This is a genomic window from Pseudomonas sp. FW305-3-2-15-E-TSA4, from assembly GCF_058787295.1.
In genome coordinates, this window is the sequence record NZ_JBYSZP010000014.1 from 1 (window position 1) to 111,740 (window position 111,740).

Here is a 111,740-nt window from a genome sequence, read left to right on the forward strand (position 1 = left end):
GAAATACAAAACGCCCGATGCGGTGCATCGGGCGTTTTGAGACTGAAACAGGTGTAAACCTATTTCAGGACTAGACACTGGAGTTTTGTGCTGACTGTTGCGACGCTTTCGCGAGCAGGCTCGCTCCCACAATGGAATGCGGTCGAATGTGGGAGCGAGCCTGCTCGCGAAGGGGCCGGTAATATCAGCGAAAGACTCAGGCCTTCTGTTCAAAGATCACATAGATCTTGCGGCAAGCCTCCAGCACTTCCCAGGTACCACGGAAGCCGGCCGGAATCACAAAGCGGTCGCCAACACGCAAGGTCTTGGCATTGCCATCGCTGTCACGCAATACGGAGACCCCCTGCAGGATTTCGCAGTATTCATGCTCGGTGTAGTTCACCGTCCACTGCCCGACCGCACCTTCCCACACGCCAACACCCATTTGCCCACAAGGGCTGTCGTACTGGTTGAACACCGCTTGCTCGGGATCGCCCTTGAGCACTTTGGCCGGATCCGGGCGATAGCGTTCGGCTTCGCTGCTGGTCAGGCTGATATCGACGACGTTCTGGATGTTCATTGTTGTTTTCTCCCGTGATGACGGCGCGGTGGCTTGAATGGGCCAAAGTCTATGTTTATTAAAATGAACACCGCAAGGGCGTATGGCGCGCTTATGTCAAATATATTGAAACAACCCCGGCCGCTGGTTTAGGGTGGCGGGTGCCTTGGGCCGAAAAGCAGGCTGGCCGGGCAGCATTCCTGAAGACGTCCGCGAAGAACGCGGCGCTCTATTCAACAAGAGGAGGACACTCGAATGACCACCCTGACTCGTGCCGATTGGGAACAACGTGCTCGCGACCTGAAGATCGAATGCCGCGCCTACCTCAACGGTGAATACACCGACGCCGTCTCCGGCGAGACTTTCGAGTGCATCAGCCCGGTCGATGGCCGTCTGCTAGGCAAGATCGCCAGCTGTGACGCCGCCGACGCCCAGCGCGCCGTGGAAAACGCCCGCGCCACCTTCAATTCCGGCGTCTGGTCGCGCCTGGCGCCGACCAAGCGCAAAGCCACCATGATTCGTTTCGCCAGCCTGCTCAAGCAGCACGCTGAAGAACTGGCGCTGCTCGAAACCCTCGACATGGGTAAGCCGATCAGCGATTCGCTGTACATCGACGTGCCGGGCGCGGCGCAAGCGCTGAGCTGGAGCGGTGAGGCGATCGACAAGATCTACGACGAAGTCGCCGCCACGCCGCACGATCAACTGGGTCTGGTGACCCGCGAGCCGGTGGGCGTTGTCGGCGCCATCGTGCCGTGGAACTTCCCGCTGATGATGGCTTGCTGGAAACTCGGCCCGGCGCTGTCGACCGGTAACTCGGTGATCCTCAAACCGTCGGAAAAATCCCCGCTGACCGCCATCCGCATCGCTGCGCTGGCGGTTGAGGCCGGTATCCCGAAAGGCGTGCTCAACGTGCTGCCGGGCTATGGTCACACCGTCGGCAAGGCGCTGGCGCTGCACAATGACGTCGACACGCTGGTGTTCACCGGTTCGACCAAGATCGCCAAGCAACTGATGATCTACTCCGGCGAATCGAACATGAAGCGCGTGTGGCTGGAAGCCGGCGGCAAGAGCCCGAATATCGTCTTCGCCGATGCGCCGGACCTGCAAGCCGCTGCCGAATCCGCCGCCAGCGCCATCGCCTTCAACCAGGGCGAAGTCTGCACCGCCGGTTCGCGTCTGCTGGTCGAGCGTTCGATCAAGGACAAATTCCTGCCAATGGTGATCGAGGCGCTGAAAGCCTGGAAGCCGGGCAATCCGCTGGATCCGGCAACCAATGTCGGTGCGCTGGTCGATACCCAGCAGATGAACACCGTGCTGTCGTACATCGAATCCGGTCACACCGACGGCGCCAAACTGGTGGCGGGCGGCAAGCGCATCCTCCAGGAAACCGGTGGCACTTACGTCGAGCCGACGATTTTCGACGGCGTGAGCAACGCGATGAAGATCGCTCAGGAAGAGATTTTCGGCCCGGTGCTGTCGGTCATCGCCTTCGATACCGCCGAAGAAGCGATTCAGATCGCCAACGACACGCCGTACGGCCTGGCCGCTGCGGTATGGACTCAGGACATCTCCAAGGCGCACCTGACTGCCAAAGCACTGCGCGCCGGCAGCGTGTGGGTCAACCAGTACGACGGCGGCGACATGACCGCACCGTTCGGTGGCTTCAAGCAGTCGGGCAACGGTCGCGACAAGTCGCTGCACGCGTTCGACAAGTACACCGAGCTGAAAGCGACGTGGATCAAGCTGTAAGCCATTGAAAGGAGCCTGGCTCGGCCGGGCTCCCGAACATACAGAGATCCCCTGTGGGAGCGGGCTTGCTCGCGAAAGCGGTGTATCAGTCAGCACATCTGCTGAATGTGAAATCGTTTTCGCGAGCAAGCCCGCTCCCACAGTGATTTTGTGGCGCACATAAGAATATCCACAGGAGCGTGGACCATGCGTTGGGCGACATATTTCGCCGTGTTGGCGTCTGTCTTGAGTGTCGGTCTGGCCCTGGGGGTCAGCATGCCGCTGGTGTCGTTGCGTCTGGAGAGCTGGGGTTACGGCTCTTTCGCCATCGGCGTGATGGCGGCGATGCCGGCGATTGGCGTATTGCTGGGCGCGAAGATTTCCAGTCATCTGGCGGCACGTTTCGGCACCGCGAACCTGATGCGTCTTTGCCTGTGGGCCGGGGCGTTGTCGATCGGCTTGCTCGCGCTGTTGCCGAGTTATCCGGTCTGGCTGGTGCTGCGCCTGATGATCGGGGTGATCCTGACCATCGTATTCATCCTCGGCGAGAGCTGGATCAATCAACTGGTCGTCGAACACTGGCGCGGTCGTCTGGTCGCTCTGTATGGCAGCAGCTACGCGCTGAGCCAACTGTCTGGTCCGCTGCTGCTGGGTGCGCTAGGTACTGAGCACGATTATGGTTTCTGGGTCGGTGTCGGGCTGCTGACAGTCTCGCCATTGCTGTTGATGGGCCGCAGCGGTGCGCCGAGCAGTGAAGCCAGCAGCGTTACGTTCAGCGATCTGTGGGGTTTTGCCCGGGAGCTGCCGGCGATTGCCTGGGCGGTGTCACTGTTCGCCGCGTTCGAAGCGATGATCCTCACGCTGTTGCCGGTGTATTGCCTGCAACAGGGCTTCACCGCCGAGATTGCGTTGGCGATGGTCAGCACGGTGGTGGTCGGCGATGCGCTGTTGCAACTGCCGATCGGCGCGCTGGCGGATTACCTGTCGCGGCGCACGTTGTTCACGGGCTGCGCAGTGATCCTGATGCTGTCGAGCCTGGCGATTCCGCTGTTGATCGACACGCTGCTGATCTGGCCGTTGTGGGTGTTGTTCGGCGCCAGTGCCGGTGGCCTGTTCACCTTGTCACTGATTCTGATCGGCGAGCGTTATCGCGACGATGCGCTGGTGCGGGCCAATGCGCACATTGCGCAGCTGTGGGGTGTCGGCTGTCTGATCGGGCCGTTGCTGGCGGGTGCGGGCAGTCAGTGGATCAGCGGGCATGCGTTGCCGTTGTTGATGGCGGCGGGGGCGTTTGGATTGGTGATTCTGCTGATGCGTCAGGGGGCGTTCGGCACCGAACCACAGACTGCTTGAATACTTCCCTGTGGGAGCGCATACAAATGCGATTACAGCATCCGCTCAAGACCGACAGTGGTGCTGAACCACGCGTTGAAGCGCCGCCACCAACTCCCCGGTTCCTTGCTCAGCGTGTGCATTTGGCCGTTGTCCTCGGTCACCCAGACGATCTCGCCATCCTGCAGTTTCGCCTGATAACTCAGGGCCGGCGCCATGCCTTGCAGGGCCAGTTCGCGTACATGCTCGGCCAGTTCCGGGCTGTCCACCAGCACCCCGACTTCGGTGTTCCACAGCACTGAGCGCGGATCGAAGTTGAACGAGCCGATAAATGCTTTCTGCCGATCGAAAATCATCGCCTTGCTGTGCAGGCTGGAATCCGAACCACGGAAAGACTTGCTGTAGAACAGATGTGGGCCGCTGCCATAGTTATCCCCAGGCTGACGGCGCAGCTCATACAGTTTCACCCCGTGTTCCAGCAACGCCTTGCGATACGGCGCATAACCTCCGTGCACCGCCGGCACATCGGTGGCTTCCAGCGAGTTGGTCAGCAGGCTCACCGAGACCCCGGCGTCGGCGCGCCCGGTCAGGTACACCAGCCCCGGCTGACCGGGCACGAAGTACGCCGAGATCATGATCAGCTCTTTGCTGACGCCGCGCAGTTCCGGCGCCAGTTGCGTGGTCAGCAGCAGTTGCGGGTCCGGCTCGTCCTTGGCCAGCACCTTGCTCGGCGCGTCCCACAGTGCCTGATTCCAGGCCCAGATCAGTTCCTTGCGCCAGATATCCATACGCGGCGCGGTCTTGAACGTCATCAACTGTTGATACAGCGCGTGATTCTGCTTGCGGGTTTCATCCAGCGATTCTTCCAGGCGCGTGCGGGTGTTTTGCAGGTCTTTGATGCTTGGTTTGCTGGAGAGGAATTCGTCGATCGGCTTGCTCAGCGCGCTATTCCAGTACTGGTCGAAACTGTGCCCGAGCTGCTCTGCCACCGGGCCGACACTGAGCATGTCGATGTCGGTGAAATTCAGATTCGGCTCGGCATCGAAATACTCGTCGCCCAGATTGCGCCCGCCAACGATGGCCACGCTGTTGTCCGCCAGGAACAGTTTGTTGTGCATGCGCCGGTGTTGCAGCGACAGGTTGAACAGGCGTCCGGCGGCGCGGGTCACGCCGGTGCTGCGACCCAGGTGCAGCGGATTGAACAGGCGGATCTGGATCTGTGGATGCGCCGCCAGCGTGGCGATGATCGTGTCGAGGCCGTCGCTGGTGGTGTCGTCGAGCAGGATGCGCACGCGCACGCCGCGGTCGGCGGCCTTGAGCAGTTCCTCCACCAGCATCCGCGTGCTGACGCCGTCGTGGACGATGTAGTACTGCAAGTCGAGGCTGGTTTGCGCATTGCGAATCAGCTCGGCGCGAGCGGTGAAGGCTTCTGTGCTGTTGGACAGCAAGCGGAAGCCGGAACGGCCCTGCCAGGGCGCTGCCTGGGTCTGAATCGAGCGACCGAATGCGGAGCCCGCGGCCGGCAACGCCTGGCTGGGTTCGCGCGGCGCATCGAGGGTGGCGCAACCACTGGCCAACGAACACAACACACAGACAGCGAGCAATTTTTTTCCGGGTTGCACGTTGGTTTCTCGGCTGGAGGCAGGGGGTGACGGAGTATGGCACGCAGAGGATTTCCAAGACCGTTTCCGGCGGATCCTCGCCACACTGTGTAAACAATTAGTCGTTCAAAAGTAGGAATGAGTTCGCCTGTGGTTTTGGACTATTTGTTTTGTTGTTTTTTCAGCTCTTGGTCGGTGCCTATTCCTACATACGATTCCTGCAAAAAACGAAATCATCGCCCCGGTGTTCAGCGTCTTGTGAAGGCAATGCGCTCAACAACTGCCATTGATCAATAACCGATGAAGTAGGGACTGATGAAAAAAACAACATGGATGGTAGCCGTCGCGGCTGCAGTATTACCCACCCTGGTGGTCGCCGAGAGCGTAGACCTGAGTGTGGTCGGAACCATTATTCCGACGTCGTGCATCCCCGCATTTGCCGGTGGCGGCACGGTAGATTTGCGCAAGATATCCGCAGCTACCCTGAACAAGACCACGCAGACGCTGCTGCCGACCCACGACATTTCGCTGCACATCAACTGTGATGCAGAGGCATCGGTCGAGGTGTCGGTCAGAGACAATCGTACAGCCACCAAATTGCCGGGCATCAACGATGGTGCCGGTAATAACGATCCGGCTTTGTTCTACGGCCTGGGTGAAATCAACGGCATCCGTATCGGCGGATTTGCGCTGCGTCACGGTCGTCCGGAAGCCGACGGTGCCCCGCAGACTCTGATGACACGCACTCTGGCAGCACCGGCGTGGCAACTGCCTGCTTCGCCGCTGGTGGGCAATGCCCCGGCGCTCTACTCATGGGGTCCCGGCGTGGCAGCTGGCCCGGTCGCGGCCCGTCACCACGGGTTTCCGATGAGCCTGTTGCCGATCATCGGCCCGAGCAACGCGCTGCCGATCACCAGCGAGATCCCGCTCGATGGCTCGGTGACCTTCGAGATGTTCTACCTCTGATCGTCAGAACCCGGCCATTACCGGGTTCTTTCAGGTTCATTCAGCGCGCCCTTTGCCGGGTGCGCTGCCCCCTGCGGAGCAATACCGATGCCGATTTCAATGTGCCGCCCAGGCTTGCGGGCGTTGCCACTGTGCCTGCTCGTCTTGATTTTGATGCCCGGGGTTCACGCTGCCGGAATGGTGCCGCAAACCCCTGTGCTGGTGGTGGATGAGGGTGTCGGTGAAGCGACGATGAATGTGCGAAACACCGAAACGCGTCCGGCCCTGCTGCACACCACGGTCGAAAATATCGAGCCGCACGATCAACAGCTGTTGCTGTTCAGTCCGCCGATTGCCCGTGTCGAGCCTGGTGCGGTGCAGCAGGTACGGTTCATGTTGCAGAGCGCCGAACCATTGCAGACCGAGCGTCTGAAACGGGTGATTTTTGAGGGGATCAATCCTGTGGCAGGTGTCGACGGTGCCCGGGTCAATCTGGGTGTTCGGCAAAACCTGCCGGTGATCCTGCGCCCCGCCGGTCTGCCAGTGGAGCGCGAGCCATGGAAACGCCTGAGCTGGTCAGCCACGGCTGAAGGTTTGCTGGTCAGTAATCCCAGTCCTTACGTGGTGCGCCTGGCCAAAGCGATTGTTCCGCTGCCGGGCACGCAGGCGGTGGATCTGCCGCGTACCTGGATCCTGCCAGGGGAGCGCCTGTCTGTCGGGTTGCCGTTGAACGTGACAGTGCGAACCATGGCAGTGCGGATCTTTCCGGCGACCACATATGGCTTTGCGGTCGATCACTTTGATGCCCCGGTTACGCACTGATGCGCACGTGTGCCCGTCAGGGACTGACACTGCTGATGGCGAATGCGATTGGCATGACGATGGCCAGTGAAGGGGTGGAATTCGATGCGCAGGTGCTTCGCGAGCGCGGGCTCGACCCCGCCCTGGCTGCGTATTTTCGCCAAGCGCCGCGTTTCTCCCAAGGCACGTGGCTGGTCGCGCTTGAGGTCAATGGACAGCCACGGGGGCGGGTGTTCGTGACATTCAATGAACAGGGCGAGCCGTGCCTGCAACCGGCCTTGCTCAAGGCTGCTGGCGTGCGCGCGCAAGCGGCTTTGACCCGCGCGCAACCGCAGCAGTGCCTGACGCTGGGTGAAGGTCTGCCAGCGGCAACCGTTGCATTGCATCCCGGCAAGGAACAGATCGACCTGCTGCTGCCGACGGATCTGTTGGCGTTGCCGCAATTCCAGCCACGCAGCTTCGCCAATGGCGGAGTGGGGGGCGTGTTCAATTACGACGTATTGGTCATGGGCAGCCAGCACGAGGGGCAACGTAGTGACTTTCGCAGACTGGGTTCGGAGTTCGGCCTGAATGCCGGCAACTGGGTCTTGCGCAGTCGCCAGTCCTATACGCAGTTGCCCGATAGCACTCGCTTCGAGCATCTGTATGCCTACGGCACGCGCACCCTGGAAGACTACGAAGCCAACGTGCAGATCGGCCAGTTGAACTTGCAGTCGCCATTGTTCGCCGGCGAATCGTTCAACGGTGTGCAGATTCTGCCGGAAGGTGCGTTCGCGCAATTGCGCGCAGCACAGGAGGGCGCACGTGGCGAGGTCGAGGGCATTGCCTGGTCGCCATCGCGAATCGAAGTCCGGCAGAACGGCGTGCTGATCTACACCACGCTGGTTCCCGGCGGCCCCTTCACCTTGCGCGCGCTGCCGTTGTTGAGCAACCAGCTCGACCTCGAAGTCAGCGTGCACGAGCAGGAAGGGCAAGTGCGGCGTTTTCGCGTCCCGGCAGCCAGCCTGCAGGATCCACAATCCGATCGCGCCGACGGCTTCAATCTGGCGCTTGGCACGGTGCGACGCCAGGGTTCGGATGGTCGTGAGGAGCCGTCGTTTGCCACCCTTGGCCGGGAGTGGAGTCTGTCGCGAGCGTTGCGCGTGAGCGGCGGGTTCCTCGGTGGGGCGGATTATCTGTCGGCAGGCTGGGGGCTGCAGCGTCAATGGCCGGGCAATCTGAGCACCGGTGTGCGCCAGGTGTTGTCCAGCGATCGAGACACAGGCATTGCAGGTCATGAGGTACAAATGACCGTCAGTGCCGTGTTGTCGCCGAATCTGTCCACCAGTGTGGTTGCGGTGCACCGTGGCCAGGGCTTTCGCAGCCTGTCGGACACCGGCTGGAGCCAGCAGCAGGGACGGGCCGACGCCTCCGGGCGAGATCATTGGACATTTTCGCTCAACGGTACTGTCGAGCGCTGGGGGGCATTCGGCATGACCTGGTCGCGCTACACCAGCGAGGACGAGCCACCCAACATGCGCCTGGGATTGTCCTGGTCGCAGACACTGCCCGCGCGCATCAGCCTGTCGTTGAGTCTGGAGCGGGGGATCGGCGATGCCGACGCGAGGCACCGGGGCACCTCGGTCTATCTGACGGCGGCGATGCCATTGGGCGATCAGCGCAGGGCTCGCAGTTACCTGCGCAGCGATCCACGATCCGGGATGCGCAGTGGCGTGTCGATGAGTGAAGTGCTCAGTGAAACCCTGGCCTATAGCGCCAGTGCCGAACAGCGTGAAGCTGCGGCGCCATCGCTGGGTTTGCGGGTCAACGCACTGGCGCATTACACCAGTCTGGATCTGGGCCTGAACCAGCGAGCCGGGGCAAGCGAATTCGACCTGGGGCTGCGCGGCGGCATGGCGTTGCATCGCGACGGTGTGACGCTGTCGCCGTATCCACTGCGCGAGACCTTTGCCGTGCTCAAGGCTGGCGACCGTGCGGGTCTGAAGCTGTACACGCCGCAAGGCCCGGTGTGGACGGATGGATTGGGCCGGGCGGTGGTGGCGAGTTTGCCGGCCTATTCCACAGCCCGGCTGGAAGTCGATCCGTTGAGTTTGCCGCGCAACGTCGAGGTGCTCGACGGTTATCAGGAGGTCGAGGCCGGGCGTGGCTCGGTTCAGCATATGGATTTTTCCATCACCCGCGTGCGGCGTGTGCTGTTGAAGGCCAGGACGCTTGACCGGCAATGGCTGCCCAGTGGCCTCGCCGTACACAACGGACAAGGCGAATACGTGACCACGGTGCTTGAGGCCGGGGCGATCTTTCTACCGGACATCAAACCCGGTCAGTCGCTGCGGGTGCAACTGTCGGATAGCGCGCACTGCGACCTGCAATTCAATCTGGCTGAAGCGCCGGACGAGCAAGCATTGATCGAGCCCGTCGACGCGCTCTGTCAGCCTTTGAACCTTACATGACCGAGTTATTGCGCATGCATCGATGGATTGTCCTGATCACGCTGGCATCGTTGGCATCGACCTCGGTCATGGCCAGCGAGGCCTGTCAGATGACACTCTCACCGAGCGCTGTGGACTATGGCGTTTCGACGAGGGCGGAGCTGCTCGCCCGGCCATCGGGCAATGACGGCAGTTTTGGTGTGCGCACGGTTCATCTACGGATTCAATGTCCGGCTGCGCGCGCGATCAGGTGGTACTTTGCTGCCCCGAGCAGCGATGCGCTGCATTACCGCTGGGCACCGGGACGGTTGCAGATACGCATTGTGGCGGCGCGTCTGGATGGCGCGCCGGTGCAATGGCAGCGCGATGATGGCGAGGCGGGCCTGTTGCAGCCTGGCGATCGCATTACCGCCTGGCGCTCTGGCAGCCTCGCCGCCGGGCGCCATCTGGAGGTGGAGCTGGAAATCGAAGCGCGCGTCAGTGATGCCTCAAGTCGTGTCGCCGACCTTCAGCGATTTGAGGGATTCGGTACGTTTCAGCTGGAATGATCAGGCTTCGGCCAGCAGTTTGATCGCCGCCGCGCCAACCTTGCGAACCGCCTCTTCGATCTGTGGTGTCGGTTTCGCCGCGTAGTTCATCCGCAGACAATTGCGGTACTTGCCCGAGGCGGAAAAGATGCTGCCGACGGCAATCTGCACGCCTTGGTCATGCAGCGCGCGATTGAGTTTCAGCGTATCGAAACCCTCCGGCAATTCGACCCACAACATGAAGCTGCCCTGTGGACGACTGGCGCGGGTCCCGACCGGGAAGTAGCGGGTAACCCAGTCGATCATCGCGTCACGATTGCGTTGGTATTGGCTGCGCATCCGCCGCAAGTGCGGTTCGAAATGGCCGCCCTTGAGAAATTCGGCGATGGCGATCTGCGGCTGCGGTGCGGTGGAACCGGTGCTGATGTATTTCATGTGCAGCACCCGTTCCAGATAACGGCCCGGCGCGACCCAACCGATGCGCAGGCCCGGGGCCAGGGTCTTGGAAAACGAACTGCACAGCAATACGCGGCCATCTTCGTCGAAGGACTTGATCGTGCGTGGACGCGGGTAGGTGTAGGCCAGTTCGCCATACACGTCGTCCTCGATGATCGCCACGTCGAAACGCTGCGCCAGCGTCAGCAACGCGCGTTTGCGCGACTCCGGCATGATGTAGCCGAGCGGGTTGTTGCAGTTGGGGGTGATCTGGATGACCTTGATCGGCCACTGCTCCAGCGCCAGTTCCAGCGCTTCGAGGCTGATGCCGGTCAGCGGATCGGTGGGGATTTCCAGGGCTTTCATGCCCAGCCCTTTGAGCGTTTGCATGGCGCCGTGAAAGCTTGGCGAATCCACCGCGACGATGTCTCCCGGCTCGCAGATCGCGTGGATGCTGGTGGACAGCGCTTCGTGGCAACCGGTGGTGATCACCAGGTCGCTGGCGCTCAACTGGCAGCCGGAATCGAGCATCAGTCGGGCGATCTGCTCGCGCAGTTCGAGGGTGCCGTGGATGTTGTCGTAATACAGACCGGGCATGTCCTGGCGGCGGCTGATCCGCGCCAGTCCGCGCAACAGCGGTTTCATCGTTGGCGTGGTCACGTCGGGCATGCCGCGACCCAGCTGCACCACGTCCTTGCGCGGCACCGCGCGAATCAGCTCCAGCACCTGATCCCACTGCGAAATCTCCACCGGCCGCTGCGCCGGGCGCCCGACTGCGGGCAGTTCCGGCAGCTCGCGACCCACCGGCACGAAGTAGCCGGACTTGGGTTTCGGCGTTGCCAGACCGCTGTCCTCAAGCATGCGATAGGCCTGCTGCACCGTGCTGAGGCTGACCCCGTGTTCTACGCTCAAGGCGCGCACCGAAGGCAGGCGATCGCCAGGACGGTAGAAGCCTTGTTCGATGCGGGTGCCGAGCAGTTCGGCGAGGTTCACATACAGGGTCATGGCACTGCCTCGATGCAGGTGATTCGTTAAACCAGTACAGATGCAGCAAAAATCGGTAATTCAGTCTCAGGAATGGCAAATCTGTATGGAATTAATACAGGTGTGTTGAATCTGTAATGCTTTTGCCGACCCGCGCATCATGGAATCTCTGGCTACCCAAGTAAACAGGAGCGGCAAAAATGAACGGCTTGAGCGATGTGCGGCTGACGTTACACAGTCAGGAACTGGCGGCAGGGCAGGAGGACAGTGCATGGAATTGCGCCATGCGCAACGCGCCGTCCGGCCTGAGTCGCTGGGGCCTGTTCTGGCATCGTCTGCACACGCGCAAGGCGCTGTTGAATCTGACGCCGGAGCAGCTCAAGGACGTCGGGTTGACCCGGGAGCAGGCAAATGAAGAGGGGTTGAAGCCGTTCTGGCGGATCTGAGATCTGAATTGTTCTTGCGGGCCTCATCGCTGGCAAGCCAGCTCCCACAGTATTTTGGTGTTCACAAATATTTGTATTCGCCGCAAAAACCTGTGGGAGCTGGCTTGCCAGCGATGGCGGCTTCAAGGACGCAGCAAAAACATCAGACCAACTCTTTAATCCGATGCCACAACATCCCCAACGCCAGCAACGGCGAGCGCAAATGCTTGCCGCCGGGGAAGGTGATGTGCGGCACCTTGGCAAACAGATCAAAGCCACCGCTGTGCTGCCCGCTGATCGCCTCGGCGAGCAGCTTGCCCGCCAGGTGCGTGGCATTCACTCCGTGCCCGGAATAGGCCTGGGCGTAATACACGTTCGGTTGATCATTGAGCCTGCCGATCTGTGGCAGACGGTTGGCGCCGATGCCGATCATGCCGCCCCATTGATAGTCGATCTTCACGCCCGCCAGTTGCGGAAACACTTCGAGCATCTTCGGCTGCATGTAGGCGCCGATGTCCTTCGGGTCGCGCCCGGAATAGTGGCAGGCACCGCCGAACAGCAGACGCCGATCCGCCGAGAGCCGGTAGTAATCCAGCGCCACCCGCTGGTCACAGACCGCCATGTTTTGCGGCAGCAGGCTGTGCGACAGTTCTTCGGACAGCGGTTCGGTCGCAATGATGTAACTGCCGGCGGGCAGTACTTTGCCGCTGAGTTGCGGATTGAGGTCGTTGAGGTAAGCGTTGCAGCCCAGCACCAGCGTTTTCGCCCGCACTGAACCTTGAGCGGTGTGGACGCGAACCTCGGAGCCGTAATCGATACGCGTCACCGCCGATTGCTCGAACAGTTGCACGCCCAATTGCTGTGCGGCAGCGGCTTCGCCAAGCGCCAGGTTCAGTGGGTGCAAATGCCCGGAACCCATGTCGATCAAGCCGCCGACGTAACGTTTGGAGCCGACCACGGTGTGCATTTCATCCGCTTGCAGCAGGCGGGTTTCGTAGCGATAGCCGAGGCTGCGCAGCTCTTCGGCATCTTCGGCAAAGCCTTCGAGATCGGCCGGTTTGTTGGCGAGGTCGCAGTAGCCCCAGGTCAGGTCGCACCGGATCTGAAAGCGCTCGACGCGTTGGCGTACGATTTCCACCGCTTCCAGGCCCATCAGTTTCATCTGCCTCACGCCATCAGCGCCGATGACGTTGCTGAACTGGTCGAGGCCGTGGCCGACCCCGCGAATCAACTGCCCGCCGTTGCGGCCGCTGGCGCCCCAGCCGATCCGGTGCGCTTCCAGCAACACCACACTGAGGCCGCGTTCGGCCAGTTCCAGCGCGGTGTTCAACCCGGAAAAGCCGCCGCCGACCACGCACACGTCTGCGCTCAGCTCGCCTTGCAGCACCGGATACTCGGGCTGCGGCAGACTGCTGGCGGCGTAATAAGAGGCAACGTGGGGTTGGCTCGCGAAGGTTCGGGCGCGGGCATTCATGGGCATCATCCAACGGCTGGGTGTCGAGAAAATTTGACGGAGCATAAGCCGCACGGCCGAAGACGGGCAACACTGGTCGGCCGTTGCTGTGTGGATCTCGGCTTTTGCGGCACAATTGCCGCCTATTTCATGTGGATTACCGTTTCGATGAGTTGCAACCGCCAGACCATTCGCGACCTGCGTCAGCAGATCCCCACGTTCGAGTGCGTGCCAGGCTGCCATGACTGCTGCGGGCCGGTGACCACCTCGCCGGAAGAAATGTCACGCCTGCCGCGCAAGACCCGCGCCGAGCAGGATGCGGCGATGGAAGAACTGAACTGTGTACACCTGGGGCCGAATGGTTGCACGGTGTATGGCGAGCGGCCGCTGATTTGCCGCTTGTTCGGTACCACCAAAACCCTGCCATGCCCGAACGGGCGGGGGCCGGTGGAGTTGATTCATCCACGGGTTGAAAAGCAGATCTTCGAATACATGGCGGCAAATCGGCAGGTGCTGGTTTAGCGCAATTGCTGGAACTGAGTCGACCCAATCGCTGGCAAGCCAGCTCCCACAGTGATCGTTGTCGTTCGCAGAATATGTGTCAATCACTGAACCTGTGGGAGCTGGCTTGCCAGCGATTGGGCCGGATCAGGCAGCACAAATCTCAGTCTGGAATGGGAAGGCTCAGGCTCTCTTTCACCTCTTCCATCACGATATAGCTTTTGGACTCACGCACATGAGGAAGCTTCAACAGAATGTCGCCGAGCAGCTTGCGGTACGAGGCCATCTCGGAAATCCGCGCCTTCACCAGATAGTCGAAATCCCCTGACACCAAATGGCATTCCAGCACGTGCGGCAGTTTCAGCACCGCGCGGCGGAACTCTTCGAAGGTGTCGCCGGATTTGTAGTCGAGGCTGATCTCCACGAACACCAGCAGGCTACCCTTCAAGTGCTGCGGATTCAGGCGGGCGTTGTAGCCCATGATGATCCCTTCGCGCTCCAGTCGCCGCACCCGCTCGGTACACGGCGTGGTGGACAGACCAACCTTCTCCCCGAGTTCGGTAAACGATATGCGCCCGTCCGCCTGCAGGATCCGCAAAATGTTGCGGTCGATCTTGTCCAGCTCACGTTTGGTCTGAGTGTTGGTACGCATAGGGGATGCGCCTCCGTGAAAAGGGTTTTTGCCGAGAATTGTCGCCAAATATAGGCGCTTATATAGTGAAATGCACTGGCCATTCTTTTTTACACTGCGCGCATCATTGCTCTAACAACAGACGTACGCGGCCCCGCCGCGATGAGGGATACAAAAATGCGCGTAATGGTCTTGGGTAGCGGCGTCATCGGTACCGCCAGTGCTTACTATCTGGCCCGTGCCGGGTTTGAAGTGGTGGTGGTCGACCGGCAGCCAGCCGTGGCCATGGAGACCAGTTTCGCCAACGCCGGCCAAGTGTCGCCGGGTTATGCCTCGCCATGGGCCGCGCCGGGTGTACCACTCAAGGCCATCAAGTGGTTGCTGCAGCGCCACGCGCCTTTGGCGATCAAAGCCACTGCCGACATCGACCAGTACCTGTGGATGGCGCAGATGCTGCGCAACTGCACCGCCAGCCGTTACGCGGTGAACAAGGAGCGCATGGTGCGTCTGTCCGAGTACAGTCGCGACTGCCTCGATGAACTGCGCGCCGAAACCGGCATCGCCTACGAAGGCCGCAGCCTCGGTACCACCCAACTGTTCCGCACTCAGGCGCAGCTCGATGGCGCCGCCAAAGACATCGCCGTGCTGAAAGAATCCGGCGTACCGTTTGAAGTCCTCGACCGCGCCGGCATTGCCCGTGTCGAGCCGGCACTGGCCAATGTCACCGACATCCTCGCCGGTGCTCTGCGTCTGCCGAACGACCAGACCGGCGACTGCCAGATGTTCACCACGCGTCTGGCGGAAATGGCCGTGAAACTCGGTGTGGAGTTCCGCTTCGGCCAGGACATCCAGCGCCTCGACTACGCCGGTGACCGCATCAACGGTGTATGGATCGACGGCAAGCTGGAAACCGCCGACCGCTACGTGCTGGCCCTCGGCAGCTACTCGCCGCAATTGCTCAAGCCGCTGGGCATCAAGGCGCCGGTGTATCCGCTCAAGGGTTACTCGCTGACCGTGCCGATCACCAACCCGGCCATGGCCCCGACCTCGACCATTCTCGACGAGACCTACAAGGTCGCGATCACCCGTTTCGATAACCGCATCCGCGTCGGCGGCATGGCGGAAATCGCCGGTTTTGACCTGTCGCTGAACCCGCGTCGGCGCGAAACTCTGGAGATGATCGTCAACGACCTTTATCCTCAGGGCGGCAATCTGGCCGAGGCGAGCTTCTGGACCGGTCTGCGTCCGACCACCCCGGACGGCACGCCGATCGTGGGCGCCACGCCGTTCAAGAACCTGTTCCTCAACACCGGTCACGGCACCCTGGGTTGGACCATGGCGTGCGGTTCCGGTCGTTTGCTGGCCGATCTGATGGCGAAGAAAAAGCCGCAGATCAGCGCCGAAGGCCTCGATATTTCCCGTTACGGCAACAAGCCTCAGGAGTCCGCAAAACATGGCAATCCAGCGCCAGCTCACCAATGAGCGCATGAGTCAGATCGTCACCCACAACGGCACCGTGTATCTGGCCGGGCAGGTCGGCGACAACTTCAACGCCGGGGTTGAGCAGCAGACTCGTGAGGTGCTCGCCAATATCGAGCGCCTGCTCGATCTGGCCGGGACTGACAAGCAGCATCTGCTGTCGGCGACGATCTACCTGAATGACATCGAGGCGCACTTTGCCGGAATGAACTCGGTGTGGGATCAGTGGCTGCCCAAGGGCGCCGCGCCGGCCCGGGCCACCGTCGAAGCGAAGATGGCCAAGCCGAGCATCCTGGTCGAGATCTCCATCGTCGCCGCGTTGCCGTAACCGATTCAAAGATCCCTCTCCCGGTGCTGTTGGCGGTTCACGTCGTCAGTCGGCGCCGGTTTTTATTTCCATGACCGCCTAGAAGTCTGCCGCCATGCGTCCTGCCCGTGCCCTGATTGACCTAGAAGCCCTGCGCCACAACTACCGAATTGCCCGCGAAGTCACCGGCGCCAAGGCGCTGGCTGTGATCAAGGCTGATGCCTACGGTCACGGTGCGGTGCGTTGCGCCCAGGCGCTGGAAGCCGAGGCCGACGGGTTTGCCGTTGCCTGCATCGAAGAAGCGCTGGAGCTGCGCGCGGCCGGCATCAAGGCCCCGGTGTTGTTGCTCGAAGGCATCTTCGAAGCCGATGAGCTGGCGCTGATCGTCGAGCATGATTTCTGGACCGTGGTGCACTCGCTGTGGCAGCTCGAAGCGATCGAGCAGGCGGCACTGAGCAAACCGATCACCGTGTGGCTCAAGCTCGATTCCGGCATGCACCGCGTCGGCCTGCATCCGAAGGATTACGCGGCGGCCTATCAGCGTCTGCTGGCCAGCGGCAAAGTGGCGAAGATCGTGCTGATGAGCCACTTCGCTCGTGCGGATGAACTGCATGAGCAGAGCAGTGCTGATCAGGTCGCGGTGTTCGAAGCGGCGCGTCAGGGCCTCGCCGCCGAAATCAGCCTGCGCAACTCGCCGGCTGTACTTGGTTGGCCGCAGATTCACAGCGACTGGGTACGCCCGGGCATCATGCTCTACGGCGCCACGCCGTTCGAAGAAGCCAACGCCGTGGCCGAGCGTCTGCAGCCAGTGATGACCCTCGAATCGAAAGTCATCTGCGTGCGTGAACTGCCCGCCGGCGAGCCGATCGGCTACGGCGCCAAATTCATCACCGACAAGCCGATGCGCATCGGCGTGGTTGCCATGGGCTATGCCGATGGCTACCCGCGTCATGCCCCGACCGGCACGCCGGTGCTGGTGGCCGGCAAACGCAGCCGCCTGCTTGGCCGCGTATCGATGGACATGCTCTGCATCGACCTCACTGATGTGCCGGAAGCCGACCTCGGTTCGACCGTCGAGCTGTGGGGCAAGAACATCCTCGCCAGCGAAGTGGCGCAGTGGGCGGACACCATTCCGTATCAGATCTTCTGCAACCTGCGTCGCGTGCCAAGGCTCTATTCCGAGGGTTGACGCCGCTGCGGGGGCCAAGTGTTGTAAATACTGAACGCTGTCGCCATGATAACGCTCAATATTCTTACAACATCAGGAGGCTCACGCCTTGGACGTCGGTGAACGACTGCAATCGATCCGCAAGCTCAAAGGGCTTTCCCAGCGTGAACTCGCCAAACGCGCGGGCGTCACCAACAGCACCATTTCGATGATCGAAAAGAACAGCGTCAGCCCTTCGATCAGTTCGCTGAGGAAGGTACTGGGCGGGATTCCCATGTCCATGGTCGAGTTCTTTTCCGAAGAAATCCTGCAGGAAGTCCCGACCCAGATCGTCTACAAGGCCAACGAGCTGATCGACATCTCCGACGGCGCGGTGACCATGAAACTGGTCGGCCGCGCGCACCCGAGCCGGGCCATCGCATTCCTCAACGAAATCTACCCACCCGGCGCCGATACCGGCGAAGAAATGCTCACCCATGAAGGCGAAGAAACCGGGATTCTGGTGGAAGGGCGTCTGGAACTGGTGGTGGGTCTGGAAACTTTTATTCTCGAAGCCGGCGACAGCTACTATTTTGAAAGTACCAAGCCGCACCGTTTCCGTAATCCGTTCGACGCGCCCGCGCGACTAATCAGCGCAGCCACGCCGGCGAATTTTTAAAGACAGAGGTGCCAGGCCATGACGGTGAAGGCATCCGATGAGTTTTTCCACAGCGCGGTATAACCCCTTCGACTATGGGGTTGTTTCAGTGTGGCGGGCTACCCGCTATACTTGCGCCCGCCTGCGAACCGTGGCCGCAGGCGTGAATAGCCACCATTGAGGGTGAACGCGTGAACCTAATTATGAAAATGCTGGCCGCACCAGCAACCGTACTGGCCCTCTGGGCTGTCAGCGCTCAAGCTGCGACGAATGACGACATTGCCAAGCGCCTCGAGCCGGTCGGCCAGGTGTGCGTTCAGGGGCAGGAATGCAAAGGGATGGAAGTCGCTGCCTCCGCTGGCGGCGGTGGTGGGGCGAAGACGCCGGATGAAGTGATTGCAAAACATTGCAACGCTTGTCACGGTACGGGTCTGCTGGGCGCACCGAAAATCGGTGACACCGCCGCCTGGAAAGACCGCGCCGATCACCAGGGCGGCCTCGACGGCATCCTCGCCAAAGCCATCACCGGCATCAATTCCATGCCGCCAAAAGGCACCTGCGCCGATTGCTCGGACGACGAGTTGAAAGGCGCGATCCAGAAGATGTCCGGCCTGAAATAAGCCGCGCTTCTGACGAAAAAAACCGTCTTCGGACGGTTTTTTTGTGCCTGCGATTCACGGCTTTCGCTGTCCTTTGCAGCAAAGTCGAGGCAAGCTCGGTCTACCCCTATTCACGGAACGGGCAGGAGGCTTCAGATGGTGCAGTTGTGTTCGATCGAACAGGCAGTGGACGATGTGCTTGCACGTCTGCCGGCACATATCCATATGGGCATGCCGCTGGGGCTGGGCAAGCCCAATCACTTCGTCAACGCGCTGTACCGGCGGATCAAGGACTTGCCCGAGCGGCAACTGACGATCTATACCGCGCTGTGCCTGGGGCGACCGACGCTGGGCGACGGTCTGCAGAAGCGCTTCATTGAACCCTTCGTCGAGCGCGTCTTCGGTGATTACCCCGAATTCGATTTCCTCGCCGATCTGCAGCGTGACAGCCTGCCCGCCAATATCCGTATCGAACAGTTCTTCATGCAGCCCGGCAGCCTGCTCAACAGCGCGCCGGCCCAGCAGGATTACGTCAGCAGCAACTACAGCCACGCCGCCCGCGATATCAATGCCGCCGGCCTCAATCTGGTGGCGCAATTGCTCGCCAGCAGCAGCGAGCATCCCGATCGCCTGAGCCTGAGCTGCAACCCGGACATCACCCTCGACCTGTTGCCGATGATCACCAAGCGCCGCGACGCCGGGGAGACCATTCTGCTGGTCGGTCAGGTGCACACCGATCTGCCGTACATGCCCGGCGATGCTGAAGTCGATATCGACACCTTCGACCTGCTGATTGACGCCAAGGACGGCAGCACGCTGTTTTCCACGCCGAACATGCCGGTGGGTTTTCAGGATCATTTCATCGGCTTGCACGCCAGCACCCTGGTGCGCGACGGCGGCACCTTGCAGATCGGCATCGGTTCGATGGGCGACGCGCTCACGGCCGCATTGCTCGCGCGGCAGGCGGACAACGCTGGTTACCAAACCTTGCTCAACGACATCAATCTCAGTCAGTGGGCACAGTTGATCGAGCGCGAGGGCGGTACCGCGCCATTCGCCAAAGGCCTGTATGGCTGCAGCGAAATGTTCGTCAACGGCCTGCTGGTGCTGGCCGATGCCGGGATCATCCGGCGCAAGGTCTACCCCGACGTGCACACTCAGGAGCAGGCCAACGCCGGCACCCTTGATGAGTCGGCGCAGACCGACGGCATCTCGGTGCACGGCGGCTTCTTCCTCGGCCCGCGCAGTTTCTACGAGCGCCTGCGCGAGCTGCCGCTGAGCAAACGCCTCGAATTCAACATGACCCGCATCAGCTACATCAACGAGCTGTACGGGCAGGAAGAGCTCAAGCGCTTGCAGCGTCTCGATGCGCGATTCATCAACACCGTGTTCACCATGACGCTGATGGGCGCGGGTGTGGCCGATCAATTGGAAGACGGGCGGGTGCTCAGCGGTGTCGGCGGGCAATACAATTTTGTCGCCCAGGGTCACGCGCTGCACGATGCGCGCTCGATTCTGATCCTGCGCAGCTGGCGCGAGTCCGGCGGCGAGGTCAGCTCGAACATCGTCTGGGAGTACGGCCATTGCACGATTCCACGGCACCTGCGCGACATCGTGGTCACCGAGTACGGCATCGCCGATCTGCGCGGCAAGACCGATGCGGTGGTGATCGAGTCGTTGCTGAACATCAGCGATTCACGCTTTCAACCGGGGCTGATCGAACAGGCGCAGAAGGTCGGCAAACTGCCGAAGGATTTCCGCCTCGATCCGCGATTCGCCGACAACACCCCGCAACGCTTGCAGGCGATTGCCGCGAAGCATCCGAACCTGTTTCCGGAATATCCGCTGGGCTGTGATTTCACCGCGATCGAGCGGGATCTGCTGCGGGCGCTGAACTGGCTGAAGAGCAAGTTCAAGCTGAGCGAGATCTTGGAGCTGGGCAAGGCTGCGCTGGATGCGCCGGAGGCTTCGACGTTCCCCGAACACCTTGAACGTATGCAACTGACCAACCCGGAAGGCCTGAAAGAAGACCTGTTCCAACGTCTGCTGCTCACCGGCCTGAAGGCTACCGCGCAGTGACGGCTCACCCCAAAAATCACTGTGGGAGCGGGCTTGCTCGCGAAGGCGGTGTATCAGTCGAAGAATATGTCGACTGACACGACGCCTTCGCGAGCAAGCCCGCTCCCACAGGGGGTAATGCGGTGTGGCTTATTCGATGAAGGTAACGACGCCATCCTTCAGCGATTTCACGCGGGCCAGCGATTCAACGCGGTAGCCCTGCGAATCCAGCTCGGCACGGCCGCCCTGGAACGACTTCTCGATCACGATGCCCAGACCGGCGACGGTGGCGCCAGCCTGTTTGATGATCGAGATCAGCGCCTGCGAAGCCTTACCGTTGGCCAGGAAGTCGTCGATGATCAGCACGCGGTCGCTGCTGGTCAGGTGACGCGGCGAGATGGCCACGGTGCTTTCGGTCTTCTTGGTGAACGAGTAAACGGTCGCCGACAGCAGGTTTTCGGTCAGGGTCAGGGACTGTTGCTTGCGGGCGAAGATCACCGGCACGCCGAGGTTCAGACCGGTCATGATCGCCGGAGCGATGCCCGAGGCTTCGATGGTGACGATCTTGGTGATGCCCGAATCCTTGAACAGCGTGGCGAATTCGTCGCCGATCAGCTTCATCAGGGCCGGGTCGATCTGGTGGTTCAGGAAGGCGTCGACTTTCAGGACCTGGTCGGAAAGCACGATGCCTTGTTCGCGGATTTTCTGCTGCAATGCTTCCATGAAGCTGTCCTCGTTCAGCGCTTGTGCGCCCTAAGCTTTAAAAAAGTGGTCAATTCTAGCGCTTTAACATCGCGCGTATATCAGCCAATGCGCTATTGCCCCGCACGGCTTTGACTTCGGTCGGTGTGTCGTCGTTGCCTTCCCACGCCAGGTCGTCCGGCGGCAGCTCATCGAGGAAGCGGCTTGGCGCGCAGTCGATGATCTCGCCGTACTGTTTGCGCTTGGCGGCGAAGGTGAACGCCAGGGTCTGGCGCGCGCGGGTGATGCCCACGTAGGCCAGGCGGCGTTCCTCTTCGATGGTGTCGGCTTCGATGCTGGAGCGGTGCGGGAGGATTTCCTCTTCCATGCCCATGATGAACACGTAAGGGAATTCCAGGCCCTTGGACGCATGCAGGGTCATCATCTGCACGCCTTCGGCGCCGTCCTCTTCTTCCTGCTGACGCTCGAGCATGTCGCGCAGGACCAGTTTGCCAATGGCGTCCTCGACGGTCATTTCGCCGTCTTCGTCTTTTTCCAGGGTGTTCTTCAAGGCTTCGATGAGGAACCAGACGTTGCTCATCCGGTAGTCCGCAGCCTTGTCGCTGGAACTGTTCGTGCGCAGCCAGTTCTCGTAGTCGATGTCCATGACCATGCTGCGCAGCGCCGAGATCGGGTCTTCGCCGGCACACTGCTCGCGCACCTTGTCCATGAAGCGCTTGAAGCGCGACAGGCGATCGGTGAAGCGGCTGTCGAGATGTTCGCCCAGGCCGATTTCGTCGGTCGCGGCGTACATCGAGATCTTGCGTTCGGTGGCGTAGTTGCCGAGTTTTTCCAGGGTGGTCGAGCCGATTTCCCGGCGCGGCACGTTGATCACGCGCAGGAAGGCGTTGTCGTCGTCCGGGTTCACGATCAAGCGGAAGTAGGCCATCAGGTCCTTCACTTCCTGACGGCCAAAGAAGCTGTTGCCGCCGCTCAGGCGGTACGGCACCTGGTGGTGCTGCAACTTCAGTTCGATCAGCTTGGCCTGGTAGTTGCCGCGATAGAGGATCGCGAAATCGCTGTACGGGCGGTCGGTACGCAAGTGCAGGCTGAGGATTTCCATGGCCACGCGCTCGGCTTCGGCGTCCTCGTTGCGGCAGCGGATCACGCGGATCTCGTCACCGTGGCCCATCTCACTCCACAGCTGTTTTTCGAATTCGTGCGGGTTGTTCGAGATCAGCACGTTGGCGCAGCGCAGGATGCGGCTGGTGGAGCGGTAGTTCTGCTCGAGCATCACCACTTTCAGCGACGGGTAGTCATCCTTGAGCAGCATCAGGTTTTCCGGCCGTGCGCCGCGCCAGGCGTAGATCGACTGGTCGTCGTCGCCCACCACGGTGAACTGATTGCGCTTGCCGATCAGCATCTTCACCAGCAGGTACTGGCTGGCGTTGGTGTCCTGGTATTCGTCGACCAGCAGGTAACGCACTTTGTTCTGCCACTTTTCGAGAATGTCGGCGTGCTCTTCGAAGAGCTTTACCGGCAGCAGGATCAGGTCGTCGAAGTCCACCGCGTTGAACGCCTTGAGCGTGCGCTGGTAGTGGGTGTAGACGATGGCGGCAGTCTGTTCTTTCGGATTGCGCGCGTTTTCCAGCGCCTGGGCCGGCAGGATCAGGTCGTTTTTCCAGGCGCCGATCATGTTCTTGATCTCGTCGACGCCGTCGTCGCCTGCGTATTCCTTCTGCATGATGTCGGTCATCAGGGCTTTGACGTCGGTCTCGTCGAAGATCGAGAAACCGGGTTTGTAGCCCAGCCGCGCATGCTCCTTGCGGATGATGTTCAGGCCCAGGTTGTGGAAGGTGCAGACCGTCAGGCCGCGACCTTCGCCGGCACGCAGCAGGGTGCCGACCCGCTCCTTCATCTCGCGCGCGGCCTTGTTGGTAAAGGTCATGGCGACGATGTACTGGGCGCGGATGCCACAGTTCTGGATCAGGTGCGCGATCTTGCGGGTAATCACGCTGGTCTTGCCGGAGCCAGCGCCGGCGAGCACCAATAGAGGGCCGCCGACGTAGTTCACGGCTTCTTGCTGCCGGGGATTGAGTCGGGACATACGAAAATTCGGGAGTCGTTGACGAAATGGGCCGGCATTTTAACAGGCTCAGCGATTTGTGCTGCTCTGTCCGACTTGTGACGTACCACGCGATTCAAATTTGCCGGTTTTGTTACTTTCGCGGAGGATACACGGTGATTTTGCGGCTAATGTTCTCATTCGTGACACAAAATAACGTTCTGATAATCGTTGTCATTGAACATCGCAACGGCATAATGCCCCGCCCACATCATTGCAGAGTCTAGGGAGCTAGCTTGTCTACGCCTGTCGAACCCTTGCGTTTGCTGCTACTGGCCGAAGAGCCAGCGTGGACAGCGTTATTGCGCGAGTGTCTGGCTCCGATGGGGAGCGCGGCGGTGCTGATCAGCGCACCGAGCTGGGAGTCGGTCAGCAGTCTGTTCGAAGACAATCGCCACGCGGTGCTGTTGACCGTCCCCGCGTTGCAGCCGGCCCCGGGTCGTTGCAGCCTGCCGACGGTGTTGCTGCTGGATCACGAGCCGGTCACCGCGCCGGTTGGTGTCAGCGACTGGCTGGTGTTCGACGCCCTCGACGCCGGCATGCTGCGCCGTTGTCTGCGCCATGTGCGTGAACGCGGCGTCCTCGAAAACACCCTGCAACGCCTGGCCGAACAGGATCCTCTGACCGGCATCGCCAACCGCCAGGGCTTCCAGACCCTGCTCGCGGCGCGCCTGGCGGAAAACGACGGCCGTGGTCTGGCCCTCGGGCATCTCGATCTCGACAACTTCCGTCACGCCAACGACGCCCTCGGTCATCAGGCCGGCGATCGCTTGATCCTGCAAGTCGTCGCGCGGCTGAAAAGTCAGCTTGAGGCCGGGGATCAACTGGCGCGCCTGGGCAGCGACGAGTTTGCCTTGCTGATCGACACCCGCCGCGCGCCGCAACGCGCCGAGTGGATGGCCGAACGCATTACCGAAGCCCTCGCCGAACCGTATTGGGTCGATGGCGAAAGCCTGTTGATCGGCTCCAGCCTGGGCATCGCCCATGCCCGTGCACAGGGTGGTGCCGACCCGCTGATGTGGCACGCGCACATTGCCATGCAGCAGGCCAAGAGCACGCAGGGCTGCACCTTCCATATCTTCAACGAACGCATCAATCGCAACGCCCGGAGCATGGCCGACCTCGAAAGCGAGCTGCGCCGGGCTTTGCGCCGCGATGAGCTGGAGCTGCACTACCAGCCACGGCTGAATCTTGCAGACGGGCAGATCGTCGGCCTCGAAGCCCTGGTGCGCTGGCGCCATGGCGAGCGCGGTCTGCTACCGCCAAGCGAATTCGTGCCGCTGGCCGAGCAGAGCGGTCTGATCGTGCCGCTGGGCTACTGGGTGATTTCCCGCGCGTTGCGCGACATGCAGGCACTGCGCGAGCGCGGGCTGCCGGCGCTGCACATGGCGATCAACCTGTCGTTCCGCCAGTTTCAGGACAGCCAGTTGCTGCCGACGCTCAGCCGGCTGATTGCCGAGCGCGGGGTCGAGGCGCAGTGGCTGGAGTTTGAGCTCACCGAAACCGCCGTCATGCGCCGCAGCGATCTGGTCAAACAGACCATGGACGCCCTCGGCCGCCTCGGCGTGCGTTTCTCGCTGGATGACTTCGGCACCGGGTTCTCGTCATTCGTGCACCTCAACAGCCTGCCGATCACCTTGCTGAAGATCGACAAAAGCTTTGTCGGCGGCATGGAGCAGCGCGAAGAGAATCGCAAACTGGTGCACGCGATGATCAACCTTGCGCACAACCTGCATCTGGAAGTGGTGGCGGAAGGGGTGGAAACGCCTGAACAACTGGAGTTATTGCGCGGGTTTGGCTGTGATCAGGTGCAGGGTTATCTGATCAGCCGGCCGTTGCCGTTGGCCGAGCTGGTGGAGTACCTGACCTTCGGCTCTAGCCAGCAGCCAGCCCTCGAAATCGTCAGTTGAACGCAATCTCCGGGTTAGGCATGAATCCCTGTGGGAGCGGGCTTGCTCGCGAAAGCGGTGTGTCAGCAAAGATAATTTGACTGACCGATCGCATTCGCGAGCAGGCTCGCTCCCACAAGGTGAAACTCACTCAGGTTGAGGGATGTTGAAGCCCCGAGATTGCGGTTCGCGCTGAATCATCCGCTTCATCTTCCATTCAAACGCCAGGGTCAGGCTCACTGCCGCGCAGGCCAGGCCCAGCGCCAGACCCCACCAGACGCCAGTCGGCCCCCAGTTCAAATGGAACGCCATCCACCACGCCGCCGGTGCGCCAATCAACCAATAACAAGCGAGGCCGACCAGAAACGTGGTTTTCGCATCCTTGAGCCCACGGATGCAGCCCATGGCGATGGTCTGCGTGCCGTCAAACAGCTCGAACCACGCTGCCACGGCCAACAGGCTCACCGCCAGACGAATCACTTCGGCAAAGGCCGGATCGTTGTGATCAAGGAACAACCCGACCAACTGATTCGGCAACAGCCAGAACACCATGGCGAAACCCAGCATCACCACTGCACCGAAAACGATGCCGACCCGGCCGGACATCCGCGCGTCGCTCAGTTGCGCGGCGCCGTAGTGCTGGCCGACGCGCATGGTGATCGCGTAGGACATCCCCGCCGGTACCATGAACGCCACCGAAACGATCTGCAGGGCGATCTGGTGTGCGCCGAGTTGCGTGCTGCCCATGGTGCCCATGCACAGCGCCGCGAAGGCAAACAGTCCGACTTCCACCGCGTAGGTGCCGCCAATCGGCAGGCCGAGGCGCCACAGTTCTTTCAGGTACTGACGATTTGGTCGTGACAGGCCGGCGCGCAATTGGTAGGCGTCGTAGGCCGGGTGCCGGCGAATGTGCCAGGCGAGGGCCAGCGCCATGCAGTTGGCAACGATTGCCGTGACCAGACCGATGCCGGTCAACCCCAGTTTCGGCAGGCCGAACATGCCGGTGATCAGTGCGTAATTGAGCAGGAAGTTGGCCACGGTGCCGCCGAGGCTGATGACCATCACCGGGGTCGCCCGGCCGATCGCACTGGTGAAGCCGCGCAGGGCCATGAAGCTCAGGTAGCCGGGCAGGGCGAAGGGCAGAGCGATCAAAAATTGTCCAGCGGCGTTGACGTTGGTTTCGGTCTGGCCGAACAGCAGCAAGACCGGCTTCAGATTCCACAGCAGCAACCCGGCGCCCAGCGCCATCAGCCACGCTAGCCACAACCCGGCCTGGGTCAGGCGTGCCGCGCCGATGATGTCGCCGGCACCCTGACGGATCGCCACCAGCGTGCCGACCGCTGCAATCACACCGATGCAGAAAATCGACACGAATGAATAACTCGCTGCCCCCAGTCCGCCGCCGGCCAGGGCTTCGGGGCTGAGGCGCGCCATCATCAGGGTGTCGGTCAGCACCATCAACATGTGCGCCAACTGTGAGGCGATCAACGGCCCCGCCAGCCGCAGGATGGCCCAGAGTTCGGTACGCACAGGATGCTGCATGGTCATCACCACCCATCAATCAGAGGGAACAAGAGACCGTCGATTTTCGGCGCTTGGCAGTGTTTGCACAAAAGGATAAAAAGGATGGGTGGCATGATTAAAACTCATCATGAGTAAACCTCGCCGGGGTGGCCGGATGCCGCCAAAGGAGCTTTGTGTATGTCCCGTCGTCTTCCTCCCTTGTATGCCCTGCGCGCATTCGAAGCGGCGGCGCGGCACAGCTCGTTCACCCGGGCGGCCGAGGAATTGTCGATCACCCAGAGTGCAGTCAGCCGGCACATCAAGACGCTGGAGGAACACTTTGCCTGCAAGCTGTTTCACCGCAGCGGACGCAACCTGCAACTCACCGAGTCGGCGCGGCTGCTGTTGCCGGGGATTCGCGATGGTTTTGCGGCCCTGGAGCGCGCCTGCAACACCTTGCGCGCCGAAGACGACATTCTGCGCATGAAAGCGCCGTCGACCCTGACCATGCGCTGGCTGCTGGCCCGGCTCAGCCGTTTTCGTCACCTACAGCCCGGCAACGAAGTGCAACTGACCAGTGCCTGGATGGACGTGGATTCGGTGGACTTCAACAACGAGCCCTTCGACTGCGCGGTGCTGCTGAGCGATGGGCACTTCCCGCCGGACTGGGAGGCCAGCCTGCTGTTTCCCGAGGAATTGATTCCTGTCGGCGCGCCGAACCTGCTGAACGATCAGCCCTGGGATGTGACGCGGTTGGCCTCCACCGAGTTGCTGCACCCGACCCCGGACCGGCGCGACTGGCGCAGTTGGCTGGAACACATGGGGCTGTCCGATCAGGTTTCGCTCAAGGGCGGACAGGTGTTCGATACCCTGGAGCTGGGCATGATTGCCGCGGCCCGTGGTTACGGGGTATCGATGGGCGATTTGCTGATGGTCGCCGAGGATGTGGCGCAAGGAAGACTGAGCCTGCCGTGGCCGACTGCCGTCGCCAGCGGTCTGAATTACTACCTGGTGTGGCCGAAAACCCGTCCCGGAGGTGAACGTTTGCGCCGTCTCAGCGACTTCCTGCAAGGCGAAGTGCGGGCCATGGCGCTGCCGGATGTAACACGCTTGAGCTGAAACGTTAGAGCCGCCACAATGCCGGCCTTGTGCCATAACCCTGCTGGTCGCTCAAGTATTCGGCTTTACCGCCGAATACGTGCATGTGGAACCGTCGTGCAGGTATCCACGATTCACCCCCATTAGAAAATTATCCGAGCTGCGATCAAGGAGGATCGGCAAGTTCGGCCAGGAGCTGTCCATGTCTCAACCTCGCGCTCGGATCGCCTCGCAGCTGGGCCTCGCGCTCGCCGTGATACTGGCGATTGTCATCAGCGGCAGTACTGTCTTTGCTCTGCGTTCGCTGGATACCGCCAACCTCGCCACCCGTGAAGAACACCTCGCCAGTGAAGCGCGGCTGCTGGCCGACCAGTTGAGCACCTTCCACGGCACGCTGCGTGAAAGCACCCAGCGCCTGAGCGGGCTGTTCGAGAAGCGCTTCAGCGCCGGTCTGAGCATTCACCCGGATGCACCGGTGGCGGTGGCCGGTACCCAGACTCCTGGTCTGCACCTGGGCAGCGAAGTGCTGAACAACAACTTCAAGGAAGTCGACGAGTTCAAGCAAATGACCGCTGGGGTTGCCACGTTGTTCGTACGCAGCGGCGAAGACTTCGTGCGGGTCAGCACCTCGCTGACCAAACAGGACGGCACGCGCGCCATCGGCACTTTGCTCGATCATGCGCACCCGGCTTATGCGAAGTTGATGGCCGGGCAAGGCTACGTCGGCCGCGCGTTGCTGTTTGATCGCTCCTACATGACCCAATACACCCCGGTGCGCGACAGCAGCGGCAAGGTGATTGCGGTGTTGTTCGTTGGTTTTGACTACACCGACGCGCAGAACGCCCAGTTCGACAACCTCAAGCGCTTCCGCATCGGCCAGACCGGTTCGCTGGCGCTGCTGGATGAGCAGAACAAATGGCTGGTGGCGCCGGCGGGTGTCCAGGCACTGGATCAGGCGGTCACGGTGATCGGCGGCCTGGCCAAAACCCCGGGCAAGGGGCAGTTCTGGAGCGACAAGAACGAAGATTTTTACAGCGTTTCCGTGCCATTCGACGGTGGTCCGTGGGCGGTTGTGGCGAGCATGCCTAAAGCCGAAATTCGCGCGGTGACCTGGAGCGTCGGCACGCAACTGGCTATCGGCAGTCTGCTGGCCATGCTGCTGGCGGTGGGTTCGGTGGTGTGGTTGCTGCGCAGCAAACTGGCGCCGCTGAGTGATCTGGTGCGTCAGGCCGAAGCGCTGGGTGCCGGTGATCTGAGCGTGCGCCTGAACGTGTCGAGCAACGACGAGATCGGACAGTTGTCCCGTGCGTTCAACCAGATGAGCCAGGCGCTGTCGACGATGGTCGAACACATCCGCCGCTCCTCGGAAGAGGTCAACAGCCGCGCCCAGGCACTGTCCGGTTTGTCCGGCGGTGCCTACGAAGGCATGGAACAGCAGTCCGGCGAAATCACCAGCATGGCCGGCGCAGTTGAAGAGTTCAGCGCCACCTCGCTGAACATTGCCGACAACATGGGTGCCACCCAGCGTTTGGCCCAGGAAAACGCTCAGCAGACGCAGATCGGTCGTACTTCCATGGACGAAGCGTCTTCCTCGCTGGAGCAAATCGCTGGCGCGTTGAACACCACGGCTACCGTGATCAACACCCTTGGCCAGCGTTCCCAGGAAATCGGCGGCATTGTCAGTGTGATCACCTCGATTGCCGAACAGACCAACCTGCTGGCGCTCAACGCGGCCATTGAAGCGGCCCGTGCCGGTGAACAGGGCCGTGGTTTTGCCGTGGTCGCCGATGAGGTGCGTAACCTGGCGTCGCGCACCCGTCAGGCCACCGATGAAATCTCCGGGATGATTCACAGCATCCAGCAGGAAACCGGCAATGCCATCAGCACCATGGAGCAGGGCAACCTGCTGATGCAGGAAGGCCTGTCGCGCAACGCCAACGTGGCGTCGGCACTGGCGCGGATCGATGAGCAGAGCCGTTCGGCAGGGCAGCAGTTCGCCGCGATTACCACCGCGACCCAGGAGCAGAGCAGCACGGCTACTTTGCTCAGCAGTAACCTGCAGAGCATTGCGCTGGCCAACAGTGAGCAGCGTGAGGTGGTGTCGAACCTTGCGGTCACCGCCAAAGAGCTTGAAAAGCTGGCGGCGGATTTGCGTTCCGAGGTTGATCGCTTCCGTTAATACAGCCTTGATATCGCTTTCGCGAGCAGGCTCGCTCCCACAGTTTCCGGGGTAGCTCATAAATCGTTTGAGCACCCGAATACTCTGTGGGAGCGAGCCTGCTCGCGAATGCAACGCCGCCGATCCATGGCAAATCATCCTATATGTCTCTCATCTTTTCTTGCTGAAACGTTTCCGCAGCGCTATAAAAATGGCACAACTCCAATAAAGGCTGCTGCCATGACCCCGTTCAAACTCGCCGTTGCATTCGGCGCACTCTCTGCTGCTTCCCACGCCATGGCCTGGGATTACGTACTCCTCGATACCAACAAGCCCGCGCAAAACTGGAGCATTACCAGTGAGCAGCTCGGGGTGAAAACCGACAAGCCTTTCTCCGTGAGTCTGCGAACCTTGCACGGCGGGCGACAGGAAGGTGTCAGCATCGTCGATATCGATAACGGCACGATGAAACTCTCGGTGGTGCCGACCCGTGGCATGAATGTCCTGCAGGCGTCTGTCGGCAACGTGCGCATGGGTTGGGATTCGCCGGTCAAGGAAGTGGTCAACCCGGCCTTCATCGAACTCAATGGACGCGGTGGCCTGGGCTGGCTGGAAGGCTTCAATGAGTTGGTGACCCGCTGCGGTTACCAATGGGTCGGCCATCCCGGTATGGACAATGGCGAGTTGCTGACCCTGCACGGCCGCGCCGCGAACATTCCGGCCAGCACTGTCACGCTGCACATCGATGAAAAACCACCCTACGCCATCAGTCTGCGCGGTGAACTGAAGGAACAGGCGTTCAAGAAAGTCGACTTCTCGGTCGTCACTGAGCTGGTCACCGAGCCGGGCAGCGTGCGCTTTGCCCTCAACGATACGCTGACCAACAACGGTGATTATCCGAAGGAATACCAGGCGCTGTATCACAGTAACTTCAGTACACCGTTCCTTGAGCAGGGCGCGCGGTTCGCGGCGCCGGTGAAACAGGTCTCGCCATTCAACGACAAGGCCAAAGCCGAGTTGGCGGACTGGCAGATTTATCGCGGTCCAACCAAGGACTACGATGAAACCGTCTATAACGTCGTGCCCTACGCCGACGCCAAAGGCGAAACCCTGACTGTTTTGCACAACAAGGCTGGCAGCCTCGGTGTCTCTGTTGGCTTCAATACTCAACAGCTGCCAGTGTTTTCCCTGTGGAAAAACACCGACACCCAAGGGCAGGGCTATGTCACGGGCCTTGAGCCAGGCACCAGCTTTTCCTACAACCGCCGCTATCAGCGTCCGCTGAATCTGGTGCCGACCATTGCGCCAAAGGCCAGCCAACAGTTTCAGATCAGCTACAGCCTGCTGGCAGACAAAGGCGCTGTGGATAACGCGCTGAAGCGCGTGAGCGAAATCCAGGCCGGGCGTGAAACCGAAGTGCGACAGGCGCCGCTGGTGGATCTGACCGAGCATTAAGGCGTCGCCGGGCGGTATTGCAGCGCTTCGGCCAGATGCTCACGGCTGATTGCATCGACTTGCTCAAGGTCTGCCAGGGTTCTGGCGACCTTGAGCAAACGATGGGCTGAGCGCAGTGACAAGGTCAGCCGTTCGCAGGCTGACTCCAGCCATTTCTCATCGGCTGTAGATAATTGGCAGTGCCGCTTCAGGCCTGGCAGATCGAGGAACGCATTGGCACAACGCTGACGCTTTTGCTGGCGTTCGCGTGCCTCGGCCACCACGGCTGCCGCACTGGCGCTGTCCTCGCCTGGCTTCACTGCCGGATTCAACGCCGTCGCTTCCCGCGCCACCGTCAGGTGCAGATCGATCCGATCCAGCAACGGCCCCGATAGCTTGTTGCGGTAGCGCTGCACCATGTCCGGTGTACAAGAGCACTTGCCGCTCGGCTCGCCAAGATATCCACAGGGGCAAGGATTCATTGCCGCCACCAACTGGAAACGCGCGGGAAAGCGTACGCGATCCTTGGCTCGGGCAATCACGATATGCCCGGATTCCAGCGGCTCGCGCAGCACCTCCAGCACCTTGCGATCAAATTCCGGAAGCTCGTCGAGAAACAGTACGCCGTGGTGGGCGAGGGTGATTTCGCCGGGTTGCGGTTTCGAGCTGCCACCGACCAGCGCCGGTCCCGATGCAGAATGGTGCGGTTGACGGAATGGTCGCTGCGGCCAATGGGTCAGTGGCACGCCGCTGGCGACCGATTGAATCGCCGCCACTTCCAGCGCCTCGCATTCTGAGAGTGGCGGCAGCAGCCCCGGCAAGCGACTTGCCAACAAGGTCTTGCCGGTCCCCGGCGGCCCACTGAACAACAGGTTGTGTGCGCCCGCCGCTGCAATCAGCAGCGCCCGTTTCGCGGCCATCTGTCCTTGCACTTCATTGAGGTCGGGATAAGGTTTCGCCGCATGGATCAGCCCGTCCGATACATAAGGCTCGACCGGCGTGTGCCCGTTGAAATGCGCCACTGCTTCCAGCAGATGATCCACCGCAAACACCTTCAAACCCGAAGCAAGGCACGCTTCCTCGGCATTCGCCCGCGGCACCACCAGTGCCCGCCCGGCCTTGCGCGCCGCCAGCGCCGCCGGCAACACCCCGCGTACCGGCCGCACAGCGCCGGACAACGCCAGTTCACCAAGGCATTCCACCTCATCCAGCGTCAGACACGGCACCTGCACACTCGCCGACAGAATCCCCAGGGCAATCGCCAGATCAAAGCGCCCGCCGTCCTTGGGCAAGTCCGCCGGCGCGAGATTCAAGGTGATCCGCCGCGCCGGAAACTGCAGCCCGGAATTGATGATCGCGCTGCGCACGCGATCCTTGCTCTCCTTTACCGCCGCTTCAGGCAGGCCGACCATGGTCAGCGAGGGCAGACCGTTGGCGAGATGGACTTCGACGGTGACAGCGGGAGCATCCACGCCAACCTGGGCGCGACTGTGGACGATGGAGAGGGACATGGTCGTTCCTTGAGCTGAATCGGGAGCCGCTTCCTGCGGGTTTTTTAAGGGTAGTCTGGGGAGAGGGCGTTGGTCGGACAGTTTTAAGGTCCAACTTTCACTTGATGTTTCTGAAGGCACTAATCCTCAGGCATAAAAAAACCGCCTGTCAGGCGGCCATTTTTGCGGTACTCAGGTTCCACCACCGGCGAGCCAGCCATCGGGCTCCATTTCCTTGCCATAGGTCGCGGCCACTTTCAGAAAATGCCGCTGACTGGCTGAAACTCTGTCCGGCAATCCGAGTGCCTCGGTACCCGGTTTGGACACCCGTGCCGGTTGGGTTTTCTGCTTCTTCTGCTTCATAAACACCTCACGTGCCGGGATGCTTGATTCGATCTTATTGGTCGTCCAATGGAAAGACAAGGCGACCGGTTGTATCAAAATAAAATCCCAGCGTTTGATAGTAAGGGATGGCGCCTGAGTCTGGCTCTTGTACTTCGATTTGCGTACACCCCAGCTTCCGGGCGTAGAACTCTGTTGTCAGCAATGCCATCGGAGCGATCCAGCCCCGCAAGGTATTTGTCTTGCAGGTGTGTCCCTGCAAAAGGACGATTTTCATGCAGATCGTGCTTCTTCGCGGCGTTGCGTAGCACAATCCGCACAGTTCTTCTTCGAACCAGAACGCCAAGTCCAGTCCTTTTGCATCTTTGGTCTTCCAGTCCAGAACAGCTTCCCAAGGAAATCCAATTGGGCCGCTCCACTGGTGATATGCGTTGATTGCTAATGGAGTAATCGGATCGATCCTGAGTGATAGAGGATCAACTCCAGCTGCCAGGGCTTCTGGGTCCATGGACATAGTTTGATGTGCGAGTTTGCGGGATTCAGATTTGAGTGTCTGATTTCGAAGCTCGGTACCTTTTCCTTTTCTTCGCATCGTCTTGTTCTGTCGGGATCAAGCTGTAGACGATATCGAAGGCATTGATGCTTAAGTAATCAGGCGTAGGAGCTGATTTTTGTAGGGTCATGCCCTGATAGTTGTAGGACGCCGGCGAAACGGTTTCGATAGCTTGCTGGAACCGTTGGGCATGACTGTCATGGACCTGGCCATGCCCACGAAAGGGCCTGAAACCGAGATCGAGAAGCTTGTGAAATGCCAGCTCAGGATCTGCGCCGATCTGGCAATCAGGCTGGCGATCCACCTCAAAACCACGCCTGAGTTCTGGATGAATCTTCAATCGACTTACGATTTACGCAGAGCTCAGATCAGGTACGCGGGTTGGCGAACCGGAGCAAAAGGAACCCGGCAGACCCGAAGGTCTCCCACGCACAACCGCCATGAAACGATGTGGCGGTAAATGTAGCCGCCATCATGGTTGTCGTGCGCCTTAAGCTGTCCAGGTCGCCAAACCCGTTGCTGAACATTCAGCATCGGGGTGAGCTTAGAAACTTGAGCTTTTCGGCGCAATCGGACGGCGGTGGTGCAGGTTGTAGGACGTTGCCGAGAGGATTGAAAGGCTGAAGATCAAAAGATCGCAGCCTTCGGCAGCTCCTACAGGGGGAGCGGATTATTCAGCCGGCGGCGTCAGCTTGGCTTCCATCTCGGCGACTTTGGCCTCAAGGCTTTCGAGGCGAGCACGGGTACGCGCCAATACAACCATCTGACTGTCAAACTCTTCCCGGCTCACCAGATCCAGTTTGCTGAACGCACTCTGCAGCAGCATCTTGAACTGGCTTTCGATTTCGGCTTTCGGCAGCGGGGTGTCGCCGCTGAACAGGCGGGAGGCGGTGCCGCTCAGGGCGTCGAGGAAGTCTTTTGGCGCGAGCATGGAATGTGTCCTGTAAACAGTGGCGGGCAGTGTATCACGCAGTGTCTATAGTCATTGACGCAGGTGCGGATGCACGCTTTTCGCGCAGGCGGACGGACGGCAACGCACCGTTGTTGTGCGTAACCGTCGGGGCTTTTTTGCGCGGGCGCCTGTGGCAGCGGCCAAGGGCTTGAAATCAGAGGAATTTGGCGAGATGGCAAGCTTTCTGCTTAGTCGGTAGTGACCCATGCACTGATGCAGTCGCTGTGACGAATGCAGTGCGGCAGGCGGGACGGGGAGTTTCGCCGGCAGCGGTTAGCTGGCGTCAGTCGGGCAGGTAAGGCCGACGATGCGTTACAAAGCCAGGCACTGCGCTTAGACTTGAGTCGGGTTTGTTTTCCTGGGGCAAGTCCACCAATTCGGGAGAGAGTTTCATGAAGCTAGTCACTGCCATCATCAAGCCGTTCAAGTTGGACGACGTGCGCGAGTCGCTGTCCGAAATCGGCGTGCAGGGCATTACCGTTACTGAAGTCAAAGGCTTCGGCCGGCAGAAGGGTCACACCGAGCTGTATCGCGGCGCGGAGTATGTGGTCGATTTTCTGCCCAAGGTGAAAATCGACGTGGCCATCGACGACAAGGATCTGGATCGGGTTATCGAGGCGATAACCAAAGCGGCCAACACCGGCAAGATCGGTGACGGCAAGATCTTCGTGGTCAATCTGGAACAGGCGATCCGCATCCGTACCGGCGAAACCGATACCGACGCGATTTAAGCCGCCACAAACCCCAACGCCCCAGGAGAAAACAATATGACTCTGCGTAAATTCGCAGGGCTAGGAGCCCTGTTGTCCATCGTAATGCCCGGCCTTGCAATGGCGGCAGACGAAGTGGCGGCCCCGGTCCTCAATTCCGGCGACACCGCCTGGATGCTCACCTCGACAGCCCTCGTGCTGTTCATGACCATCCCGGGACTGGCGCTGTTTTACGGCGGCATGGTTCGCTCGAAAAACATTCTTTCCGTGATGATGCAGTGCTTCGCCATTACCGGTCTGATCAGCATCCTGTGGGTCATTTATGGCTACAGCATTGCGTTCGACACCACCGGCATGGAGCAGGGCGTCGTCAACTTCAACTCGTTCTTCGGCGGCATGGGCAAGGCGTTCCTCGCCGGTGTCACGCCTTCGAGCCTTACCGGCCCTGCGGCGCTGTTCCCCGAGGCGGTGTTCATCACCTTCCAGATGACCTTCGCGATCATCACCCCGGCGCTGATTGTCGGTGCGTTCGCCGAGCGGATGAAATTCTCCGCGATGCTGATTTTCATGGGCATCTGGTTCACCCTCGTCTACGCACCGATTGCGCACATGGTCTGGTCCGGTAACGGCGGCCTGATGTGGGACTGGGGCGTACTCGACTTCGCGGGCGGCACCGTGGTGCACATCAACGCCGGTGTGGCCGGTCTGATTGCCTGCCTGGTATTGGGCAAGCGCAAAGGTTTCCCGACCACCCCGATGGCACCGCACAACCTCGGTTACACCCTGATGGGTGCAGCGATGTTGTGGGTTGGCTGGTTCGGCTTCAACGCCGGTTCGGCCGCAGCCGCCAACGGCACCGCCGGCATGGCGATGCTGGTCACTCAGATTGCAACCGCTGCAGCGGCTCTGGGCTGGATGTTCGCGGAGTGGATCACTCACGGCAAACCAAGCGCACTGGGCATTGCTTCGGGTGTGGTTGCCGGTCTGGTGGCAATCACTCCGGCGGCCGGCACTGTGGGCCCGATGGGTGCACTGGTGATCGGTCTGGCGGCAGGTGTGGTGTGCTTCTTCTGCGCCACCACGCTGAAACGCAAACTCGGCTATGACGACTCTCTGGACGCGTTCGGCGTACACGGTATCGGCGGTATCCTCGGTGCGATCCTCACCGGTGTGTTCGCTGCACCGTCGCTGGGTGGCTTCGGCACCGTCACCGACATCGCCGCTCAAGTGTGGATTCAGTGCAAAGGTGTCGGCTTCACGGTGATCTACACCGCAATCGTCACCTTCATCATCCTCAAGGTCCTGGACGCCGTGATGGGTCTGCGTGTGACCGAGGAAGAAGAGTCGGTGGGTCTCGATCTGGCACAACACAACGAACGCGGCTACAACCTGTAAGTACGCGCATTAAAAAACTTGCCCGGTTCGCCGGGCATTTTTTTGTCTGGAATTTGTCATTGAAAGGAAGGCTGAAAGGATTTTTCGTACGGCTTTGGTCGTGTTTACGGCGGGCATTTTTCTGCGGCCAATCGCTTACATCATTGCAGGAATATTAGGGCCTTTGTTTTTTCCCAGAGCGCGCTAGAATGCGCCCCGAACGTGCGGAGAACTGTATGTGGCAACAGACTCTGATAACCCTGCGGGCACGGCCCCGGGGCTTTCATCTGGTAACGGACGAGTTACTCGCCGGCCTGCCTGAACTCAAGGCGTGCCGGGTCGGTCTGTTGCATTTGTGGCTGCAGCACACCTCGGCGTCGTTGACCATCAACGAGAACGCCGATCCGGCGGTCCGTCGCGACTTCGAACGATTTTTCAATCGTCTGATCCCACAAGGAACAGACGGCTATGAGCATAACGACGAAGGCCTGGACGACCTCCCGGCGCACTTCAAGGCCAGCGTACTTGGCTGTCAGATCAGTCTGCCGGTTTCGGCAGGGCGACTGGCACTGGGCACCTGGCAAGGTGTTTATCTGGGCGAGCACCGTGATCATGGCGGTGCCCGTAAAGTCCTCGCCACCCTGCACGGTGAAGGGGCGTAAACCGTTGGTCACCAATGGTTACCGATTTTTTTCCGGCGGCTTTCGACAGTCGCCAAAGCTGGTCTATAACTAATCTGCTTTTCGCAAGTCATGAGGTAGAACATGAGCGACGATGATCTGGAAAACGACGACCTCGAAGTAGGCGACGAAGACGAGGCCGAGGACGGTCTGGAAGCAGCAGCGGAAGACGTTGCTGAAGACGATGGCGGTGATGAAACGCCGGCCCCGGCTGCCAAAGGCAAAGCCAAGGCTGCGGTGTCGGTCGACGAGTTGCCGAGCATCGAAGCCAAGAACAAGGAGCGCGACGCCCTGGCCAAGGCCATGGAAGAATTCCTTGCGCGCGGCGGCAAGGTGCAGGAAGTGGAGGCCAACGTGGTCGCCGATCCGCCCAAGAAGCCGGACAACAAGTACGGCAGCCGCCCTATCTGAGGCGTGCTACCTGCTTGCTGAAAAAGCCCGCCGTCGCTGCGGGCTTTTTCATGCCTGAAACAAAGAGGTCATGGATACACGCAACCCCCTGTGGGAGCGGGCTTGCTCGCGAAGGCGGTGTGTCATTCAAATTGTATGTCGACTGACACGGCCTCTTCGCGAGCAAGCCCGCTCCCAAGGGGTTACGTCAGGTGGAGAGGGCATTCCAGCGTGCGAGCACTGCTGGCAAATCGGTCAGGCTACGGATCTCGGCATCCGGAAGCCGCTCGGCTTCCCAGACCTTGCCCGTCGGGTTGAACCAGACGGCACGCATGCCCGCTTGTTGCGCCCCGGCAATGTCATCGCCCGGATGATCGCCGATATGTACGGCGGTTTCGGCTGTGGCGCCACCACGCTGCAACGCCTCGTGAAACAGCCGCACATCCGGCTTGGCGATACCGATATCTTCGGCGCACAAGGCAAACTTGAAGTAATCCGCCAGGCCCAGCCGACGCACGTCGGCGTTGCCGTTGGTGACCACGCCGAGGGCGTAGTGGTTGGCGAGGATTTCCAAAGTCGGTTCGACCTCCGGGAACACCTCGATCTGATGCCGCGCATGCAGGAATACTTCAAAGCTTTTGTCGGCCAGATCCGCAGCTTCCCCGTGGGCGTACCCGGCTTCCTCCAGTGCGTGGAACAGCACGCGCCTGCGCAACGCACTGATGCGGTGCTTGAGGCCCGGCTCGCTGGCCAGTACCCGCTCACGAATCCCCCACAAATGCTCCACCGGCACTGCGCCCAGATTCGGCGCGTGTTCGCTCAGCCATTCGCGCAATACCGCTTCGGCGCTGACGATCACCGGGGCGGTGTCCCACAGGGTGTCGTCAAGGTCGAAGGTGATCAACTGGATGTTCATGAATCGTCGCCTTTGCTGCGTTTGGCCCGTGGGTGGGCGCTGTCGTAGACCGCCGCCAGGTGCTGGAAGTCCAGGTGGGTGTAGATCTGCGTGGTCTTGATGTCCGAGTGGCCGAGCAATTCCTGCACCGCGCGCAGGTCCTGTGAGGATTCCAGCAAGTGGCTGGCAAAGGAATGCCGCAGCATGTGCGGGTGCAGGTTCTGCCCCAGCTCGCGCTCGCCGGCCAGTTTCACCCGCACCTGAATCGCCCGTGGGCCGAGGCGCCGACCTTGTTGGCTGACGAACACGGCATCGTCGGCCGGGTTGGTCATGGCTCGCAGCGGCAGCCATTGCTCCAGTGCTTCGCGCGCCTTTTTGCCGACCGGCAGCAGGCGGGTCTTGCTGCCCTTGCCGAGCACCTGAACCATGCCGTCGGCCAGATCCAGCTGATCGAGATTGAGCCCGGTCAGCTCGGACAGGCGCAGGCCCGAGGAATAGAACAATTCGAGAATCGCCTGATCACGACGGGCGAGAAAATCGTCCTCGACCGCACCTTCAAGCAGTTGCAACGCACGGTCGGTGTCGAGGGTTTTCGGCAAGCGCCGTTCGCCTTTCGGCGGCGCCAGACCGGTCGCCGGGTCGTGATCGCACAGACCTTCGCGATTCAGATAGTGATAGAGCCCGCGCACCGCCGAGAGCAATCGGGCGAGACTGCGTGACGACTGACCCTGCGCATGCAGGCGGGCGATCAGGCTGCGCAGACGCTGAATATCCAGCGCCGCCCAACTGCCGATGTTCTGCTTGATGCACCAGCCGAGGACTTTATCGAGGTCGCGGCGATAGGCCGACAGGGTGTGCGGCGACACCTGTCGCTCACTGCGCAGGTGTTCGCAGTAAGCGTCCAGTTGTCGTTCCATGCTCAGCGTACCGAGCGCAGGGAGCTGTTGACCCTTGGCAGCACGCGGCCCATGACTTCGGCGATGTAGCTGAGGAACAGCGTGCCGACCGAACTCTTGTAGTGCTGTGGATCGCGGCTGGCGATTGCCAGAATGCCGTGGATGCCTTGATGGCTGACCGCGACTACCGCGGTGGAGCCGATCTGCTTGCGCTGTTCTTCGCCGAACAGGAAGTCCAGCTCATGTTCTCGCAGAGTGCCGCTGACGCTCTTGCCTTCGGTGAGCAGACCGCCGATCGCGGTTTGCGCGTCGGCATGAGTCACCCAGCGGCCAACCGGTGCCGGGTTGTCGCCGAGCAGGATCAGGCTGACAAAGGGCACCTGAAAGTCCTGGCGCAGGCTGTCTTCGACGCTGATCACCACGTCTTCCAGACTGGCCGCGTCCATCAGCGACAGAATCAGGCGACGGGTCTTGTCGAACAGCCGGTCGTTGTCGCGGGCGACGTCCATCAACTGCGAGAGGCGATGACGCATCTCGATGTTGCGGTCGCGCAGGATGCTCATCTGCCGCTCGACCAGCGAAACGGTGTCACCGCGCTGGTGGGGAATGCGCATGGCAGGCAGCAGTTCTTCGTGCTCGACGAAGAAGTCCGGATGAGCCTCCAGGTATGCGGCAACCGCTGCCGCCTCCAGGCTCTCGGACGCGGATTCGTCGGACTGTCGGGCGGGTACCTGAGGCTTATCGGTCATGGCTTCTGCTCACTCAAAGACGCACTTGTCCTTCGTATACACGCACTGCCGGGCCGGTCATCAGCACTGGATGGCCAGGGCCTGCCCATTCAATGGACAGACGCCCGCCGGGCAGGTCGATCAACAGCGGCGAATCCATCCACCCCTGGCTGATGGCCGCAACTGCAGCGGCACAAGCGCCGGTGCCGCAGGCCTGGGTTTCCCCGGCCCCGCGTTCCCAGACGCGCAACTGCGCGCGGTTGCGGTCGATGACCTGGATGAAACCGACGTTGACCCGCGCCGGGAAGCGCGGATGGTGTTCGATTTTCGGCCCCAGTTCATGCACCGGTGCATTGTTGATGTCCTGTACGCGCAGCACCGCATGGGGGTTGCCCATTGACACAGCGGCCAGTTCGACCGTGGTGCCGTCGACTTCCAGCTGATAGCTGCGGGCCTGCGCCGGTGCGTCGAACGGAATATCCGCCGGCACCAGACGCGGCGCGCCCATGTTCACCCCGATCTGGCCGTCGTTACGCACGTCCAGCTCGATGATGCCGCCCTTGGTCTCGACGCGAATCTGCCGCTTGGCCGTCAGACGTTTGTCGAGCACGAAGCGCGCGAAGCAGCGCGCACCGTTGCCACACTGTTCCACTTCCGAGCCATCGGAGTTGAAGATCCGGTAACGGAAATCCACGTCCGGGTTGCTCGGCGCTTCGACGATCAGCAACTGGTCGAAACCGATACCGGTGTGCCGGTCGCCCCATTGCTTGGCGTGCTTGGGCTGAATATGCGCGTGCTGGCTGACCAGGTCGAGAACCATGAAGTCATTGCCCAGGCCGTGCATTTTGGTAAAACGCAGCAGCATGGGTTACTCCGGCAGCTGGCTTTCGCCGGCAAACAGCTCGGCCACGGTTTCGCGGCGGCGCACTTCAAAAACCTGATCACCGTCTACCAACACTTCAGCGGCACGGCCACGGGTGTTGTAGTTGGAACTCATCACGAAGCCGTAGGCACCGGCCGAATGCACGGCCAGCAGGTCGCCTTCTTCCAGCGCGAGCTCACGATCCTTGGCGAGGAAATCGCCGGTTTCGCAGATCGGGCCGACGATGTCGTATTTGCGCGCAGCGGAGTCACGCGGTTTGACCGCGGTGACGTCCATCCAGGCCTGATACAGCGCCGGGCGAATCAGGTCGTTCATCGCCGCGTCGACGATGGCGAAATCCTTGTGTTCGGTGTGCTTGAGGTACTCGACCTGGGTCAGCAGCACGCCGGCGTTGGCGACGATGAAGCGGCCCGGTTCGAACACCAGCGCCAGGTCACGACCGTTCAAACGCTCGCGCACAGCCTTGATGTAGTCGCCGGCCAGTGGCGGCTCTTCATCGCGATACCGCACGCCCAGGCCACCACCGAGATCGATGTGGCGCAGGTGGATGCCGCAATCGCCGAGGCGGTCGACCAGATCCAGCAAGCGATCGAGGGCATCGAGGAACGGCGGCAAAGTGGTCAGTTGCGAGCCGATGTGGCAGTCGACACCGATCACTTCCAGGTTCGGCAGGTGCGCGGCACGCACGTACACGTCTTCGGCGTCGGCAATGGCGATGCCGAACTTGTTCTCTTTGAGACCGGTGGAAATGTACGGGTGGGTGCCGGCATCGACGTCCGGGTTCACGCGCAGCGAGACCGGGGCGCGAACACCCAGCTCGGCAGCCACGACTTGCAGGCGCTCGAGTTCGTCGGTGGATTCGACGTTGAAGCAGTGCACGCCGACTTCCAGCGCGCGACGCATGTCGTCACGGGTCTTGCCGACGCCGGAGAACACGATCTTGTCGGCGCTGCCGCCAGCGGCGAGTACACGTTCCAGCTCGCCACGGGAAACGATGTCGAAACCGGCGCCGAGACGGGCCAGGACATTCAGAACCCCGAGGTTGGAGTTGGCCTTGACTGCGTAGCAGACCAGGTGCGGCATGCCGGCCAGCGCGTCGGCGTAGGCCAGATACTGGGCTTCGATGTGCGCACGCGAGTAGACGTAGGTGGGCGTGCCGAAGCGGTCGGCGATGGCGGACAGCGCCACACCTTCCGCGAACAGCTCCCCGCCACGGTAGTTAAAAGCGTCCATGGCGATCCCTTATTGGTAAACGTCGTGCTTGTGTGCTTTGGACGGCTGCTTTTGCGAAGACTGGGCTTGCTCGGCCGGGTCCTGATCGTCATCCGGCAGGTACAGCGGGCCTTTTTGACCACAGGCCGAAACGAGGCAGGCAACCGCGACGAGCGCAGCAAGGGAAGAGATCAGGCGCTTCATGGCGAAATCCTTGAAAATGCGTTAATTGCGCCGGAGTATACCGGCCACCCGGCAGCTTGCCTATGTGATGGCCCTCCCGTCTGGCGGGGCTAGTTATAGGCGCACCAAGCCCTGTGGGAGCGGGCTTGCTCGCGAAAGCGGTGGTTCTGCAGGCAGAATTGCTGGATGTACCGGCCTCTTCGCGAGCAAGCCCGCTCCCACCGGTACAGTGTTTACAGTGCTATTGATGTGCTTGGTCGTTAATCTTTGCAATCGGCCGGCAGCGTCCGTATCTTGCGGCGCTTGAGCCTGATCAGACATTTTTTGAGGTTGCCACAATGAGTTTGTCCGAAGCGCGTTTCCACGATCTGGTCGATGAAACCCAGGAAAAACTGGAGGACATCTTTGACGAAAGCGACCTGGATATCGACCTGGAAAGCTCGGCCGGTGTACTGACTGTGAAGTTTGAAAACGGCACGCAGCTGATTTTCAGTCGTCAGGAGCCGTTGCGTCAGCTGTGGTTGGCGGCGGTGTCCGGCGGTTTCCACTTCGACTACGACGAAGAGAGCGAGCGCTGGATGTGCGACAAGAGCGAAGAGCAACTGGGCGAGATGCTCGAGCGCATCGTCAAGCAGCAAGCCGGCGTCGAATTTGACTTCGAAGGTCTGTGATTTCGTGACTGATAGCGCATCTGTTCGTCCGCCAAAGCCGCTTTACAGCAACATCAGCCCGGCCGTGCCTTCGCCGTGCAGCGGCGTGTGCCGGCTGGATGAACAGAAGGTTTGTCTCGGCTGCTTCCGCCATGTCGAGGATATTCGCGAATGGCGCTCGGCAGACGATCAACGCCGCCGGATCATCTGCCAGCAGGCTGCCGCACGAAAAGCCCTGACTTGACTCGACTTTGTGGTGAGGGGATTTATCCCCGATAGACTGCGCAGCAGTCTCAGAAGCTTGGGGCCGCTGCGCGACCCATCGGGGATAAATCCCCTCGCCACAGGTGTTCTTGCCATATCAAAAGTGGGTGACTTGTATATTTTTTGAGCTGTGATAGTGTCCGAACACGCCTCAACCCATCGAGGCATGGTGAAAACCCCGTCTTTTTTGGCGGGGTTTTGCTTTTTTTGTGTGCAGAAGAAAGGAGTCTGCCCGGATCATGACCGCACCTTCCATCACTCTTACCCGTCTGGACGTGCAACGTCTGGAGCGCTTGATCGACAACCTGAATGAGAAAGACCAGGCTGCGCCGGGCGTGATCGCGCTGCAAACCGAACTGGACCGCGCCGATACACTGGTCGGCCACGATGAAGTGCCCGCTGATGTCGTGACGATGAATTCCCGTGTGCACTGCCGCGAAGAGGGCAGTGGCAAGGACTATCACCTGACATTGGTCTATCCCAAGGACGCTAACGCCGACGAAGGCAAGATCTCGATCCTCGCGCCGGTCGGCAGCGCGCTGCTGGGCCTGAAGGTCGGTCAGCACATCGACTGGCCGGCTCCGGGTGGCAAGACCCTGAAACTGACGTTGCTGGAAGTTGAATCGCAGCCTGCCAACGGCGGTGAATTCCGCGAGTGATCCCGCCTCAGACCTGTTCGAGCGCCTCGTTCAGGGCGCGCTCCAGGTCGGCCTTGTAGCGCAGATACAAATTGCTTGAACTCTGACCATCACCGAGCAGGCCCGAGAGGTCCAGGTCGGTGATGTAGCAGCGATAGCGCTCGGTCTCGCGGCGCTGCTCGACGATCTCCCGGGCGACCACGTGGAACAGCTGGTCGCCATATTCCAGCTCGCTGAATTCCCGTTGATTGCAATACAAGGTGACCTGCACCTCGCCCGGTGCGGCTTTGCCGACGATCGCCTGCACGTCGTAGAACGGTTTGTTGACCGGTGTCTGCGGCACCGGTCGTGGTTCGACCCGGCGCGCCCGCCCGGGGCCGGAAGGCAATAGCTGGTAATACAAGGTGTCGAGGCCGACCGCCTGGCTGCCATCCATCGGCAACAGCGCTTCGCGTCGGTACTGGATCGATTGCAGGAAGCGCTGCAGCGGTACCAGCAGGCTCTGTTCATCGTGATACGGCAGATGCTGTTGCCACAGCGCGTTGAACTCATCCAGCACGTACAGCTCGGCCTGTTGTTCGCTGATCCGGTAGAACACCTGAATCGATTCCGGCTGACCCATCGGCAGGATCAACGCGAGGTCGTGATCCTCCAGCGCCATCGGGTCCAGGTGCAGCGGGCTGTAGCGCGGCTGTTCTTCGCCCAGATAATCGAGCAGCGCCGGCAGTGTGGCGAGTGCGACATGGTTGACCTGGCCCGGCACCAGCTCCAGCACGTGATAGTGCTGTTGCACCTGAATCAGGTAGCGGTGATTGAGCTCGCTGAGCAGCAGGGTCTGCGCGGTGTCGATGACTTCTTCCACGCGCCGGGCAATGAACTGCGCGCGGTTGTGGCAGAAGCAGCGCACCTTCAATGACGGCTGCTGCGGGCCGCGCGGCAGATTGTTGAGGTAGTCGCGCAGGCAATCGAGCAGCGCGTGGGGGCCGTCGAAACGGTTGACCAGCACTTCATTCCAGCTGTTGAGCGTGACCTGATCGAGGGTCAGCACAAGGTTTTCGCGCACCCCGGCGTAACTCAGTGAGTCGGTGCGCTCGGTGGTCATCAGGATATTCAGGTCGCGGTGATGCTTGAGCGGATCGATACCGACGTTGACCAGCATCAGCACTTCGCTCGGCACCGCAGCGCGCAGCAGTCGTTCTTCGGCAACGGTCGGCAGGGGCAGGGCGATGCACTGCTGCAGGCTGCCGAGCAGGTTGAACAGCTCGAACTCGCTCATATCGCTAGTGCCGGGGTGCAGCGCCAGTCGGGTGCTGCTGTCGATCACACCGTTGCGGTGGCACCAGGTCAGCAGTTCGAGCAACTCGCGGCTGCGCTTGATCGGCGCGAAGTGCTCCCACTCCAGCGCGTTCAGGCTACCGTTGTACAAACCCCACTGGGTTTGCCCGGGCTCTTTTTTGTTCGGCGATTGCACCAGCGTCAGGGTGTCTTCGGCCAGATCCGGGGCGATGCCGGGATTGATGAATTCGACCTTGTCGGCCTTGCGCTCGAATGCGGCGTACAAGCGACGACCGAGCACGTTCAGGTCGCGCTTGTTGATCAGGCTGACGGTCTGTTCGCTGCGGGCGAACTGGGTCAGGAAGCGGTAGCTGTAATTCAGCTCATTGACCAGGGCGCGGCGTTCGGCGCTGACCTGGCGGACTTTCCACTGGCTGCGGCTGTCGAGCAAGGCTAGTTGCCGCTGATCCCAATGCCATTCGTGCGCCAGGCGCTCCAGCAGCGAACGCTGCCAGCTTTGGGTGCGGCTGTTGCCGGTGAGCTTGCGGTTGACCTTGAGGTACAGCGCGCGCCGCACCAGCTCCAGACGCTCCGGCTCGTTGCGGGCGCAGAGGTATTCCTCGATGCGTCGGTACACCACCATGTACGGATCCAGCTCATCCAGATCCAGCTGATTGGCGAACACGGCCTGCTTGTAGCGCAGGCTCAGGCACTGCACTTGCGGGTGTTCGCTGGCGTAGACCTCGGTCAGCAACAGCTTGAGCACCGACTTGTAGGGCGATTCGATGCCCTTGAACAATTGCCACAGGCCGGCACCGATGAACTCGCCCGGCGGAATTGTCGCCAGATGCCCGAGATCAAGCGTCTCGTCGGCGCGAATGAAACGCTTGGACAGCAGAGTGTGGGTGTACAGGTCGTAAGCGGTTTCTTCGTAGACCGGCACCAGCCACCAGATCGGTGTGCGCCCGGCCAGCCAGATCGCGGTGCGATAAAACTCGTCCAGCAACAGATAGTGCTGAGTGCTGCCGCAGTTTTCGGAGCTGAGCTGGGTGTCGCGTTCGCCTTTGACGAAGCGTACCGGGTCGATCAGAAAGAAGTGCGCCTCGGCGCCTTGGGTCGCGGCCCAGGCTTCGAGGAGCTGGCATTTTTTGCGCAGCTCGGCGAGTTCGTTGTCGCTCAGGTCCGGTGCGTGGCAAACCCACACGTCCATGTCGCTCTGATCGGCCTGGGCCAGGGTGCCGAGGCTGCCCATCAGAAACAGTCCGTGAATCGGCCGAGGCGGGTTGCTGCCATGGCGCGGCTTGTAGGAGAACGAGCGGGTCAGGCGCTGCGCTTCGGTGAGGGCGCTGGCGTCCGGTTCATAGTTGGACAGCCCGGCTGGGGTGCTGCCGGAAACATAGCCCGGCAACAGCGGGTGATTGACGTGGAAGAACAGTGGCAGCAGGGTCAGCACGCCTTGCTGGCGGGTCGAAAGACCTTCTAACGCCCGGCCAAGGCGACCTTCATTGAGTTTGAGAAAGCGCGCACGCAACTGGCTGAGCACCTTGCGGTCGATGCCTTCGTCCAGATCGGGGCGGATTTCATGGGTGCGCGTCATGTCAGCTCAAACCGGCTCGCAGGCTCGGACGAAGAGGGTCTCGGAATGGGAGGCAGTTTAGCCTTTGAGCAGCGGGACTTTTAAGCTGAATTTGTTTTTTGACGTCAGATTTTTAGCGGTGAGCGATCAAGCGGGCCCGCGGAAATCCCGTGGCAGGAGTTCCCGTGGGCGAAGACGGGAAAAATCAGGCGGTTTCCTGTTCTCTCAGAATGGTCAGCACGGTTTGCACATTTTGCGCGGCATCACGACCCAGGCTGGTCAGATACCCGCCATCGGGCTGGTCGGTGAGGTCTTTCTCGAAGAGGCGTTTGGCGGCGGCGATATGCTTCGGGGCAGCGGTCTGATGAATTTTCAAACCTTCCTGGGAACTGTCCAGGGGAAAGAGTGCGAGGACTTCCAGTTCGGCAACCAGCTCAGGGGTAAGCGACATAAGGACTCCAGACTTTCTAGGAATTGGACGACAGCGCCCCTAAGGTGAACCCGCTTTTGCGGCATGTCCAGTGCTCAAATCAGGGATTTTGTCTTGAGGCGGATTCCAGTGTAGTAGGGGCCGGAGAGATGGCTGGATGGATACGTTACAAACCTTGTGGGAGCGGGCTTGCTCGCGAAGGCGTCGGGTCAGTCGCCCTGTTCGTGATTGATCCACCGCCTTCGCGAGCAAGCCCGCTCCCACAGGGGAAATGTGCAGTTACTGCTTTTCCGGTGGCAACTCTGGCAACGCACGCAGTGCGGTTTCATACCACTCGGTATCGAACGCGCGGTCTTCATCGAGCATCGCGTCAATCTCATAGGCCAGCACGTGCGCCATCAGGTTGAGAATCTCTTCACGCTCGACTCCCACCAGCGTCAGCTTGTTGAAGGTCGCTTTGGCCGCTGGCGGGTTGTCGCTTTCGATCTGGTTCTCGATGGCTTCGATCAACGTCGCCTCGGTGAACTCTTCTTCGTCGTTGTCGATGTCTGTCGGCTCGCTCATGGCAGGCTCCTCAAGGAAAGGCGCCAGTTTACCCGCATTCAGCGGCGTGATGCTGCTGGCAGGATCGAGCCCGGCGATCTATAAACAGTGCCTGCCCACCCCGCACGGCCTGGAGGCTATGTGATGTTCAAGCTCTACGGATTCGCTGTCAGCAACTACTACAACATGGTCAAGCTGGCGCTGCTGGAAAAGGGCCTGGCGTTCGAAGAAGTCACCTTCTACCCGACGCCGACGCCTGAATCATTGGCGATCAGTCCACGCGGCAAAGTGCCAGTGCTGGGCGTCGAGGCGGGGCTCATCAACGAAACCGCGATCATCCTCGAATACCTCGAGCAGACCCAGAAAGGCACGCCGCTGCTGCCGAGCGATCCATTCGAGCGGGCGCAGGTGCTGGCGATCGCCAAGGAAATCGAGTTGTACATCGAGCTGCCGGGCCGCGCCTGTTATGGCGAAGCGTTCTTCGGCTCGCCGGTGCCGGAGGCGATCAAGGAGAAAACCAAAGCCGAGCTGCTGCTGGGTTTCGCGGCACTGGGCCGCCACGGCAAATTCGCCCCGTACGTGGCGGGCGACAGCCTGAGCATCGCGGATTTGTATTTCCTGTACAGCGTGCCGCTGGCGTGTGCGGTCGGGCAGAAACTGTTCGGGATCGATTTGCTGGCAGAGATGCCGAAAGCCAAGGCGCTGCTGGAGCGGCTTGAGCAGAATCCGCACGTGCAGAAGATTGCAGCGGACAAAGAGGCGGCGATGCCGGCGTTTTTGGCGATGATCGCTGCCAAGAAGTAAGTTTTTTGGCGTTCTGAAGGACGCATTCGCGAGCAAGTCCGCTCCCACTGGGGATTTCGTTGGTCACAATGTTGTGTTCAACATCAATCCAAATGTGGGAGCGGGCTTGCTCGCGAAGCTTTTGACCTTTAGCGGCTGGCGATGAGGGCCTGACCGCGAGCCACGGCGGCCTTGACCTGCGCCGGCGCAGTGCCGCCGATATGGTCACGGGCATTCACCGAGCCTTCCAGGGTCAGCACGGCGAACACGTCCTGCTCGATCTGGTCGCTGAACTGACGCAGTTCTTCCAGGCTCATCTCGGCCAGATCCTTGCCGGTATCCACGCCGTACTTCACCGCGTGACCGACGATTTCGTGGCAGTCACGGAACGGCAGGCCACGGCGTACCAGGTAGTCCGCCAGGTCGGTCGCGGTGGAGAAACCACGCAGCGCCGCTTCACGCATGATCGCGTGTTTCGGTTTGATCGCCGGGATCATGTCGGCAAACGCCCGCAGCGAATCGCGCAGGGTGTCGGCGGCGTCGAACAGCGGCTCTTTGTCTTCCTGGTTGTCCTTGTTGTAGGCCAGAGGCTGGCCTTTCATCAGGGTCAGCAGGCCCATCAGGGCGCCGAACACGCGGCCGGTCTTGCCGCGAACCAGTTCCGGCACGTCCGGGTTTTTCTTTTGCGGCATGATCGAGCTGCCGGTGCAGAAGCGATCAGGCAGATCGATGAACTGGAACTGCGCGCTGGTCCACAGCACCAGCTCTTCGGAAAAACGCGACAGGTGCATCATCGCGATGCTGGCGGCCGAGCAGAATTCGATGGCGAAGTCGCGATCGGAAACGTTGTCCAGCGAGTTGCCGCCCACGGCGTCGAAGCCCAGCAGTTGCGCGGTGTATTCGCGATCGATCGGGTAGGTGGTGCCGGCCAGCGCGGCGCTGCCCAGTGGCATGCGGTTGGTGCGCTTGCGGCAGTCGACCAGACGCTCGTAGTCGCGGCTGAGCATTTCGAACCACGCCAGCATGTGGTGGCCGAAGGTCACTGGCTGAGCAGTTTGCAGGTGAGTGAAGCCGGGCATGATGCTGGCGGCTTCGCGCTCGGCCTGCTCCAGCAGACCTTTTTGCAAGCGGGTGATTTCGGCCAGGATCAGGTCGATCTCGTCACGCAGCCACAGACGGATGTCGGTGGCGACCTGATCGTTGCGGCTGCGCCCGGTGTGCAGTTTCTTGCCGGTGATGCCGATGCGATCGGTCAGGCGTGCTTCGATGTTCATGTGCACGTCTTCAAGGTCGACGCGCCAGTCGAACTGGCCGGCTTCGATTTCGCCCTGAATGGTCTTCAGGCCGTCGATGATGCTGTCGCGCTCGGCATCGGTCAGCACGCCGACCTTGGCCAGCATGGTGGCGTGGGCGATCGAGCCCATGATGTCGTGGCGATACAGGCGCTGGTCGAAGGTGACGGAGGCGGTGAAGCGGGCGACGAAGGCGTCGACGGGTTCACTGAAGCGGCCGCCCCAGGACTGATTGGTCTTGTCAGTGCTCATGAATTCGCTCGTATCGGCTTGAAGAAAGAAGGCGTGAAACGCTGGCGCGAATAATAACAGGGTTGCCAATCCTGTCGCTGACACCGGTCGATACGTTTTTTTCTCATCTGCTCATTCATAGTCGGCGCCGTCTGTGGGGGATTTGCGCAAGGATATTTTTCGATTGAGCAATATCGGCCCGGCAAGCGTCTACAGTTGGACATAAGGGTCGGCGCGACTGCGGATCGCACAAAGGTCCGGACGCCGACTATAAGAAGAGGGGTGGGTGGTTTTGTCCTTTGGCATACCCCGTGAAAAACGCAGGAAACAGCGGGCTTTGAGCAGTACGACCCGGACACTGGCAAATATTGCTGGCCGACGTACGGCACTTTTTGGCGCTCGGGCTAGTCTTAGCGTGGATCGCGGTGACGGACGTCACTTCACCTGTCTACGCTATCCTTGTGCGAGACTCACGCAGGAATCCAGCGCAATATGAATGTCCTGATCGTTGATGACGAACCACTGGCTCGCGAGCGCCTAAGCCGAATGGTAAGCGAGCTCGAGGGTTATACAGTCCTGGAGCCCAGCGCCACGAATGGCGAAGAGGCGTTGGCGCTGATCGACAGCCACAAGCCGGATATCGTGCTGCTCGATATCCGCATGCCGGGCCTTGATGGCCTGCAGGTCGCTGCCCGTCTGTGCGAACGCGAAACGCCGCCGGCTGTGGTGTTTTGCACCGGCCCCGATGAATTTGCCGTGGAAGCCCTGCAGGCCAGCGCCGTGGGCTATGTGGTGAAACCCGTGCGAACCGAACATCTGCATGACGCCCTGAAACGGGCTGAACGTCCCAACCGGACGCAACTCTCGGCCCTGACCCGTCCCGCCGCCGAAAGCGGTAACGGCCCGCGCAGTCATATCAGCGCCCGCACCCGCAAAGGCATCGAGCTGATCCCGCTGGATCAGGTGGTCTATTTCATTGCCGATCACAAATACGTGACTTTGCGCCATGAGAGCGGCGAGGTGCTGCTGGACGAGCCGCTTAAGGCCCTCGAAGACGAATTCGGCGAGCGTTTCGTGCGCATCCACCGCAACGCGCTGGTCGCCCGCGACCGCATCGAGCGTCTGCAACGCACACCGCTGGGGCATTTCCAGCTGTTCCTCAAAGGCCTCAATGGTGATGCGCTGATTGTCAGCCGCCGGCATGTGGCCGGTGTGCGCAAGATGATGCAGGGCCTCTGACCCGGCCTTCGCGCACGGTTGCACTTTCTTCTGCCGGGCATTGCAGGCCAGGGAGGCCACGCCGTTTCTGATTCAAGTCAAAGTGGATTTGGCTGAGCTGTTATTATCCGCCGTATCTATTCAGTACGGATTGATCCATGTCCTCTCGCGAAATCCGCATCGCCACCCGTAAAAGTGCGCTGGCCCTCTGGCAGGCCGAATACGTCAAAGCCCGTCTGGAGGCGGCCCACCCGGGTCTGCTGGTGACACTGGTGCCCATGGTCAGTCGCGGCGACAAGCTGCTCGACTCGCCGCTGTCGAAAATCGGCGGCAAGGGCCTGTTCGTCAAGGAGCTGGAAACCGCGCTGCTGGAAAACGAAGCCGACATCGCCGTGCATTCGATGAAAGACGTGCCGATGGACTTCCCCGAAGGCCTTGGCCTGTTCTGTATCTGCGAACGCGAAGACCCGCGCGATGCTTTCGTTTCCAATACCTACGCCAGCCTCGATGCGCTGCCTGCCGGCGCCATCGTCGGCACCTCCAGCCTGCGGCGTCAGGCGCAACTGCTGACCCGTCGTCCTGATCTGGAAATCCGCTTCCTGCGCGGTAACGTCAACACTCGTCTGGCCAAGCTCGATGCCGGCGAGTACGACGCGATCATCCTCGCGGCGGCCGGCCTGATCCGCCTCGGTTTCGAAGAGCGCATCACTTCTGCGATCAGCGTCGACGACAGTCTGCCGGCCGGTGGCCAAGGCGCTGTCGGCATCGAATGCCGCAGTGCCGACACGCAAATCCACGCCTTGCTCGCACCGTTGCATCACGCCGATACCGCTTCGCGCGTGACCGCTGAACGTGCCCTCAACAAACACTTGAATGGCGGCTGCCAGGTGCCGATCGCCTGCTACGCCGTGCTCGAAGGTGAACAGCTATGGTTGCGTGGTCTGGTGGGCGAGCCGAGCGGTGGCAAGCTGCTCAGCGCCGAAGCGCGTGCGCCGCGTGCCAATGCCGAAGCGTTGGGCGTGCAGGTCGCTGAAGCGTTGCTCAGTCAGGGTGCCGACGACATTCTCAAAGCGGTGTATGGCGAGGCAGGTCACGAGTGACTGGCTGGCGCCTACTGCTGACGCGCCCTGCAGATGACTGCGCGGCGCTGGCCGCGGTGTTGGCCGGGCAGGGGATTTTCAGCAGTTGCCTGCCGCTTCTGGACATAGCGCCGCTGCCGGTCTCTGACAAGATACGTCAGGTGCTGGCGCAGCTGCCGGGTTGCAGCGCGGTCATCGTGGTCAGCAAGCCGGCGGCGCGGATTGCGCTTGATCTGCTGGACGCTCATGGGCTTCAGTCGCTGTCGATGCCGTGGTTCAGCGTCGGTGCAGCGACCGCGCAGATTCTTCGCGATCATGGTCTCGACGTACACTTTCCCGCCGACGGCGATGACAGTGAAGCCCTGCTGCAATTGCCGCGTCTGCGCGAGGCGGTCACAGGGCCCGGCGCGCAGGTGCTGATCCTGCGTGGCGAGGGTGGTCGCGAGCTGCTCGCCGAGCGCCTGCGCGCGCTTGGTGCTAGTGTCGAGTATCTGGAGTTGTATCGGCGTGACCTGCCGGCCTACCCGCCGCAAGAGCTGCCCCGGCGCATCGCAGCGGAACGCTTGAACGGGCTGGTGGTCAGCAGTGGACAGGGTTTCGAGCACTTGCGCCAGATGGCCGGCGATGCCTGGCCGTCAATTGCGCAGTTGCCGTTGTTTGTGCCAAGCCCAAGGGTCGCCGAGCTGGCACGTGCCGCCGGGGCCCGAACAGTTGTGGATTGCCGCGGCGCGAGTGCCGCGGCTTTGCTGACGGCGTTACGGGAGCATCCCGTGCCCGTTCTCTAATGCAAAGGATGGATACGTGAGCGAAACAGCCTTGCCTAAAGATGATGTCCAGCCTGTGATCGATGCCCAGGTTGAAACTCCACCGCCGGCCAAAGAGCCGCGCCGGGGCAACGGACTGGCCATTGTCGCCCTGTTGCTCGGCGCTGCCGGCGTGGCGATCGGTGGCTGGGGTGTCTGGCAGGTGCGTCACCTGCAGAGCAACACCGCACAACAGTCAGGCCAGGTGCAGGCACTGAACGATCAGGCGCAGAGCCTCAAGCTCAACGAACAGCGCCTGACCGAGCGCCTCGCGCAATTGCCCGGTGCCGATGAACTCGCCGAACGTCAGCGTCTGGTGACGCAACTGCAGGGGGATCAGCAGCGTCTCAACCAGCGTCTGGAAACCGTCCTCGGTGCCAGCCGCAAGGACTGGCGTCTGGCCGAGGCCGAGCATCTGCTGCGTCTGGCCAGCCTGCGTCTGTCGGCCTTGCAGGACATCAGCAGCGCCCAGGCGCTGGTGCAGGGTGCCGACGAAATTCTGCGTGAGCAGAACGATCCCGGCTCGTTCGCCGCCCGCGAGCAAGTGGCGAAAACCCTCGTCGCGCTGCGCAGCACCGAGCAGCCGGATCGCACCGGTCTGTTCCTGCGCATTGGTGCCTTGCGTGATCAGGTCATCGAACTGACCGAGCTGGCGCCTGAGTACAAGGATCGCGGCGAATCGCTGCTGGGCCTGACCGCTGACGGCGATGGCGCCAGTCGCTGGGCGCAGTGGTGGGATCAGGTGTCGCGTTACATCCGCATCGATTTCAATGCCGACAAGAACGTGAAGCCACTGCTGGCCGGGCAAAGTCTGAGCCAGGTGCGCCTTGCCCTGAGTCTCGCGCTGGAGCAAGCGCAATGGGCGGCGCTCAATGGCCAGGCACCGGTCTACACCCAGGCACTGACCGAAGCGCGGGATGTGCTCACGGGCAATTTCAACCCGGACAATCCGCAGAGCAAAATCATGCTCGAACAGGTTGTCGAGTTGAGCAAGCAACCGGTCACGGTCAAGACGCCGGACCTGACCGGCACGCTGAGTGCGGTGCAGGCTTATCTGGAGCGACGTAACGTCAACGCTGAGGAGTCGGTCAAACCGTTCGCCAAACCTGCCGCCAACACCGCGCAGGAGGCCACGCCATGAAACGCCTGTATGTGATCGTGTTTCTGGTGATCGCGGCGACGGCGGCACTGGGCCTGGCGATTGCCGAGCACTCCGGGTACGTGTTGATTGCCTACAAGAGCTTCCGCTACGAGGCCAGTCTGTGGGCCACGCTGGGCCTGATCGCGGTGTTGTGGCTGCTGATCTGGGGGATCAAGGCCTTGGTCGAGCTGGTCATGGCCTCCAGTGGCGTGGTCAATCCGTGGTCGCGCCGCAACCGCAGCCGGCGGGTGCAGGTGGCCATCGAACACGGGCAGCTGGATCTGGCCGAAGGTCGCTGGGCCAGCGCGCAACGTCATCTGTCTCGCGCAGCCGAGGCCGAGCGCCAGCCGCTGTTGTATTACCTCGGCGCGGCACGCGCGGCCAACGAACAAGGCAAGTACGAAGAGTGTGATCAGTTGCTTGAACGTGCGCTGGAGCGCCAGCCGCAGGCCGAATTGGCGATTGCCTTGAGTCATGCGCAGTTGCAGACCGATCGTGGTGATACCGACGGCGCCCTGGTGACCCTACAGGCGATGCACGAGCGACATCCGCATAACGTGCAGACCTTGCGACAGTTGCAGCGTCTGCATCAGCAGCGCGGCGACTGGTCGGCGGTGATTCGCCTGTTGCCGGAACTGCGCAAGGACAAGGTGCTGCCGCCGGCCGAACTGGCTGAACTGGAACGTCGTGCCTGGGGCAACAACCTGTCTCTGGCAGCGCATCGGGACGAGGACGGCAAGGTCGGTCTGCAGTCACTCACCCGTGCCTGGGAGCAGTTGACTTCCGCACAGCGTCAGGAGCCGGCGCTGGTGCTGGCATACGCCGAGCAATTGCGTCAGTTGGGTGCTCAGGTCGAAGCTGAAGAAATCCTGCGCAGTGCCCTCAAGCGCAAGTACGACAGCCATCTCGCGCGTCTGTATGGCTTGGTGCGCGGCAGCGATCCGGCGCGCCAGTTGCAGACCGCCGAAGGTTGGCTCAAGGAACATCCTGCTGACCCGAGCCTGTTGCTGACCCTCGGTCGTCTCTGTCTGCAAGCCAGCTTGTGGGGCAAGGCACGGGATTACCTGGAAAGCAGTCTGCGAGTGCAGCGTAACCCTGAAGCCTGCGCCGAGCTGGCACGTCTGCTTGCGCAACTGGGTGACACCGAGCGCAGTAACCAGCTGTTCCAGGAGGGTCTCGGATTGCTGGATGAGCGTCTGCTGGCTGCGCCGTTGCCGGTGCCGGTTCACGCCTGATATCGCGAGGGAGCATGCTCCCTCGTTAACGTTCAGTGAGCGAAAAATTACTTGTGGCGGGCGTCCTGGGCAAAGTCCTACAACGGACTACACCTATTCCTCTCGCACCTGTCGGGTTTTCCCTACACTTCTGGTGAACTGTCGCCAAGGCCCCGCCTTGAAAGGCTGACAAGCTTTCCTCTACCGTAACTGCCTGTCTCCACTGTTACGGAAAAGCCATGTCGTTGGCCTGTTCACGCTCCTTGTTTTTCACGGCTTTCACTGCAGGGGCCATGGCCCTGGGAGCTTCCTATTATCTCGAGTATGCGGTCGGGCTGACGCCCTGCAGCCTGTGCCTGGCGCAAAGGTTTTTCATGGCGTTGCTGACGTTCTGTTGCGGGTTGGCGGCGGTCCACGGCCCACGGCGTGTCGGCCTGTCGCTGTACTGGGTCGCCGCGCTTGGCCTGAGCCTGGGCGGGACGACGGCGGCCTGGCGGCAGGTGTTGTTGCAGAGTGACCCGCTGATGCAGATGACGCGTTGCGCGCCTGATGCCGAAGCGTTGTTCAGCAACCTGCCGTGGTTGTGTGCAACGTTGCGGATGTTTAGGGGCGGTGTAGATTGCGCAGAAATCTCCTGGACGCTGTTCGATTTGAGCATCCCGGAATGGAGCCTGCTGTTCTTTGTGGCGATGTCGATCCTGGCGGTCTATCAATTGCTGCGGCTGGTCTGGAGCGCTCTGCAGCGACCGCTCAGCGGCGAAGCGTCGCACCGCACGCTGGTCAGGGATTAAACACTTGTATGAACTTTATCTCCTGCGTACCTTGAAGCCATAGGCGTGCGGGCATAATCTGGCCCGCACGTGTCATTGGATTTATGTTGCTCGATGACGCTCTGCCCGGTCGGCCCCCAAGCGATAACAGCCAGAAGAGGGGCGCGGGTGTAGAGCAGCATGACCCACAAGGGAAGAGAGATCGCCATGCTCGAAAGTTGTCAGAATGCTCAGGAACGCTGGGGTGGAGTTCATCTGCTGATCGACCGCTGGTTGCAGGAGCGTGAAGATCTGATCGGTGCCTACGACAAGTTGGGTGACAAACCACAGGCTCTGTCCGAGAACCGTAAACCCTTGCTGGAATTCTGCGGCGTGCTGGTCGATTACGTGTCGGCCGGGCACTTCGAGATCTACGAACAGCTGACCGGTGAAGCCAAGGCCTTCAACGACAAGCGCGGCCTCGAACTCGCCGAAACCCTCTATCCGCGCATCGACGTCATCACCGAAAAACTCCTCGCCTTCAACGACCTTTGTGATGAGGGGAAATGCGTCGCCGAGAAGTTCAAGGAGCTCGGTGGCCTGCTGCACGAACGCTTCGAACTGGAAGACTGCCTGATTGAAGTGCTGCACACGGCACACAAGCAGGAAGATCCGGTTCAGGCTTGATTCGTTTCTCGCCGACATGAAAAAAACGCGGTGCGCCGAAAGCGCACCGCGTTTTTTCATGCCTGCGCGTCGGCTGCGCTCAGCTCGTTGCGCCGCGCAACTCGACTTCAAATACCAGCGGTGTAAACGGCGCAATCAGATCGCCCGCACCGTCAGCGCCGTAGGCCTGATCCGATGGAATCACCAGTCGCCACTTGGCACCCACCGGCATGTTCTGCAGCGCGGAACGCCAGCCGGCTATCACGCTGTCGAGGCTGAACCATTGCGGCTGAGTGTTCTGGTCGAACACCGTGCCATCCGGCAGCCGACCGACATACAGCACCTGGACTTTTCCATCGGGGCCGGCCTTGGCACCGGTGCCCGGTGTCAGCTCGGTCAGCAGGATGCCGTCAGCCAGTTGCTTCACGCCCGGTTTGGCTTTTTCGGCGGTGAGAAAACGTTGTTCGTTTTCCATCGCGGCGTCGCTCGACGGCAGCGATGAGTGCTCGGCGTTTTGCGATTCATGATCGGCGAGGATCTGCTCGATCCGTGCTTTGCTCAGTGCCAATGGCTTGCCTTGATAGGCCTGCTGCAAACCATCGACCAGTGCCTGAATCTGCAGTTGCGGCACCTCTTGGCGCAGCCGCTCACCGAGGCTGGCGCCGAGGCTGTAGGCCAGATCGTGAGCGTCGTTCGCGGTGGTTTTTTCGTCGGCGTGTGCCGCTGAAAAAATCATGCAGAGGGATAAAAAAAGGTAGCGCGACATGAGCTCTCTCCGTCCTGAATTGCGGTGGATTATGCCAGCGCGAAGGTCTGCAACGGTGAACTGCTTTTGTCTTTGTGCAGAACATTTTCGCTTCGTTGCAACGCAACGGTTTCGTTACTGTCAAGATGACCTAGCGGCGGTAACTGCAGAGGTCTAGTATGAGCCGCACTCACGTCAGCCAGGAGGTAAACCATGTCGGCCACCAAGAAGCCTGTAAACACTCCGTTGCACTTACTCCAACAACTCTCGGGCAGCCTGCTCGAGCATTTGGAAAACGCTTGCTCCCAAGCCTTGGCTGATGCTGAAAAACTGCTCGCCAAACTGGAAAAGCAACGCGGCAAGGCGCAAGAAAAACTGCACAAGTCCCGCACCAAATTGCAGGACGCCGCTGCTGCCGGTAAAGCCAAGGCACAGAACAAGGCCAAGGCTGCCGTCAAAGAACTTGAAGACCTGCTCGATGCGTTGAAGGATCGTCAGTCCGACACTCGCGGCTACATTCTGCAACTCAAGCGCGATGCCCAGGAAAGCCTGAAACTGGCCCAGGGTGTCGGCCGGGTGCAAGAGGCCGCCGGCAAGGCGCTGTCCTCCCGCGCCGCCAAACCAGCAGCAGCGCCTGCGAAAAAAGCGGCAGCCAAACCTGCTGCGGCGAAAGCCCCGGCGAAAACTGCTGCGGCCAAACCAGCGGCAAAACCTGCAGCCAAGGCACCGGCTAAAACCGCCGCCAAACCTGCTGCCAAAACCGCAGTGAAAAAACCGGCTGCGGCGAGCGCTGCGAAACCGGCCGCACGTACTGCCGCTGCCAAACCTGCTGCGGCAAAACCGGCTGCCAAGCCAGCAGCAAAACCTGCTGCGCGCAAAGTCGCTCCGGCAAAAACCGCTGCTGCTAAACCAGCTGCCAAAGTAGCGGTAAAACCGGCTGCCAAACCTGCCGCGAAAACCGCTGCGGCAAAACCGGCAGTCAAGACTGCGGCCAAACCGGTCGCGGCAAAACCTGCTGCCAAGGTTGCTGCCAAACCAGCGGCCAAGCCTGCCGCTAAAACCGCTGCCAAACCTGCAGCAGCAAAACCTGCGACCGCTGCAGCCAAGCCTGCCGCCAAACCAGTAGCCGCAAAGCCAGCCGCTAAACCAGCCGCCAAGCCAGCTGCCAAACCTGCCGCGAAAAAACCGGCCGTTGCCAAACCAGCTGCCGCCAAGCCGGCGACTGCACCTGCCGCCAAGCCAGCCGCTCCGGCGCCGGCCGCCGCCGCGCCTGCTCCAGCCGCTTCCACCTCGACCACCACGACTGCGCCAACGCCAGCCGCCGCGTCGAGCGCCAGCAGCAACCCGACCAGCGCTTCCTAAGTGCCGGTTGCCGCGACGCGCAGCACTTGCAGCGCGTCGCGGTTCGGGCTGGCGGCCGATCCCGTCAGACTCTCCAGCCACTCCCCCGACGCTGATGCGTCATCGCGCGGCCAATCCTGCGCAACCTGTTCCAGTTGCCACAGCAGATGCCGTTCGGCTTCCAGCTCCAATGCTTTCATTTGTTCTCGCAGACCCTTGAGTACCGGATCTTCCTCGGCCAGGGTTTTCCATTGAGTGCGCAATGCACGCAGTGGCTGCACCACCTCCGCATCCCAAGGCCCCACCAGCGTTTTCAACTGCTCCAGGCGTTGTTCGTCGCAGGCCGCGCCACGTTGTTCCAACCACAGACCGCACAGCAGCAGGCAGACATTGGCCCCCGCCGCTTGCAGTTGCAGGCAGGCAGGTTCCACGCCCGGTCGGGCGTAGATGGCAAGGGAAAAGCTCCACAGGTCAGAGGACATCGTGCTACTCGCGCCAGTTGTGAGCGAAGCTGGTAGACTCCGCCGCCATTATGATCCGACTTCAGAACCTGACTTTACAGCGTGGCCCGCAACGTCTGCTAGAAGACGCCGAGCTGACCCTGCACGCCGGCCACAAAGCCGGCCTCATCGGTGCCAACGGCGCCGGCAAATCCAGCCTGTTTGCCTTGCTGCGCGGCGAGTTGCACCCGGACTCGGGCGATTGCCTGCTGCCGGCCGACTGGCGAATCGCGCACATGCGCCAGGAGGTCGACACCCTCGAACGCCTGGCGGTCGACTATGTGCTCGATGGCGACCTGCGTCTACGTGAGGTGCAACGTGACCTCGCCGTCGCCGAAGCGGCCCACGATGGTACGGCTCTGGCCCGCCTGCACGCCGAGCTCGACAGCGCCGACGGTTATACCGCCGATGCGCGGGCACGCAAGTTGCTGGCCGGCCTCGGCTTCACCAACGAGCAGATGGACCGTCAGGTAGGAGATTTCTCCGGTGGCTGGCGGATGCGTCTGAACCTGGCGCAGGCCTTGATGTGTCCGTCGGACCTGTTGCTGCTCGACGAACCGACCAACCACCTGGATCTCGACGCGATCATCTGGCTCGAAGAGTGGCTGAAAAGCTACCCGGGCACCCTGCTGCTGATTTCCCACGACCGCGACTTCCTCGATGAAGTGGTCGATCACGTGGCCCATGTCGATCAGCGCAAACTGACCCTGTACCGTGGCGGCTACACTGCGTTCGAACGTGCCCGTGCCGAACGTCTGGCCCAGCAGCAACAGGCCTACGAGAAGCAGCAGGCGCAACGTGCGCACATGGAAAGCTACATCGCCCGCTTCAAGGCCCAGGCCACCAAGGCCCGTCAGGCGCAGAGCCGGATCAAGGCCCTGGAGCGCATGGAAGAGCTGTCGGCGGCCCACGTCGATTCGCCGTTCGACTTCGTGTTCCGCGAGTCGACCAAGATCTCCAGTCCACTGATCGACCTGTCCGATGCGCGCCTGGGTTACGGCGACAAAACCATCCTGGAGAAGGTCAAGCTGCAACTGACCCCGGGTGCGCGGATCGGTCTGCTCGGGCCGAACGGTGCCGGTAAATCGACCCTGATCAAGAACCTCGCCGGCGAGCTTGAACCGCTGGCCGGGCGCCTGACCCGTGGCGAAAACACCGTGGTTGGCTATTTCGCCCAGCATCAGCTCGACTCGCTGGATGCCAAGGCCAGCCCGCTGCTGCACTTGCAGCGTCTGGCGCCGACCGAACGCGAGCAGACCCTGCGCGACTTCCTCGGCGGTTTCGATTTCCGTGGCGCACGCATTGACGAGCCAGTGCTGAATTTCTCCGGTGGCGAGAAAGCGCGTCTGGCGCTGGCATTGATCGCCTGGGAACGGCCGAACCTGTTGCTGCTCGACGAACCGACCAACCACCTCGATCTGGAAATGCGCCTGGCGCTGACCATGGCGCTGCAGGAATTCAGCGGCGCGGTATTGGTGGTGTCTCACGATCGGCACTTGCTCAAGAGCACCACCGACAACTTCTACCTGGTCGCGGACGGCAAGGTAGAAGAGTTCGATGGCGACCTCGAAGACTACGCGCGCTGGCTGGTGGAATACCGTCAACGCAATGCGCCGGTCAGCAACACCCCGGTGAACCCGGACAAGACCGACAAAAAGGCCCAGCGCCAGGCCGCTGCTGCATTGCGTCAGCAACTGGCACCGCACAAGCGTGAAGCCGACAAGCTCGAAGCCGAACTGGGCAAGCTCCACGAAAAACTCGCCAAGGTCGATGCCAGCCTCGGCGACAGCGACATCTACGAGCCGGCGCGCAAGAACGAGTTGCGTGATCTGCTGGCAGAGCAGGCCAAGCTGAAAGTGCGCGAAGCCGAGCTGGAAGAAGCGTGGATGGAGGCACTCGAAACCCTGGAAAGCATGCAGGCGGAGCTGGAGGCGCTGTCCTGATGGAAGCGTTCAAGCTGCCGCTGCCGGCGGTGTGGGTCGAACCGATCTGGCTCGGCGTGCAGATTCTGCTGATCCTGCTGGCCGGCTACTTCGCTCAACGTGTCGTCGCTCGATTCCTCACCCGCCTGGGCGAGCGCTATCCGTTTCCGCCGCAGTTGCTGATGCCCCTGCGTGGCGTATTGCGCTGGCTGATCATGGGCAGCGCGGTGATTTTTGTGCTGGAGCGCCTCGGCGTATCGGCCACGGTGTTGTGGACGGCGCTGTCGGGTTTCGTCGCGGTGGCGGCGGTGGCGTTCTTCGCCATGTGGAGTGTGCTGTCGAACCTGCTTTGCGCGATCCTGATCTTCACCGTCGGCCCGTTCCGCCTCGGCGATGTGGTCGAGCTGGTGGACACCACCGACAAGCCGGGTGTCAAAGGCCGGGTGGTGGCGATCAATCTGCTCTACACCACGTTGATCGAAGCAGAGGAACTGGGGACTGGCAGCGCCATGGTGCAAGTGCCGAACAGCCTGTTCTTCCAGCGTTCGGTGCGGCGCTGGCGCGGGAGTGATGTGTTTCCTTCGAGCGGTTTCGAGAAGTAGTCTTCGGGCGTCTGATCTGACGCCCTCGCGAGCAAGCCCGCTCCCAGATTGGATCTGTGATCGACACAAATCCAACGTGGGAGCTGGCTTGCTCGCGAAGAGGCCCTCAGCCGCGCCCGAACCCTCCAGCAAAAATCGGTAGTCATCCGCGCCAAAGCGCATTAGCTTTGACGTCTGTCACGATTCAGAGTCGAGGTGTGCGATGGAGCTTCAAACATGGCTGGCATTCTTTGCCGCCTGCTGGGTGATCAGTCTGTCCCCGGGTGCTGGCGCCATTGCGTCGATGTCCAGCGGTCTGCAATACGGTTTCTGGCGCGGTTACTGGAACGCCCTCGGCCTGCAGATCGGCCTGGCGGTGCAGATTGCGATTGTCGGCGCCGGTGTCGGCGCGATCCTGACCGCCTCGGCCACCGCATTCCACGCGATCAAATGGTTCGGTGTGGCCTATCTGGTCTATCTGGCGATCAAGCAATGGCGTGCGCTGCCCATGGACATGAGCGATGACGCGGCGGTACGGCCGATCGGCAAACCTCTGGCGCTGGTGTTTCGCGGCTTCCTGGTCAACATCAGCAACCCCAAGGCACTGGTGTTCATGCTGGCGGTGCTGCCGCAGTTCATCAATCCTCACGCACCGTTGCTGATTCAGTATGTGGTGATCGGTGCGACCATGATCTGCGTGGATCTGATTGTCATGGCCGGCTACACCGGGCTGGCGTCGAAGGTGCTGCGCCTGTTGCGTACACCGCAGCAGCAGAAACGCATGAACCGCACGTTTGCCGGGCTGTTCATTGGCGCGGCGGCATTCATGGCGACGTTGCGAAAAGCGGCGGTGTAAAACCTGCCGGCACAAAAAAGGCGACCTCTTGAGGTCGCCTTTTTATTCCTGCTGATTTCTCCAGTGAACGCCGTTGTAGCGAGGGGATTCATCCCCGATGGGGCGCGAAGCGGCCCCGCTCTTGACCTGACAAGAAGGGGCCTGCTGCGCAGTCCATCGGGGATGAATCCCCTCACCACAGAGTTATTCACTCAGCCGGTCAGTGCAAAATCACCGGCGCGGTATCACGCGGCAGATTGTTGCGCTGCTGCGCCTCACGCGGCTGCTCGTAACCGCCGCCACCGAGCTGCATGCTCAGTTGCCCGGCCACATCCTCACCCAGCGCTTTCGACACTTCACGTACCACCCGTGGGCGGTTCAGCGAGATCTTGATGTCGCGGCCGTTCACCAGTTTGGTGTCCTGCGCTTCGCCCATCGCCGTGAAGGCCGAGGTGATCTCGTAGGTCTTGGTGTTGATCAGGCTGAAATCGGCCACCAGCGTCAGGCCCAGCACCGCCGAATAGCTGTCGGTGTGCGCCAGCTCGTTCATGTCCTGGGTGAAGTCGATGTCCGACACGGTGCCGAACAGCACGTAGTCGGCACCCTTGAAGTTGCCGGCCTTGATGCGCTTGATCACATCGTAGACGTCACCCTTGGACGAGGCGGTGTACGGCGTGCCCTGCACCAGCTGGAACATCCCGGTGCGGAGGATTTCACCTTTGATGTCGCCGGTGAATTTACGCAGTTCACCCTGTTCGATGTAGCTGGTGGTCGCTTCCAGCTCGTTGTAGTTCGACGAACCACTGGAGCTGTAGTAACCCTCGCGGTAATTGTTCTGCGCCGAAACGATGTGAATGTACTGCTCCACACGCTCCTGATACGCCAGATCCGTTACCGCGACTTTCGGGGCCGCTTGCACGCTGAACGCGCAAGCCAGGGCCATCATGCCAATCCATGCGCGCATTGCTTAACGCTCCGTGGTTTTGCGGATCTCTTTTTCGTCCATCCACTCGGCCAGACCGCTTTCGACGTCGATCAGTTGCAGGCTGAATTTGTAGAAGACGTCCTTGTAGTCGCTGCTGCGTTTGACGATCGAGCTGATCGAGCCTTCCAGACGGTATTTGGCGGCGATCATGTTGCCAGTCTTGGCCACGGTGCTCTTCTTGTACAGACCGCTCTGGTTTTGCAGCTTGAGCTGATCGACCTGGCTCTGCATCGCGGTGTTGTCGCTGGCGAAACGGGCGGTGCCGGACTTCATCAGCTGAGTCTTGATGCTGGTGGTGATTTCGCGGGTATCGATGTATTCGCTGGTCTTGTTCTTCACGTCGTAGACCTGCACCACTGGGCGGCCCTGCAGAATGCCGGACTGGGCCAGCGAGCGGGTCATCGATTCGGCGATCATTTGCAGGTCGGTCGAACCGAATTCGTTGGTCACGGTTTCAACCGCTTTGGTGTCGCCGTAGCTGATGTTTTTGCTGCCCAGGGTCGGCGAGGTGTTGGCGCAACCGGAAGCCAGCAGGGCGAGGACAGCGATCAGGGAAAAGCGTGCAAACATGGGAATGCTCTCTAAAACAGGAATAGGGTGGCGGACTTAAGGCGTCTTGAGTTCGAGACGGAAATCCACGGCTTTCGGGGTCGGGGCGATGCCCTGGATGAAGCTGGTCTGAGCGCCGTACATCATCTGGCTCTTCCAGACTTCTTCCTCGGCGATCGGGAAACCTTCCGCACCGAGCCAGGCGAAGCGGTAGTAGAACGTCTTGTTGCTGTTGAGGGTGTTGGTCAACTGCACATTGACGGTCATGAAGCCGTTCTCTCGGGCGACGCGCATGGCGCCGACCGCGATGTGTTTCTGCGGGCCCATGGCCACGACCTTGCTCGCGGCGCTGCCCGGCTCAGGGGGTGGCGGGGTGGCGCAGCCGCTGGCCAGCACGGCGAGGGCGGCGATGGCGATGAGTTTCAAGCGCATGCAAAGACTCCGTTCTTAAGGTTGTTTGAGGCTGGCGACGTTGGTCGCACCGGCGCTCGGGATGACGTGGGCGGCGACGCCACCGGCAAACACCTGATTGCCCACGGCACGCAGGCTGATCACTTGATAACGCTGATCGACGGTGACTTTGACCAGCGAACCGCCGACGGCGCTCGGCAGGCTGACCTGGTGCTCGCCTTTCTTCAAGCGCAGACGCACCACTTGGGTGTTGTCCGGCAGGGTGCGCCACGTACGGGTATCGGCACCTTCCAGCACAGCTGAAGAAATACCCACGGCCAGACCGGCCAGCGGGTTGGTTTCGTTGATCTTCTTCTGCGCCACACCTTTGGTGATTGCGCGCACGGTGGTGCGCAAAATGATCCCCGGCATGTCATCGCGCAGGGCGCGGCGGGACATGGCGGTGGTGCTGTTGAGGGCAGTCAGGTTGACTTGCTGGCCATCGACGCCAATCTGCGTGAATGGTGCGGTAGAGGTGTCAGGCTTGATGATCGGGAACGACAGCGGGGTGATCACCACGTTGTTGGAGATCGGCAATGGCAGCGGCACGCGGATCGAATCACGCGAGGGTGCCAGACCACTTTGCACCACGATCAGGATGTCGCTGTCGTCGCTCTTGGTCGGCTTGTCGAGATTGACCAGCGCCTGCTCCAGCAGCGGGGTGTTCGGGCGCAGTTCGGCCGCCTTGCGATAGCCCGGCGCAGCCAGGTCTTTCTCGCCCAGGGCTTCGTAGACGAAACCGGCCAGGTAATGACTGAACGCACTCTGGTAGCTGTTTTTCAGGCTGACCACTTCCGGCGCGTCGAGGCTGGCAACCGGGTAGCCTTGCAGATCCTTGTACTGAGTCTTGATGCCTTCTTTCTCGGCCTCTTCCTCACTCTTGAGGTATTCCTTGTCGCGCAGGTCGGCGATCACCGCTTCACGTTCGTGAGTCTTCTTGATCGCGGTGCGGGCGCCGTCGAAGTCATTGACCGCCAGCAGGTTGAGGGCCATCTGCGTGGTCAACATGACTTTTTCGTAGTCGTAGCCTTCGTAGCGACGCACCTTGTCGTTGACCAGGAAGCTGCCGAACTGAGCCAGGTATTTACCGGTGTCGAGCTTGACCGAATCTTCCCACTGGCCAACCACCTGATCGGCGCTGGTCCAGGCGTTCTGGCTGCCGGACAGGTCGCCCTTGGCGCGCAGCAACTCACCTTTCTCGAAGTAATAGAGCAGGTCTTTGTCCGGACCGGTGTTGTTCTTTTCCAGCAGGCTCAGCGCGGCGTCGACGTTGCCGGTGGCCAGTTGCTGGTTGGTCTGGGCCAGTTCCGAATCGTAGTTGCGAAACGCTGAACAGCCGGACAGCAGAGTAACCGCGCTGAGCGCGATCAAGGTGGGAGTGCGCAATGCCATGGGGGTACTTCTTCCCTGAGCTAGTAACTGCATCAGCCGCCGGTGCTGGTCGGGCTGGTGTGACCCATCGACAGTGGCGCTGGCCTCCTGCCAATTCCTCATAACCAGAGGAGCTTTTATGCCGCATCGCGATAGCGCGGGCGCGGCATTATAAGCGGCCGATGCTGGCCATGTAATAGCTTTTTAATCGCACTTGTTAGTTTGGTGCCATTACTCCTCTGCATTATCTGACACCTTTCGTTCATGGCGTTTCGGGCAGGACCAATGCGGATCCGACGTAATAGTTCTGGCCCATGAATACCCGCAGGTTGAACACTTGATGGCTGTGGTCGACGCGTACCGTGAACCCGTCTTCTGCACGAAAATACGGAAAGCGCACGCGGTGCAGGCCTTTTTTCAGGCGCAGACGGGCGACCAGGGTTTTGTCCGGCAGCGTGCGCCAGGTTCGGGTGTCAGCCTCTTCAAAAGGATCAGGATCGGTCACCACCAACGACGCCTTGGACGGATCGCGCTCGTTCATTTGCGCCTGGCTGATGGCGGCCATGTTGGCGCGGAACATGGCGCGGGAAATGATCGCCGGCATGTCATCGCGCAAGGTGCGCATGGCCATGTCCGTGACGCTGTTGATCATCGTCAGCGGGTATTGTTTACCATCCACGAGCACGCTTGGAACCGGAGGTGTGAGAGTGTCGGGCACCATCACCGGGAACGAAATCGGGGCGATAATCGTCAGGTTTTCGTTCAGCCGTACCGGGATCGGCACTTGCACCGAACTGCGTGCCGGGGCGAAGCCGGCCTGGACCACGATCAGAATCTCGCTTTCATCGCCTGTCGGCCCGGGTTTGTCCAGATTGCGCAGAGCGTTTTCGAGAAACCGCAGGCCCGGGCGCAATTCGATCGCCTGTCGATAGCCGGGTGCCGCGAGCGTACGCTCGCCCAAGGCTTCATAGGTGAAGCCTGCCAGATAATGACTGAACGCACTCTGGTAGCCATTCTTCAGCGCGATGACTTGCGGAGCGTCGAGGATGGTCACCGGATAGCCTTGCAAATCTTTGTAATGCAGCCTGATCCCTTGGCTTTTGGCTTGCTCTTCAGCTTCTTCGTATTGCCTTTCGCGCTGGCGGGCGATCAGGGTTTCGCGCTCGTGGGTTTTCTTGATGTCGGCCCGGGCACCGTCGAAATCGTTTTCCGCCAGTTGGTTGAGCGCCATCTCGGTGGTCAGCATGACTTTTTCGTAGTCGTAACCCTCGTAGCGCAGCAGCTTGTCGTTGACCAGCATCGTGCCCATTTCGTTGCCGAAGCGGGTCAGCAACTTCATGCCTGCGGAGGGCACGGCTTCTTCGCGCTGAAAAATCATCCGGTCAGCACTGCGCCACGCTTCCTGGCTTTTTGGCAGGTTGGTGCCGGCGCTGAGGATCGCGCCGCGTTCCATGAAATACAGCAGATCCTTGTCTTCCCAAGGATTGTGCAGCTCCATCAGATAAAGCGCTTCGTTGAGATTGCCCTGCGCCATCTGATCGATGGTCTGCTGCATTTCCTGATCGTAATTGCGGTAAGCGGCGCACCCACTCAGTTGCATGATGAGGCTAAGCAGCAGGTAGAGCGGCAGGCAATGGCGCATGGAGACGGGTTCTTCCTTGAACGGCAAAAGCACGGAGGTGACGCATTATAGGGGCGCTTTGCTGCTGCCGGGTGGACAAGGATTGCGCTAGGCTTGCGCGCTCAGCGCTCAACAGATCCGGGGCTTTAATGAATCAACTGCAAGCCATGCGCGCGTTTCGTTGCATCGTCGAGTGTCGCGGGTTCAGCGCCGCTGCCGAGCGCCTCGACACCACTCACTCGACCATCTCCCGGCAGTTGCAGCAACTGGAAAGCGAGCTGGGCACGCGGCTGATCAATCGCAACACCCGAGGTTTCAGCCTGACCACGGCAGGGCAGCAGTATTACGCGGCGTGCGTGGACATTCTCGATCGCCTCGATCAAGCCGCACTGGCGGTGGGGCAGGCACATGAAAGCCCCAGCGGTGTGCTGCGCATCAGTGCACCGATGGTCATCGGTACGCTGGAGCTGGCGAGCTGGTTGCCGGCGTTTCAGCAGCGCTATCCCGAGATTGAAGTGGACCTGTCCTGCGATGACCGTTTCGTCGATCTGATCGCCGAGGGTTTCGATGTGGCCCTGCGTATCTGCGGGCCGTTGGCCGATTCATCCATAGTGGCGCGGTTGCTGACTGTCTCGGACATGTTGCTGGTGGCTTCGCCTGTGTATGTGGCGCGCAATGGTCTGGTGCGCCAGGTGCGCGAACTCGCCGAGCAGCAGTTACTGGCGTTTGCCGGTGGCAGTGACTGGGTGCTGACCGATACGCGTGGACTCACCACCAGCGTGCGCGTGCAGGGCCGGTTCAAGGCCGATTCGATCAGTTCGCTGCACGCCGCCGCGTTGGCCGGGGTTGGTATCGCCGCGTTCACCCGGGCCACAGTGCAGGACGATCTGTTCAGCGGCCGGCTGGTACAAATCCTGCCCAACTACAGCCTTGGGCGGCGACACTATTACGCGCTCTATCCGCATGCCCGGCACGTCGCACTGAAGGTACAGGTGTTCGTCGAATTCATGCTGGAGCATTACCGCAACACACCCGTCGCGCTGCGTTAAAACGCCACGAGACATCGACAGAGCTTGAGTGAAAAGCGTTCGAAGTGAACAATATGTAACTTCGCATTTCCATTTGAGACTCATTCATGACTGCCGCGTCCCGATTCCTGGCCTGGCTGGTGTTCCCTCTGTTGGCCTTGAGCAGTTCCAGCCTGCTGGCCGACACCGTGGAAGGCGCCCCGCAGGCGCTGCACCTGCTCGATTACATCAGCGCCGACTACCCGCCGACGGTCGAGGCGGGCAAGGTCGTCGACGACGGCGAATATCGCGAGCAACTGGAATTCACCCAGGTGCTGCAAGGGCTGATCGGCGGTCTGCCGGCCAAACCGGAGAAGGCTGAGCTGGAGCAGGGCGTCGCAGCGCTGCACACCGCCATCACCGCGAAACAGGACGGCGCTGAAGTCGCGCGTCAGGCCCGGCAACTGGGGGCGAAACTGGCGGTGGCGTATGAAGTCAGCCAGGCGCCGATCATCACTCCCGATCCCACCCGGGGCGCGCCGTTGTACGCGCAGAACTGCTCGGTATGTCACGGTGAAACCGGCGCCGGTGACGGCCCGGCGGGCCTCGGCATGACGCCGCCTCCGGCCAACCTGCGCGATGCCGCACGCATCGACCATCTGAGTCTGTACGCGATCTACAGCACCCTCGGCCAAGGCGTCGAAGGCACCGACATGCCGGCCTTCGCCGATCAACTGGACGACCGTCAGCGTTGGGATCTGGCGACCTACATTGCCGGTTTCAGTGCCGACCCGGCTGCGGCCAAGTCTGACAAGACCTTCAACATCGCCGATCTGGCGCGCCAGACCCCGGCCGAGGTGCAGGCCGCCGAAGGCCCGCAGGTCGCCGCAAGCTTCCGTGCCCAGCGCGCGCAACCGCCGCAGGTCAAACGCGGCCCGGCGCAATTGCTCGATTACACCGCCGCCACGCTGGACAAAAGCCTGGCGGCGTACCGCGCCGGCGAGCACGATCAGGCCTACGACCTGTCGGTGGCGGCGTATCTGGAAGGTTTCGAGCTGGTCGAAAGCTCGCTGGATAACGTCGACGCCAACGTGCGCAAGGACACCGAAAAATCGCTGATGGCCTACCGTCAGTCGTTGCAGGACGGCTTGCCGGTGGCGCAGGCCGAACAGCGTCTGGACGTAGCCAAGGGCAAGTTGAAAGAGTCTGCCGAACTGCTCGGCAGCGATGGCCTGAGCTGGTCGCTGAGCTTTATCTCCGGCCTGCTGATTCTGCTGCGTGAAGGCCTCGAAGCGATTCTGGTGCTGGCGGCGATCCTCGCGTTCCTGCGCAACACCGGCCAGCAGTCGGCAGTGCGCAGCGTCAACATCGGTTGGGGCCTGGCGCTGCTCGCCGGTCTTGGCACCTGGGCGCTGGCGGCGTACGTGATCGACGTCAGCGGCTCGCAGCGTGAACTGCTCGAGGGCGCCACGGCGCTGTTCGCCAGCGTCATGGTGCTGTGGCTCGGCGTGTGGATGCACGACCGGCGGCACGCCGCGGCTTGGCAGGATTACATCAAGCAGAGTCTGGTGGGCGGCGGCGGACGTTTCGGCTTCGCGATCCTCGCGTTCTTCTCGGTGTACCGCGAGTTGTTCGAAGTGATCCTGTTCTACGAAACCCTGTGGCTGCAGGCCGGCCCCGCCGGGCATGACGCGGTGCTGGCCGGTGGTGCGACCGCACTGGTGCTGCTGATCGGTCTGGCCTGGGTGATCCTGCGCGGTTCGGCGAAACTGCCGCTGGCGCTGTTCTTCAGCATCAACGCCGGTCTGCTCTGTGCCTTGTCGGTGGTGTTCGCCGGGCATGGCGTGAAAGCGCTGCAGGAAGCCGGGATCTTCGGCACGCGACCGGTGGCGTTCTTTGAATTCGACTGGCTGGGGATTCACGCCGACGCCTATTCGCTGACGGCTCAGGCCGTGGCGATTCTGGCGATTGTTGTGCTGTACGGGCGGAGTCGGATCGCGGAGAAGAAGCGGGTCACTGCTTAACAGCATTCGCTGCGCTCACATTCGCGGGCAAGCCACGCTCCCACAGGTTTAGCGTTAACCTTGTGGGAGCGGGCTTGCCCGCGATGCTTTTTTGAAGAGGAAAAAATCATGCGTGTATGGATCGATGCCGACGCTTGCCCCCGGGCCGCCAAGGATCTGGTGGTGAAGTTCGCCCTCAAGCGCCAGTTCGAAGTGGTGCTGGTGGCCGGGCAGCCGCAGACCAAGCCGGGACTGGCCATCGTCAAACTGATCGTGGTGCCCAGCGGTCCGGATGCGGCGGACGATTATCTGGTCGAGCACGCGGTGCCTGGTGAGCTGGTGATCTGCAGCGATATCCCGCTGGCCGATCGTCTGGTGAAGAAGGGGGTGGCAGCGCTGGACCCGCGCGGCAAGGAGTTCGATGCGCAGAACATGGGCGAGCGGCTGGCGGTGCGCAACCTGTTCACCGACCTGCGTGAGCAGGGCCAGATCAGCGGCGGCCCGGCACCGTTCGGCGAGCGCGAGAAACAGGCGTTTGCCAATGCGCTGGACCGCATCCTCACCCGCCTTGCACGTCAGTCCTGATTCAACCGTATTCCTGTGGTGAGGGGATTTATCCCCGATGGCCTGCACAGCAGGCCCAATGCTTCAAGATGCAAAGGGGCTGCTGCGCAGCCATCGGGGATAAATCCCCTCACCACAAAAACCCTTCAGAAAGTTCGTGTCAAGCATCGTTTTCGTGGGTCAGTTCGAGAACGCGATCCACCAGTTTGTTGATCCCCGAAGCCGCTTCACTGATGTTCTGCGCCAGCATGTAAGCCGGGGTCGTCACCAGTTTGCGTGCCTTGTCTTCGATGATGTCGGTCACCGCGCAGTCTTCGTGGCTGGCGCCCATCTTGTTCATCGCGGTGGCGGTGTCGGCATCGTTGCCGATGGTGCAGGTCACGCCCGGGCCGTAGATCTTCGCTGCCAGCGCCGGCGAGATGCACATCAGACCCACCGGTTTGCCCGCTTCGGCAAATGCTTCCGCCAAGGCCAGCACTTCAGGCTGCACCGTGCAGCCGGCGCCTTCAACGGCGAAGTTCGAGAGGTTTTTCGCGGCGCCAAAACCGCCAGGTACGATCAGCGCGTCGAAGTCATCGACGTCGGCCTCGCGGATATCCTTGATGTTGCCGCGGGCAATGCGCGCCGACTCCACCAGCACGTTGCGCGTCTCGGGCATTTCTTCACCGGTCAGGTGATTGATCACATGCAATTGCGCGATGTTCGGCGCGAAGCATTGCACCTGTGCGCCGCGTTGATCCAGGCGCAGCAGGGTGATGACGCTTTCATGGATTTCGGCGCCGTCGTACACGCCGCTGCCGGACAGGATCACTGCAACTTTTTTGCTCATGGGTTTCTCTCCAGATTCATGGCGCTAAATGTCCACTAATTTGTCGTGCGTTGCCATAGGCCCAAGTGGCGGCTGCACCTGCATGGAGCGCTTTCTAAATGGATCGCAGCAACGGCGGGGTGTTCATTATTTGCGGTTGCCTGCCTCGTGACGAGCAGGAGATTTTTGGCGTGAGAACGCCGCTGGCGAACGGGAGTCCGCTGGCGCAGAGGGGATAAATGACTAAAAGAGCCGGCCAGCCCGGGCTTTGCGCAGGGCTGTGCGCCGGGCGCCAGCGCGTTATTCGGCTGGCGTCTTCGGTTCGGCAGGTTTGGCCACTTCTGCTTGATTCAGCAGTGCCGCTTTTGCGGCTTGCTCATCGGCGTAAACCTGTTTTGCCAGTCGCGCATTCTTGAAGCGGCGGCGCAGCCACAGACCAACGCCAAGAATCAGCAGCGCACCGAGCACCCACAGCTCGTACTTCTTGATGCTGCCGAGCATGCCTTCGAGCACCGCGCCGAAGTGGTAGGCGGCGGCTGCCAGGGCGGTGGCCCAGATCGCTGCGCCGATACCGTTGAGCAACAGATAACGTCCCGGCGGATAACCCGACAGGCCGATCGCCACCGGCATCACCGTGCGCAGGCCGTAAACGAAGCGGAAGCTCAGAACCCAGATGTCCGGATGCTTGCGAATGTGTTCCAGCGCGCGGTCGCCCATCATCTGCCAGCGCGGTTTGCGCGCGAGCAATTTGCGCCCGTGCTTGCGCCCCAGGAAGTACCACAGCTGATCGCCGGCATAGCTGCCGAAGAACGCCACGACCACCACCAGGTTGATGTCCATGTATCCACGGAACGCGAGGAAGCCTGCGAGCACCAGGATGGTTTCGCCTTCGAAGAACGTGCCGAGGAACAAGGCAAAGTAGCCAAAGTCATGCAGAAATTGTTGGAGCATTGTCTGGGTGCTGGCGAAATGAACGCGCAGCCTAACCCTTCGGACACATTCATGAAAGTGTCCAAATGTGTCTCGACGTGAACAATTCCTACGCTAACAATGGAATGCGGCTACATGTCACGGGGTACGCACAACTGTAATCTGTTGGTCATAATGGCCGTCTATAACTGTCACGCTCGCCCGTTTGCGCGGGCTCAGGAGTCCGCCGTGAGCTTTACCCCTGCCAATCGTCTGTTCCCTGCCACTCGCCTGCGTCGCAATCGTCGTGATGATTTTTCGCGTCGGCTGGTGCGGGAAAACGTGCTGACGGTCGATGACCTGATCTTGCCGGTGTTCGTGCTCGATGGTGTAAACCGTCGCGAAGCCGTGGCCTCGATGCCCGGTGTCGAGCGCCTGACCATCGACCTGCTGCTTGAAGAAGCGGCGCAATGGGTCGAACTGGGGATCCCGGCGCTGGCGCTGTTCCCGGTCACGCCTGTCGAACTGAAATCCCTTGATGCTGCCGAAGCCTGGAACCCCGAGGGCATTGCCCAACGTGCTACTCGCGCGTTGCGTGAGCGGTTCCCGGAATTGGGCGTGATCACTGACGTCGCCCTCGATCCGTTCACCACCCACGGGCAGGACGGCATTCTCGACGAAGAAGGCTACGTGCAGAACGACATCACCGTCGACGCACTGGTCAAACAGGCTTTGTCCCACGCCGAAGCCGGCGCTCAGGTCGTGGCGCCGTCGGACATGATGGACGGTCGGATTCAGGCGATCCGCGAGGCGCTGGAGCTGGCCGGTCACGTCAACGTGCGGATCATGGCCTACTCGGCCAAGTACGCCAGCGCCTATTACGGGCCGTTCCGCGATGCCGTGGGGTCGGCGGCGAATCTGGGCAAGGCCAACAAGGCCTCCTATCAGATGGACCCGGCCAACAGCGACGAAGCGCTGCACGAAGTCGGCGCGGACTTGTCTGAAGGCGCGGACATGGTCATGGTCAAACCCGGCATGCCGTACCTGGACATTCTTTTCCGGGTAAAAGATGCCTTCAAAGTGCCGACCTTCGTCTATCAGGTTAGCGGCGAATACGCCATGCACATGGCGGCGATCCAGAATGGCTGGTTGAGCGAGGCGGTAATTCTTGAATCACTGACCGCCTTTAAACGTGCCGGCGCTGATGGCATCCTGACTTACTTTGCTGTCCGCGCCGCTCAATTGTTACGAGAGCAGAAATAGCCCTCCCAGGAACATTCGATGAATACCGAAGGACTCACTGAAGTTGCAGTAAAAGAAGCTCAACCGGTGGTGGAGCAAATCACCGAAACCCCGCCGGAACTCGAGCCTGCGCCACCCGCGCCGGTTACCGAAGCCGTCGCGGCGGCGCCAGTGATTGCGATCCCGGGCCTGGATGACAGCAGCCTGTATATCCATCGCGAGCTCTCGCAACTGCAGTTCAACATCCGCGTGCTGGAACAGGCGCTGGACGAGTCCTATCCGTTGCTGGAGCGGCTGAAGTTCCTGCTGATCTTCTCCAGCAACCTCGACGAATTCTTTGAAATCCGCGTCGCCGGCCTGAAAAAGCAGATCACCTTCGCCCGGGAACAGGCCGGTGCCGACGGTTTGCAACCGCATCAGGCGCTGGCGCGGATCAGCGAGCTGGTGCACGGTCACGTTGACCGCCAGTACGCGATCCTCAACGACATCCTGCTGCCGGAGCTGGAAAAGCATCAGGTGCGCTTCATCCGTCGCCGTCACTGGACGACCAAGATCAAGACCTGGGTGCGCCGCTACTTCCGCGACGAGATCGCGCCGATCATCACCCCGATCGGCCTCGACCCGACGCACCCGTTCCCGTTGCTGGTGAACAAGAGCCTGAACTTCATCGTCGAACTGGAAGGCATCGACGCCTTCGGTCGCGATTCCGGTCTGGCGATCATCCCGGCACCGCGCCTGCTGCCACGGATCATCAAGGTTCCGGAAGAAGTCGGCGGCCCGGGCGACAACTATGTGTTCCTGTCGTCGATGATCCACGCCCACGCCGATGACCTGTTCCAGGGCATGAAGGTCAAGGGCTGCTACCAGTTCCGCCTGACCCGAAACGCCGACCTGGCGCTCGACTCCGAAGATGTCGAAGACCTTGCGCGCGCCCTGCGTGGCGAGCTGTTCTCGCGGCGCTACGGTGATGCGGTGCGCCTGGAAGTCGCCGACACCTGCCCGAAACACCTCTCGGACTATCTGCTCAAGCAGTTCAACCTGAGCGAGACCGAGCTGTATCAGGTCAACGGCCCGGTCAATCTGACCCGTCTGTTCAGCATCACCGGTCTGGACAGCCACCCGGAGCTGCAATACACGCCGTTCACCCCGCAGATCCCGAAACTGCTGCAGAACAGCGAGAACATTTTCAGCGTAGTCAGCAAGCAGGACATCCTGTTGCTGCACCCGTTCGAGTCGTTCACTCCGGTGGTCGACCTGCTGCGCCAGGCGGCGAAAGACCCGCATGTATTGGCCGTACGCCAGACCCTGTACCGCTCCGGCGCCAACTCGGAAATTGTCGATGCGCTGGTAGACGCCGCGCGTAACGGCAAGGAAGTGACCGCAGTCATCGAACTGCGCGCCCGCTTCGACGAAGAGTCCAACCTGCAACTGGCCAGCCGTCTGCAAGCGGCCGGTGCGGTAGTGATTTACGGCGTGGTCGGCTTCAAGACCCACGCCAAGATGATGCTGATCCTGCGCCGCGAGGCCGGTGAGATCGTGCGTTACGCGCACCTCGGCACCGGTAACTACCACGCCGGCAATGCGCGTCTATACACCGACTACAGCCTGTTGACCTCCGACGACGCCTTGTGTGAAGACGTCGGTAAACTGTTCAGTCAGTTGATCGGCATGGGTAAAACCCTGCGCATGAAGAAGCTGCTGCACGCGCCGTTCACTCTGAAGAAGGGCATGCTCGACATGATTGCCCGGGAAACCCAGTTCGCCATCGAAGGCAAACCGGCGCACATCATCGCCAAGTTCAACTCGCTGACCGATCCGAAGATCATTCGTGCGCTGTACAAGGCCAGCCAGTCCGGCGTGCGCATCGATCTGGTGGTGCGTGGCATGTGCTGCCTGCGTCCGGGCATTGCCGGGGTTTCGCACAACATCCATGTGCGCTCGATCATCGGTCGCTTCCTTGAACACACCCGAGTGTTCTACTTCCTCAACGGCGGCGAGGAGCAGATGTTCCTCTCCAGCGCCGACTGGATGGAGCGCAACCTCGACAAGCGCGTCGAGACTTGCTTCCCGGTGGAGGGCAAGAAGCTGCTGACCCGCGTCAAGAAAGAGCTGGAGCTGTATCTGACCGACAACACCCACAGCTGGAGCCTGCAGTCGGATGGCCGTTACATCCGCAACACGCCAACCGGCAACCAGAACCCGCGCAGCGCGCAGGCGACCTTGCTGGAACGCCTGGGCAGCCCGATTCTGCCGGTGAGCAGCTAACAGCTTAAAAGCGCCCTCACCCTAACCCTCTCCCGGAGGGAGAGGGGACTGACCGAGTTGGATGTTCGAGGTACATCGACCTGAGATTTCGAGTCGAACTCAGGATTTGAAAGGCCCATAAATCGGCTCCCTTTCCCCCTCGCCCCCTTGGGGGAGAGGGCTGGGGTGAGGGGGATCGATCTCAAGCACCCCTTTTGAACCAAGCCAAACACCCAATAAAAAGGCGATCCCGAAGGATCGCCTTTTTTGTGCCTGCCCGTTACTCAATGCACGGTCAGAACGATCCCCACCCGCGTCAGCCAGTCGGCTTCGAGGCCAAAGTCGGCCTGAGTCAGTTGGTTTTCATCCAACCAGTTCTCCGGAAATTCCACGTCGAGGGTGTTGCCTTTGGCATGCAGCGTCACTTGTGGCATCGCCTGGGTGCCACGGATGTGGTGGAACAGGATCGCGAAGCGCAGCAGCACGCACAGGCGGATCAGCTTGTCGCCGTCGTCACCGAACTCGGCGAACTTGTCCTTGGGGATGTTGCGGCGATGGCCGCGCACCAGCAGGGCGAGCATTTGCTGGTCTTCGCGGGAGAAACCGGCAAGGTCCGAGTGCTCGATCAGATAGGCGCCGTGCTTGTGGTAGTGATAGTGCGCGATGTCGAGGCCGACTTCGTGGACTTTCGCTGCCCAACCGAGCAGTTCGCGCCAGATACCGTCATCCAGCTCCCAGTCCGCGGCGACCTGATCGAAGGCGTGCAGTGCCTTGCGTTCAACTCGCGCGGCTTGTTCCAGATCGACGTGATAGCGCTCCATCAGCGAAGTCAGGGTGCGTTCGCGCACGTCTTCGTGGTGATGGCGCCCGAGCAGGTCGTAGAGCACGCCTTCACGCAGCGCGCCTTCGCAATGATCCATGCGTTGCAGTTCGAGGGCGTCGAAGATCGCTTCGAGAATCGCCAGGCCAGCCGGGAAGATTGCCCGACGGTCAGGCTTGATGCCTTCGAAGTCGATCTTGTCGACGTCACCCAGTTTGAACAGACGACGCTTGAGCCAGGCCAGGCCTTCGGCATTCACTTCGCCGGTGCCATGCCCGCCGGCCTTCAGCGCCAGGCCGATGGCGCGGATGGTGCCCGAGGAGCCGATGGCTTCATCCCAGGTCAGGCGGTGCAGGGCGTGCTCGATGCTCATGATCTCCAGCCGCGCCGCGGTGTACGCCTGGGCGTAACGGGCCGGGGTGATCTTGCCGTCCTTGAAATAACGCTGAGTGAAGCTGACGCAGCCCATTTGCAGGCTTTCGCGCAGCAGCGGTTCAAAACGCTGCCCGATGATGAATTCGGTACTGCCGCCGCCGATGTCGGCCACGAGACGCTTGCCCGGGGTGTCGGCGAGGGTGTGCGAAACGCCCAGATAAATCAGCCGCGCTTCTTCACGGCCGGAGATGACTTCCACCGGGTGGCCAAGGATCTCTTCGGCGCGGTGGATGAATTCCAGGCGGTTGCGCGCTTCGCGCAGGGCGTTGGTGCCGACGATCCGCACGGCGCCCAGTGGCATGCCGTTGATCAGTTGGGCAAAGCGCTTGAGGCAGTCGAGGCCGCGCTGCATCGATTCTTCGTTGAGATGGCGCTCATCGTCGATACCGGCGGCGAGCTGCACTTTCTCTCCGAGGCGCTCCAGGATGCGGATTTCACCGTTCTGGGCCTTGGCCACGACCATGTGGAAGCTGTTGGAGCCCAGGTCGATTGCGGCGATCAGGGACAGATTCTTGGCTTTGGATTGCGGCATGGTCAGGGGGTCTCGGTCGATAACCCCGCCATCGTGCCACGATCAAACGCTGACGCCAACGCGCATGGTTCAAACCGTTGATCCTGCGCATAAAAGCTTGAGACCGCGGCGCGGCCATTCGCGAGCAAGCCCGCTCCCACAGGTTTTGCGGCGAGCTCACCATAGTGGTCCAACAGAGATCCCTGTGGGAGCGAGCCTGCTCGCGAAGGCGTCCGCCCCATCACTGCGGGCTATTTCAGGCTGTCGCTTCCACCGTGCCAATGAAGTTCGCCAGCTCCGCCGTCTGCGGATTGGCAAACAGCACCTTCGGATCCCCCACTTCATGCACCTTGCCATGGTGCATGAACACCAGTTTGTCACCGACTTCCCGGGCAAAGCGCATTTCGTGGGTGACCATGATCAGCGTCATGCCTTCCTTGGCCAGTTGCCTGACCACGGCGAGCACTTCATTGACCAGCTCCGGGTCCAGCGCCGAGGTGATCTCGTCGCACAGCAACACTTTCGGCGACATCGCCAGCGCCCGGGCAATCGCCACGCGCTGTTGCTGTCCGCCGGACAACCGATCCGGGAAGGCGTCGAACTTCTCCCCCAGCCCGACGCGTTCGAGCATCTTGCGTGCCAGCTCGGCTGCCTTGGCCTTCGGTACTTTCTGCACCACTTGCGGGGCGAGCATCACGTTTTCGCCGACGGTCAGGTGCGGGAACAGGTTGAACTGCTGGAACACCATGCCGACTTTCTGCCGCAGGCTGCGCAGGTCGGCGCGGGCGGCGTCGAGGTATTCGCCGTCGACTTCGATCACCCCGTCGTTGATCGACTCCAGACCATTGAGGGTGCGCAGCAGGGTCGATTTGCCCGAGCCGCTGCGGCCGATGATCGCCACCACCTGGCCTTCCTCGACGCTCAGGTCGATGCCTTTGAGCACGTGGTGATCACCGTAGTATTTATGCAGGGCGGAAATTCTAAGCAGAGGCATGCAGTCTCCTTTCCAGGTAGCGCGCACTGAGCGACAGGGGGTAGCAGAGCAGGAAGTAGCCGAGGGCAACGAGGCCGTAGACCATGAACGGTTCGAAGGTGGCGTTGGCGAGCATGCCGCCGGTCTTGGTCAGCTCGGTGAAACCGATGATCGAGGTCACCGCAGTGCCCTTGACCACCTGCACCGAGAAGCCCACGGTCGGCGCCACGGCGATGCGCAGCGCCTGCGGCAGGATCACGTAGCGCAACTGCTCCAGCGGATTCAGCGCCAGGCTCGACGAGGCTTCCCACTGGCCATTGGGGATCGCTTCGACGCAACCGCGCCAGATCTCCGCCAGATAGGCGCTGGTAAACAGCGTCAAGGCAAGCGCCGCGGCCATCCACGGCGAGATCTCGATCCCGGCCAGCGCCACGCCGAAGAACACCAGAAACAGCTGCATCAGCAGCGGTGTGCCCTGGAACAACTCGATCCAGGTGCGGGCGATATTGCTCGGCAACGGGTTTTTCGAGATGCGCATGATCAGAATCAGCAGCCCGACGATCCCGCCGCCAATGAACGCCACCAGCGACAACGCCAGCGTCCATTGCAGGCCGGTGAGCAGGTTGCGCAGGATGTCCCAGAAGGTGAAGTCGCTCATTGGCTGCTCCTCGCGATATAGCGGCGGCCGATCCAGTTCAGCAACTGGCGGATCAGCAGCGCCATGCACAGGTAGATCAGCGTGGTCAGCGCATAGGTTTCAAAGGCGCGGAAGTTGCGCGACTGAATGAAGTTGGCGGCGAAGCTCAGCTCCTCGGTGGCGATCTGCGAACACACCGCCGAACCGAGCATGACGATGATGATCTGGCTGCTCAGGGCCGGCCAGACCTTGCCCAGCGCCGGCAGCAGGACCACATGGCGGAACGCTTCGAAACGGCTCATCGCCAATGCGGCAGCGGCCTCCAGTTGTCCGCGCGGAATCGCCTGGATGCCGGCGCGGATGATCTCGGTCGAATACGCGCCGAGGTTGATCACCATCGCCAGCACGGCCGCCTGCCACTCGGAAATCTGCACCCCGAGGGATGGCAGGCCGAAGAAGATGAAGAACAGTTGCACCAGAAATGGCGTGTTGCGGATCAACTCGACGTAGACGCCGAAGAGTGCCGAGAACGGGCGGATGTTCCACGCCCGCACCAGCGCGCCGACGATGCCCACGCCGACCCCGAACAGCGCGCCAATCGCCGTCAGCTCCAGGGTGAACAGCGCGCCGCGCAGCAACAGGTCGGTGTTTTGCACCACCGGCATGAAATCGAACTGATAAGCCATCGATTGTCTCCCGCGCGACCGATCAGAGGTCGGCCGGCAGCGGCTCTTTGAGCCAGGTCTGCGAGTTTTTCTCCAGCGCGCCGTCAGCCTTGGCGGTGGCGAGGATCTCGTTGACCTTGCTCAGCAGCGCAGGCTCGTTCTTGTTCACGCCGACGTAGACCGGCGAATCCTTGAGCTTCACTTTGAGCGCCGGCACGCGTTTCGGGTTCTTCTCGCTGATCGCCACCATCACCACGTTGCCGCTGGCGATCAGATCGACCTGGCCGGCGAGGTAGGCGGCGATGGTCGAGTTATTGTCCTCGAAGCGCTTGATGGTCACGCCTTCGGGGGCGACCTTGGTCAGCTCGATGTCTTCGATCGCGCCACGGGTGACGCTGATGGTTTTGCCCTTGAGGTCGTCGAGCGTAGTGACGGCGGCATCAGGCGGGCCGAACACCGCGAGGTAGAAAGGCGCGTAGGCGTGGGAGAAGTCGATGACTTTCTCGCGCTCCGGGTTCTTGCCGAGGCTGGAGATCACCAGGTCGACCTTGCCGGTGGTGAGGAACGGGATGCGGTTGGTGCTGTTGACCGGGGTCAGTTCGAGTTTGACCTTGAGTTGCTCGGCCAGCAGTTTTGCCGTGTCGATATCCAGGCCACGGGGTTTCATGTCCGGGCCGACCGAGCCGAATGGCGGGAAGTCCTGAGGCACGGCAACTTTCAGTGTGCCGCGTTTGACCACGTCTTCCAGGCCATCGGCGTGGGCGGGGATCTGGCTCAGCATCAAGCTGGAAAACAGAGCGGCGAGGAGGGCTCGGTAACGCAGGGTCATGGCAAATCTCCGGATCGACGGGAAGTGATTTCTGCGATCGGACAGAGCACGGGCCGTGCCAATACCCGGATTTATCCCCGGCAGGCCGCGGGTTTTCCGGGTTTATTCGGTCTTACTGGTCTGAACAGTCAGGTTGTTTTTCGCACCCCGATGGCGCACCGGCAGCGGGCGCCGAACCCCGCTGGGGCACGACTTGCCGGATCCGGCGAATAGCTTTACAACTAGCCGCACCTTGGCCTGGCTCGTCTGAAAAACCATGAACTCGATCTCCCGCGCCGTACCCGAAGTGGCGCTGCAAGCCATACGCAAACTGATCACTGAGCAGGGTTTCGGTGCGGGCGATGCGTTGCCGTCGCAACGGGATCTGGCGGTGCAACTGGGGGTCAGTCGGGCGTCGTTGCGCGAGGCGCTGTCGTCGCTCAGTGCGCTGGGCGTGGTCAGCATCCAGCCGGGCAAAGGCGTGTTCGTGCAGGCACCGGTGGAGATTGCGCAGGGTGACAATGCGCCGGGCTGGCCGTTCGCAGCGCAGGCCTCGCCGCTCGACATCTTTCAGTTGCGCTATGCGCTGGAGGGGTTTGCCGCCGGGCTGGCGGCGGTGACCTTAAGCACGTTCGATCTGGATGCGCTGGAGGACAACGTCGCGGCGATGCGTGAGCAATTGAAGGCCGGCGACTTCGAGGCCGCGGCGAAACTCGACTTCGAATTCCATCGGCGCATTCTGCTGGCCAGCGGCAATCAGGCGATGCTGAGCATCCTCACCGCCAGCGCCGAGATCTTTCTGGAGAGCCAGAAGCTACCGTTCATCCGCGCCGAACGGGCGATGGAAACCTGGCAGGAGCACCGCAAGATCCTTCGTGCACTGGCGCGCCGGGCATCCGCTGCGGCCCAGAAGGCCATGCAGGAGCACGTGCGCAACGCCGCCCTGCGCACCGGAATTTCCTTCATTGCCCCCGCCACGGCGTGACTTGGGCTATACCCAAACTCATCGAGTGCCATAGCAAGACTCAATCAACTGCGGCTTCCTGAAGAGGGGAAGGGCGGCTATGATGAGCCACGTTTTTTTGCTTACAACCTGGAGAATTCCATGAGCAGCGATCTTATCAAACACGTTAGCGACGCCAGCTTCGAAGCCGACGTACTCAAGGCCGAAGGCGCTGTACTGGTCGACTACTGGGCTGAATGGTGCGGCCCTTGCAAAATGATCGCTCCGGTTCTGGACGAGATTGCCGAGACTTACAAAGGCAAGCTGACCATCGCCAAACTGAACATCGACGAAAACCAGGAAACCCCGGCCAAGCACGGCGTGCGTGGTATCCCGACGCTGATGCTGTTCAAGAACGGCAACGTTGAAGCGACCAAAGTCGGCGCCCTGTCGAAGTCGCAACTGGCTGCTTTCCTCGACGCCAACATCTAAGCGTCGCAGTAAATCGCCGAAAAAAAGCCTCGCAATTTGCGGGGCTTTTTGCGTATTCAGGGCTAGACGCTCCGAAACTCAGGTGGTACATTCGGCCCCGCACTGGTTTCTCCACTGCCCCCTGCTAGCCGTCGCCGACGCACTCCTTTTCGAACAAGTTCGCGATCCTGTCGCCTTCTCCGCGGCGCGGCCTCATTAAGCCAAAAGCTTAATTTCCCCCCTCCATAAATGATTACGTCATTCCTATATGAATCTGACTGAACTCAAGCAAAAGCCGATTACCGAACTGCTCGAATTGGCCGAACAGATGGGCATAGAAAATATGGCCCGTTCGCGCAAGCAGGACGTGATTTTCTCCCTGCTGAAAAAGCACGCGAAAAGCGGCGAGGAAATCTCCGGTGATGGCGTGCTGGAGATTCTCCAGGACGGCTTCGGCTTCCTGCGCTCCGCTGACGCTTCCTACCTCGCCGGCCCGGACGATATCTACGTCTCGCCGAGCCAGATCCGTCGTTTCAACTTGCGCACCGGTGACACCATCGTTGGCAAGATCCGCCCTCCGAAGGAAGGCGAGCGTTACTTCGCTCTGCTCAAGGTCGACACGATCAACTTCGATCGTCCGGAGAACGCGAAGAACAAGATTCTCTTCGAGAACCTGACCCCGCTGTTCCCGACCGTGCGCATGAAGATGGAAGCCGGCAACGGTTCCACCGAAGACTTGACCGGTCGTGTGATCGACCTGTGCGCCCCGATCGGCAAAGGCCAGCGTGGTCTGATCGTTGCGCCGCCGAAGGCCGGTAAAACGATCATGCTGCAGAACATCGCGGCGAACATCGCCCGTAACAATCCTGAAGTTCACCTGATCGTGCTGTTGATCGACGAACGTCCGGAAGAAGTAACCGAAATGCAGCGCACCGTGCGCGGCGAAGTGGTTGCCTCGACCTTCGACGAGCCGCCGACCCGTCACGTGCAGGTTGCCGAAATGGTGATCGAGAAGGCCAAGCGCCTGGTCGAACACAAGAAGGACGTGGTGATCCTGCTCGACTCCATCACCCGTCTGGCCCGTGCCTACAACACCGTGATCCCGAGCTCCGGCAAGGTGCTGACCGGTGGTGTTGACGCCCACGCCCTGGAGAAACCGAAGCGTTTCTTCGGTGCTGCGCGCAACATCGAAGAAGGCGGCTCGCTGACCATTATCGCCACCGCGCTGGTTGAAACCGGCTCGAAGATGGACGAAGTGATCTACGAAGAGTTCAAGGGTACCGGCAACATGGAACTGCCTCTGGATCGCAAGATCGCCGAGAAGCGTGTGTTCCCGGCCATCAACATCAACCGTTCCGGCACCCGCCGCGAAGAGTTGCTGACCGCCGACGACGAACTGCAGCGCATGTGGATCCTGCGCAAGCTGCTGCACCCGATGGACGAAGTGGCTGCCATCGAGTTCCTGGTCGACAAGCTGAAAACGACCAAGACCAACGACGAGTTCTTCCTGTCGATGAAGCGCAAGTAACATCGCCGGTTGAACCGATAAAAAGGGCGCCCCTTTGGGGGGCGCCTTTTTTTTGCATGAAATTTACCCCGGCAATGGGAGGTTCCTGATCTGGTAAGGTCTGTGATCGGGCAACCCACAAACAGCGCTCGGAGCCTCTGTGATTAAGGCTCGTGCTGTACAAAAAACAACCACCTGATTGGCATTAAAGATTTTATGAGCACACTCGCTTATCGAAGGGATATCGACGGCCTGCGAGCAGTCGCGGTGATCGCCGTGGTGCTGTTCCATTTTGGCGTCCCGGGGTTTACCGGCGGTTTTGTCGGCGTGGACGTGTTCTTCGTGATTTCCGGCTACCTCATCACCTCGATCATCTGGAATCAGCGTCAGGCTGGCCGTTTCAGCTTCGTCGAGTTCTGGGCGCGGCGTGCGCGGCGGATTCTGCCGGCGCTGTTCGCGATGATCATTGCGGTGCTGGCGGTGGGCTGGTTCCTGCTGGCGCCCAAGGACTACGAAGAGCTGGGGCGTTCGGTGCGCTATCAGGTGACGTTCGTCTCGAACATCCTGTTCATGCGTCAGGACGGCTACTTCGACGTTGCCTCTGACCTGAAACCGCTGTTGCACACGTGGTCACTGGCGGTGGAGGAGCAGTTCTACATCTTCTTCCCGCTGCTGCTGACGTTGCTCTCGAGCCGCCTGAAACACTGGCGGCTGGCGCTGTTCGGCGTGCTGCTGGTGTCGTTCGGGCTGAGTGTGTGGGCGATCCAGCATCATCCGGAGAAAGCCTTCTTCCTGCTGCCGATGCGCGCCTGGGAGTTGCTCGCCGGGGCGATGCTGGCGATTGCGCCGAAACACGCCTGGCGCTTGAAACCGCTGGCCGCCCAGACCTTGAGCCTGCTCGGCATGGGGTTGATCCTGCTGGCGGTGTTTGCCTATGACAAGTCGACGCCGTTCCCGGGTGTCACCGCGTTGCTGCCGGTGCTGGGCGTGGTGCTGCTGATTCTGGCCAACGGTCATCGCGAAACGCTGGTTGGTCAATTGTTGAGCAGTCGGGTGATGGTCGGCCTCGGGCTGATCTCCTATTCCTGGTATTTGTGGCACTGGCCGGTATTCGTGTTTTCCAGCTACGCCAGTGTCGATGAGCCGGGCGCGCTCGACACGGCCGGGTTGATTCTGCTGACCCTGGTGCTGGGTTATCTGTCATGGAAGTTCGTCGAAACGCCGTTCCGTGAACGGCGCCTGCTCGCCGGTCGTCGGCAGATTCTGCTGGCCGGTTTCTGCGGGATCCTGGTGCTCGGTCTGGCCGGGCAATCACTGCGCTGGACCGATGGCTTGCCATGGCGCCTGTCCGAGCAGGCGCTGCAATATGCCAAGGGCCGCGAGTGGCGGCCGGAGCTGATGGCATGTCTGGCGGACGACAAGACCCCTGACGACAAGCTGTTCTGCCATTACGGCGTGGCGGATCTGCCGACCCGCGCGATGGTCTGGGGCGACAGCCATGCCACGGCGCTGATCCCGGTGTTCGATGACGGTGCCAAAGCTCACGGTGTCAGCGTGATTCTGGCCAGTTCTCCGGGTTGCATTCCGGTCGATGGGCTGGAGCATGACGGGGTTTGTGCACGCTTCAACAAGCGGGTCGAGCAGGGGCTGAAAACCCAGGCGATCAGCGATGTGGTGCTGGTCGCCCGCTGGAGCCTGTACCTGTACGGCGATGCCAAGGGTGATCTCGGGCATGTCTTGAGAACGCCAGACGGTCGTTACGATCGCGCCGAGGCGGAGCAGCGTTTTGCCGAAGGCCTGCGCACTCGCGTCGCACAATTGCGGGCAGCCGGGCATCGCGTATGGCTGGTGAAAGAGGCGCCGTTGCAGGCGTTCAGCCCGCCGTATCGGCTGACGCGGCTGGCGATGCTCGATCGCCCGGTGGATGACGTCGGACTGGCCGTCGAGGCGCACCACAAACGTCAGGTGTTCATCAGTCAGTTGTTCGCGCAGTTGGCGCAGAATGATCCGGCGGTGCGCGTGGTCGATCCGGCGCCGCGACTGTGTGATGAAAACGGCCTGTGCCACGCCGAGCTCGGCGGCTACTCGCTGTACACCGATGACAATCACCTGTCCGAAGTCGGTGCGCGGTTTGTGGCGCCGATCCTTGAGCCGCTGTTTATCGGCCTGCAAGGCCGGGAAAACCTTGGCAAAGCGCAGACGAATGCAGCCAAGTAAGCAGCGACAGGCTGCCACAGGGCTGCATAGCAGGTAGGATGTACGCCTATTTTGAGGGTGCCATCGTCAATGAAATTCAAGGATCTTCGGGATTTCGTGCAGCAGCTTGAGCAGCGCGGAGAGTTGAAACGCATCCAGATTCCCGTCTCGCCGGTGCTGGAGATGACCGAGGTGTGCGACCGCACACTGCGGGCCAAGGGCCCGGCGCTGCTGTTCGAGAAACCCACCGGCTACGACATCCCGGTGCTCGGCAACCTGTTTGGCACCCCGGAGCGGGTGGCCATGGGCATGGGCGCCGAGTCGGTCAGCGAACTGCGCGAGATCGGCAAGCTGCTGGCTTTCCTCAAGGAGCCGGAGCCACCGAAGGGCTTGAAGGACGCGTGGTCGAAACTGCCGATCTTCCGCAAGATCATCTCGATGGCGCCGAAAGTCGTCAAAGACGCGGTGTGCCAGGAAGTGGTCATCGAAGGCGACGACGTCGACCTGGCGATGCTGCCGGTGCAGACCTGCTGGCCCGGCGACGTCGGGCCGCTGATCACTTGGGGCCTGACCGTCACAAAAGGCCCGAACAAGGACCGCCAGAACCTTGGTATCTACCGTCAGCAAGTGATCGGCCGCAACAAGGTGATCATGCGCTGGCTCAGCCACCGTGGCGGTGCGCTGGACTTCCGTGAGTGGTGCGAGAAGCATCCGGGCCAGCCATTCCCGGTCTCCGTGGCGCTGGGCGCCGACCCTGCGACCATCCTCGGCGCCGTGACGCCGGTGCCGGACAGCCTCTCCGAATACGCTTTCGCCGGTCTGTTGCGCGGTAACCGCACCGAGCTGGTCAAGTGCCGTGGCAACGACCTGCAGGTGCCGGCCACTGCCGAGATCATCCTCGAAGGGGTGATTCATCCGGGCGAAATGGCCGACGAAGGCCCGTACGGCGACCACACCGGTTACTACAACGAAGTCGACAGCTTCCCGGTGTTCACCGTCGAGCGCATTACCCACCGGATCAAGCCGATCTATCACAGCACCTACACCGGCCGTCCACCGGATGAGCCGGCGATTCTCGGCGTGGCGCTGAACGAAGTGTTCGTGCCGATCCTGCAGAAGCAGTTCCCGGAGATCACCGACTTCTACCTGCCGCCGGAAGGCTGCTCGTACCGCATGGCCGTGGTGACGATGAAGAAGTCGTATCCGGGGCATGCCAAGCGCGTGATGCTCGGTGTCTGGTCGTTTTTGCGACAGTTCATGTACACCAAGTTCGTTATCGTCACTGACGACGATATCAACGCCCGGGACTGGAACGACGTGATCTGGGCCATCACCACGCGCATGGACCCCAAGCGCGACACGGTGATGATCGACAACACGCCGATCGACTACCTCGACTTCGCCTCGCCGGTGTCCGGCCTGGGCTCGAAAATGGGCCTGGATGCCACCCACAAGTGGCCGGGCGAAACCACTCGCGAGTGGGGCCGCATAATCGTCAAGGACGACGCCGTCACCCAGCGGATCGATGCCATCTGGAATCAGTTAGGAATAGATTGATGCGTGTAACCCTGCAGCCCTCCGGAGCGGTGCTTGAGATACAGCCCGGCGAGCGGATTCTCGATGGTGCGCGGCGCCTGGGCTACGACTGCCCGCAAAGCTGCCGCAACGGCAATTGCCACGTGTGTGCGGCGCTGTTGGTGGAAGGCCGGGTCGAGCAGGCCGGCAAGGTGCATGACCACGGCGAGTTCTACACTTGCATAGCCGAGCCGCTGGAAGACTGCGTCCTGCTGTGGGATGGCGTGCTCGCGCTGGGAGAACTGCCGGTGCGCAGCCTGTCGTGTCAGGTCATCGAATGCCGGGATGTCGGCGGCGACACCTGGCGCGTGCGTCTGCGTGCGCCGGCCGGCAAGCCGCCGCGTTATCACGCCGGGCAGTACCTGATGATCGAGCGTAAAAACGGCGAGAAGTCGGCGTTCTCAATGGCCTCGGCGCCGCACGGCGGGCGCGATCTGGAAATCCACGTACTGGCCCGCGAAGCCAGTGCCCTGAGTCTGATCGAGCAACTGCAGCGCAACCCGCTGGTGCGCGTCGAATTGCCGTTCGGCGACACTCACCTCGCCGAGTTGCCCGACGGGCCGCTGGTGTTGATCGCCGCCGGTACCGGCATGGGCCAGATCCACAGCCTGATCGAACACTGCCGCGCCAACGGCTTCAAACACCCGGTGCATCTGTATTGGGGTGTACGCCGTCCGGAAGATTTCTACGAGATCGAACATTGGGACGAATGGTTGAAGCTGCCCAACCTGTTCCTGCACAAAGTCGTCAGCGACCAGTGCGGCTGGGAAGGGCGCTGCGGGATGCTGCACCAGGCCGTGTGTGAAGACTTCGCCGATCTGAAGTCCCTGCACGTCTACGCCAGCGGCTCGCCGGCGATGGTCTACGGCACGCTGGATGCGCTGGTGGAAGCCGGGATGGATGCGCACCAGATGCGCGCCGATGTATTTGCGTATGCGCCTCGGTCTTGAACCGCGCCCCTAGAAACGTACGCCGCTAGTCACCATCGCCGCATTGGCGCCGAGAAATACCAGCTCGGCGGCCAATGGGCCGTAGTGAGTCCCGACGGACGGAATGATCACCGGCGCAACGCCGTAGCGGTTCAAAGGAATCTTGTCCTTGTAATCACCGCGATAACCCTGCAACAGCCCACCCGTGAGTTTCAGATACACCGGGTACTCGCTGCTGTCATAGCGCTTGCCGACATAGGCATAGTTCGAACGCTGACGAAACGAATTGCGGAAAGTTGCCCCGCCAAATACCCAGCCGGAAGCCTGATTGCGTTCGATGCCGATCAAGTCCTGATGATTATTGTGTTCGGGGTCGGGCGAGTAATGTCGGGTGTAGACACTGGTCTGGGCATACCAGAAACCTTTGCCTTGCGCATCGTCCTCGGCCAATGCATGGCCGGCCTGAGTCATCAGTAATGCGGTCAATAGTCTCGGGATTTTCATTGAGCAGCCTCGGTTAAACGGGATGGCTTGCGCCAGAGGAAGGCCGTTATACGTAGGCGTTCAGCGACGGAGAAGAAAGAAAGTCCGACATTTTAGTAGGAAGTTTCCCGCGCCTTCATGAACGAAACCTGAACAAGCGAAGGCTTATGCATATTTCATTCGGGTATTTAAGATATTTCTGCAATGGTATTAGGCTATATAAAGCCGCATAGCCGGGGCTGATAACCCCCAGTAGCGCTATCGGGCAGGCCATACATCCTTTAGCACTTTTCGTTTTACAGTTACTGCTATATGTTCTATCCAGCGAATTGTGCTTACATCTTGTAATACTTGCGGGGCCGAACACTTCCGTCATGACAGCCATTGAATCTGCTTTTGTGAATCTGGCTTACCCTCCGCGGCTCGATCTGGGGCCGCAGCTGACCCACGAACAACTTCTCGTCTCGATGCAATCGACCATGGCGCGCCACAAGGGCGGCCCGGTGTGGCTGTTCGCCTACGGTTCGCTGATCTGGCGCCCGGAATGTACGGCGGTGGAGCGGGTGCGCGGACGAGTCCATGGCTACCATCGTGGCTTGTACCTGTGGTCGCATGAGCATCGCGGAACGCCGGAAATGCCCGGGCTGGTATTTGGTCTGGATCGCGGCGGTTCATGCAGCGGCTTCGCCTATCGGCTGCCGGAAGAGAACCTCGACGCTGCGCTGTACGCGCTGTGGAAACGCGAGATGCCGTTCCCGTCCTATCGCCCGCACTGGCTGAACTGCCGGCTCGAAGATGGCAGTCAGGTTCAGGCGTTAGGGTTTGTTTTGGAGCGACACCTGCCCAGCTATGCCGGCAACTTGCCGGATCACGTGCTGAGTCAGGTGTTCGAAAGCGCTTGCGGGCGTTACGGCACCACTCGCGATTATGTCGAGCAGACCGCCCACGCCCTGCGCAGCCACGCCATGCCGGATCGAAATCTGGAGGCGCGGCTCAAGCGCTGTCAGTCAAAAGCCGATCAGGCGACGGCTTCGCGGCTCTGACTGGCGACTTGCTTGTGCCACAGGGTCGGGGCCAGGAAGGCCATCGACAGCAGGCAAGCGCCCACCAGCAGGACAAAACCACCGTTCCAGCCGAAGTGGTCAACGGTGTAGCCCATCGCCGCACTCGCCGCGACCGAACCACCCAGGTAACCGAACAGACCGGTGAAGCCCGCAGCCGTGCCGGCGGCTTTCTTCGGTGCCAGTTCCAGCGCCTGCAGGCCGATCAGCATCACCGGGCCATAGATCAGGAAGCCGATCGAGAACAGCGCGATCATGTCCACCGTCGGGTTGCCGGCCGGGTTCAGCCAGTACACCAGCGTCGCCACGGTCACCAGCGCCATGAACACCATGCCGGTCAGGCCACGATTGCCACGGAAGATCTTGTCCGACATCCAGCCGCACAGCAGCGTGCCCGGAATGCCCGCCCACTCGTAGAAGAAATAGGCCCACGAGGTTTTATCCACGGTGAAACCTTTGGCTTCTTTCAGGTAGGTCGGCGCCCAATCCAGTACGCCGTAGCGCAGCAGGTAAACGAACACGTTGGCCATGGCGATGTACCAGAGCATTTTGTTGCGCAGCACGTATTTGACGAAAATTTCCTTGGCGCTGAATTCGTCTTCGTGGCTGGCGTCGTAGCCTTCCGGGTAATCGTTCTTGTACTTCTCGATCGGCGGCAGGCCGACCGATTGCGGGGTGTCGCGCATGGTGATGAAGGCAAACACCGCCACGCCCAGCGCCACCGCTGCCGGAACGTAGAAGGCTGCGTGCCAGTCATTGAACAGGCCCATGCCGATCAGGAACAGCGGGCCGATCAGACCGCCACCGACGTTATGCGCCACGTTCCACACCGAAACCACGCCGCCACGTTCCTTCTGCGACCACCAGTGCACCATGGTGCGTCCGCTCGGCGGCCAGCCCATGCCTTGGGCCCAGCCGTTGATGAACAGCAGGATGAACATCATGGTCACGCTGGAAGTCGCCCACGGCGCAAAACCGAAAATGAACATCACCCCGGCTGACACCAGCAGGCCGAATGGAAGGAAGTAGCGCGGGTTGGAACGGTCGGACACCAGGCCCATCAGGAACTTCGACAGACCGTAGGCAATGGCGATGGCCGACATCGCCAGCCCCAGATCGCCACGGCTGTAGCCTTCGTCGATCAGGTACGGCATGGCCAGCGAGAAGTTTTTGCGCAGCAGGTAGTAACCCGCGTAGCCAAAGAAGATACCGGCGAAGATCTGCCAGCGCAGGCGTCGGTAAGTACTGTCTATTTTTTCTTCAGGCAATGGAGCCTGATGTGCGGCAGGACGAAAGAAAGCAAACATTCAAGAGCTCCAGATTTCTTGTTTTGACTGCGGATGCGAATGTTACAGTTTCGTTACCGAAAATAGCACCGGTTCGCATTGGCAAAATAGGGGAAATGTTGGAATTCGCGCGTTCTTTTACGAACCTGTCGCTCAGCTGTAAGAACAGGGCGTTTTCACCACTTATCTACATGGAGTGACTTAGACTCGCGGCCCGTTCAGCCGATTGATCAGCCGAGATAAGCAATGTCACTGAAGGTTCGCATGTTGGTGCCGAGATTTTTGGTGGCAGCGGGACTTGCCGTCGTGTTGCTGACATTGATCGTCACCGATCATCCTGCTCATTCCGGCCTGCGCAACGCTACGGTGCTGATCATTCGGCATGCGGAAAAACCGGATACAGGATCGGTGCTCAATGCCCGAGGCGAGCAACGCGCCGCCGCCTACGTCGACTATTTCAATCCGCTGAAACTCGACGGCCAGACGTTCACCCCCAAGCGTTTGATCGCTGCCGGCGATACCCCGGAAAGTTCGCGCTCACGCCTGACCCTGACCCCGTTGGCCCAGCGCTTGAACCTTGCGATCGAGCAGCCCTACGTCAATGGCGACCTGCATCAACTGGTCAAACTGTTGCGCAAGAGCAATCAGGCGCAGACGGTGCTGATTGCCTGGCACCACGGCCATATCAACAAACTGCTCAAAGCCTTTGGCGGTGACCCCACAGCCCTGATGGGGCAGGAAAAATGGCCGGATGAGGTCTTTGACTGGCTGATTGTCCTGCGCTTCGACGACAAGGGTCGGCTGATTCCGTCGCGCAGCCTGAAGGTGCAGGAGCACTTGTTGCCGGGCGACGTTGCTGGTGCGAGCGGCGGCTAAACGTCCGTCAGAAAATGTACCTGCCGTCATTTGCCCAGCGGTTTCGTCGGATTTCCCATCGGGATCAGGAAATGTCCTGCATTCAATAGCGAAGCTGCGCCATTCAGTAAAAAGACAGTGCTCCTTAAACTTTCTGTTGTTGCCGGACAGGCATCTCTCAATAGGGAAGGGGCGCGATCATGCGGTGGTTTTTTGCAGGGCTTTTATTGACGATCTTCAGTCTTGCACTGGCGGCAGAAGGGTTACTCATACCTGAAAACAACCCGCAGCCGATTTACCCGAAGAGGTTGTCCAGGGCAGGGGTCGAAGGCGAGGTCAGGGTCAGCTTTATCGTCAAGGCGGATGGCTCGGTCAGCGCGATCGACATCGTGCAAAGTGATCACCCCGATCTGGCTGAGGCGGTCAAAGACGCCATAACACAGTGGCGCTTCAGGCCCTGGACGATTGAAGACGGTCGGCCTGCGGAACAGCCCGTCGTGGCGCCGATGCTCTTTCGATTGGCCAGGGACCAGCCGATCGACATCAACCAGTGGCTGAAGTCAGTAAAGTGTCGCGTCATCAATGACGGTTTCAGGAACATGCCTGAGCACGCCTGGGTCGACGCAGAAGTGTTTAATTACACCCGTGCTTACGTTTCCAACGTGATTCTCAAGAGTCAGTTGGCCGATGAACAACGTCTGGCAATCATCGCCAAGATGAACCGGCGCGTACCGATGATCGTCAGAGGCTGCCGGGAAGCTCCTATGCGTAGCTACATGAGTTTTCTGCCGGGAGAGGTTCGTGAGTTGCTTTGAGCCAGCGACGCTGTGTTGCTGCCTGGCGCGAATCAGGCCGGCTCCGAGAGTCACCGGCCTGCAAAAACTCAGCGCACCTGCACCACCACCTTGCCCACCGCCTTGCGCTGCCCCAGATCGTTGATCGCCTGCGCCGCGTTGCTCAGCGGATACACCTGCGACACCAGCGGTTTCAACTTGCCCTCGGCGAACCAGTCGAACAGTTGCTGGAAGTTCGCCGCGTTGTCCTGCGGCTGGCGCTGGGCGAAGGAGCCCCAGAACACGCCGAGTACCGCGGCGCCCTTGAGCAGCGTGAGGTTGACCGGCAGCTCGGGGATGCGTCCGCTGGCGAAGCCGACCACCAGCAGGCGGCCGTTCCAGGCGATGGCGCGGATGGCCTGGTCAAACAGGTCGCCACCGACCGGGTCGTAGATCACGTCGGCGCCCTGGCCGTCGGTGAGGCGTTTGATTTCGTCCTTGAGGCTGGTTTCGCTGTAGTTGATCAGTTCATCGGCACCGGCGGCCTTGGCCACGGCGAGTTTTTCCGTGCTGCTGGCGGCGGCGATGACCCGGGCACCCATGGCTTTGCCGATTTCCACCGCCGCCAGACCGACGCCACCGGAAGCGCCGAGCACCAGCAGGGTCTCGCCCGGTTGCAGGTTGGCCCGTTGCTTGAGGGCGTGCATCGAAGTGCCGTAGGTCATGCTGAACGCGGCGGCGGTGTTGAAATCCATCGACGGCGGGATCGGCAGCACGTTGTAGCCCGGCACCGCGACCTGTTCGGCGAAGCTGCCCCAGCCGGTCAGGGCCATGACCCGGTCGCCGACTTTCAGGTGGCTGACTTTCTCACCGACGGCGCTGACCACGCCGGCCGCTTCGCCCCCCGGCGAAAACGGGAAGGGCGGCTTGAACTGATACTTGCCCTCGATGATCAGCGTGTCCGGGAAGTTGACCCCGGCGGCGTGCACCTCCAGCAGGATTTCGTTCTTCTTCGCGACAGGACTGGCGACGTCTTCCAGCACCAGCGATTCGGCAGGGCCGAAGGCTTTGCACAGCACGGCTTTCATCAGGGCTATTCCTTTGGGAGTGATGGCCGATAAGTGTAGGTGTGTCAGTCAACGGGTCAACGAGCATGCCCGGCCCTGATATTCAGCCATAAGCTTGTGCTTGCGCGGCGGGTCGTTATGCTAGGCCGCAAACCGGATAAGGAGCGAATTGTGAAAGCGTGGATCATGTTGTTGCTGGCCCTGTCTCTGCCTGTGGCAGCGCTGGCCGAAGAAGCCAAAGAAGGCGAGGCGCCGAAGGTCAACTACATCACCCTGAGCCCGCCGTTCGTGGGTAACTACGGGCTGGACGGCACGCCTAAGCTGAAGGTCTACAAGGCCGACGTGGCGCTGCGTGTAACGGGCGAAGAGGCGACCAAGCTGGTCAAGGCCAACGAGCCGCTGATCCGCAATCAACTGGTGGCGCTGTTCACTCAGCAGACCACCGAGGCGATGGGCAGCATCGAAGGCAAGGAAAAGCTGCGTCAGGAAGCCCTGAAGCAGACCCAGCAAGTGATGAATGACGAGACCGGCAAACCGGTGGTTGAAGATCTGTTGTTCAACAACCTGATCATTCAGTAACCACGCTGGCCGCTGTTCAGGACGCCAGGCTCTTGCGAAAGCGCGCCAGGGCGATAACGAAGAACAGCAGACCGATGGCCGTCAGCGCCAGCAAGTCCGGCCAGACCACGCTCAGCCCGGCGTCGCGAAACAGAATCGCGGCGCTGAGGCTGACAAAATGTGTGGACGGCGAGCCCTGCATGACCCACTGCAGCCACTGCGGCATGCTGTCCAATGGCGTGCTGCCGCCGGACAGCAGCAACATCGGGATGATCACCGGAATCGCCAGCAGACCGAACTGCGGCGTCGAGCGCGCCAGCGTCGCCAGAAAGATACCCAACGCGGTACTGGCAAACAGATAAACCGCAGTCACCAGCAAAAACAGGCTCATCGAGCCGGCCAACGGCACACCCAACAGGCCTTTGACCACCACTTCCAGCGACAGCCAGGTGCACAACACCACCACCAGCAGGTTGCTCCAGATTTTCGCCAGCATGATTTCCAGCGCCGTCAGCGGCAGCACCAGCAAATGGTCGAGCGTGCCGTGTTCGCGTTCGCGCAGCAGCGCCGTACCGGTGAGGATGATCGCCAGAATAGTGATGTTGTTGACGATCTGAATCACCGCCAGAAACCAGCCGCCCTCCAGATTGGTGTTGAACAGGGCGCGAGTAGTCAGTTGCACGGGTGCCTTGGCCGCTGCACCGCCCTGACCGGCATAGTCGAGCAATTCGCGCTGGAAGATCCGGCCGATGTAGCCGGCGCCCATGAACGCCTGGCTCATGGCGGTGGCATCGACGTTGACCTGAATCGCCGGTTGCCGCGCGGCGAGCAAGTCGGTTTGAAAGCCCGCCGGAATATTGATCACGAAGGTGTACTCACCGCTGTCCATCACTTGGTCCAGCTGCGCATAAGGCAACAGCACCGGATTCTGGAATTCCGGCGGCTGCAGGGCCTGGGCCAACTGGCGCGAGAGGGCGCTGTGGTCTTCGTCAACGATCGCCACGCTGGCGTTGTGCACGCCGATCACCGAACCGGCGGCGGGCATGTAAATCGCCACGGTGAAGGCGTAGAACAGGAACAGCAGCAACACGCTGTCATGGCGCAGGCTGGTCAGCTCTTTGAGTCCCAGGCGCAGGATGTGCGCGAACTTGTGCATCAGGCCTCCTGCTTTTTCAGCATGATCAGGCTCAGCCCGGTGAACCCGACAAAGAACCCGAACAGCGCCAGGCACTGTGGCCACAGCTGACGCAAGTCCAGCGCCTTGGTGAACGTACCCACCGCGATGTCGAGGAAGTGCCCCGCCGGAAACAGCATGCCCATAATCGCTGCCGCGCCCTCCAGTGAAGAGCGCGGCACGATCAGCCCGGAGAACTGGATGGTCGGCAGGCTGGTGATGATCATGGTGCCGAGGATCGCGGCAATTTGCGTGCGGGTGAACGCCGAGATCAGCAGGCCCATGCTGGTGGTCGCCAGCACGTACAGCAGGCCGCCGAATGCCAGCGTCAGCAGGCTGCCCTTGAACGGCACGCCGAACAGCCAGCGATTCATCGCCACCAGCAGCGCCAGGTTGACCAGACTGACCAGCAGGTACGGCGCCTGTTTACCCAGCAGAAACTCCAGACGGGTCAGGGGTGTGGCGTAGAAATTGGTGATCGAGCCCAACTCCTTTTCGCGGACGATGCCGAGCGCCGTGAGCATCGCCGGAATGAAGGCGAGGATCAGCGCCATGACCCCGGGGCCAATAGCGTTGACGCTGACCACGTCCTGGTTGTAGCGAAAGCGGGTTTCCAGGCTGGCGGCCGCCGGGTGGGCCAGCGCGGGGCTGCTCTGCTCGGCCAGCTGTTGCAGATTGGCCAAGTGCACTGCTTCAACATAATTGCGGCTGGTTTCGGCGCGAAACGGCATGCCGCCATCCAGCCACGCCGCCACGGCGGGTTGGCGCCCGGCGTACAGATCGCGGCCGAATCCGGGGGGAATCTCAAGCGCCAGTTTGATTTCCGAGCGTTGCAGGCGCCGGTGCAGTTCCTGCGGGTCATGAATGGCCGGCTGTTCGTCGAAGTACCGGGAGCCGCGAAACGCCTCCAGATAAGCTCGGCTCTGCGGCGTCTGATCCTGGTCGTACACGGCAAACGCGAGGTTTTCCACGTCCAGCGAGATGCCGTAACCGAAGATCACCATCATGAAAATCGCCCCGGCCAAGGCGAACGCCATGCGCACTTTGTCGCGCAACAGCTCCTTGCCTTCGCGACTGGCCACGGCCAACAGGCGACCGAGGCTGAAACCGTGACGGGGCAGCGGTGTTGTCGCTGCGCTCGGCGGCGCCATTTGCGGTTCGGCCACAGGCGCTGGTGGCTGAACACCTTGAGCCTGTTCCAGGCAAGTGACGAAGGCCGCTTCCAGCGTCTCTCCCGCAAACTGGCGTTGCAGCGCCGCCGGGGTGTCGCAGGCGAGGACCTTGCCCGCGTGCATCAGCGAGATGCGGTCGCAGCGCTGCGCTTCGTTCATGAAGTGCGTGGAGAGGAAGATCGTCACGCCCTGTTCGCGGGACAACTCGATCAACAGTCGCCAGAAATCATCACGGGCTGCCGGATCGACGCCGGAAGTCGGCTCGTCGAGAATCAGGACCTCCGGGCGGTGCAGCACCGCCACCGCCAGTGACAGACGCTGGCGCAGCCCCAATGGCAATGCCCCGGATGGCTGGTCGGCGACCGCGAGCAGATTGAAGCGCTGAATCAATGCTTCGATGCGTTGTGCGCTCTCGGTTTTGGGCAGGTCGAACAGCCGCGCGTGCAGCTCGAGGTTCTGCCGCACACTCAGTTCGCCGTACAGCGAAAAACTCTGCGACATGAAGCCGACCCGCTTGCGCGTGGCCAGATCCTTGGCGTTCACCGGGTTGCCGAGCAGCGTCGCACTGCCTTCACTGGCCGGCATCAACCCGGTCAGGACTTTCATGGTGGTGGTCTTGCCGCAGCCGTTGGAGCCGAGAAAACCGAAAATCTCGCCACGGCCAATGGCAAAGCTGACGTGATCCACGGCGGTGAAATCGCCGAAGCGCAGCGTCAGGTCGTGGGCTTCGATGGCGATGTCGCTGCTGTTGCCAGTGCGCGGTGGAATCACCAACGGCTGAGCGTCATGCTGGCTGTCGCCCTGGAAATGAGTGAAGGCGTCATCGAGTTTGCCGCTGGGGGTGACGGTCGCCAGTTCGCGGCTAAGGCCGGTGGCGATCAACTGGCCGGCGTCGAGCATCAGGCAATGCTCGAACTGCTCGGCTTCTTCCATATAGGCCGTGGCGACCAGCAGCGTCAGTTGCGGGCGCTGGCGTCGCACATCGTCGACCAATTCCCAGAAGCGCCGACGCGAGAGCGGGTCGACGCCGGTGGTCGGCTCATCGAGGATCAGCAGATCCGGTTCATGGATCAGCGCGCAGCACAGCCCGAGTTTCTGCTTCATGCCGCCGGACAACTTGCCGGCGGGGCGCTCGGCGAACTTCAGCAGATCCGTGGCGAGCAACAGGCTGTGCATGCGCTGCTCGCTTTCAGCCTTGGACAGGCCGAACAGCGTCGAGAAGAACTGGATGTTCTCGCGGATCGACAGCTCCGGGTACAAGTTGCCGCCCAGTCCCTGCGGCATGAAGGCGATGCGCGCATAGAGTGTGTCGCGATGCCGGCGATCCTCGATCGCGCCACCGAGCACGTCCAGTTGCCCTTGCTGCAAGGTCTTCACGCCGGCAATCAACCCCAGCAGGCTGGATTTGCCCGCGCCATCGGGGCCGATCAGCCCGCAGCGGGTGCCGGTGGGCAGGCTGAAGGCAATGTTGCTCAGCGCTTGCTGTTTGCCGTAGCGGTGGGCGATACCGTTCGCTTGAGCCGCAAGGCCGCTCATTGCAGATTGGCCGGCCATTCGACGGGCGCGATCCGCACGTAGCCGGCCCCGGGCATGCCGGGTTTGGCCTGCGGCACGGCGCTGGGCTGGACCAGGCGCAGCTTGACGCGGAACACCAGTTTTTGCCGCTCGTCGCGGGTCTCGACCTCTTTGGGAGTGAACTGCGATTTGGCTGCGACGAAGCTGATTTTTGCCGGCAGCGGGTTATCGGGCAAGGCATCGAGCAGCACGCGAGCCTCATCGCCCACCGCCAGGCGCCCGGCCACCGCGGCTGACAGATAGAGGTTCATGTACTGGTCGTTGGGATCGATCAGCAGCAAGACCCGGCCACCGGCTCCCAGCACTTCGCCGGGCTCGGCCATGCGCAGCTGGATCACGCCATCAATCGGCGCGCGCAGACTGCTGTCGTCAATTTCACTGGTCAACTGTGCGACTTGAGCCTGTGCCGCGCCAATCGCCGCACTGACAGCAGACACTTGGGCCCGGGCGGCGACAACGGCAGCGTTGCCAGTGCCGATGCGTGACTGCAGCTGATCGATGATCTGCGCGCTGACATAACCGTGCTTGAACAGTGATTGCGAACGCCCGAGCTCTTGCTGGGCCAGCAGCAGTTCACTCTGGCGCAACTGCACGTTGGCCTGAGCGGCGTTGAGATTCTCCCGGGCGCGCAACACTTCGGCTTCGGCCTGATTACGCTGGGCTTCAAGGGTGCGGGTGTCCATGCGTGCCAGCAATTGCCCTTTGCTGACCTTGTCGCCTTCGTCGACCAGTACTTCGGCGAGGCGCCCGGGAGTCTTGCTGGCGATCTGCACTTCGGTGGCTTCCAGCCGCCCGTTGCCCATCGACAGTCCTTCGACCAGGCGGCTGCTGATGGACATCCAGTAACCGAGGCCGCCAGCGACGGCGAGTAATACCAGGAGCGAACCGGCGTATAGAAGTGAAGAACGGCTGTGCGTCGACATGGGGGCATCCTGCGGCAGTGGCTTGCAGTCTGACTGTTCAAGCGTTCCGTTCGCTTGATGTCAGTCAAATGAGCGTCAAGCCTAGCCCCTTTTGTCGGTAAAAACCGTGACCGGCAAGTTCTCAGCGCAAGCCGAGCACGGCGGCCCACTGTTCGGCCGTCACTGGCATGACCGACAGGCGACTGCCTTTTTGCACCAGCGGCATTTCGGCCAGTGCGGTCTGCTGTTTCAGGTAATCAAGCTTCAGCACCCGGGCAAACGTCTCGACGTGTGCCACATCAATGGCGCTCCATGCGTTTTTCTCTGGGGTGGCTTTTGGGTCGAAGTAATGGCTCTCGGGTTCCAGTGCGGTGGGATCCGGGTACGCTGCCTGAATAATCCTGCCGATTCCGGCAATCCCCGGCTCCGGGCAACTGGAATGGTAGAAAAAGAACTCATCGCCGACGGCCATCGCCCGCAGGAAGTTACGCGCCTGATAGTTGCGAACCCCGTCCCAGCGCGCTGTGCCGAGTTTCTCCAGGCCTTTGATCGAGAGTTCGTCAGGCTCGGATTTCATCAGCCAATAGGCCATGTCTTTTGCTCCTCAAGCGGTCATTGGGCAGGTTGTCGGGCAATTTTATGACAAACCGACGGTCGGTTGACGTCAGCGTTTGCGCGCGGGTTCACGTTGTCGCAAAATGCCGGCCTTTAAAGCTTGACGCTGCTGCACGGCCTACGAACGGAAACCGCTGCTGTCATCGTGATGATGTGCCTTGAGGGGGGCAATCGATGAAACGCAAACCGGATTTGCTATGGACTTTGGTTATTTTGTTCGGCCTTGGCGTCGTGACCACCGGTTACGCGCAAAGTCTGTGGACGAGCAAGACCGATGCTCCGGTTGAAGTCGCGCAACAGGTCCAACAGTCGACTGCCTTCAAGCGCTGAAACTGCCTTCCCGACGCCGCTGATCTGCGCGGCGTCTATCCTGCGAAATACCACGCCTTATCGGTGACCGTGCCCTGCAACGGTACATCCCAGCTGGCCTGCGCCAGGCGTTCGACCTTCTGACATTCATGGGCCAGGCCCAGCAACGTCGGCTTGCGCCAGTTCTTGCGCCGGGCCAGGTACGCCAGACTGCGATCATAGAAACCGCCGCCCATCCCCAGGCGTCCGCCAACATCGTCAAACCCCACCAGTGGCAACAACACCAGGTCCAGGGTCCAGATCTTGCGCTGATGAGCCAGATTGGCCCGAGGCTCAAGAATACGGAAGCGATTGGGCTTGAGCTTGTCGCCGGGGCGAATCCGCTGGAACACCATTTTGGTTCGCGGCCAGGTGCTGAGCACCGGCAGATACGTGGCTTTGCCGCGACGCTGGGCTTCACGCAGCAGCAGGCGCGGGTCGATTTCACCGTCGGTGGGCAGATACAGAGAGATGTGTTTCGCCCGGCGGAAATGCGGGTCTTGCGCCAGTTGGCGGAACAGGCCTTTGGCGGCCTGTCGTTGTTCACCGGCCGTCAGCGCGCGGCGCGCCTTGCGCAGCAGGCGGCGGAGTTGCGGGCGGGGCAGCAGCGCAGGTTCGGTCATGGTTCGGCTTCGGCAGGTGAGGGCGAAAACGCACGCATAAAAAATCCGATGCCGGCAAAAACCGGCATCGGATTCGAATCAGGCTCCCCGGATGAACCGCTGTCAACTTAGCCCTTGAACCCGAAAGTTCAAGGTGGAGGATGCAGTAGACTTTAAGGCTTTCCGTCTGGCGGACATGCACACCAGCCCAACGTGCAACCTCCAGGGTAGTGCAAATCGGCTCAGGGACATCGTCAACTGGCAAGCACCCCAGGGAGTGCGGCGAGTATACCTCAAGCGGCCTGGCGAATCAGCCCTTGCTGATGTCCGGATCGTCGGCCAGCACCAGATCGACACGATCGAGCAAGTCGCGCACCTGTTCACGGGTCGAGCCGCTGGCCTGGATGTCCGGGCGCTCTTCTTTGTGCAAGAGGTCGTGGGTGATGTTCAGCGCAGCCATCACCGCAATACGGTCGGCGCCGATGACTTTACCGCTGCTGCGGATCTCGCGCATCTTGCCGTCCAGGTAGCGGGCGGCGCTGACCAGATTGCTGCGTTCTTCCTGGGGGCAGATGATCGAATATTCTTTGTCGAGGATCTGCACGGTAACGCTATTGCTTGAACTCATGAGTCTTGCTCCAGGGCCTTGAGGCGCGAAATCATCGATTCGACCTTACGCCGGGCGATTTCGTTTTTTTCAATGAGGTGAGCGCGTTCCTCGCGCCAGGTCTTTTCCTGAGCTAGTAAGAGTGCGTTTTGACTCTTTAGTTGCTCGACTCGGCTAATCAGCTTTTCGAGTCTGGCCATCAGCGCTTGCAGGTCGGTGTCTTCCATTGTGTCCACTGAATTCATCTGATGGGCGGCAGGCGCCTGGCTGGCGGACAGCCTTTAATAGTCTTGGCGAGTCTGTCGATGTAGGATACAAGGCCTTCATTCTAGACATAGCGCCGTCTGGCGCCTAGCTGCCCATGACCATTGCGAATTCCCCGTACCAAGCCTTTGCCACCCTGCTGACGTCCAGCGGCCACAACGTCTCGCCTGCCGAACTGCACGGCCTGCTGCTCGGCCGCAGCTGCGCCGGTGCCGGCTTCAACGCCGACGAGTGGCTGATCGATGCCGCCGAACTTCTGGAAAACGAGCCACAGGACAACGTCCGCAACGCCCTGATCGGCCTGCAAGAGATGGTCAAGGGTGAGTTGACCGGCAGCGACGTCACCGTCGTTCTGCTGCTGCCGACCGATGACGCGCCCCTGGCCGACCGCGCCGCCGCACTGGGCCAATGGTGCCAGGGCTTTCTCAGCGGTTTCGGCCTGAACTGCCGCGACAGCAGCATGCTCAGCACTGAAGCCACCGAAGTGCTGCAGGATCTGGCGGCGATCTCCCAGGTGCAAGACGCTCTGGAAGAATCCGAAGACGGCGAAAGCGACTACATGGAAGTCATGGAATACCTGCGCGTCGCGCCGCTGCTGCTGTTCTCGGAAACCAGGAAAACCGACGTGCCGCCAGCCGCCAAGCCGTCGCTGCATTAATCGCGTGCCAGGGAAAGCCATCTGCCCATGACCCATATCCCCAAAGCGGAATACAGCCGTCGCCGCAAGGCCCTGATGGCGCAGATGGAACCCAACAGCATCGCGATCCTGCCCGCCGCCGCAGTGGCGATCCGCAACCGCGACGTCGAGCACGTCTACCGTCAGGACAGCGACTTTCAGTACCTCAGCGGTTTCCCCGAGCCGCAAGCCGTCATCGTCCTGATGCCCGGCCGCGAGCACGGCGAGTACGTGCTGTTCTGCCGCGAGCGCAATGCCGAACGCGAGTTATGGGACGGCCTGCGCGCCGGCCAGGAAGGCGCAATCCGTGATTACGGCGCTGACGACGCGTTCCCGATTACCGACATCGACGACATCCTGCCGGGCCTGATCGAAGGCCGCGACCGGGTGTATTCGGCGATGGGCAGCAACCCGGAGTTCGACCGCCATCTGATGGACTGGATCAACGTGATCCGCTCCAAAGCGCACCTCGGCGCCCAGCCACCGAACGAATTCGTTGCCCTGGATCACCTGTTGCACGACATGCGCCTGTATAAATCGGCGGCAGAAGTGAAGGTGATGCGCGAAGCCGCGCGGATTTCCGCTCAGGCGCATATCCGCGCGATGCAGGCCAGTCGGCCGGGACTGTACGAATACAGCCTCGAAGCCGAACTCGATTACGAATTCCGCAAGGGCGGGGCGAAGATGCCGGCCTACGGTTCCATCGTCGCCGCCGGGCGCAACAGTTGCATCCTGCATTACCAGCAGAATGACGCGCTGCTCAAGGACGGTGATCTGGTGTTGATCGACGCCGGTTGCGAAATCGACTGCTACGCCAGCGACATCACCCGCACCTGGCCGGTCAACGGCAAGTTTTCCGCCGAGCAGAAAGCGATTTACGAACTGGTGCTGGCCTCGCAGGAAGCCGCATTCGCTGAAATCGCCCCGAACAAAAACTGGAATCAGGCGCACGAAGCCACGGTCAGGGTGATTACCGCAGGTCTGGTCAAGCTCGGAATCCTGCAAGGCGAGGTCGATGAGTTGATCGCGACCGAAGCCTATAAAGCGTTTTACATGCACCGTGCCGGCCATTGGCTGGGCATGGATGTACATGACGTTGGCGAGTACAAGGTCGGCGGCGAATGGCGGGTGCTGGAGGTCGGCATGGCGCTGACCGTGGAACCGGGCATCTACATCGCCCCGGACAACCAGAACGTGGCAAAGAAATGGCGCGGCATTGGCGTGCGCATCGAGGATGACGTGGTAGTGACCAAGACCGGTTGTGAAATATTGACCAGCGGCGTACCGAAAACCGTTGCCGAAATCGAAGCGCTGATGGCGCAAGCACGGACACACGCGGCATGAGTCGAGTCAACCTGGCAATCATCGGTGGCGGCCTGGTCGGCGCCAGTCTGGCGCTGGCCTTGCAGGCCGGGGCCAAGGCCCGCGGCTGGAAAATCGTCCTGATCGAACCGTTCGCCCCCGGCGACAGCTGGCAGCCGAGCTACGACGCGCGTTCGTCGGCGCTGTCCTTCGGTTCGCGGCAGATCTATCAACGGCTGGGCGTGTGGCAGGAAATCTCCCGCCGCGCCGAGCCGATCAAACAGATTCACGTGTCCGACCGTGGCCGCTTCTCCACCGCCCGTCTGTCGGCGATGGAAGAGGGCGTGCCGGCCTTGGGCTACGTGGTGGAAAACGCCTGGCTCGGCCAGTGCCTGTGGCAGCACCTGGATAAAGACGTGATCAGCTGGCGCTGCCCGGCGGAAGTCACGCGCATGGAGCCGCTGCCTGACGGCTATCGCCTGACCCTCAATGATGAAACCACCGTCGAGTGCGATCTGGCGGTGCTGGCGGACGGCGGCCGTTCCGGTTTGCGCGAGCAACTGGGCATCAACGTGCGCAAGCGTCCGTACAACCAGAGCGCGCTGATCGCCAACATCACCCCGAGCGAATCACACAACGGCATGGCCTTCGAGCGCTTCACCGACGAAGGGCCGATGGCCTTGCTGCCGCTGCCGGACAACCGTTGCGCACTGGTCTGGACCCGCCTGGGCATGGATGCGCAACGCCTGGCAGACCTCAGCGAGCGCGATTTCCTCAGCGAACTGCAAGGCGTGTTCGGCTACCGCCTCGGCACCTTGAAACAGGTCGGCGCGCGGCATTTGTATCCGTTGTCGCTGGTCGAGGCCGAAGAGCAGGTGCGCTCGCATCTGGCCGTACTCGGCAATGCCGCGCACAGCCTGCACCCGATTGCCGGACAAGGTTTCAACCTGTCCCTGCGGGATGCTGATGCGCTGGCTGCCGCACTGCTCGCCAGCGACAAACCGCTGGGCGACTTCGCCACCTTGCAGGCCTATCGCGAGCGGCAGCGTCTGGATCAGGAACTCACCGTGGGCTTCTCCGATCAGGTCACCCGACTGTTCGGCAGCACCCAGCCGCTGGTCTCGCTGGGCCGCAACATCGGCCTGCTCGGTCTCGATCTGTTGCCACCGGCCAAGCGCTGGTTTGCTCGTCAGGCCATGGGGCTGGGGACGCGGCCGGATGCTTGAGCGGCGGGTCGGCACTTTCACTTTCAGCAGCGCGCCGCTAACTGGCGCGCTCGCTAAAACCTTTTACGAGCGGCGCATGCCGCCAGCGAGACAGGCTTAAAGCATGGAAATGCGCGCAGATCTGCTGATTGTCGGAGCCGGAATGGTCGGCAGCGCCCTCGCGTTGGCGTTGCAGGACAGCGGCCTGGAAGTGTTGCTGCTCGATGGCAGCCCGCTGAGCGTCAAACCGTTCGACGCCGCCGCGCCGTTCGAGCCGCGAGTGAGCGCCTTGTCGGCGGCCAGCCAGCGGATACTCGAACGCCTTGGCGTCTGGGACGGCATCGCCAAGCGCCGCAGCAGCCCCTACACCGACATGCACGTGTGGGACGGCAGCGGCACCGGGCAGATTCATTTCTCGGCGAGCAGTGTGCATGCCCAAGTGCTCGGTCATATCGTCGAAAACCGTGTGGTGCAGGATGCCTTGCTCGATCGCTTGCACGATTGCGATCTGGGCATGCTGGCCAACGCACGGCTGGAACAGATGCGCCGCTCCGGTGACGACTGGCTTCTGACTCTGGCCGATGGTCGGCAGTTGCGTGCGCCGCTGGTGATTGCGGCGGACGGCGCCAATTCGGCGGTGCGCCGTCTGACCGGCGTCGCCACCCGCGAGTGGGATTACTTGCACCACGCCATCGTCACCAGCGTGCGCAGCAGCAAGCCGCACCGGATGACCGCGTGGCAGCGTTTCACCGATCACGGGCCGCTGGCGTTTCTGCCGCTGGAACGTGACGGGCAGCAGGACTGGTGCTCGATCGTCTGGTCGACCACGCCGAGTGAAGCCGAGCGCCTGATGGCGCTGGATGAAGCGGCATTCTGTCGTGAGCTGGAGCGAGCCTTTGAAGGTTGCCTGGGCGAAGTCGTCAGTGCTGATCCACGGCTGTGCGTGCCTTTGCGTCAACGCCACGCCAAACGCTACGTGGCCGAAGGCCTGGCACTGATCGGCGACGCCGCGCACACCATTCACCCGTTGGCCGGGCAGGGTGTGAACCTGGGTTTCCTTGATGCGGCGGTGCTGGCTGAAGTGCTGTTGCAGGCGGCGGAACGCGGCGAACGGCTGGCGGATGTGAAGGTGCTGAGCCGCTACGAGCGCCGGCGCATGGCGCACAACCTGGCATTGATGGCGGCGATGGAGGGCTTCGAGCGTCTGTTCCAGGCTGACCCGTTGCCGGTGCGCTGGTTGCGCAACGCCGGATTGAAACTGGTGGAGCAGATGCCGGAGGCCAAGGCGTTGTTTGTGCGTGAGGCGCTGGGGTTGACCGGGGATCTGCCGGTACTGGCCAAACCCTGAGATCTGTTTGAGGCTGATGGGCCCTTCGCGAGCAAGCCCGCTCCCACATTGGAATGCATTTCAAGGGTGGGAGCGGGCTTGCTCGCGAAGGGGCCAGAACCGACGCCATGAATTTCAGCTTGTGCAACATCTGGTAACTCCTTGCCCAAGTGTTCGATTGAGCTGGTAAATGTGAGTCCTTATCATTTGGCCCACATTTTCCGACCGAGAGATCACTCCCATGTTGGCACCCAAGCGTCTCCTGACCGCACTGGCCCTGACCCTGATCGGCAGCACTGCCGCCCAGGCCGCCGACGAGGTGGTGGTCTACTCCTCGCGTATCGATGAGTTGATCAAACCGGTGTTCGACGCCTACACCGCGAAAACCGGGGTGAAGATCAAGTTCATCACCGACAAGGAAGCGCCGCTGATGCAGCGGATCAAGGCCGAAGGCGAAAACGCCACCGCCGACCTGCTGCTCACCGTCGATGCGGGAAACCTCTGGCAGGCCGAACAGATGGGCATCCTCCAGCCGTTTACCTCGAAGACCATCGACGCCAACATTCCCGCGCAATACCGCTCGTCCACCCATGCCTGGACTGGCCTGAGCCTGCGCGCGCGGACCATCGCTTACTCCACCGAGCGCGTTAAGCCGGGCGAGTTGACCACCTACGAAGCGCTGGCCGACAAGAACTGGGAAGGGCGTCTGTGCCTGCGCACGGCGAAGAAGGTCTACAACCAGTCGCTGACCGCGACCATGATCGAAGTGCACGGCGCCGAAAAGACCGAGAAGATCCTCAAGGGCTGGGTCAACAACCTGTCCACCGATGTGTTCTCCGACGACGTTGCGGTGCTGGAGGCGATCAACGCCGGGCAGTGCGACGTCGGCATCGTCAACACCTACTACTACGGTCGCCTGCACAAGCAGAAGCCCGACCTGCCGGTGAAACTGTTCTGGCCGAATCAGGCCGACCGCGGCGTACACGTGAACCTGTCGGGCATCGGCCTGACCAAGCATGCGCCGCACCCGGAAGCAGCCAAGGCGCTGGTCGAGTGGATGACTACGCCAGAGGCGCAAAAGATTTTCGCCGACGTCAACCAGGAATTCCCGGCCAACCCGGCAGTGAAACCTTCGGAAGAAGTGGCGGCGTGGGGCAAGTTCGTCGCTGACACCTTGCCGGTGGAAGTGGCGGGCAAGCGTCAGGCCGAGGCGATCCGGATGATGGATCGGGCGGGTTGGAACTAAAACCTGGTTATATCCTGTGGCGAGGGGATTTATCCCCGATCGGATGCGCAGCATTCGTAAAGGCTACGCCCGCGGTGTATCAGTACGCCTTGATTGACGACATTGGGGGTGCTTCGCACCCCATCGGGGATAAATCCCCTCGCCACAATTGGGGCTGGCATTACTCTTGCGCCAACCCACGATTTATTAGAGAACCCCCTTGGCCCACCCCGCCCAACGCCGCTGGTACCCCATCGTCCTCACCATTGCCGCGCTGGTGCTGTTGCCCCTGAGTGTCCTGCTGCTGTCGTGGCAGACCATCGATCAGCAGATCTGGTCGCACCTGTGGGAAACCCAGATGCCGCGCCTGCTGGGCAACACCCTGACGCTGGTGCTGGGCGTCGGCGTCGGCGTGACGCTGCTCGGTGTCAGCCTGGCGTGGCTCACCAGCCTCTGCGAATTCCCCGGGCGGCGCTGGCTCGACTGGGCGCTGATGCTGCCGTTTGCCATCCCGGCCTACGTGCTGGCGTTCGTCTTCGTCGGTCTGCTGGACTTCGCCGGCCCGGTGCAAACCCTGTTGCGTGAATGGTTCGGCAGCGGCTTGCGCCTACCACGCGTGCGCTCTACCGGCGGGGTGATTGTGGTACTGGTGCTGGTGTTTTACCCCTACGTCTACCTGCTGGCGCGCACCGCGTTTCTCGCGCAGGGCAAAGGCTTGATGGAGGCGGCGCGGGTACTCGGGCAATCGCCATGGCAGGCGTTCTGGCGGGTGGCGTTGCCGATGGCGCGTCCGGCGATTGGCGCCGGTGTGGCGCTGGCGCTGATGGAGACATTGGCGGATTTCGGTGCTGTTTCGGTGTTCAATTTCGACACCTTCACCACCGCCATCTACAAGACCTGGTACGGTTTCTTCAGCCTGCCGAGCGCCGCGCAACTGGCGAGCCTGTTGTTGCTGGTTGTGATGCTGGTGCTCTATGGCGAGCGGCGCGCCCGTGGCGCCAACCGGGCGAGCAACGAGCGCCCCAGGGTCAAGGCGTTGTATCAGCTGCGCGGGCTAAAGGCGTTCGCGGCGACCGGCTGGTGCACGTTGGTGTTTGCCTGCGCGTTCGTGATTCCGCTGCTGCAACTGCTCGTATGGTTCTGGCAGCGCGGGCGCTTCGACCTTGATGAGCGTTATGCCGGGTTGATTCTGCACACCCTGTACCTGGGTGGCATGGCGGCGTTGATCACCGTCAGCGTCGCGCTATTGCTCGCGTTTGCCCGACGTCTGGCGCCGACCCGGGCGATCCGCTCCGGGGTCAGTCTGGCCAATCTTGGTTATGCGCTGCCGGGTTCGGTGCTGGCGGTGTCGATCATGCTGGCGTTCAGTTATCTCGACCGCGAACTGGTGATTCCGCTGTCGGGCTGGCTCGGCGGCGCCGGCAAACCATTGCTGCTGGGCAGTCTGGCGGCGTTGCTGATGGCCTATCTGGTGCGCTTTATCGCGGTGGCCTACGGGCCCCTGGAAAACAGTCTGGCGCGTATACGGCCTTCATTGCCCGAAGCGGCACGTAGTCTGGGTGTCAGTGGGCCGCGACTGTTTTTCAAAGTGTATCTGCCGCTGTTGCTGCCCGGCACACTGAGCGCGGCGTTGCTGGTGTTCGTCGATGTGCTCAAGGAAATGCCCGCGACCCTGCTGATGCGCCCGTTTGGCTGGGACACGCTGGCGGTGCGGATCTTCGAAATGACCAGTGAAGGGGAATGGGCGCGGGCATCGCTGCCGGCGCTGACCCTGGTGTTGGTCGGCCTGTTACCGGTCATCGGCCTGATCCGCCGCTCGGCGCACCGAAACACTTAGTCGTCAGTCCTGAATCATGCGGCTACAATGCGCGGCATTCGGTGCGGTTCGTCTGACAGACCCGTTCGCTGAAATCGGCTGAAAGCCTTCTATTTCGAGGCTTTCACCCCGTACAGCGGCTGTCCGCACCTTCGCCACGCCCGGAAGGAGAAACCCATGGGACAGCGTACGCCTCTGTATGACCTGCATCTCGCCCTCGGCGCGAAGATGGTCGATTTTGGCGGTTGGGACATGCCACTGCATTACGGCTCGCAGGTCGAGGAACACCACGAGGTGCGCCGCGATTGCGGGGTGTTCGATGTTTCCCATATGACCGTTATCGACGTTGATGGCCCACAGGCCAAGGCCTGGCTGCAGCATTTGCTGGCCAATGACGTCGAACGCCTGCATCGCCCCGGCCGCGCGCTCTACAGCACGATGCTCAACGAACGTGGCGGCATCGTCGACGACATGATCGTCTATCGCCTCGAAGACCGTTATCGTCTGGTGTTCAACGCCTCCACTCGTGACCAGGATCTGGCGTGGATGCAGGCGCAGGTCGCCGGTTACGACGTGCATCTGCACGAGCGTCAGGATCTGGCGATGCTCGCCATTCAAGGCCCGCAGGCCCGGCAGAAGATTGCCGAACTGGTGACCCAGTCCCGCGCCGCACTGATCCAGCACCTCAAACCGTTCGAAGCCGAAGTCGATGGCGACTGGTTCATCGCCCGCACCGGTTATACCGGTGAAGACGGCCTGGAAATCGCCTTGCCGGCCGAGCAGGCGCCGGGATTTTTCAACGATCTGGTCGGTGCCGGCATTTCGCCAATCGGCCTCGGCGCCCGCGACACGTTGCGGGTCGAAGCCGGGATGAACCTCTATGGCCAGGACATTCATCAGGATGTCTCGCCGCTGGCGTCCAATATGGCCTGGAGCATCGCTTGGGAACCGGCTTCGCGGCAGTTCATCGGTCGCTCGGCCCTGGAAGCGGAAAAAGCCGCCGGCGTTGCGCACAAACTGGTGGGTCTGGTGCTTGAGGAGCGCGGTGTTTTGCGCGCCCATCAAGTGGTTCGTATCGCCGATGTTGGCGAAGGAGAGATCACCAGTGGTAGTTTCTCTCCTACGCTAAGCAAATCGATTGCCCTGGCGCGTGTACCGATGGCTACCGCCGACCGCGCCGAAGTGGAAATCCGTGGCAAGTGGTATCCGGTACGAGTGGTCAAACCGACCTTCGTGCGCCATGGTAAAACCTTGATCTGACCTTTTCCGGCGGGCCTGACCGCTGACAATTTTCTTGAGGACACCGAGCATGAGCAATATCCCCGCTGAACTGCGTTTTGCCGAAAGTCATGAATGGGCACGCCTGGAAGCCGACGGCACCGTTACCGTGGGCA

Annotated in this window: 108 protein-coding genes, 1 other RNA gene and 1 pseudogene (1 of these 110 running past the window's edge); 63 read left to right on the plus strand and 47 right to left on the minus strand. The window is 61.3% G+C overall.

Annotated elements, in window-relative coordinates; all coding sequences use genetic code 11:
- Positions 1-196: 196 nt before the first annotated feature.
- Positions 197-559 (minus strand): cupin domain-containing protein, encoded by a 363-nt coding sequence (locus AC3WMV_RS19230; RefSeq protein WP_097089496.1) that lies wholly within the window; start codon positions 557-559, stop codon positions 197-199.
- A 234-nt stretch (positions 560-793) separates the two neighbouring features.
- Here AC3WMV_RS19230 and AC3WMV_RS19235 point away from each other — a divergent pair, with 234 nt between their 5' ends.
- Both AC3WMV_RS19235 and AC3WMV_RS19240 read left to right on the plus strand, forming a co-directional pair.
- Positions 794-2,287, plus strand: coding sequence for an aldehyde dehydrogenase (locus AC3WMV_RS19235; protein WP_103368149.1), 1,494 nt, complete (start codon positions 794-796; stop codon positions 2,285-2,287).
- Positions 2,288-2,473: 186 nt separating this feature from the next.
- Positions 2,474-3,619: an MFS transporter gene (locus tag AC3WMV_RS19240; RefSeq protein ID WP_103368150.1), complete on the plus strand. Its 1,146-nt coding sequence runs from the start codon at positions 2,474-2,476 to the stop codon at positions 3,617-3,619.
- 32 nt (positions 3,620-3,651) lie between these two features.
- On the opposite strand, the gene AC3WMV_RS19245 is transcribed toward AC3WMV_RS19240, so the two are convergent.
- The gene (locus tag AC3WMV_RS19245; RefSeq protein WP_219737985.1) at positions 3,652-5,202 is read right to left on the minus strand and encodes a phospholipase D family protein; all 1,551 of its coding nucleotides are present in this window, start codon (positions 5,200-5,202) and stop codon (positions 3,652-3,654) included.
- Positions 5,203-5,514: 312 nt separating this feature from the next.
- Between AC3WMV_RS19245 and AC3WMV_RS19250 the strand changes: the two genes are divergently transcribed.
- From AC3WMV_RS19250 to AC3WMV_RS19265, 4 genes are all read left to right on the plus strand, one after another.
- Positions 5,515-6,165, plus strand: a complete 651-nt coding sequence (locus AC3WMV_RS19250) for a DUF1120 domain-containing protein (protein WP_027610418.1) — start codon at positions 5,515-5,517, stop codon at positions 6,163-6,165.
- An 87-nt stretch (positions 6,166-6,252) separates the two neighbouring features.
- Complete coding sequence (locus tag AC3WMV_RS19255) at positions 6,253-6,966, plus strand: fimbria/pilus chaperone family protein (RefSeq protein WP_103368151.1); 714 nt, start codon at positions 6,253-6,255, stop codon at positions 6,964-6,966.
- Positions 6,966-9,395, plus strand: coding sequence for a fimbria/pilus outer membrane usher protein (locus AC3WMV_RS19260; protein WP_103368152.1), 2,430 nt, complete (start codon positions 6,966-6,968; stop codon positions 9,393-9,395). The genes AC3WMV_RS19255 and AC3WMV_RS19260 overlap by 1 nt, the downstream gene beginning before the upstream one ends.
- Positions 9,392-9,922: a DUF1120 domain-containing protein gene (locus AC3WMV_RS19265; RefSeq protein WP_103368153.1), complete on the plus strand. Its 531-nt coding sequence runs from the start codon at positions 9,392-9,394 to the stop codon at positions 9,920-9,922. The genes AC3WMV_RS19260 and AC3WMV_RS19265 overlap by 4 nt, the downstream gene beginning before the upstream one ends.
- Here AC3WMV_RS19265 and AC3WMV_RS19270 read toward each other — a convergent pair whose 3' ends face one another.
- The gene (locus AC3WMV_RS19270; protein WP_103368154.1) at positions 9,923-11,341 is read right to left on the minus strand and encodes an aminotransferase-like domain-containing protein; all 1,419 of its coding nucleotides are present in this window, start codon (positions 11,339-11,341) and stop codon (positions 9,923-9,925) included.
- A gap of 179 nt (positions 11,342-11,520) precedes the next feature.
- On the opposite strand from AC3WMV_RS19270, the gene AC3WMV_RS19275 reads away from it, so the two are divergent.
- Positions 11,521-11,766: a DUF1127 domain-containing protein gene (locus tag AC3WMV_RS19275; protein WP_096796094.1), complete on the plus strand. Its 246-nt coding sequence runs from the start codon at positions 11,521-11,523 to the stop codon at positions 11,764-11,766.
- A 142-nt stretch (positions 11,767-11,908) separates the two neighbouring features.
- Here AC3WMV_RS19275 and AC3WMV_RS19280 read toward each other — a convergent pair whose 3' ends face one another.
- Positions 11,909-13,219, minus strand: coding sequence for an NAD(P)/FAD-dependent oxidoreductase (locus tag AC3WMV_RS19280; protein WP_096796095.1), 1,311 nt, complete (start codon positions 13,217-13,219; stop codon positions 11,909-11,911).
- Between the two features lie 147 nt (positions 13,220-13,366).
- On the opposite strand from AC3WMV_RS19280, the gene AC3WMV_RS19285 reads away from it, so the two are divergent.
- Positions 13,367-13,720, plus strand: a complete 354-nt coding sequence (locus AC3WMV_RS19285; RefSeq protein WP_027610425.1) for a YkgJ family cysteine cluster protein — start codon at positions 13,367-13,369, stop codon at positions 13,718-13,720.
- 142 nt (positions 13,721-13,862) lie between these two features.
- Here AC3WMV_RS19285 and AC3WMV_RS19290 read toward each other — a convergent pair whose 3' ends face one another.
- Positions 13,863-14,351, minus strand: a complete 489-nt coding sequence (locus tag AC3WMV_RS19290) for an Lrp/AsnC ligand binding domain-containing protein (protein WP_003177284.1) — start codon at positions 14,349-14,351, stop codon at positions 13,863-13,865.
- Between the two features lie 156 nt (positions 14,352-14,507).
- Here AC3WMV_RS19290 and dadA point away from each other — a divergent pair, with 156 nt between their 5' ends.
- The 6 genes from dadA (at position 14,508) to AC3WMV_RS19320 (ending at position 20,599) form a co-directional block, all read left to right on the plus strand.
- A complete protein-coding gene (dadA, locus tag AC3WMV_RS19295; protein WP_007962383.1) occupies positions 14,508-15,812 on the plus strand; it encodes a D-amino acid dehydrogenase in 1,305 nt (434 codons plus the stop codon).
- Positions 15,784-16,137, plus strand: a complete 354-nt coding sequence (locus AC3WMV_RS19300) for a RidA family protein (protein WP_103368155.1) — start codon at positions 15,784-15,786, stop codon at positions 16,135-16,137. Before dadA ends, AC3WMV_RS19300 begins: the two co-directional genes overlap by 29 nt.
- 94 nt (positions 16,138-16,231) lie before the next feature.
- Positions 16,232-17,305, plus strand: coding sequence for an alanine racemase (gene alr / locus AC3WMV_RS19305; RefSeq protein WP_103368156.1), 1,074 nt, complete (start codon positions 16,232-16,234; stop codon positions 17,303-17,305).
- A gap of 88 nt (positions 17,306-17,393) precedes the next feature.
- Entirely contained in the window at positions 17,394-17,942 is a 549-nt protein-coding gene (locus AC3WMV_RS19310) for a cupin domain-containing protein (protein WP_007920393.1), read from the plus strand.
- 182 nt (positions 17,943-18,124) lie between these two features.
- Positions 18,125-18,541, plus strand: coding sequence for a c-type cytochrome (locus tag AC3WMV_RS19315; protein WP_041071964.1), 417 nt, complete (start codon positions 18,125-18,127; stop codon positions 18,539-18,541).
- A 135-nt stretch (positions 18,542-18,676) separates the two neighbouring features.
- Positions 18,677-20,599, plus strand: a complete 1,923-nt coding sequence (locus AC3WMV_RS19320; RefSeq protein ID WP_103368157.1) for an acetyl-CoA hydrolase/transferase C-terminal domain-containing protein — start codon at positions 18,677-18,679, stop codon at positions 20,597-20,599.
- A gap of 129 nt (positions 20,600-20,728) precedes the next feature.
- Here AC3WMV_RS19320 and AC3WMV_RS19325 read toward each other — a convergent pair whose 3' ends face one another.
- Together AC3WMV_RS19325 and rep are read right to left on the minus strand one after the other, a co-directional pair.
- Complete coding sequence (locus tag AC3WMV_RS19325; RefSeq protein ID WP_007962388.1) at positions 20,729-21,301, minus strand: xanthine phosphoribosyltransferase; 573 nt, start codon at positions 21,299-21,301, stop codon at positions 20,729-20,731.
- Positions 21,302-21,356: 55 nt separating this feature from the next.
- Positions 21,357-23,366: a DNA helicase Rep gene (gene rep, locus AC3WMV_RS19330; protein WP_027610430.1), complete on the minus strand. Its 2,010-nt coding sequence runs from the start codon at positions 23,364-23,366 to the stop codon at positions 21,357-21,359.
- 254 nt (positions 23,367-23,620) lie between these two features.
- Here rep and AC3WMV_RS19335 point away from each other — a divergent pair, with 254 nt between their 5' ends.
- A complete protein-coding gene (locus AC3WMV_RS19335; protein WP_097089513.1) occupies positions 23,621-25,294 on the plus strand; it encodes a putative bifunctional diguanylate cyclase/phosphodiesterase in 1,674 nt (557 codons plus the stop codon).
- Between the two features lie 126 nt (positions 25,295-25,420).
- Here AC3WMV_RS19335 and AC3WMV_RS19340 read toward each other — a convergent pair whose 3' ends face one another.
- Positions 25,421-26,815 carry a NorM family multidrug efflux MATE transporter gene (locus tag AC3WMV_RS19340; protein WP_103368210.1) on the minus strand — a complete coding sequence of 465 codons (1,395 nt, stop codon included), beginning with the start codon at positions 26,813-26,815 and terminating at the stop codon, positions 25,421-25,423.
- Positions 26,816-26,974: 159 nt separating this feature from the next.
- On the opposite strand from AC3WMV_RS19340, the gene AC3WMV_RS19345 reads away from it, so the two are divergent.
- From AC3WMV_RS19345 to AC3WMV_RS19355, 3 genes are all read left to right on the plus strand, one after another.
- The gene (locus tag AC3WMV_RS19345) at positions 26,975-27,895 is read left to right on the plus strand and encodes a LysR substrate-binding domain-containing protein (protein ID WP_095137678.1); all 921 of its coding nucleotides are present in this window, start codon (positions 26,975-26,977) and stop codon (positions 27,893-27,895) included.
- A gap of 181 nt (positions 27,896-28,076) precedes the next feature.
- Positions 28,077-30,053, plus strand: a complete 1,977-nt coding sequence (locus AC3WMV_RS19350) for a methyl-accepting chemotaxis protein (RefSeq protein WP_103368158.1) — start codon at positions 28,077-28,079, stop codon at positions 30,051-30,053.
- Positions 30,054-30,272: 219 nt separating this feature from the next.
- Entirely contained in the window at positions 30,273-31,487 is a 1,215-nt protein-coding gene (locus AC3WMV_RS19355; RefSeq protein ID WP_103368159.1) for an aldose 1-epimerase family protein, read from the plus strand.
- On the opposite strand, the gene AC3WMV_RS19360 is transcribed toward AC3WMV_RS19355, so the two are convergent.
- The 3 genes from AC3WMV_RS19360 to AC3WMV_RS19370 form a co-directional block, all read right to left on the minus strand.
- Positions 31,484-32,977: a YifB family Mg chelatase-like AAA ATPase gene (locus tag AC3WMV_RS19360; RefSeq protein WP_098966244.1), complete on the minus strand. Its 1,494-nt coding sequence runs from the start codon at positions 32,975-32,977 to the stop codon at positions 31,484-31,486. The genes AC3WMV_RS19355 and AC3WMV_RS19360 overlap by 4 nt on opposite strands.
- 171 nt (positions 32,978-33,148) lie before the next feature.
- Positions 33,149-33,319: a hypothetical protein gene (locus AC3WMV_RS19365; RefSeq protein ID WP_171057229.1), complete on the minus strand. Its 171-nt coding sequence runs from the start codon at positions 33,317-33,319 to the stop codon at positions 33,149-33,151.
- A gap of 34 nt (positions 33,320-33,353) precedes the next feature.
- Positions 33,354-33,806, minus strand: a complete 453-nt coding sequence (locus tag AC3WMV_RS19370; RefSeq protein WP_310650479.1) for an N-acetyltransferase — start codon at positions 33,804-33,806, stop codon at positions 33,354-33,356.
- A gap of 235 nt (positions 33,807-34,041) precedes the next feature.
- On the opposite strand from AC3WMV_RS19370, the gene AC3WMV_RS19375 reads away from it, so the two are divergent.
- Positions 34,042-34,311 carry a HigA family addiction module antitoxin gene (locus tag AC3WMV_RS19375; protein ID WP_103368161.1) on the plus strand — a complete coding sequence of 90 codons (270 nt, stop codon included), beginning with the start codon at positions 34,042-34,044 and terminating at the stop codon, positions 34,309-34,311.
- A 210-nt stretch (positions 34,312-34,521) separates the two neighbouring features.
- Here AC3WMV_RS19375 and AC3WMV_RS19380 read toward each other — a convergent pair whose 3' ends face one another.
- Positions 34,522-34,782 (minus strand): accessory factor UbiK family protein, encoded by a 261-nt coding sequence (locus tag AC3WMV_RS19380; protein WP_007920416.1) that lies wholly within the window; start codon positions 34,780-34,782, stop codon positions 34,522-34,524.
- Between the two features lie 413 nt (positions 34,783-35,195).
- Between AC3WMV_RS19380 and glnK the strand changes: the two genes are divergently transcribed.
- The 4 genes from glnK (at position 35,196) to sutA (ending at position 37,978) form a co-directional block, all read left to right on the plus strand.
- On the plus strand, positions 35,196-35,534 hold the full coding sequence (gene glnK, locus AC3WMV_RS19385; protein WP_002555808.1) for a P-II family nitrogen regulator: 339 nt from the start codon (positions 35,196-35,198) through the stop codon (positions 35,532-35,534).
- A gap of 36 nt (positions 35,535-35,570) precedes the next feature.
- A complete protein-coding gene (locus AC3WMV_RS19390; RefSeq protein WP_027610437.1) occupies positions 35,571-36,908 on the plus strand; it encodes an ammonium transporter in 1,338 nt (445 codons plus the stop codon).
- Between the two features lie 215 nt (positions 36,909-37,123).
- Positions 37,124-37,549, plus strand: a complete 426-nt coding sequence (locus AC3WMV_RS19395; RefSeq protein ID WP_003229414.1) for a secondary thiamine-phosphate synthase enzyme YjbQ — start codon at positions 37,124-37,126, stop codon at positions 37,547-37,549.
- Between the two features lie 102 nt (positions 37,550-37,651).
- Positions 37,652-37,978 (plus strand): dormancy-specific transcriptional regulator SutA, encoded by a 327-nt coding sequence (sutA, locus tag AC3WMV_RS19400; RefSeq protein ID WP_103368162.1) that lies wholly within the window; start codon positions 37,652-37,654, stop codon positions 37,976-37,978.
- 187 nt (positions 37,979-38,165) lie between these two features.
- Here the strand turns inward: sutA and AC3WMV_RS19405 are convergent, their stop codons facing one another.
- From AC3WMV_RS19405 to lptM, 6 genes are read right to left on the minus strand one after another with little or no spacing between them, the layout of a single operon-like run.
- Positions 38,166-38,873 carry an HAD family hydrolase gene (locus tag AC3WMV_RS19405; RefSeq protein ID WP_103368163.1) on the minus strand — a complete coding sequence of 236 codons (708 nt, stop codon included), beginning with the start codon at positions 38,871-38,873 and terminating at the stop codon, positions 38,166-38,168.
- On the minus strand, positions 38,870-39,769 hold the full coding sequence (xerC, locus tag AC3WMV_RS19410; RefSeq protein ID WP_041071985.1) for a tyrosine recombinase XerC: 900 nt from the start codon (positions 39,767-39,769) through the stop codon (positions 38,870-38,872). Before xerC ends, AC3WMV_RS19405 begins: the two co-directional genes overlap by 4 nt.
- Positions 39,770-39,771: 2 nt before the next feature.
- Positions 39,772-40,497 (minus strand): DUF484 family protein, encoded by a 726-nt coding sequence (locus AC3WMV_RS19415; RefSeq protein WP_097089519.1) that lies wholly within the window; start codon positions 40,495-40,497, stop codon positions 39,772-39,774.
- Between the two features lie 13 nt (positions 40,498-40,510).
- Positions 40,511-41,341: a diaminopimelate epimerase gene (gene dapF / locus AC3WMV_RS19420; RefSeq protein ID WP_103368164.1), complete on the minus strand. Its 831-nt coding sequence runs from the start codon at positions 41,339-41,341 to the stop codon at positions 40,511-40,513.
- A gap of 3 nt (positions 41,342-41,344) precedes the next feature.
- On the minus strand, positions 41,345-42,592 hold the full coding sequence (gene lysA / locus AC3WMV_RS19425) for a diaminopimelate decarboxylase (protein ID WP_103368165.1): 1,248 nt from the start codon (positions 42,590-42,592) through the stop codon (positions 41,345-41,347).
- Between the two features lie 9 nt (positions 42,593-42,601).
- Positions 42,602-42,775: an LPS translocon maturation chaperone LptM gene (gene lptM / locus AC3WMV_RS19430; protein ID WP_007911098.1), complete on the minus strand. Its 174-nt coding sequence runs from the start codon at positions 42,773-42,775 to the stop codon at positions 42,602-42,604.
- Between the two features lie 317 nt (positions 42,776-43,092).
- Between lptM and cyaY the strand changes: the two genes are divergently transcribed.
- From cyaY to rnk, 3 genes are all read left to right on the plus strand, one after another.
- Positions 43,093-43,425, plus strand: a complete 333-nt coding sequence (cyaY, locus tag AC3WMV_RS19435; RefSeq protein WP_003229398.1) for an iron donor protein CyaY — start codon at positions 43,093-43,095, stop codon at positions 43,423-43,425.
- A gap of 4 nt (positions 43,426-43,429) precedes the next feature.
- The gene (locus AC3WMV_RS19440) at positions 43,430-43,648 is read left to right on the plus strand and encodes a DUF1289 domain-containing protein (RefSeq protein WP_096796106.1); all 219 of its coding nucleotides are present in this window, start codon (positions 43,430-43,432) and stop codon (positions 43,646-43,648) included.
- A gap of 259 nt (positions 43,649-43,907) precedes the next feature.
- Positions 43,908-44,327: a nucleoside diphosphate kinase regulator gene (gene rnk / locus AC3WMV_RS19445; RefSeq protein ID WP_003229397.1), complete on the plus strand. Its 420-nt coding sequence runs from the start codon at positions 43,908-43,910 to the stop codon at positions 44,325-44,327.
- Positions 44,328-44,334: 7 nt separating this feature from the next.
- Here rnk and AC3WMV_RS19450 read toward each other — a convergent pair whose 3' ends face one another.
- The 3 genes from AC3WMV_RS19450 to AC3WMV_RS19460 form a co-directional block, all read right to left on the minus strand.
- A complete protein-coding gene (locus tag AC3WMV_RS19450) occupies positions 44,335-47,178 on the minus strand; it encodes a class I adenylate cyclase (protein WP_103368166.1) in 2,844 nt (947 codons plus the stop codon).
- A gap of 184 nt (positions 47,179-47,362) precedes the next feature.
- Positions 47,363-47,608: a TIGR02647 family protein gene (locus AC3WMV_RS19455; protein WP_027610446.1), complete on the minus strand. Its 246-nt coding sequence runs from the start codon at positions 47,606-47,608 to the stop codon at positions 47,363-47,365.
- A gap of 258 nt (positions 47,609-47,866) precedes the next feature.
- Positions 47,867-48,151 carry a hypothetical protein gene (locus tag AC3WMV_RS19460; RefSeq protein WP_007964529.1) on the minus strand — a complete coding sequence of 95 codons (285 nt, stop codon included), beginning with the start codon at positions 48,149-48,151 and terminating at the stop codon, positions 47,867-47,869.
- 123 nt (positions 48,152-48,274) lie between these two features.
- Here AC3WMV_RS19460 and AC3WMV_RS19465 point away from each other — a divergent pair, with 123 nt between their 5' ends.
- The gene (locus AC3WMV_RS19465; RefSeq protein ID WP_103368167.1) at positions 48,275-48,934 is read left to right on the plus strand and encodes a glutathione S-transferase family protein; all 660 of its coding nucleotides are present in this window, start codon (positions 48,275-48,277) and stop codon (positions 48,932-48,934) included.
- A gap of 128 nt (positions 48,935-49,062) precedes the next feature.
- On the opposite strand, the gene argH is transcribed toward AC3WMV_RS19465, so the two are convergent.
- A complete protein-coding gene (argH, locus tag AC3WMV_RS19470; RefSeq protein WP_103368168.1) occupies positions 49,063-50,457 on the minus strand; it encodes an argininosuccinate lyase in 1,395 nt (464 codons plus the stop codon).
- 334 nt (positions 50,458-50,791) lie between these two features.
- Between argH and AC3WMV_RS19475 the strand changes: the two are divergent.
- The 8 genes and pseudogenes from AC3WMV_RS19475 to AC3WMV_RS19510 form a co-directional block, all read left to right on the plus strand.
- Positions 50,792-50,932 (plus strand): annotated as a pseudogene (locus tag AC3WMV_RS19475) (sensor histidine kinase); the annotation flags it as partial.
- Positions 50,929-51,675 (plus strand): LytR/AlgR family response regulator transcription factor, encoded by a 747-nt coding sequence (locus tag AC3WMV_RS19480; RefSeq protein WP_103368169.1) that lies wholly within the window; start codon positions 50,929-50,931, stop codon positions 51,673-51,675. The pseudogene AC3WMV_RS19475 and the gene AC3WMV_RS19480, both read left to right, overlap by 4 nt.
- A gap of 137 nt (positions 51,676-51,812) precedes the next feature.
- Positions 51,813-52,754, plus strand: coding sequence for a hydroxymethylbilane synthase (gene hemC, locus AC3WMV_RS19485; RefSeq protein WP_098966228.1), 942 nt, complete (start codon positions 51,813-51,815; stop codon positions 52,752-52,754).
- On the plus strand, positions 52,751-53,518 hold the full coding sequence (locus AC3WMV_RS19490; protein WP_103368170.1) for a uroporphyrinogen-III synthase: 768 nt from the start codon (positions 52,751-52,753) through the stop codon (positions 53,516-53,518). The genes hemC and AC3WMV_RS19490 overlap by 4 nt, the downstream gene beginning before the upstream one ends.
- A gap of 16 nt (positions 53,519-53,534) precedes the next feature.
- Positions 53,535-54,677 carry a uroporphyrinogen-III C-methyltransferase gene (locus AC3WMV_RS19495; RefSeq protein WP_103368171.1) on the plus strand — a complete coding sequence of 381 codons (1,143 nt, stop codon included), beginning with the start codon at positions 53,535-53,537 and terminating at the stop codon, positions 54,675-54,677.
- Positions 54,674-55,912, plus strand: a complete 1,239-nt coding sequence (locus AC3WMV_RS19500; protein WP_103368172.1) for a heme biosynthesis protein HemY — start codon at positions 54,674-54,676, stop codon at positions 55,910-55,912. The genes AC3WMV_RS19495 and AC3WMV_RS19500 overlap by 4 nt, the downstream gene beginning before the upstream one ends.
- Before the next feature lie 218 nt (positions 55,913-56,130).
- Positions 56,131-56,682, plus strand: coding sequence for a disulfide bond formation protein B (locus AC3WMV_RS19505; protein WP_103368173.1), 552 nt, complete (start codon positions 56,131-56,133; stop codon positions 56,680-56,682).
- Between the two features lie 186 nt (positions 56,683-56,868).
- Positions 56,869-57,327: an Rsd/AlgQ family anti-sigma factor gene (locus AC3WMV_RS19510; protein WP_007964519.1), complete on the plus strand. Its 459-nt coding sequence runs from the start codon at positions 56,869-56,871 to the stop codon at positions 57,325-57,327.
- A gap of 79 nt (positions 57,328-57,406) precedes the next feature.
- Here the strand turns inward: AC3WMV_RS19510 and AC3WMV_RS19515 are convergent, their stop codons facing one another.
- Positions 57,407-58,072 carry an FKBP-type peptidyl-prolyl cis-trans isomerase gene (locus tag AC3WMV_RS19515; RefSeq protein WP_103368174.1) on the minus strand — a complete coding sequence of 222 codons (666 nt, stop codon included), beginning with the start codon at positions 58,070-58,072 and terminating at the stop codon, positions 57,407-57,409.
- Positions 58,073-58,264: 192 nt separating this feature from the next.
- Here AC3WMV_RS19515 and AC3WMV_RS19520 point away from each other — a divergent pair, with 192 nt between their 5' ends.
- Complete coding sequence (locus AC3WMV_RS19520) at positions 58,265-59,413, plus strand: AlgP family protein (RefSeq protein WP_103368175.1); 1,149 nt, start codon at positions 58,265-58,267, stop codon at positions 59,411-59,413.
- Here the strand turns inward: AC3WMV_RS19520 and AC3WMV_RS19525 are convergent.
- On the minus strand, positions 59,410-59,874 hold the full coding sequence (locus AC3WMV_RS19525; RefSeq protein ID WP_103368176.1) for a TIGR02444 family protein: 465 nt from the start codon (positions 59,872-59,874) through the stop codon (positions 59,410-59,412). The genes AC3WMV_RS19520 and AC3WMV_RS19525 overlap by 4 nt on opposite strands.
- A 50-nt stretch (positions 59,875-59,924) precedes the next feature.
- Here AC3WMV_RS19525 and AC3WMV_RS19530 point away from each other — a divergent pair, with 50 nt between their 5' ends.
- From AC3WMV_RS19530 to AC3WMV_RS19540, 3 genes are all read left to right on the plus strand, one after another.
- A complete protein-coding gene (locus tag AC3WMV_RS19530; protein ID WP_027610459.1) occupies positions 59,925-61,835 on the plus strand; it encodes an ATP-binding cassette domain-containing protein in 1,911 nt (636 codons plus the stop codon).
- The gene (locus AC3WMV_RS19535; protein WP_027610460.1) at positions 61,835-62,416 is read left to right on the plus strand and encodes a mechanosensitive ion channel family protein; all 582 of its coding nucleotides are present in this window, start codon (positions 61,835-61,837) and stop codon (positions 62,414-62,416) included. The genes AC3WMV_RS19530 and AC3WMV_RS19535 overlap by 1 nt, the downstream gene beginning before the upstream one ends.
- A 202-nt stretch (positions 62,417-62,618) precedes the next feature.
- Entirely contained in the window at positions 62,619-63,251 is a 633-nt protein-coding gene (locus AC3WMV_RS19540; RefSeq protein ID WP_027610461.1) for a LysE family transporter, read from the plus strand.
- A gap of 199 nt (positions 63,252-63,450) precedes the next feature.
- Here AC3WMV_RS19540 and AC3WMV_RS19545 read toward each other — a convergent pair whose 3' ends face one another.
- The 5 genes from AC3WMV_RS19545 to AC3WMV_RS19565 form a co-directional block, all read right to left on the minus strand.
- Complete coding sequence (locus AC3WMV_RS19545; RefSeq protein ID WP_027610462.1) at positions 63,451-64,194, minus strand: hypothetical protein; 744 nt, start codon at positions 64,192-64,194, stop codon at positions 63,451-63,453.
- Positions 64,195-64,197: 3 nt separating this feature from the next.
- Positions 64,198-64,785 carry a penicillin-binding protein activator LpoB gene (gene lpoB / locus AC3WMV_RS19550; RefSeq protein WP_003229365.1) on the minus strand — a complete coding sequence of 196 codons (588 nt, stop codon included), beginning with the start codon at positions 64,783-64,785 and terminating at the stop codon, positions 64,198-64,200.
- Positions 64,786-64,821: 36 nt separating this feature from the next.
- A complete protein-coding gene (locus AC3WMV_RS19555) occupies positions 64,822-65,196 on the minus strand; it encodes a YcfL family putative periplasmic lipoprotein (protein ID WP_103368177.1) in 375 nt (124 codons plus the stop codon).
- A gap of 15 nt (positions 65,197-65,211) precedes the next feature.
- The gene (locus AC3WMV_RS19560) at positions 65,212-66,606 is read right to left on the minus strand and encodes a COG3014 family protein (RefSeq protein WP_097089538.1); all 1,395 of its coding nucleotides are present in this window, start codon (positions 66,604-66,606) and stop codon (positions 65,212-65,214) included.
- Between the two features lie 241 nt (positions 66,607-66,847).
- Positions 66,848-68,227: a COG3014 family protein gene (locus AC3WMV_RS19565; RefSeq protein WP_103368178.1), complete on the minus strand. Its 1,380-nt coding sequence runs from the start codon at positions 68,225-68,227 to the stop codon at positions 66,848-66,850.
- Between the two features lie 128 nt (positions 68,228-68,355).
- Here AC3WMV_RS19565 and AC3WMV_RS19570 point away from each other — a divergent pair, with 128 nt between their 5' ends.
- The 3 genes from AC3WMV_RS19570 (at position 68,356) to AC3WMV_RS19580 (ending at position 71,801) form a co-directional block, all read left to right on the plus strand.
- Positions 68,356-69,255, plus strand: a complete 900-nt coding sequence (locus AC3WMV_RS19570; protein WP_103368179.1) for a LysR family transcriptional regulator — start codon at positions 68,356-68,358, stop codon at positions 69,253-69,255.
- A gap of 86 nt (positions 69,256-69,341) precedes the next feature.
- The gene (locus AC3WMV_RS19575; protein WP_103368180.1) at positions 69,342-71,237 is read left to right on the plus strand and encodes an FTR1 family protein; all 1,896 of its coding nucleotides are present in this window, start codon (positions 69,342-69,344) and stop codon (positions 71,235-71,237) included.
- 108 nt (positions 71,238-71,345) lie between these two features.
- Entirely contained in the window at positions 71,346-71,801 is a 456-nt protein-coding gene (locus AC3WMV_RS19580; protein ID WP_027610467.1) for a YaiI/YqxD family protein, read from the plus strand.
- A gap of 139 nt (positions 71,802-71,940) precedes the next feature.
- Here AC3WMV_RS19580 and elbB read toward each other — a convergent pair whose 3' ends face one another.
- Both elbB and AC3WMV_RS19590 read right to left on the minus strand, forming a co-directional pair.
- Positions 71,941-72,609, minus strand: coding sequence for an isoprenoid biosynthesis glyoxalase ElbB (gene elbB / locus AC3WMV_RS19585; protein ID WP_096796119.1), 669 nt, complete (start codon positions 72,607-72,609; stop codon positions 71,941-71,943).
- 279 nt (positions 72,610-72,888) lie between these two features.
- Positions 72,889-73,539, minus strand: coding sequence for a DedA family protein (locus tag AC3WMV_RS19590; RefSeq protein WP_027610469.1), 651 nt, complete (start codon positions 73,537-73,539; stop codon positions 72,889-72,891).
- Between the two features lie 207 nt (positions 73,540-73,746).
- On the opposite strand from AC3WMV_RS19590, the gene hemB reads away from it, so the two are divergent.
- Positions 73,747-74,760: a porphobilinogen synthase gene (gene hemB / locus AC3WMV_RS19595; RefSeq protein WP_097089544.1), complete on the plus strand. Its 1,014-nt coding sequence runs from the start codon at positions 73,747-73,749 to the stop codon at positions 74,758-74,760.
- Positions 74,761-74,778: 18 nt separating this feature from the next.
- On the plus strand, positions 74,779-77,004 hold the full coding sequence (ppk1, locus tag AC3WMV_RS19600; RefSeq protein WP_007968444.1) for a polyphosphate kinase 1: 2,226 nt from the start codon (positions 74,779-74,781) through the stop codon (positions 77,002-77,004).
- A 263-nt stretch (positions 77,005-77,267) separates the two neighbouring features.
- Here the strand turns inward: ppk1 and ppx are convergent, their stop codons facing one another.
- The 5 genes from ppx to AC3WMV_RS19625 form a co-directional block, all read right to left on the minus strand.
- On the minus strand, positions 77,268-78,770 hold the full coding sequence (ppx, locus tag AC3WMV_RS19605; protein WP_027610472.1) for an exopolyphosphatase: 1,503 nt from the start codon (positions 78,768-78,770) through the stop codon (positions 77,268-77,270).
- A 235-nt stretch (positions 78,771-79,005) separates the two neighbouring features.
- A complete protein-coding gene (locus AC3WMV_RS19610; RefSeq protein WP_095137640.1) occupies positions 79,006-79,743 on the minus strand; it encodes an amino acid ABC transporter ATP-binding protein in 738 nt (245 codons plus the stop codon).
- A complete protein-coding gene (locus AC3WMV_RS19615) occupies positions 79,730-80,380 on the minus strand; it encodes an amino acid ABC transporter permease (protein ID WP_103368181.1) in 651 nt (216 codons plus the stop codon). Before AC3WMV_RS19615 ends, AC3WMV_RS19610 begins: the two co-directional genes overlap by 14 nt.
- Positions 80,377-81,045, minus strand: coding sequence for an amino acid ABC transporter permease (locus tag AC3WMV_RS19620; RefSeq protein WP_027610474.1), 669 nt, complete (start codon positions 81,043-81,045; stop codon positions 80,377-80,379). The genes AC3WMV_RS19615 and AC3WMV_RS19620 overlap by 4 nt, the downstream gene beginning before the upstream one ends.
- Positions 81,046-81,067: 22 nt before the next feature.
- Positions 81,068-81,853, minus strand: a complete 786-nt coding sequence (locus AC3WMV_RS19625) for a transporter substrate-binding domain-containing protein (protein ID WP_103368182.1) — start codon at positions 81,851-81,853, stop codon at positions 81,068-81,070.
- Between the two features lie 256 nt (positions 81,854-82,109).
- Between AC3WMV_RS19625 and AC3WMV_RS19630 the strand changes: the two genes are divergently transcribed.
- The 6 genes from AC3WMV_RS19630 (at position 82,110) to AC3WMV_RS19655 (ending at position 89,474) form a co-directional block, all read left to right on the plus strand.
- Positions 82,110-82,817 (plus strand): FadR/GntR family transcriptional regulator, encoded by a 708-nt coding sequence (locus tag AC3WMV_RS19630; protein ID WP_027610476.1) that lies wholly within the window; start codon positions 82,110-82,112, stop codon positions 82,815-82,817.
- A 120-nt stretch (positions 82,818-82,937) separates the two neighbouring features.
- Positions 82,938-83,267, plus strand: coding sequence for a thioredoxin TrxA (gene trxA, locus AC3WMV_RS19635; RefSeq protein WP_003177349.1), 330 nt, complete (start codon positions 82,938-82,940; stop codon positions 83,265-83,267).
- A 247-nt stretch (positions 83,268-83,514) separates the two neighbouring features.
- Complete coding sequence (rho, locus tag AC3WMV_RS19640) at positions 83,515-84,774, plus strand: transcription termination factor Rho (RefSeq protein ID WP_003229334.1); 1,260 nt, start codon at positions 83,515-83,517, stop codon at positions 84,772-84,774.
- 195 nt (positions 84,775-84,969) lie between these two features.
- Positions 84,970-86,970 carry an acyltransferase family protein gene (locus AC3WMV_RS19645; protein ID WP_103368183.1) on the plus strand — a complete coding sequence of 667 codons (2,001 nt, stop codon included), beginning with the start codon at positions 84,970-84,972 and terminating at the stop codon, positions 86,968-86,970.
- Positions 86,971-87,039: 69 nt separating this feature from the next.
- On the plus strand, positions 87,040-88,506 hold the full coding sequence (gene ubiD / locus AC3WMV_RS19650; protein WP_103368184.1) for a 4-hydroxy-3-polyprenylbenzoate decarboxylase: 1,467 nt from the start codon (positions 87,040-87,042) through the stop codon (positions 88,504-88,506).
- Positions 88,506-89,474: a CDP-6-deoxy-delta-3,4-glucoseen reductase gene (locus AC3WMV_RS19655; RefSeq protein ID WP_103368185.1), complete on the plus strand. Its 969-nt coding sequence runs from the start codon at positions 88,506-88,508 to the stop codon at positions 89,472-89,474. Before ubiD ends, AC3WMV_RS19655 begins: the two co-directional genes overlap by 1 nt.
- 9 nt (positions 89,475-89,483) lie before the next feature.
- Here AC3WMV_RS19655 and AC3WMV_RS19660 read toward each other — a convergent pair whose 3' ends face one another.
- Positions 89,484-89,957 (minus strand): sn-glycerol-3-phosphate transporter, encoded by a 474-nt coding sequence (locus tag AC3WMV_RS19660; RefSeq protein WP_103368186.1) that lies wholly within the window; start codon positions 89,955-89,957, stop codon positions 89,484-89,486.
- 353 nt (positions 89,958-90,310) lie between these two features.
- On the opposite strand from AC3WMV_RS19660, the gene AC3WMV_RS19665 reads away from it, so the two are divergent.
- Complete coding sequence (locus AC3WMV_RS19665) at positions 90,311-90,979, plus strand: gamma-glutamylcyclotransferase (RefSeq protein ID WP_047596692.1); 669 nt, start codon at positions 90,311-90,313, stop codon at positions 90,977-90,979.
- On the opposite strand, the gene glpT is transcribed toward AC3WMV_RS19665, so the two are convergent.
- Positions 90,955-92,304, minus strand: coding sequence for a glycerol-3-phosphate transporter (gene glpT / locus AC3WMV_RS19670; RefSeq protein ID WP_027610481.1), 1,350 nt, complete (start codon positions 92,302-92,304; stop codon positions 90,955-90,957). The two genes, AC3WMV_RS19665 and glpT, sit on opposite strands and share 25 nt — an antisense overlap.
- Positions 92,305-92,529: 225 nt before the next feature.
- Here glpT and AC3WMV_RS19675 point away from each other — a divergent pair, with 225 nt between their 5' ends.
- Together AC3WMV_RS19675 and AC3WMV_RS19680 are read left to right on the plus strand one after the other, a co-directional pair.
- Complete coding sequence (locus tag AC3WMV_RS19675; RefSeq protein ID WP_103368187.1) at positions 92,530-93,159, plus strand: flagellar basal body-associated protein FliL; 630 nt, start codon at positions 92,530-92,532, stop codon at positions 93,157-93,159.
- Between the two features lie 179 nt (positions 93,160-93,338).
- Positions 93,339-93,953: an energy transducer TonB gene (locus AC3WMV_RS19680; protein WP_027610483.1), complete on the plus strand. Its 615-nt coding sequence runs from the start codon at positions 93,339-93,341 to the stop codon at positions 93,951-93,953.
- A gap of 68 nt (positions 93,954-94,021) precedes the next feature.
- Here AC3WMV_RS19680 and AC3WMV_RS19685 read toward each other — a convergent pair whose 3' ends face one another.
- Positions 94,022-94,999 (minus strand): NADPH:quinone oxidoreductase family protein, encoded by a 978-nt coding sequence (locus tag AC3WMV_RS19685; RefSeq protein ID WP_103368188.1) that lies wholly within the window; start codon positions 94,997-94,999, stop codon positions 94,022-94,024.
- Between the two features lie 150 nt (positions 95,000-95,149).
- On the opposite strand from AC3WMV_RS19685, the gene AC3WMV_RS19690 reads away from it, so the two are divergent.
- Entirely contained in the window at positions 95,150-95,557 is a 408-nt protein-coding gene (locus AC3WMV_RS19690; RefSeq protein ID WP_027610485.1) for a flagellar basal body-associated protein FliL, read from the plus strand.
- Positions 95,558-95,573: 16 nt separating this feature from the next.
- Here AC3WMV_RS19690 and AC3WMV_RS19695 read toward each other — a convergent pair whose 3' ends face one another.
- The 4 genes from AC3WMV_RS19695 to AC3WMV_RS19710 form a co-directional block, all read right to left on the minus strand.
- Positions 95,574-96,692: an ABC transporter permease gene (locus tag AC3WMV_RS19695; protein WP_103368189.1), complete on the minus strand. Its 1,119-nt coding sequence runs from the start codon at positions 96,690-96,692 to the stop codon at positions 95,574-95,576.
- A complete protein-coding gene (gene rbbA, locus AC3WMV_RS19700) occupies positions 96,692-99,418 on the minus strand; it encodes a ribosome-associated ATPase/putative transporter RbbA (protein WP_103368190.1) in 2,727 nt (908 codons plus the stop codon). Before rbbA ends, AC3WMV_RS19695 begins: the two co-directional genes overlap by 1 nt.
- Complete coding sequence (locus AC3WMV_RS19705; RefSeq protein WP_098966184.1) at positions 99,415-100,380, minus strand: HlyD family secretion protein; 966 nt, start codon at positions 100,378-100,380, stop codon at positions 99,415-99,417. Before AC3WMV_RS19705 ends, rbbA begins: the two co-directional genes overlap by 4 nt.
- Before the next feature lie 121 nt (positions 100,381-100,501).
- Positions 100,502-100,951, minus strand: coding sequence for an EVE domain-containing protein (locus tag AC3WMV_RS19710; RefSeq protein ID WP_007968408.1), 450 nt, complete (start codon positions 100,949-100,951; stop codon positions 100,502-100,504).
- Positions 100,952-101,148: 197 nt separating this feature from the next.
- Between AC3WMV_RS19710 and AC3WMV_RS19715 the strand changes: the two genes are divergently transcribed.
- A complete protein-coding gene (locus AC3WMV_RS19715; protein ID WP_003229308.1) occupies positions 101,149-101,304 on the plus strand; it encodes a hypothetical protein in 156 nt (51 codons plus the stop codon).
- Between the two features lie 35 nt (positions 101,305-101,339).
- Here AC3WMV_RS19715 and AC3WMV_RS19720 read toward each other — a convergent pair whose 3' ends face one another.
- The 4 genes from AC3WMV_RS19720 to AC3WMV_RS19735 form a co-directional block, all read right to left on the minus strand.
- The gene (locus AC3WMV_RS19720; RefSeq protein ID WP_103368191.1) at positions 101,340-101,945 is read right to left on the minus strand and encodes a 5-formyltetrahydrofolate cyclo-ligase; all 606 of its coding nucleotides are present in this window, start codon (positions 101,943-101,945) and stop codon (positions 101,340-101,342) included.
- An 80-nt stretch (positions 101,946-102,025) separates the two neighbouring features.
- A non-coding RNA gene (ssrS, locus tag AC3WMV_RS19725) (6S RNA) lies at positions 102,026-102,204 on the minus strand.
- Positions 102,205-102,234: 30 nt separating this feature from the next.
- Positions 102,235-102,552 carry a cell division protein ZapA gene (locus AC3WMV_RS19730; protein ID WP_007967943.1) on the minus strand — a complete coding sequence of 106 codons (318 nt, stop codon included), beginning with the start codon at positions 102,550-102,552 and terminating at the stop codon, positions 102,235-102,237.
- On the minus strand, positions 102,549-102,758 hold the full coding sequence (locus tag AC3WMV_RS19735; protein WP_047597101.1) for a TIGR02449 family protein: 210 nt from the start codon (positions 102,756-102,758) through the stop codon (positions 102,549-102,551). Before AC3WMV_RS19735 ends, AC3WMV_RS19730 begins: the two co-directional genes overlap by 4 nt.
- Positions 102,759-102,892: 134 nt before the next feature.
- Here AC3WMV_RS19735 and AC3WMV_RS19740 point away from each other — a divergent pair, with 134 nt between their 5' ends.
- The 8 genes from AC3WMV_RS19740 to gcvH form a co-directional block, all read left to right on the plus strand.
- Complete coding sequence (locus AC3WMV_RS19740; protein WP_103368192.1) at positions 102,893-103,453, plus strand: YecA/YgfB family protein; 561 nt, start codon at positions 102,893-102,895, stop codon at positions 103,451-103,453.
- A gap of 27 nt (positions 103,454-103,480) precedes the next feature.
- Positions 103,481-104,815, plus strand: a complete 1,335-nt coding sequence (gene pepP / locus AC3WMV_RS19745) for a Xaa-Pro aminopeptidase (RefSeq protein ID WP_103368193.1) — start codon at positions 103,481-103,483, stop codon at positions 104,813-104,815.
- Positions 104,812-105,999 carry a 2-octaprenyl-6-methoxyphenyl hydroxylase gene (gene ubiH / locus AC3WMV_RS19750; RefSeq protein WP_103368194.1) on the plus strand — a complete coding sequence of 396 codons (1,188 nt, stop codon included), beginning with the start codon at positions 104,812-104,814 and terminating at the stop codon, positions 105,997-105,999. The genes pepP and ubiH overlap by 4 nt, the downstream gene beginning before the upstream one ends.
- A 109-nt stretch (positions 106,000-106,108) precedes the next feature.
- Positions 106,109-107,326: a 2-octaprenyl-3-methyl-6-methoxy-1,4-benzoquinol hydroxylase gene (locus AC3WMV_RS19755; protein ID WP_178085242.1), complete on the plus strand. Its 1,218-nt coding sequence runs from the start codon at positions 106,109-106,111 to the stop codon at positions 107,324-107,326.
- Between the two features lie 220 nt (positions 107,327-107,546).
- Entirely contained in the window at positions 107,547-108,551 is a 1,005-nt protein-coding gene (locus tag AC3WMV_RS19760; RefSeq protein WP_096796138.1) for an extracellular solute-binding protein, read from the plus strand.
- A gap of 199 nt (positions 108,552-108,750) precedes the next feature.
- The gene (locus tag AC3WMV_RS19765) at positions 108,751-110,367 is read left to right on the plus strand and encodes an ABC transporter permease (RefSeq protein ID WP_103368196.1); all 1,617 of its coding nucleotides are present in this window, start codon (positions 108,751-108,753) and stop codon (positions 110,365-110,367) included.
- A 156-nt stretch (positions 110,368-110,523) separates the two neighbouring features.
- Positions 110,524-111,606, plus strand: coding sequence for a glycine cleavage system aminomethyltransferase GcvT (gene gcvT, locus AC3WMV_RS19770; RefSeq protein ID WP_103368197.1), 1,083 nt, complete (start codon positions 110,524-110,526; stop codon positions 111,604-111,606).
- Positions 111,607-111,655: 49 nt separating this feature from the next.
- Positions 111,656-111,740, plus strand: partial view of a glycine cleavage system protein GcvH gene (gcvH, locus tag AC3WMV_RS19775; RefSeq protein ID WP_027610498.1) — the 5' portion only. The gene runs 299 nt beyond the window's last position; only the first 85 of its 384 coding nucleotides appear in the window; it begins with the start codon at positions 111,656-111,658; the stop codon falls past the right edge of the window.

Bases quoted from the DNA above. Each gene is read 5' to 3' on its own strand.
- AC3WMV_RS19230 (WP_097089496.1), bottom strand. From the start codon at position 559: ATGAACATCCAGAACGTCGTCGATATCAGCCTGACCAGCAGCGAAGCC.
- AC3WMV_RS19235 (WP_103368149.1), top strand. From the start codon at position 794: ATGACCACCCTGACTCGTGCCGATTGGGAACAACGTGCTCGCGACCTG.
- AC3WMV_RS19240 (WP_103368150.1), top strand. From the start codon at position 2,474: ATGCGTTGGGCGACATATTTCGCCGTGTTGGCGTCTGTCTTGAGTGTC.
- AC3WMV_RS19250 (WP_027610418.1), top strand. From the start codon at position 5,515: ATGAAAAAAACAACATGGATGGTAGCCGTCGCGGCTGCAGTATTACCC.
- AC3WMV_RS19255 (WP_103368151.1), top strand. From the start codon at position 6,253: ATGCCGATTTCAATGTGCCGCCCAGGCTTGCGGGCGTTGCCACTGTGC.
- AC3WMV_RS19260 (WP_103368152.1), top strand. From the start codon at position 6,966: ATGCGCACGTGTGCCCGTCAGGGACTGACACTGCTGATGGCGAATGCG.
- AC3WMV_RS19265 (WP_103368153.1), top strand. From the start codon at position 9,392: ATGACCGAGTTATTGCGCATGCATCGATGGATTGTCCTGATCACGCTG.
- AC3WMV_RS19270 (WP_103368154.1), bottom strand. From the start codon at position 11,341: ATGACCCTGTATGTGAACCTCGCCGAACTGCTCGGCACCCGCATCGAA.
- AC3WMV_RS19275 (WP_096796094.1), top strand. From the start codon at position 11,521: ATGAACGGCTTGAGCGATGTGCGGCTGACGTTACACAGTCAGGAACTG.
- AC3WMV_RS19280 (WP_096796095.1), bottom strand. From the start codon at position 13,219: ATGAATGCCCGCGCCCGAACCTTCGCGAGCCAACCCCACGTTGCCTCT.
- AC3WMV_RS19285 (WP_027610425.1), top strand. From the start codon at position 13,367: ATGAGTTGCAACCGCCAGACCATTCGCGACCTGCGTCAGCAGATCCCC.
- AC3WMV_RS19290 (WP_003177284.1), bottom strand. From the start codon at position 14,351: ATGCGTACCAACACTCAGACCAAACGTGAGCTGGACAAGATCGACCGC.
- dadA (WP_007962383.1), top strand. From the start codon at position 14,508: ATGCGCGTAATGGTCTTGGGTAGCGGCGTCATCGGTACCGCCAGTGCT.
- AC3WMV_RS19300 (WP_103368155.1), top strand. From the start codon at position 15,784: ATGGCAATCCAGCGCCAGCTCACCAATGAGCGCATGAGTCAGATCGTC.
- alr (WP_103368156.1), top strand. From the start codon at position 16,232: ATGCGTCCTGCCCGTGCCCTGATTGACCTAGAAGCCCTGCGCCACAAC.
- AC3WMV_RS19315 (WP_041071964.1), top strand. From the start codon at position 18,125: ATGAAAATGCTGGCCGCACCAGCAACCGTACTGGCCCTCTGGGCTGTC.
- AC3WMV_RS19320 (WP_103368157.1), top strand. From the start codon at position 18,677: ATGGTGCAGTTGTGTTCGATCGAACAGGCAGTGGACGATGTGCTTGCA.
- AC3WMV_RS19325 (WP_007962388.1), bottom strand. From the start codon at position 21,301: ATGGAAGCATTGCAGCAGAAAATCCGCGAACAAGGCATCGTGCTTTCC.
- rep (WP_027610430.1), bottom strand. From the start codon at position 23,366: ATGTCCCGACTCAATCCCCGGCAGCAAGAAGCCGTGAACTACGTCGGC.
- AC3WMV_RS19340 (WP_103368210.1), bottom strand. From the start codon at position 26,815: ATGCAGCATCCTGTGCGTACCGAACTCTGGGCCATCCTGCGGCTGGCG.
- AC3WMV_RS19345 (WP_095137678.1), top strand. From the start codon at position 26,975: ATGTCCCGTCGTCTTCCTCCCTTGTATGCCCTGCGCGCATTCGAAGCG.
- AC3WMV_RS19350 (WP_103368158.1), top strand. From the start codon at position 28,077: ATGTCTCAACCTCGCGCTCGGATCGCCTCGCAGCTGGGCCTCGCGCTC.
- AC3WMV_RS19355 (WP_103368159.1), top strand. From the start codon at position 30,273: ATGACCCCGTTCAAACTCGCCGTTGCATTCGGCGCACTCTCTGCTGCT.
- AC3WMV_RS19360 (WP_098966244.1), bottom strand. From the start codon at position 32,977: ATGTCCCTCTCCATCGTCCACAGTCGCGCCCAGGTTGGCGTGGATGCT.
- AC3WMV_RS19365 (WP_171057229.1), bottom strand. From the start codon at position 33,319: ATGAAGCAGAAGAAGCAGAAAACCCAACCGGCACGGGTGTCCAAACCG.
- AC3WMV_RS19370 (WP_310650479.1), bottom strand. From the start codon at position 33,806: ATGGACCCAGAAGCCCTGGCAGCTGGAGTTGATCCTCTATCACTCAGG.
- AC3WMV_RS19375 (WP_103368161.1), top strand. From the start codon at position 34,042: ATGACTGTCATGGACCTGGCCATGCCCACGAAAGGGCCTGAAACCGAG.
- AC3WMV_RS19380 (WP_007920416.1), bottom strand. From the start codon at position 34,782: ATGCTCGCGCCAAAAGACTTCCTCGACGCCCTGAGCGGCACCGCCTCC.
- glnK (WP_002555808.1), top strand. From the start codon at position 35,196: ATGAAGCTAGTCACTGCCATCATCAAGCCGTTCAAGTTGGACGACGTG.
- AC3WMV_RS19390 (WP_027610437.1), top strand. From the start codon at position 35,571: ATGACTCTGCGTAAATTCGCAGGGCTAGGAGCCCTGTTGTCCATCGTA.
- AC3WMV_RS19395 (WP_003229414.1), top strand. From the start codon at position 37,124: ATGTGGCAACAGACTCTGATAACCCTGCGGGCACGGCCCCGGGGCTTT.
- sutA (WP_103368162.1), top strand. From the start codon at position 37,652: ATGAGCGACGATGATCTGGAAAACGACGACCTCGAAGTAGGCGACGAA.
- AC3WMV_RS19405 (WP_103368163.1), bottom strand. From the start codon at position 38,873: ATGAACATCCAGTTGATCACCTTCGACCTTGACGACACCCTGTGGGAC.
- xerC (WP_041071985.1), bottom strand. From the start codon at position 39,769: ATGGAACGACAACTGGACGCTTACTGCGAACACCTGCGCAGTGAGCGA.
- AC3WMV_RS19415 (WP_097089519.1), bottom strand. From the start codon at position 40,497: ATGACCGATAAGCCTCAGGTACCCGCCCGACAGTCCGACGAATCCGCG.
- dapF (WP_103368164.1), bottom strand. From the start codon at position 41,341: ATGCTGCTGCGTTTTACCAAAATGCACGGCCTGGGCAATGACTTCATG.
- lysA (WP_103368165.1), bottom strand. From the start codon at position 42,592: ATGGACGCTTTTAACTACCGTGGCGGGGAGCTGTTCGCGGAAGGTGTG.
- lptM (WP_007911098.1), bottom strand. From the start codon at position 42,775: ATGAAGCGCCTGATCTCTTCCCTTGCTGCGCTCGTCGCGGTTGCCTGC.
- cyaY (WP_003229398.1), top strand. From the start codon at position 43,093: ATGAGTTTGTCCGAAGCGCGTTTCCACGATCTGGTCGATGAAACCCAG.
- rnk (WP_003229397.1), top strand. From the start codon at position 43,908: ATGACCGCACCTTCCATCACTCTTACCCGTCTGGACGTGCAACGTCTG.
- AC3WMV_RS19450 (WP_103368166.1), bottom strand. From the start codon at position 47,178: ATGACGCGCACCCATGAAATCCGCCCCGATCTGGACGAAGGCATCGAC.
- AC3WMV_RS19455 (WP_027610446.1), bottom strand. From the start codon at position 47,608: ATGTCGCTTACCCCTGAGCTGGTTGCCGAACTGGAAGTCCTCGCACTC.
- AC3WMV_RS19460 (WP_007964529.1), bottom strand. From the start codon at position 48,151: ATGAGCGAGCCGACAGACATCGACAACGACGAAGAAGAGTTCACCGAG.
- AC3WMV_RS19465 (WP_103368167.1), top strand. From the start codon at position 48,275: ATGTTCAAGCTCTACGGATTCGCTGTCAGCAACTACTACAACATGGTC.
- argH (WP_103368168.1), bottom strand. From the start codon at position 50,457: ATGAGCACTGACAAGACCAATCAGTCCTGGGGCGGCCGCTTCAGTGAA.
- AC3WMV_RS19480 (WP_103368169.1), top strand. From the start codon at position 50,929: ATGAATGTCCTGATCGTTGATGACGAACCACTGGCTCGCGAGCGCCTA.
- hemC (WP_098966228.1), top strand. From the start codon at position 51,813: ATGTCCTCTCGCGAAATCCGCATCGCCACCCGTAAAAGTGCGCTGGCC.
- AC3WMV_RS19500 (WP_103368172.1), top strand. From the start codon at position 54,674: ATGAAACGCCTGTATGTGATCGTGTTTCTGGTGATCGCGGCGACGGCG.
- AC3WMV_RS19505 (WP_103368173.1), top strand. From the start codon at position 56,131: ATGTCGTTGGCCTGTTCACGCTCCTTGTTTTTCACGGCTTTCACTGCA.
- AC3WMV_RS19510 (WP_007964519.1), top strand. From the start codon at position 56,869: ATGCTCGAAAGTTGTCAGAATGCTCAGGAACGCTGGGGTGGAGTTCAT.
- AC3WMV_RS19515 (WP_103368174.1), bottom strand. From the start codon at position 58,072: ATGTCGCGCTACCTTTTTTTATCCCTCTGCATGATTTTTTCAGCGGCA.
- AC3WMV_RS19520 (WP_103368175.1), top strand. From the start codon at position 58,265: ATGTCGGCCACCAAGAAGCCTGTAAACACTCCGTTGCACTTACTCCAA.
- AC3WMV_RS19525 (WP_103368176.1), bottom strand. From the start codon at position 59,874: ATGTCCTCTGACCTGTGGAGCTTTTCCCTTGCCATCTACGCCCGACCG.
- AC3WMV_RS19530 (WP_027610459.1), top strand. From the start codon at position 59,925: ATGATCCGACTTCAGAACCTGACTTTACAGCGTGGCCCGCAACGTCTG.
- AC3WMV_RS19535 (WP_027610460.1), top strand. From the start codon at position 61,835: ATGGAAGCGTTCAAGCTGCCGCTGCCGGCGGTGTGGGTCGAACCGATC.
- AC3WMV_RS19540 (WP_027610461.1), top strand. From the start codon at position 62,619: ATGGAGCTTCAAACATGGCTGGCATTCTTTGCCGCCTGCTGGGTGATC.
- AC3WMV_RS19545 (WP_027610462.1), bottom strand. From the start codon at position 64,194: ATGCGCGCATGGATTGGCATGATGGCCCTGGCTTGCGCGTTCAGCGTG.
- lpoB (WP_003229365.1), bottom strand. From the start codon at position 64,785: ATGTTTGCACGCTTTTCCCTGATCGCTGTCCTCGCCCTGCTGGCTTCC.
- AC3WMV_RS19555 (WP_103368177.1), bottom strand. From the start codon at position 65,196: ATGCGCTTGAAACTCATCGCCATCGCCGCCCTCGCCGTGCTGGCCAGC.
- AC3WMV_RS19560 (WP_097089538.1), bottom strand. From the start codon at position 66,606: ATGGCATTGCGCACTCCCACCTTGATCGCGCTCAGCGCGGTTACTCTG.
- AC3WMV_RS19565 (WP_103368178.1), bottom strand. From the start codon at position 68,227: ATGCGCCATTGCCTGCCGCTCTACCTGCTGCTTAGCCTCATCATGCAA.
- AC3WMV_RS19570 (WP_103368179.1), top strand. From the start codon at position 68,356: ATGAATCAACTGCAAGCCATGCGCGCGTTTCGTTGCATCGTCGAGTGT.
- AC3WMV_RS19575 (WP_103368180.1), top strand. From the start codon at position 69,342: ATGACTGCCGCGTCCCGATTCCTGGCCTGGCTGGTGTTCCCTCTGTTG.
- AC3WMV_RS19580 (WP_027610467.1), top strand. From the start codon at position 71,346: ATGCGTGTATGGATCGATGCCGACGCTTGCCCCCGGGCCGCCAAGGAT.
- elbB (WP_096796119.1), bottom strand. From the start codon at position 72,609: ATGAGCAAAAAAGTTGCAGTGATCCTGTCCGGCAGCGGCGTGTACGAC.
- AC3WMV_RS19590 (WP_027610469.1), bottom strand. From the start codon at position 73,539: ATGCTCCAACAATTTCTGCATGACTTTGGCTACTTTGCCTTGTTCCTC.
- ppk1 (WP_007968444.1), top strand. From the start codon at position 74,779: ATGAATACCGAAGGACTCACTGAAGTTGCAGTAAAAGAAGCTCAACCG.
- ppx (WP_027610472.1), bottom strand. From the start codon at position 78,770: ATGCCGCAATCCAAAGCCAAGAATCTGTCCCTGATCGCCGCAATCGAC.
- AC3WMV_RS19610 (WP_095137640.1), bottom strand. From the start codon at position 79,743: ATGCCTCTGCTTAGAATTTCCGCCCTGCATAAATACTACGGTGATCAC.
- AC3WMV_RS19615 (WP_103368181.1), bottom strand. From the start codon at position 80,380: ATGAGCGACTTCACCTTCTGGGACATCCTGCGCAACCTGCTCACCGGC.
- AC3WMV_RS19620 (WP_027610474.1), bottom strand. From the start codon at position 81,045: ATGGCTTATCAGTTCGATTTCATGCCGGTGGTGCAAAACACCGACCTG.
- AC3WMV_RS19625 (WP_103368182.1), bottom strand. From the start codon at position 81,853: ATGACCCTGCGTTACCGAGCCCTCCTCGCCGCTCTGTTTTCCAGCTTG.
- AC3WMV_RS19630 (WP_027610476.1), top strand. From the start codon at position 82,110: ATGAACTCGATCTCCCGCGCCGTACCCGAAGTGGCGCTGCAAGCCATA.
- trxA (WP_003177349.1), top strand. From the start codon at position 82,938: ATGAGCAGCGATCTTATCAAACACGTTAGCGACGCCAGCTTCGAAGCC.
- rho (WP_003229334.1), top strand. From the start codon at position 83,515: ATGAATCTGACTGAACTCAAGCAAAAGCCGATTACCGAACTGCTCGAA.
- AC3WMV_RS19645 (WP_103368183.1), top strand. From the start codon at position 84,970: ATGAGCACACTCGCTTATCGAAGGGATATCGACGGCCTGCGAGCAGTC.
- ubiD (WP_103368184.1), top strand. From the start codon at position 87,040: ATGAAATTCAAGGATCTTCGGGATTTCGTGCAGCAGCTTGAGCAGCGC.
- AC3WMV_RS19655 (WP_103368185.1), top strand. From the start codon at position 88,506: ATGCGTGTAACCCTGCAGCCCTCCGGAGCGGTGCTTGAGATACAGCCC.
- AC3WMV_RS19660 (WP_103368186.1), bottom strand. From the start codon at position 89,957: ATGAAAATCCCGAGACTATTGACCGCATTACTGATGACTCAGGCCGGC.
- AC3WMV_RS19665 (WP_047596692.1), top strand. From the start codon at position 90,311: ATGACAGCCATTGAATCTGCTTTTGTGAATCTGGCTTACCCTCCGCGG.
- glpT (WP_027610481.1), bottom strand. From the start codon at position 92,304: ATGTTTGCTTTCTTTCGTCCTGCCGCACATCAGGCTCCATTGCCTGAA.
- AC3WMV_RS19675 (WP_103368187.1), top strand. From the start codon at position 92,530: ATGTCACTGAAGGTTCGCATGTTGGTGCCGAGATTTTTGGTGGCAGCG.
- AC3WMV_RS19680 (WP_027610483.1), top strand. From the start codon at position 93,339: ATGCGGTGGTTTTTTGCAGGGCTTTTATTGACGATCTTCAGTCTTGCA.
- AC3WMV_RS19685 (WP_103368188.1), bottom strand. From the start codon at position 94,999: ATGAAAGCCGTGCTGTGCAAAGCCTTCGGCCCTGCCGAATCGCTGGTG.
- AC3WMV_RS19695 (WP_103368189.1), bottom strand. From the start codon at position 96,692: ATGCACAAGTTCGCGCACATCCTGCGCCTGGGACTCAAAGAGCTGACC.
- rbbA (WP_103368190.1), bottom strand. From the start codon at position 99,418: ATGAGCGGCCTTGCGGCTCAAGCGAACGGTATCGCCCACCGCTACGGC.
- AC3WMV_RS19705 (WP_098966184.1), bottom strand. From the start codon at position 100,380: ATGTCGACGCACAGCCGTTCTTCACTTCTATACGCCGGTTCGCTCCTG.
- AC3WMV_RS19710 (WP_007968408.1), bottom strand. From the start codon at position 100,951: ATGGCCTATTGGCTGATGAAATCCGAGCCTGACGAACTCTCGATCAAA.
- AC3WMV_RS19715 (WP_003229308.1), top strand. From the start codon at position 101,149: ATGAAACGCAAACCGGATTTGCTATGGACTTTGGTTATTTTGTTCGGC.
- AC3WMV_RS19720 (WP_103368191.1), bottom strand. From the start codon at position 101,945: ATGACCGAACCTGCGCTGCTGCCCCGCCCGCAACTCCGCCGCCTGCTG.
- AC3WMV_RS19730 (WP_007967943.1), bottom strand. From the start codon at position 102,552: ATGAGTTCAAGCAATAGCGTTACCGTGCAGATCCTCGACAAAGAATAT.
- AC3WMV_RS19735 (WP_047597101.1), bottom strand. From the start codon at position 102,758: ATGGAAGACACCGACCTGCAAGCGCTGATGGCCAGACTCGAAAAGCTG.
- AC3WMV_RS19740 (WP_103368192.1), top strand. From the start codon at position 102,893: ATGACCATTGCGAATTCCCCGTACCAAGCCTTTGCCACCCTGCTGACG.
- pepP (WP_103368193.1), top strand. From the start codon at position 103,481: ATGACCCATATCCCCAAAGCGGAATACAGCCGTCGCCGCAAGGCCCTG.
- ubiH (WP_103368194.1), top strand. From the start codon at position 104,812: ATGAGTCGAGTCAACCTGGCAATCATCGGTGGCGGCCTGGTCGGCGCC.
- AC3WMV_RS19755 (WP_178085242.1), top strand. From the start codon at position 106,109: ATGCGCGCAGATCTGCTGATTGTCGGAGCCGGAATGGTCGGCAGCGCC.
- AC3WMV_RS19760 (WP_096796138.1), top strand. From the start codon at position 107,547: ATGTTGGCACCCAAGCGTCTCCTGACCGCACTGGCCCTGACCCTGATC.
- gcvT (WP_103368197.1), top strand. From the start codon at position 110,524: ATGGGACAGCGTACGCCTCTGTATGACCTGCATCTCGCCCTCGGCGCG.